The sequence below is a fragment of the Pseudidiomarina terrestris genome, assembly GCF_030466405.1.
GTDB lineage: Bacteria > Pseudomonadota > Gammaproteobacteria > Enterobacterales > Alteromonadaceae > Pseudidiomarina > Pseudidiomarina terrestris.
Map to the genome: position 1 here is coordinate 173,015 of NZ_JAGGJF010000003.1, position 115,343 is coordinate 288,357.

Below are 115,343 nucleotides of genomic sequence, written 5' to 3' on the forward strand. Positions count from 1 at the left end.
GCAGAGACTGCCGCGACCAAGCCTACCTTCAAAGCGGCGTTCAAGCTGCATCGCTGCGTCGTTCCCTGCAGCGGTTGGTACGAATGGAAAGCCGAAGAGGGGCAGTCGAAAAAGACCAAGTACCTTTTTACCCATCCTGATGAGCAGCCCTTTTACATGGCAGGGCTTTATTTCCCGATGACCGATGGCGAAAACCGCCTGGTGACCCTAACCACAGCGCCAACGCCGCAATGCCTGGAGTACCACCACCGCATGCCACTGTTGGTGCGCCCGGATGAAGTGACGTTCTGGCTGACCAGCAATGCCGAGGCGCTCGACCCGCTTTTACACGCCCCTCAAGATATACCGCTGAGTATCCACAAAAGTTAATTTAAATTAACCTATGGGTGGATTTATCCGAGCGTTTTTCACCTAAGCAATTGGCGGAGGCCATCACCGCCAAGCGTACCAGCATGAAACTCAAACTTACTGATGTGGCCGAAGCGCTCACTCTATCAAAACCTACGCTAGTCAAAATTGAGAAAGGCGATACCAACGTAAAACTCGCGACCGTGTTGAAGGTGATGGAGTATTTGGGGGTGTCGTTTAGCATTGTTTCCGATGAGCTCACCACTCAGCGCGCAAGAACTTGGTAAAAACTGGCTCGCGTTAAAGAGATGGGCGAGCCCATTAATGACCACCAGCTGATACGGTTTTGTGCGGATACAAGCACCGTAAAATCATTTTTATGCGCATAAAAAAGTAGCATTTGCTGTTTTAATGCGCATAATAATGTAAAGTTTGTCGTGTTTTCGACACAATCTACCCGCTGAGGCCGCCATGGAACGAAGTTTATTGAGCCAATTACACCAATGGAAAGCCAAACCAAATCGTAAGCCGTTGTTGATTGACGGTGCGCGGCAGACCGGCAAAACATACTTGCTGCAAGAGCTGTTTGGCAAAACCTTTGCGAGCGTGTTGCGAGTGGACTTCTTAGAATCGCCGGACATGGCACAGGCATTTGCCGACTCACTGACACCGTCAGATGTGCTTACTAATATTGAATTGCTCTCGGGCAAGACTTTCAATCCTGAAACTGACCTTCTTATTCTCGATGAAATTGGGGAGTGCGAGCGAGCGGTTACGTCGCTAAAGTATTTTGCGGAGAAAGCACCGCACATGTATGTCGCAGCCAGTGGCTCTAACATTGGCTTACTCAACAGCTTCCCCGTGGGCAAGGTTCAGCACCATAACCTACAACCACTTTCGTTTCGCGAGTTTTTGGCGGCGGCGAATGAACCCGCTTTGCTGAAGGCATTCGATGCGCAGGTCAATTCCTCAGCGGCCCATGTCAAGCTGATGGAAAAGCTCACTGACTACTATTTTACGGGGGGTATGCCTGAAGCTGTGTATAAATGGTTTCAATTGGCCGACAGGAGCATTCTGGAACGTGTAGACGCGGTTCATCAAATTCAGAGTGACTTAATCGCGGGCTATTTACGCGACTTTGGTAAGTATTCGGGCAAAGTCGACGCTGGCTTAATTGAAGCGGTATTTAATGCAGTACCTTCGCAGCTTTCTGGGGTGATGGACGAATCGGTAAAGCGCTTTAAGTTTAAGCACGTGCATGAGCGTAAATCACGGTATCAGGAGCTCGAAAGCGCTATCTCCTGGTTGGAAAAATGCCGCTTGGTGATCAAAAATTATCCGATTGAAGGCAGGCCGCGTAGCCCGCTTGGCGCTTATAAAAAAGAAAATAGGGTTAAACTATTCTTAATGGACGTCGGTTTACTGAATCATATGCTGGGGGTGAGTTACCGGGAAATTAAGCAGCAAGGTTACGAATACAAAGGATATGTTGCAGAGAACTTCGTGCAGCAGGAGCTCGCCGCCTTAGGTATCGAGCCGACTTTTTCCTGGTACGATGCGCGCGCTGAGATAGAGTTTATTGCCACCGATAGAGAAGGCAATATTATTCCAATAGAAGTAAAAAGCGGCACGCGTACGAGAGCCCGTTCGTTGCAGTCCTACATTCAAAAATGTGCTCCTATCAAAACAATCAAGCTAGCCGGTACTCGAGGTTCAGGACCGCTTGAGCAAACTCATTTTGTCTATCCGCTTTATTATACCGAGCACGCAGTGCGGATTCATTTGTTGTGAGCGGGGCAAAACTCCCGGACCCATACATCGATAGTAAGCGATAACTCACTTAATGCCTCGGCGCGGTCACGGCCTTCATTGCTGGCGCGATAAAGGTGTGGCGTCATGGTCAGCAGGTTATGAATCGCTGCCTGGGTGGGCAGGGTTACCGAAAAGGTGATACGCTGCTCAGACTTGAGCTGCCAGTCATCAAGAGAGACCGGTAGTTGATATGGTTTGGTCTTAACTTCAGCATAAATAACCTGTTTGAGTTCGCGCAGATGATCCGCTGCGGGGTCGACCATCACCAATCGGCCGCCTGGCTTCAGTACGCGTTGAAATTCGCCGCTGACCGGAAAGCCAAACACACATAACAGCGTATCAATGCTGTTCGCAGCGACTGGGATCTGGCTATTCGAGGCCACCATCCAGGTGACACGCTTGTCTTGTTTGGCTGCTGCCAGGGTGGCCCACTTGGAGATATCGAGAGCAGCAACCTCAAGCTCATGTTCAGAGTGCTCTGCAGCATCCAGCAACTGCCGCAAATAGTAGCCTTCGCCACAACCGGCATCTAACACTGTCATAGACCTGGAACGCAACACCGTGGCCGCGAGTGCATCGGCCAACGGCTGATAAAATCCGCCCGCCAGAAAATCTGCCCGCGCCTGCACCATGGTTTTGCTGTCACCTGGGTCCTTAGAGCGCTTATTCTGCACCGGCAACAGGTTCACGTAGCCTTGTTTGGCTACATCGAAGCTATGACCCTTGCCGCAGCGCCAGGTTTTATCGGCAAGCGTCAGCGGCTCGCCATCGAGTGGGCAGCACAGGTGCATGAAAGGGCGTATTAATGAATTCGTCGTCATGCGCCTATTGTATGGCAGTTTGCCTGAAAGGTCAGGCGCTAACTGGTGCGGTCGGGAGCTAGATAAGCACTAATTACATGTAATCCGCTCCTTAAAAATTGCGCTACGAGCCAAAACTATCTATTATTCAAATCATGTTATGAGCCGAATAGTTTTTTCATTCGACTCACTGAGATACACTTTTGCTGTGAGGAGTGAGCAAATTATGCATCCCGAGTGGCTCTGGCAACACCCTGGTTGGCCGGATTTTACCTGGCGTAATGCAGAGGTGCAGCCGCTTTTACGTAATGCACATGAGCGTGTAGGCTTACTCAAAGGCAAGATGTCTCTCGTGGCTGACGATGATGAATTTGGCCTCGACACCTTGCTCGCCAATATCGTCGCGTCTTCGGCAATTGAGAGTGAGCAGGTTGATGTCTACGGCGTGAGGTCATCACTGGCGCGTCAACTCGGTCTGACGGATCAGCAGCCGGTTGCAGTATCTGCGCAAAGCGAAGGGCTCGCGAACCTGATGCGCGATGCTGTCACCAATTGGCAACAACCACTAACGAAGAACACATTAATGCAGTGGCATGCATGGTTGTTTCAAGGTCATGATTCTCTGTTGCAAAAGGTCATCCCAGGAAGGTTGCGTGGCGACGCGCCGATGCAAATTGTGTCAGGCCCGCTGACACGCCCCAAAGTGCATTTTGAAGCACCACCGCGCAAGCGCATCGATAAAGAACTCAAAACATTTATTGCTTGGTTCAATCAGTCACAGCAAGACCAGACTCTCGACCCCCTGTTACGGGCTGCAGTGACGCATTTGTGGTTTGTGACCATTCATCCATTCGAAGATGGTAATGGACGGATTACCCGCGCGCTTACCGATCGCGCACTGACGCAGGCAGACCAGCAAGGTATTCGATTATTCGCCATGTCCGAGGCGATTCTCGCGCACCGTGCAGAGTATTATAAGAGATTAGAAGCAACCCAGAAGAATGACCTGGACATCACTTCATGGCTAGTGTGGTTCTGCGAAACTTTAATTGCAGCTATAGAGCTTGCTTTGGCGAAAATTGAACGCACGCTTACGAAAGCTAAATTCTGGGCAAAGCACTCCGAAACACCTCTTAACGAGGCACAGCGAAAAATTTTAAACCGTCTGCTTGATGGCGATTTTTCTCAGGGTCTCAGTGCAACTCACTATCAACGTGTGACATCGGTGAGTAAAGCTACCGCGACCCGGCATTTGACGGAGTTGCTGGAGCAGCAAATGCTCGAAAAATTGCCGGGCGGCGGGCGTAGCACGCGCTATCGAATTGCACGCCACTGACATAAAAACAAGCCGTCTTAAGTTTCTGTCGCGCCGTCAGCGTGAAATCTAGGCCAACAACAACGCCACGCCGCCAAGGTAAAGCACAATAATCAGCACACTCTCCAGGCCTATGCCGGCCGGACCTTTGCGCTCGCGGCGCAGCAGGCCCATCATTAAAATTGCGGTCATCAGTAGTGTCAGGCAGACCCACATCAAGGTGCTGTCGGTGATGGTGTGGTAGATAGAACCCTCGCGATAGGCAATATCAGAAGCTGCCGTGAACAGGGTGTCAAAGGCATTGCCGCCGATGATGCCACCGACCGCGAGCGTCAGGGCGCCGCGGCGCACGGCCGCGATAGAGGTGACTAACTCCGGTGTCGAGGTGCTGATGGCGGTCAGTAAGATGCCCACCACCGTTTGCGTCATGCCCGTTCGTGAGGCAATCACTGTCGCCGCGGACTCGAGCAGGTAACCGGCCATGCCAAGAACCACAAAAAGCACCGCAAACTCTGCGCTCAACCGTGCCATAGACGGCATCAAATCGACATCGTCGGGTTCGTCCTCACGGGTGTCATGGGTATGCTTCGGCCGCCACATAGGGGCCTCGTGCGCGTTTTGCACCATGCGCAGTCCGACCACATAAGAGATAAAAAGCAGCGGTGTGACCGGATGCACACCCCACAGCGTGACAGAAGGTAACAAGGGCGCCAGCAGTATGAACGCAAGCAGAATCATTAGCAGCGCGTTTTGCATCATGTTGGGCACAGAGGCCGCGGCATGCTCGAGATTGGCATGCCGGTAGGAGATATCCGCCAGTGCCAGGAAGAAGGTCTGCACGGCGATACCGCCCAGTGCATTACTGACCGCCAGCTCAGCGTTGCCATTCCAGGCGGCAGTGACCGACAGTACCGAGCCGCCAATCGACGTGGTTGCGCCAAGCAAAATTGCGCCTGCGGCTGCCTCACCAATCCCAGTGCGGTCCGCCAGCTGGTCAACGATGCGGGTGATGCGCGTGCCCGCCACGCCAATGACTAGCGCGAGCAGCACAAATACCACAATTCCTTGGGTTAAGGTCCAGCCAGAGGGATCCAGCAACTGCACAGTTCTCCTTACCATTCACTGATGAATTGAGTATAGTCAGTCACCAGAGCGGATCAACGCCAGCCACGGTCACTTGCCTTAACTAGTGGCCCTGCTATCGTCCCTGCGTTGACATCCGCGGCCACAAGGGATATCAAAGATAAAAACCTACAGGAGATGACATATGTTTGAATACAAACGCATCGCGCTAGCAGTCTCGCTAGTGCTTATGACGAGCGCATGCTCAGAAGCCCCAAAAGAGAACGCCACCACCGCCGCGGAAACAACGCAAACCGCAGCCGCTGAGACAACTGCACAAGACACTCAGCAAACAGAATCGGAAAAAGCCAACGCGCTGTTTGAAGACATTTTCATGCAGGGTGTGATGCGCAGCCCGATGTTCCAGTCGTACCTGGGTATTAAACAAGATCAGGACAAGTGGGACGATATCTCTGAAGAGCGTGCGCAGGAAGATTTAGCTCTGCAAAAAGAAAACCTCGCTAAGGTCATGGCCATTGATGAATCGAAGCTCAATGAGCAGACCCGCATCAGCTGGATGTTGATGAAGCAGCAGCTTGAGCAGGAAATCGAAGACTTCAAATGGCGCCATCACAACTACCCTGTGAACCAGATGTTTGGCATGCACTCAAGCGTTGCCTCGTTGCTGATTAACCAGCACGGCATCAGCGACGTGGATGATGCAGAAGATTACATCGCACGTCTGAACGGTTTAACCGGTCTGTTTGACCAGCTTGGTGAAAACCTGCGCCTGCGCGCGGAAAAAGGCATTATCGCACCTAAGTTTGTTTACCCTTATGTGATCAGCGACAGCAAGAACATCATCACTGGTGCTCCTTTTGATGACGGCGAAGCCAGTGCCTTGTGGGCAGATTTCACTAAAAAAGTGGATAACCTTGATATTGATGACAGCCAGTACAATGAGCTGATGAGCGCGGCCGAAGCAGCCATGCTGCAGTCGGTCAAGCCAGCTTTTGAGAATCTGATTGCCGTGGTTGAAGAGATTGAAGAGCAAGCCACCACCAAAGACGGTGCCTGGAAACTGCCTGACGGTGAAGCCTTCTATAATAACGCTCTGAAGCGTACCACGACGACAGACTTAACGGCTGATGAAATCCACGAGATTGGCTTAAGCGAAGTGGCACGGATCCACGACGAAATGCGCGTGATCATGGAAAAAGTCGGCTACGAAGGTACCCTGCAAGAGTTCTTCGTGTACATGCGTAACAACGAAGACTTCATCTACCCGTCAACGCCAGAAGGTCGTAAGCGCTACATGGATGAGGCTACCGCTTTCATCGACAGCATGCGCGGTCGTCTGGATGAGCTGTTCCTGACCAAACCTAAAGCCGATATGATCGTTAAAGCGGTTGAACCTTTCCGTGAGAAATCTGCCGGTAAAGCCTTCTATCAGCAGCCGTCAATGGACGGTACCCGTCCAGGTATCTACTACGCGAACCTGTACGACATGGCGGCCATGCCGACCTATCAAATGGAAGCGCTGGCGTACCATGAAGGTATTCCGGGTCACCACATGCAAATCGCGATTCAGCAAGAGCTGGAAGGTATCCCGTCGTTCCGTAAATTCGGCCGTTACACTGCCTACTCGGAAGGTTGGGGACTGTACACTGAGTTTCTGCCAAAAGAATACGGTTTCTATGAAGACCCTTACTCAGACTTCGGCCGTTTAGCGATGGAGCTATGGCGTGCAGTACGTCTGGTGGTCGACACCGGTATTCATGACAAGAAATGGACCCGTGAAGAAGGTATCGATTTCTACGTAACGAATACGCCAAACGCGAAATCTGATGCAGTGAAGATGGTTGAGCGTCACATTGTTATGCCAAGCCAGGCAACTGCCTACAAAATTGGTATGAACAAGATCCTGGAGCTGCGGGAGAAAGCTAAAGCTGAGCTGGGCGACAAGTTCGATATTCGTGAATTCCACGACGTCGTACTCGAAAATGGTCCGGTACCGCTGAATATTCTTGAGCAGTTCGTTAATGAGTATATTCAGGAAAAGAAAAACGCTTAACAGCAATGTTTAGTTAAAACTGAGCCGGATGCCCGTCAACTCTGTTGGCGGGTTCCGGTCTTTTGAGGATCATTATGCCACTTGTCTACAGCTTTATTGTTTATCTGGCTCTTGCCGTTTTGCCCGCACAGGCTGATAGCCTTGCAGTCGAACGTGCCGGTCAGGTACACAGTTTCATGGCGGCCTTTAATGCCCACGACAGTGAGCGTATGGCTGAGCATGTGACGGACAACGTGGAGTGGTTATCTGTTAACGGCACCGAAATCGTCGTTGAAACCCGTGGTAAAGCAAACCTGATAAGTGCCATGGACGCTTACTTTAAGTCCTGTTCCTCATGCCAGAGTGAATTGCTGGAAGTGATGGTTTCCGGCAGCCGTGTCAGCACTGTCGAACGTGCCACCTGGCAAAGCGAGACTGAGCAGGCGGTGCAAAATCGTGAGCAACGTAGCATTGCCGTGTACCAGTTTGCTGGTGATTTGATTCAACGCGTCTATTATTTCCCCGCGGACTAGCTTCTCACCGAGCAGCCGCCGATCTTTTACCTTCCTTTTCGCTGGTCACCTGTACATCGCCTATGCATCGGTTATGCTTAAATGAACGCTTAGCTGTCATTTAGGGGATAGTATGAACTTGTATTTACGTGGATTAGTACTGGCACTGGTTATTGTTCTTGCTGGTTGCGCATCGCCGACCACCACCAACATGATCGGCACTTCCCGCACACCGCTTCAGCCCGAGCAAGTGACGGTCTACACCCAGGAACCTGCATGTTTTGAACCTATCGCGCTGGTCACAGCCACCAGTGACATGTCCTTCACCTTTACCGATCAGGCACAGATGGACGTCGTGCTGGAGCGCTTACGTGAGGCCGCAGGCCGCGTTGGTGCCAACGGTGTGCTGTTACAACGTACCGGTGAAGAACGCGATGAGTCCGTACACGTGGGTACCGGCGTGGGCCGACAAAGTGGCAGCGTCGGCTTTGGCGTTAACATTGGCAAGTCGTTTGGGCTGATGGAGAAAACTGCTGAGGCTGCGGCTATTTGGGTGTCCGCCGACGCAGCCTGCGAAGAATTCTAAGCTTGAGAGGAACACGACAATGAATCTGGGTGCATTTTCAGTAAGTCTGGCAGTGAAAGATATCGCCGCTTCGCTGGCGTTCTATAAGAAGCTGGGGTTTGAGCCTATGGTCGATCACCGCGAACAAGGCTGGGCCATCGTCAAAAATGGCGAACACGTGATTGGTTTATTTCAGGGAATGTTCGACGAAAACATCCTCACCTTCAATCCAGGCTGGGATCAATCGGGACAGGAAACCGAAGACTTTACCGATATTCGCGAATTACATCGCCAGCTCGAGGATGCTGGCCTTGAGGTCAGCAATGCTAACCTTGATGGCCCCGACAGCCGCGGCAGCCTGACACTACGCGACCCTGACGGCAATGTGATATTGCTTGACCAGCATCGTTGAGCTCAACTTGAGATCCGCTGGGGCCGCTATAATTCTTCCCAATACGGGCATAGCGTGGTGTTGTGATCGCTGAAAAAGAAAGGCAACCTGACGCTTGAATTACCTTAGGTTCTCGAAGTAAGTTTCTCGATGAGACGACATAAACGGTAGATGTTGTTCAGAAAGTTTCACCTGCATGTCTTTATTAATACCAAGAGCATGGAAATCGCCTAGTTGTTCTGAAACAAGTATGCGGCCTTTGTCACTGAAACTAATAAAGTGTAGATCAAAAGCTTTGTCTAAGTTTGGTATTAGTAGTAAACCATTGTATGGGTCAAGGCGCTCATCATTACTGCTTTTTGACCAAGGCTTAATGTGCGATGCCATTAATAACGAAATATTCGAATAACCGGTTAAGGCACAGCCTTGCCATTGAGCAATGAGACGTTCACGAAATCGGCCTTGTCCGCGACGAGCTTGTATTAACGTCGGCTTGGTGGTTTCGGCTATAGTTTCGTCTTTTTCGATAACGGCAATATCATATTGCGCTTCTGCATCTGATAACTCGTCAAGGTACGCACGGTAAAGGTTCAAAGCAGCCGAATACATATGGTTGCCGCGCCTATTGTAGTCGACGAAATCCTTAACGCCCTGGGCTTTATTTATAAGGCGAGCGATCTCGAAATAATCGTCAATGGCTAATATATTTTGTTGCGTGAGATTAGCTTCATTAAACCAATTAGAGATCGATCCTTTTAAAGCACTACTATATTTTTTTATTGTCGAGTCTCCTTTCCCAATAGCACGGGCCCACTGCTCGAAACCCTCCTCATGAGTATCCAAATTCATCGCTAGCGCGGCACGCAGTGTTATCGCAGCAGTAGGATTTTTTATTAGTTCAAAGAGTTCTTCATCAAGATAGGCATATTCGATCGTGTTGAATAAAGACGTTTGAGAAGGTGTCTTTATCGCATTATAAACAGCAACCGAATCTGACTTGAGTTGGTGATGCCAAAAGCTTGAGGAGCGTAAGTAAAAATATGGGTTCACCATATCAAGGTGATCAGAAGGGGACTTGCTCAGTCGCTCAAAGTGCCAGCTGAATCTATTTTTTAGGGTGTCATTAAAGTAGATAACGTTTCGATTAATTATGCCGTCCCCAATCAGATCGATAACTGCATACAGTAAGCACATCTTGTGAGGACTCACTGAGTTCCGAGAGCGATTGGGACGAACATCTTTAAACTGACTGACGTACCAGTCGAGATTTTTCATGGTTCAACTCGCTCTCTCAATTATGATCCAAAGTTCAGGTTCATCTACTTTATAGATCTAGTTAGCTATTTGTAAGAAAGAAAATTACGTAAGCTCTTACCCCCGCGACAACACCTTAATCAAGTGCCAGCCGAACTTGGTCTTCACCGGACCATGAACTTCCAGGGTGGGTTTGCCGAAGACTACCTTATCGAAGGCTGGCACCATTTGTCCGCGACCAAACTCGCCTAAATCACCACCATTCTTGGCGGAGGGGCAGAGTGAGTGCTTACGTGCGAGCTCACCAAATTTTTTGCCAGCCGCCAGTTGCTTCTTTAAATCTTGGGCTTCGGCTTGAGTACTTACCAGAATGTGTAGGGCGTGAGCGCGTGCCATGATGACTATTCTCCAAAGTTTTGAGGTATTGAATTCTACCGCGAAATCCACTTATTACTAAGCCGCACCAGCCAGCTGGGCGAAATCTTGCTCGCCAGCGCCATGAGCTTGGTCTGGCGGCCGACATACCAGTGGATGCGGGAGCCTTTATAGTGTGCCATGCGATAGACGGTGGCGGCGACCATCTGTGGGGTCAGGCGTACGCCGAGACGACGCATGCTGTCGCCCTGCATGTCGGCGACCATGGCGGTTTTGACGAATAGCGGCATCACATCCATGACCTTAATGCCTTGGTCGGCCCATTCCAGCTCCAGCGCTTCGGTGATGGCACGTACGGCAAATTTACTGGCTGAGTAGATGGCCAGCTTGGGTTGGCCATAGATAGCACTGGCCGAGCTCATATTAATGACGCGGGCGGTGTTGGGGCCATCAACCGCAGCGGCCTCCAGATAGGGTCGTGCGAGGTAACAGCCGGCCAGTACGCCTTGCACGTTGACCTCAATCATCCGCTGCTGAGCCTCCAGGGAAATGGCCTCGAATAATCCGGAATAAAGAATCCCAGCATTATTGAACAAGAGGTTAAGCTTGCCCTCGTTATGCTGCGCAAAGTCAGCTAGCGCGTCTTGCCATGAGGTGTTTTCAGTCACATCCAGGACACCGGTAATAAGGCGTTCGCGCGCACTTTCAGCGACGTCGTTAGCCAGCTTGGCTAAGCCGTCCGTATCGCGATCGTAAGCCCCCACTTGCCACCCTGCCTCAAGAAAAAGCAGGGTGGTCGCGCGACCGATACCAGCTGCCGCGCCGGAAATGAAGATGCTGTTCCTGGTGTGCATTTACAGGTTCTTCTTATCAGCGAACTTGCGTTTAAATAGTCGCACCAACCAGTCGCCTTTTTGTGCTTTGTTTAACGCTGCCAGTTCGACTGTGGCGCGCTCCGTGCTAATGGTGTTCTTCAGCATAGCGTCGTAAATCGCGTTGGAGGTTTTGCGTCGCTTGATGGCGTTACCGGAATCCAGAAAGGCTTCAATGGTACGCAGCACTTTGTACTGCCAACCGCCACCAGCGGAGCTTTGCGAGAGGATTTTGGCGGTTTCTTCCTGCTGGCGCTTCAGCTGTTGCTCGATGATTCTGAGGTCGGCCTGAATGCTCTCCTGTTGACAGATTTGGCGCTCGCGCGCGATGGCAACGGTCGCTTCTACAAACTCAGCATCGAGTACGCCATATTCCTGCCAGGTTGCCAGCACCCGTGCCGCGGCCTGAATGTCAGTTAAGTCGCGGGATTCCCGCAGGGTTCTGGCGTTACTGTGAACCTTGTCCCAGGCCTGCCAGCGGTAGATGAAATCAAGTCCGGTGCCTTTAATGTTCTGCACGCCTATGACACGTGCCTGCAGGCCCGGCGGGGTGGTGTCGATCAGGCACTGTACGGTCTCATTACCCGTTGAGTAATAGTTCTCCACCACCACCCAGCGTTCTTTAAAACAGTTGAAGATATACTCGAGGGTGGTATCCACATCCTTGTCCGAGCTACGCAGCTGTTGCCAGTGCTGATATTCAGCATGCATTTGCATGGTCAGCTGGCGAATCGCGTCCAGTTGCTCGCGGTCCACATTATCGGAATCGGTCTGCTCTTGCAGACGTGCAAACGCGGCACTACTATCGGCCTCACTTTGCCACTGGGGCAGCGCTGTCAGTAACTCATCCACCAGCGCCTCACTGACGTTGATACCGCGCAGCGCGGCGCCGACCCGTTTGCTGATGTGGTCCACCTCAGTTGCAATGCGAAAGCGTTTGCACAGCTGCCCCAGTTGCTGCTGCTGGTCTTCTTGTTGACCTTCTTTGAACTGAATGACAAAGCCTTGCCAGGCGTCGTTGATGTAGGTCTGCAAACCGTCAAGATTGTCGCCGATAAAGTAATACCGATCGGCCTGCATATCGCTGACCAGGATTTCCGCAAACACCTGTGAGCGCGCTACCCGATCGGCGCGGTTATTCACCACGATGCCGGTCCAGACGTCAGGGGTCTCAACCAGGTTATGTTTATTGAATCCGGTGCGTTGCCAGTTGCTTAAGGCGCCTAAACGCTCGTTGGCAGACATGCCGTTGACGAACTCGATGTTGCGCCCCTGCACTGGTACTGTCGGGTAGATTTTCAGCACACCCAGATCGGCAATGACGTTGTCGGCCATGGCTTTGACGGCAACGTCATTACGTACACCCAGACGTTTGGACATGGTTCGCACCAGCGCGATATTGTTCGGATGTTCGGCGTAAGGGAAACGTTTGAGCACGTCTTCGGTGATCAGGCCAGAGTCGAGCCAGGTGACCGCGGTCAGGTTGGCCTGTTTGCGGTGTGCTTCGTCCTGCAGTAGCGGCAGCATCGACTCTTCGGTGGTGTACACATCGCCTTTTTTGGCGATGAAGTTTTGCATCACAATCGGGATCTCGATTCCGGCCGGTCCCTGAATGTCTTCGTGGTCAGGGTAGCAGTTGGTGATGGTGGAAATATCGTCACGCATCCACTGGCTTTGCAGGATCTCAATGTAGCGCGGGGTCAGCCCCATGCACTCCCAGAGGAACACATCGACATTGAGCTTGGAGGCAAACTTAGTTAAGAAGACTTGCTCCCAAATTGTTGCTTTGTCGTAGGGGCGGAACAGGAAGAGCTCCTTCATGGGCCGGCTGGCATTGCCGTACAGGAACATGGCTTCACAGCCGGTGGTCTTGGACAGCACACTTAAGCCGAGCTCGTTGAACACCGCTGCTTTGAGACGTTCAGTACCCGATTTACCCCGGGTACCCCAGCCACCAATGACCAGTGGCAAGCGCTTACGATGGCGGCGCAGTTCCACCAACTGGCGGACATGGTTGGCAAAAAAGCCAACAAAGACCACCGAGGTGAAGGCCAGCAGTTGGGTGATGGTGTTCTGGTAGACCGAGTAGAAGTAGTTATAGACATCACTCATCGATGGCAAAGTGAAAGGCAGCGCCACCGCCGGGAAGAAACGTTTCACCCGCGGCTCGACCGGGTAGTTGTCGCCCTTGTTATCGGCATAACCGCGAATCGATAGCTTAAAGCCTAACTGAGACACCTTTTTCAAATAGGCATTTGGGGCAAAACTATCGCCCTCTTGCCAGTTGCGCAGGCGAGAGAACCTGGCAAACTGCAGCTGAATTTTCCAGCGTGCCCGCAGCCGTGCCAGCAGTGATTTAGGCGGTAACACTTCGGTGACGCCTTCACTGCTGTAAATACGCATCGGCGCAGTGGGCCAGCCCTGATCCAGACAGGAGATCAGCTGATCGACCAGCGGCAGATAGCTGCGTTCGCCTGCTTCTTCACTGATGTACACCGGCTCGCCCGGGACTTTGGTGATGCTCTGTTCGGCCACGATACGGCTGTTAAACTGCTCCAGTCCGTAATACACCCGACCTTTGGTGTGGCTGTGGTTCTGCCGTTTATCCGTGGCCGGTTTGCGCCATTCATGAATCATGCGCCACAGGCGCGGGCGGAAGCGGAAGCCGGACCAGATCTTGAGCTTTTTGCCTTGCGCACGCACATTAAAGCCAAAGCGTTTCGAGGCCATATAAGCCATTTGCCGGTACCAGGCTTCAGTGCGTTGGCGCGCATCGGCTTTTAGCGTCAGGCTGGCTTCCAGTGGCAGGCGCTCGAGGTTCTCGCGCTGTCTAGTATCAAATGCGGAGGCGCTGGTGTAAAAGAAGATGGCTTCCCGGCATTCTGCAGCCCAACGCCGCAAACGGGTGTCGTCATGATGATGGTTAAGCCAGGTCAGCTGGCTATCGATCTGGGCCAGGTGCTCTTCACTTACGTCCAGGCGCGGCAGGTAACGATGCAACAGCTGCGGTAACACATGGAAGACGGTGCGCAGTAAAAACACGTCATCGTCGTTGTTGAGGATGCTCAGCAGGCTCTCGACAATGCGGTCCAGTTGCTGTTGCGTCCAGTCTTTGCGCAATAGGGTCAGTAAAAACTGTGCTTTGACCTTATTCGATGACTCCGACTGCAATAGCCGCAGTCCCAGTCGCAGCGCAACCTGGGGCTCGACGTACTGGGTCGACTCGGCAAAACGCTGGCGCACATATTCAGAAGGTTCACTGCGAACGGCCCGCAAGGCATGGCGCAGCGCTTTTACTTTTAAGGGCACAAAGCGCAGCAGAGATTCCACCATCCGTGCTTTCAGGAAAATGTCAGCATCAGGCTCTTTGGCGTAAACATGCTGGAAAATGGTCAGGTACTGCGATGGCTGGGTGACCGCGATGAGGGTCATCATTTCTGCCCGCATCCAGATATGTTTTTCTTTATCCAGACAGGTGCGGTAGACGTACTGGATAGTATTACTGGGTACTAAGTCCCGAATAGCCGGGCGCATCTCCTGCAAGACCACGCGCAGGCCCCGACAGGCGGCGATGCGAATAGTTGCCTGCGCCTGATAACTGAGGCTCTGGGTCAGGGCTTCCGGCAGCGCCATGAGTTGCCACAGTCGCTTAAGCTCTTCATCGTCATCAAGCTGAACCAGCGTCAGCCGGACAATTTCACACAGGCGGCCAAGCACAAACACAATGAACTTTTCATGCTCCGAGGTGCGCTTCTCAAAGTATTCACTGATGGCGGCATCATCGAACCAGTCGAGCTTCTTCTTAGCAATTTTGCGAACAATGCGGGTAGGGTAGCCCAGGTATTTGGCCACAGATACCAGGTGCTCAGTGCGCTCAGGCTCAGACGCGGACTGATGGTAGTTGTAGTTAAATTCTGCCTGGCGCGTACGCAGTTGCTCGATAGTTTTAAAGCGTGTTGCCAGCTCATTCTGCAAAAACAGCACCAGCTGCAGTGCGTCCTGACTGGCTTCATCTTTGCCTTCAAGATTTTTCGAAACCGCTGACCATTTCTTAAAGCGCTGCTGGCACTCACGCAGTGACTGCGCATAGATGTTTTGCCAAATCGAATCCAGCCCGGACCTTAACAGAGAGTCTGAGGATGACAGCTTAGTTTTCATCTACAGCCTCCAGTGGATCGTTGATGGTAATGTCATTGGTCTCGATATGTTCCAGCGCGTGACGCTGGCGTAATGGCGAAAACAGTAATGTCGGCGGCGCGAAATCATCGTAGCCCTGACCGGCGGTGTGGTTCCAGCTGATGCCGAGAAACGCACCTGTGGTATTACGGTTGATGTCATGGCGAATATCAAAGCTCAGTTGCCACAGGTTACCTTGCGCCTGCCACCAGTCATAATCGACAGACAATGCCAATTGTGTTGAGGACAAGCGACGTCTGCGGTTGTCGTCGCGCAGGTACTGGGTGTAGCTGGCGTCCAGACCCAGCCGCCAGGGTTTAAAATACTGCCGCCAGCCACTGGTCACCGACCAGTGATCGAGCAGCTGCCCCTGACCCAGTTCATTGAGGGTGAACTGACCTTCCAGGTGCACGCGTGTGTCCAGCCAGGGTTGATAAGTGAGCTGGTCGCGTACAGTCAGACCGTAGCGGTGGTCCAGCTTATACTGGGTGACGATATCATCGTCGATGGGCACAGCAGGGGTCAGCTCTTCGCTGAGCTCACGGCCAAATACCAGCAGTTCCAGCTCGTTACGGGTGCGGTTATTCCAGTAGTACTTCCAACGCCCTGACAGCGACGCATAAGCCGACCAGGCACCCTCGGCTTCGTCGTCGGTAGCAGCGGCCTGATAATAGAGATTTAGCCGCGCCTGAGCATCGAAGTACTTGTTGGGTAGCCAGTACAGGTCATTATCGCTGACCAGCGTGTGCAGGTCGGTGTCATTGTGTGCGCGCCACTGTAGCGAGCTGTTCCAGTAGGCGTCCCAGTCGTTAAGCTGACGCTGGTAATTCCAGCGGCTATCAATAAACTCTTCACGGCCCGTGCGCAGGTCTTCATCAAAGTTGTTACGAGCGCGGTAGCCAAGCGCAAAGCCCCAAGTGCCGTCGTCCTGTTCACCCAACTGGTACAGCGTATCAGCGAACACCGCCCGCTGTGGGTCCACCGGCCAGATGGTAGGTGGCTGCTGAGCAACACTAGGCTCTGGCTGCGCGGCCGACAGCTGCGGCAGTTGTGGCTCATCCGCCAGTGGCTGTTGTTGCCAGATAAAGAAACGGTAGTAGCTGTGCGGGGTGTCTTCGTCCGTGTGCGCCACCTGGTAATGCGTATCTTCTGCAAACCATTGGTAGCTGTGGCTGGCCAGCGCATCCCGGTGTGTGTAGTGGTCGATGCGCAGCAGGTTATTGGCCGGAATGAAAAGTTCAATCTCGCGGTCTTGGCTGGCCCGGTAGGTTTTCACCTGATTGCCGGGTAGCAAAGACTCGCCATCGCTATCCAGCAGACGGTACAACACCAGCGCTGATGAGGGCTCGGTAAATTCAAGTGAAAGCGTATGTTCACCGCTGCTCAGGTTCAGCGTAATGGACAGCAGCTCGCTGCTAAGCGCTCTTACCATGGTGCCATCAGAAGTGGTGATACTCAGCGTGGCAGGTGCTGCTGGACCGCTGAGCTCGGTGGCTTTACGCACCTCCAGCGTCACTGCCTTGGGTGCGCGTAAATCCAAAGCCAGCTGCGCTTGCTCGTCATCGGCCAGGCGGCGTTCGCCGGGGCGGACGTCGCTGGTCATTAGCGCGCGGCGGACCTGCCACCAGGGCGCGCTGGGTTGCCAGCGCTCTGTTTCTAAATAGGCGATGCCATCGCTGCTGCTTACGGTATCCAGCCGTTGCCAGGCATAGCCTTGGGTTAAACGATCCAGCAACAGCTGCTGGGTGTCGGTCAGCGCCGTACCCAAAGTGTTGGCTTTCACTTGTTTGCGCTCGGCATCGGCTAACTCAGAGTGTTGCGTTGCCAGCGCTAATTCCGACAATCGTTGTGTCAGAGGCGGTGTCACAGCGGGTAACGAGGCGTTAGCGGCCGCGGCGGCTGACGGAGTCAGGAGCTGCGGCTCTGCTGCTTCAATGACCACCCCGGCGGCAAATCCTTGCGCCTCGATACTGATGTCGTTGACCTGATCCGCGTTGAGCGTAAAGGTGTAACTTTGTGGCAGGCCAACCCACAGTTGCTCGCTTTGCGACCAGCTCAGGCTCTCGCTGGCGCGGTCCATGCGTACAGCCAGCGGGTAGCTGTTATCGTTAATGGTCAGCGTCACTTGGTGCAGCTCACCGGAAGCCGTAGCTTCGGTGAGTTCCGGGTACAGCGTGACTTTCAGACGCGGCGAACCCGCCAAGCGCAGGCGTAATGGGGTAGCGTTGTCGAGATAAAACGTTGTTAAATACAAATCCAGATCGTCGTTGTAGATCAGCGCTTCGCGGGTTTTTCCGGCGAATTCAGGGCGCTGACGAATCCAGTGGTAATCTGTTACGTCAGCGGGCCAGCTTTGCTGTTGTGCGGCTGTAAGTTTGCCAAACCAGTACTCGGCCAGATCGGATTGCTGTGAGACAACCGCTGCCCGTAAGGCGAGCTCGGTCGGTAGTTCGGTACTTTGGCTTTTATCGAGCAATAAGAACAGCTGTGCCGCCTCACGCTGGCGGTTCTGCTGGGTCCAACTATAAGCAATCGCGGCAAGAGCTTCAGTGTCAGCGCGATGGAACAGGCGCCAGGCCCAGTAACCCTCGGTGTCAAACCAGCGCTCCTGCTCGGCAAAAAGTTGCAACAGCAGCGTTTCTGCTTGAGTTTGCAGCGCGGACTCTGAGCCTGCTGCAAGATCCACCAGCAGTTGCCGGGCGGTAAAGTTGTAGCCCAGCTTCGTCAACTGCTGGTAGACGTCAGCAACATCCTTTAACTGCACGTCGAAGGTCGTGGCGAGTGCGTTGCGAACGCTGGCAAACTGGTTTGCAGTGATACTGCGCTGCTTATCCAGATACTGACTGGCATGGCGCTCGGTAAACTGCGCCGAGCGGCTCTGCAGTCTGGTGTGCCATTCCGTGGCAACTGCTTGCTTTAGGGCGCTGTTCGTCAATGCCGACGAGCCCCCTTCACGCAGTGCGCTAACAAGCTCGGCGCTGGCACTTGGCGAGAGATTGAGCCAGCCGGATTCACTGACACTTGCCGGTTGTTCATTGGCATAATCGAGACGTAACCAAGCATCGTGGTCGCCGGTGCTGGTGACCGTCAACGATTGGTAGGGCTGGTTAAAATCCAGCAGCACTTCAGTGACCTTATGCGCCGGAGCGTCGGCTTTGGACATCAATGCCAGTTGCGAGCCATTGTCGAGCTGCCAGTGCTGCAGCGGCGTGAGCTCAGGGCGTAGTCTTACTTCCCGTTGTTCACCACTGTTACTGCGCACCATGAACGCGGTGGCATCTTCCTGCCATTTTACCGTCAGTTTTACCGGGGCGTTGCGGGTTTGCTCTGGTAAAGCAAAGCTGGCGCTGTGTCCGGCTGGCAGTTGGTAAAAATACTCTGGCTCGCGCGTCGGGTGTGCAGAGCTCGGCAGGACCAGCGCTTCTGGCTTGCGGACCGCCCCCGTTAACGGAATAAAGCTCTCCGTTGCTAATGCCTGCTGTGGCGGCAGACTACGAAAAAACGAGGTCGTCAGCCACGGCTGCTGCTGCAGCGCTAATTGCTTGTCTTGCGCCTGCTCAATGGCGTCTGGCGCATTGCGCGCAGCTAGAAATTGCGCGCTGGCATCGCTTTGCAGCCAGCGCAGATACGCGTCGCGGTCCAGATCAAGGCTGAGCTGTTGGCCAGCCTCAGTCACATAAAACGGCACCCGGATTGGCCGTGACAGCAGCTGCACATAGCCTCGGTCGTCTTCATAGCGGGTGCTGTCGTCCAGGTTGGCCGCCAGCTGCAGCTGACGCTCAGGGGTTTGCAGTGTCAGTGTCTCGTAGAGTTCATACGAGGCCCGCCAGGGGATGCGGATTTCCAGATGATAAAGGCCAGGTTCACTGAACTCAGTGACGTAATCTTCCTCGCCGGGCACCAGCTGCATGTCGTGGGCTTCAAAGCCGGTCTGCATGGTCAGGGTGGTGACACTGTGTTGGTCGCTGAGCTTGATGCGCGCATCGTCATGAAGCACAGCGGCCGATGTTCTCTTTGAGTGGTACAGGCGAGTCGTTCGCGCGTCGCTGTGTTGCAACAGGATACTGCGCTCTTCGGTAGTGTTCACCGCATAAAAGTAGTCGGTGTAATCTTTATCGTGGTGAGCATCGAGCGGGCTATGGCTGACAAAGATGCCACCGCCCGTAGATGACCAGATCTCCGGCTTTGCTTGCTGATCTGCCGCATTGTCGGCGTAGACACGCAGGCGCCACCAGTCACTGGCGGGCGCCTTAAAGGTCGCCTCGGCGCGTGATGTGGAGGTCGTTTCTGCCTCGTACCACAGCACCCGGTCGACCGGGTGTGCGCTGGCTGGCACTAAGCCAGCCCATAAGATCAAAGCAAAAGCACAGATACCACTTCGGATCATTACTCGGACGCTCCTGTCATGCATTGCAGGGCCTGAATCGCGGTGGCGCGATCGGCAGCCAGACTGTCACGCACGCCACGACTCATTTCCACGTGGATAAATTGCTCAGACTTGCCCCAGTCGGCGAGGGCCTGGGCAACATTGTTCTGGGTGCCGCCAAGTTCGCCGACCTGATCCGGGTACCGCAGCACATTCACGCCTAGCAATGCAGTCAAACAGGCCTGAATACTATGCAGGCGGGTTTCCTGTGGAAACAGCTCGTTGGTGCCATGACTGAGGATGATGTCAGCATTGCGACCGGCTTCGGTACTGCGTTTACTTTTGGCGTAGCCGTGCAACTGTACGATGACGCCCTCGGAGTTCTCAGCTATCCAGGCTTCCGATGCGGCCAGTAAAGCACTGCGCCGGGCATTGGAAATGTCGCTGTTGACCTTGGGTTTTTGATCCTGACCGGCACGGCGGTGAATCGAGTTCGTCATGTACACCTGCGCCAGGTTCACCTGCCAGCCGACATCAGCGATGGCACCCGTATGCAAGTCAAAGTAACGGTGCGGTGCTTGCAGAAAGACCGGGTTGCTGTTGCTGTGCCGGTAACCGACAGCGCCCCAGCCGAGATTGGCATTACTGGCGGCTAAAATGACCTCCTGTTCCTGCCAGTTTGCCGTCTGGAGCTGGTAGAACTCGGTCAGTCCACCATTACTGCCATTGCGAAACAGTGACAAAAACGATGCCTCAAGCGTTGATTGGTTGGGCGTCGAAACCCGCTCATAATAGTCGCTGCGCGGCACATTGTCGTACCAGGGCAGATCCACGGTTTCGGCGTGACTCGGTAAAGTTTGCATGGCGAAGCCTATGACACATAAGAGTTTAAAATAACGCATTGCCGTCCTCCGTATAAATCTCTATTTGATAAAGTGGCACTGCAGCAGAGTAACCGGCCTGAACATATCCGGAATTCGGTGCTGAGGTGCTGACAGTGACACGGTAGCGTCCCTCTGCTAAATCGCGGCCCAGTAAAAACGGCAGCCGTATTGGTTGCCAAACAGGCGCTTGATTTTGATTGAGCAGTACCACCGAGGGTGACCCCTCGGCTGCGGCAAGCGGGAAGCTGCGTTTGGCCACAGTATAATCCGCGTAGACACCCACCTGCTCTTGTTTTTCCAGGGTTAAGGTGAGTTGATGCGGCGCGGCAATTGCCGGGAAGTAATTGAAGGTTAACCACTCTTCTTCGGCCGTTTTGTCGACCACGAAAGTGAGGGCTTGCGTGAGTTTGTAGCCGTTGCGCACACGGTAGTGCGGTTGGGCTGATACCGGCTGATAATTGCTGTACCACTGCACCGCAGTCGGCGCGGTTAGGGTTAAAGTGTAGTCGCTTTGCGCCAGAGCAGGCAAAAACAGTCTGCCAGAGCGGGCATTGAGCCAGTCCTTCGCAACGAGCTTGCCATTGAGCTTGATCTCCACTGGTACAGGAGCGTCCGTTGCTTTTTGATACACCAGTTGTGGGCGTACTTTCTGCGCATGGCCAGGAGCGCTCACCACATAGCGGGAACCGTCCCCCGCGACCGGCGCGTAAACCAAATGGGCTGAGTCCGCAGTCACCTCAAGCTGCTGGCCGGGCTCGCCCGCGGCTAAAAACAACTCAAAATACGGTGCCTCGTTGACACTTGTCAGCGTGTACCACTGTTCGTCAACACCGGCTTCAGCGGTTGCCGCCGGCTCAGGCAGGGGCATTTGCCAGGATATCAGTTGCGTGACCACCGGTAGTTCGGTGTTGTTTAGCATGGGATACGCCAGGAACCATTTGGGTATGCTCTGCTGCTGCGGTTCATCTTCGTTGCCGGGTTCGACCCGGTACGCTAAATCGGCCGGGCGCGTGTAAAGGTTGACCAGCACTTGTCCGGCCATCGTTGCCGGGGCATGGCTCAGGCTTACCTGCAGTTCAGCCGAATGGGCGGGTGCGACGATATACTGCGAGCTTTTCTCATGCACCGTTGAGACCAGACTTGAATCGACGCTGACCTGATAAGGGTTAGGTTCCAGTTGTGGTTGCAGTTGACCACTGAGTAGCTCCTCGCCAGCTGCATCGACGATGCGCCACTGCAGGCTCAGGTCTTGCGCTGGGACCGCACCCCTGCGGGTCAGACGCCGGGCATCCAGTCGTAGCGGTTGTGCTTGCCGCGCGTCAGCAACCAGCGCGAAGATCAGCGAGCTGCCGGGTTGCACGACGCTGGCGCGCAAATAATTGTAATCAGCGCTGACCATCTCGCCATTGGCGTCATAGAACACCAGTTCGCAGCGCGCCCTGGCGCTGAGCTGATACAAGTCTGGTTGCGCTGGCAGCTGCGCCCGCGGGGATTCGGCATCAAGACGGACAGGTGTAACCACCGACTCGCCCGCCTCGGTAACAGAGCTTAGCTGGAGCTCTGTAGAAGCCGCTCCGCTAAGACTTTCACAGGCGAACTCTTGCAGATTAGTTTGCACGCGGGTGTCGATGGTAAACCAGCGCTCTGGACCGATCACAGCGAGCTCATCGGTGATCTGATCTTCATCATTCTCAAAGACTTCAGCCTGTTCGTTCACAAACAGAATGCGAGAGTTGATACGCTCGCTGGAGGCGTCGGCCGGGCCAATGGGCTGCCAGCGCTGCATCAACCGCGCGGCGCGCTCACGTTCGGGAACCAGCTCGACCGGATAGATGTGGTCTTCAAAAAAGCGTGCCTTTTGTTCTTCATTTAAGCGCTGCCACATGCGGCTGACAGAAGCTTCATCGTATTGCACCAAAACTGCCACCCGAATTGCTATAGGCCTTGAGGATTCGGTCAGTGTCAGCGCAAACTCGTTCAGGCTCTGGCGCTGTGCAAAGCTCACCACGTGCAACTGCGTTATGCCGGCCAGAGTGTCCTGTGGCGAGTCAAAAAAGCGTCCCGGGAGCTGCTCGCCAACCGGAGCTTCCTCGCCGTACAGCATGACGCTGTAGCTTTCTGAAAGCGACGCCTCCGGTCGCGCGGTAAACTGCAGCGTTGCTTGTTCGTCGTCGGCAACCACGCCGACCGGAGTATGTAAAATGCGCAGTTGCGTGGCTTCATTGGGGACATCGAACTCGAAGGTTTCACCAGGCTGCAAAATGTACACCGTGGATTGTTCGTAATCGTCTTCCCAGGGCTGCACATCGATTTTTTGCAAACTTTGCAGACTGAGCTGCGCGGCGTACCAAAGTGCAGCTAGCAGAGCTAAGCCGAGTAGGAGCAGAAGCAGGCGTCCGAGCATTCTCATTCGCTCACCTCCAGTTGCAGCCATTGCATGCGTGAGCGAACAAACTCACGGAAGGTTTCCACATGGGCGTCCTGCAGTGATACCTCCAGCGTCGATACCGACAGCGGCGTCAGGTTTTTAACTGCCACCACTTTACCTTCGGCGTTACGCAGTACGATGTAGCTTTGCAAAGATTCGTTGTCCTGCCAGAGCTCGAGGGCTAAGGCAGGGAAACGCTCACGCAGCGTTGCTAATACCTGAATATTCTGCGACTGCTCAAAGCGATTGAGCATTTGTTTAACCGTCAGCAATGTCTTGGCAGGCAGCGTAGCTAGTTGCTGCTCAGCAAGAAATTGCGCAACGTCATGGCGCTGCGTTTCAATCCCCAGCGCACTGAACTGCTGATAAAGCACCGATTCGGATTCAACCAGGCGGAAGCTCTCGCGAAGGCCTCTGGGCAGCCAAATCTCAGCATACTGAGCCGAGGGGATAAATTTGGTAAAGCGTGCCTGCGCTGTGTAATTGGCCGCGGCAAGCTCGACCTGACCGGCAGCGCCACCGACGCCGGCACTAACTAATAAGTTTTCTAAATAATCGCGCAGCTCGAGGAACTGCTCCTGTTGCGTAGCAAAGGGCTTATGCAGTTCGTAATAGCTCAGTTTCACGCCGCCATCGGCGTACTCATCGGTGGCACTGTAGCCACGCACCTGCACTGCAGTTACGCCCATATCCGCGTGATGCCTGAGCGTCGACTGGTGCATGAGGTTGAACAGCGACAGAGGGTTACTGCGGGCAACCACCCGCGCCGAACCATCGACATTTGCCTGTGGGTGCGCGCCACTGACTAATAAAGCGCTGGCATCCATTTGCTGGAACAGAGAGCCGGCAAACTCGAAGCTGCCACTTTCGAAAATAGGTGATGGCGCTTCAATGACATAAGGCTCGCTGGCCCCAAGTCTAAACACATAGGTGCCCCAATGCCGCAGCCTGTTGGTGTCGGCGTTGACCTTTTCGCGCAGAATAAAGTACTCGGCGCCGCTGGAAATGTGTTTATAGAGAATAATCTGATAACCCAGTTGCGCGGCCGACTGCGCGACCTGGTTGATCAGGGGCTGAGCCTCCTCGAGCCAGTTGGGCGCACCATAGCGTTCTATGGTCATGAATAAGGGCGTTAATACGGTCTGGTCAAAGTAAAGCAGTTCCGCCTGAGTAGGCACCACATACTTTTCGGTATTTTTTGCCGCCAGCAGCCGTTTATTTTCCTGCAAAAAGGACAGCAGATAACCGGCGATTTGCTGTTCATTTGCAACGGTATCAATAGGTTTGTTGACGGCACTTTGGGTCAAAATTGAGAGCATCGCCGGGCGTGTCAGAAACAGCTCAGCAAAACCGTAACGTGCCACATCACGCTGCCGGTTCTGAAAATCCGGCGTATTCCAGACAATGTCATAGCCGCCGGTGAGCTCTTCCAGCGTCGCTAAGGACAGATCCATCGGCGGTCGATCTTTGACCCACATCCGGGTGTCTTCGGCAGTAATTGCGGTGGCCTCACGCTCGCCCAATAATAGCCGGGCAAGAGGTGGGGAGTACTCACGCACCTGCAGCGTATTATTCGGTGACAGGGTCTGGTGAAAGGTCTGGAACAGCGTTTGCGAATTCAGCAGGACCTGGTCGCTGCCATCTTGTGCCCGTTCCGAACGTGCCGATGCCACCGCCAGGTACTTGGCTTCGAGACGGTTAAAGAGCGGCAACATCGCCAGCGCGGTGATATTTTCGTCCATCACCGTGGGGAACTGCAGTGCCAGCTGATTGGTTTGCTGTAAGTCAAAAATGTAAAAGCCCCAGCCACGCTCAGGGGTTGCATCACGCAATACAATGTAGCGCGACTCGACCCAGATAGCTTCATAGCCAAACTCATTGGCAAGACCTGCCACCTGATCCAGCTGTCTGTCGGAAGGCGAGGGGCCCAGCGTATCAATAGTTGAAACGGTCTGATGGAACTGATTCAGGGTTAACGGCGAGATGGTGACGCCGCGTTTCATCGAGTAGGAGGCAAAGTTTGCTTGCCGCGAGTTCTCCACCACGCTGGCCAGACTCTCGTTGCTGACCTGGATCTCTTTCAGGTCGCTCAGTTGCATGGCGCTGGCATCGTTTACCGGGTTGTAGAGGGTCAGGGAGAAACCTATAACACTGGCAACGATAGCGGCAATCAATGAGGTTTGCACTGTGGTGCGGGTCATCTTGATGGCGATGTTCTTCTGATACATTTTTATCGCCAGCAAAGTTGCCAGCAAGTAGCCAAAACCGTACAGATCGGTAATTTTCTGTGCCGGGAACCAAATGACAATGATGTAGCCAAGAATCAGCTTGTAGACGAAGCTAATGTTGAAAAACAGCAACAGCTGGCGCGCGCCTTCGATATTTTGATTCCTGATCATGGGCAATTTCAGCAACCCGATAGCACAAGCCAAAATCACAAAAGCTTCGACGAAGGTGGTGGCAATTTTCAGTGGGTTATACCACTGCAACGCCAACAGACTGGGGATCAGAATGCCATTGAAGTCCCAGCCGTACCTGAGGTTCAGCCGCGAGGCCAAAAACGCAGCGGTGATAAGAATAATGTAGGCTTTGGGACTGGCCAGGATGTTACTGGCAACGTCCTCGTACATGTAACCGAGGGTGCTGATATTAAAATTGGTCAGCGGTATCAGAATGAAACTGACGATGGCGTAAGTGACTGCCAGGTGAATCATCAGGGTCGACACACCACGTTTTAAGCCACTGTTCCAGAACTGGTTCGCACTAAGGGCGATAATGATGAGGCCAAAGCTATGCAAGCTACTGCGAAATTCGTAGTCAACACCGCGCTGCAGTAAAAACTCGTCGAGCTCAACCAGTAAGAAGGCGTCAAAAGTGACCCGCACCAGTACACTCATCAGAATGAGCATAAAGAAGCGGTCCCGGCCAAAGAATTCACCGAGCCCAAACCTGACCAGTAACCTGTCGGCCACCGCCCGCGTCAGCAGGTAGGTGATGATACTTTCCACCACGATAACCACGGCGGAGCCGGGTTTTACCAGCAGCAGAGGCACAATGTACCCGGGCACCACCAGACCCGAAAGGGTGGTGCCGTAGCGCAGGTTCATGAAGGCGACCACGGTGACACCAATCCACACTGTGGTGACCACCGAGCTTGCTAATCCCCCCGTGGGGAAAATTTCGAGCGGAAACCAGTCCATTATTGAATGGGCCTCTCACTGTCAGCAATATTAGCTTCGAAGGTAGGTAATAAAAGTGTCAGTTGGAAGCCCTCTCCCAGCTTGCTTGTCAGATTCAGCTCAGCGCCCCACTCCTGGACTTGTCTTGCCAGGTAAAGTATATGAAACAAGTCTTCGCGCTCACTGAAAAGCTCGATATTGGAAAGCTTATGTAAACTTTCCAGTCGCTCCTGAGGTACGCCGTAGCCTTTATTCATAAACTGTATCTCGACGCGTCGGCATTTGTCTTCTAAGGAGCAACTGTTGATTGAAACCCGAAGTTCACCTTGGCTGCTATCGGCATCTTTGATTAGCAGCGACAAAATGGCGTCGATAAGTTGCTTGGCCTGTTCCACTGAAACCATTGCCAATGCTGGAATCTCTGGCCAGTCAAGGTCGACTTTGACGGCTTTTTCCTGCAGTGCACGACTGTACTTACGGACACTGTTCTGCACCATGTTCGCTGGGTTAACGGGAAACACCTCGTTACTGTGTTGCTGCAGGTCCAGCATGCGTTCGACGGTCGTACTAAGCTTGTCGGTTTTATCCAACACCTCGTGGATAGCGTCGATTTGCTCTTGCTGAGCTTCACCCTCGAGGTTGGCCAGTCGGTCGGCTATTTTTCGAATAGCGGCAAAGTCTGTTGCCAGCATGTCGAAGTAATAGCGGTGCAGCTCCCGTTTGCTTTCGATGACTTGTTGCACCGAGTGCACATCAACGAACTCAAACAGAATACCGGCCAGCAAAAATGGCGACATCTCCTCGCTGCGGTTGATCTCACGCTCAATCGGCAGCACCCGCAGAATATAATCGGACTCGAGCTTGGGGCTGGATATCGGCCACTCAATCGTGCGGTGATGCAAGGTGATTTGCAGCAAGAGTTTCTTAACTTTCTCTGACTTCTCACCGGTGAGTTCGACCAATAAATCATGGGCGCTCATGGTGAAAAATTTAAGATCTAAAGCTTGCGCAACCTTGTCCATTTTTTTGTTGGAGGTCAGCACCTGACCGAATAAATTGTAGAGCACCAGGGCTGAGCTGTTGCGGCTAAAGACATTTTGCAACAAACCTAAACGGCGCTCTAATAATTCGATAGCGGAATCGAGTTGGCGATGCTCGTTGACGGCGTAATTCAAATTAATGACCTTACGCAACCAGCGGTTCTCTCTGGCGGTTGACTGTACAAATTTGCTGCGATGATAAAGCAATTCCGATAGCTCGCGCGCGAAACTAACTAAATTATGCTCGAAGCTTTTCTCGTTCCAGCTGTCATCAGGTTCAACCGTCAATGCCCAGAAGCCTAAGACTTCACCGGCGAACATCAGTGGCACGATGTACTCGATTTCTTGCTCGGTGGTGTCTTTAAAGTAATGCTTACTACCGATGCGATGAGGCCGCTGCGTTTGAATGGCATCACTGTAAGGGGCACGCTGGAAGTCGCGGCGACGTTCTTCGATGTCATCAACGGTGCAGTTCAGGGAGTGTATTGCCAGCAGACGATGATCCTGCTCCACCCGATCCAGCAGGATTGAGCGGCGCATGTGCAGGTGTTGATCGATAAACACGTGCAGATTTTTCCACGGGTCTTCCGCCTGCAGAAATGATCCAGGCAGCATCCGCTGGTTTAATCGAGCTTGCAGTTTCGCGGTGCGCGACGAAAGAATACGACCCTCCCGGCGGCGCTCACTGATTAAAAACTGTAACAGCGCCATCACCTGGGTCAGGAACAGTTCACCAAACGGAAACACCAGCTGGAAGCCGACAAATAACAGATAGGCAAGTACCAGCGCCGTGACGAACTGCACCGTCTCGAACAGTAAAATACCGTTACTATTAAAAAGCTGCAGCAAAAAGAATGCCGCAAAGTAAGCACAAAACAGTCCTAGCGCTATCACCCATAGCGGAATGGTTTTCAGATGCAGATCATGGACAACGGTTTCGACCGCGAGGGCCTGCATCTCGACATAGCTGAGGTACTCCTGATCCAGAGTACCTGCTGCGTAGAAGCGCTCGTAGCGCTGGTTTGGACTGACCTGAATAAACACAATCTTGTCAGCGACCAGACTCCCGATGATGTCACCGTTGAGCGCCTGCTGAGTGGTAATGTTCGGCAGCAGGTTGGGGCGAATAGCGAAGTTAAAGAAGCGCTCATACTCTTGTTCTTTCGCAGCGGATGCAGGTTTGATGAGGCTTAAAAGCGAGTTTTCACGGCTGGTCAAGCTGAAGGAGCGGTAATTGCCATCACTGGAATTGAGTTCGAACAAACGCACTGAATCTGGGTATTCGTTTTGGAAGTCCTGGCCTCGGGATGACGTAAGATGGACATTATTAGGCCAGTCAAAGGCTCGGGTTGTGCTCCGTGAGGCGTTATCGAGAACCAGAACATGCGCTGCACCTGCATCGGCTAATTGACTGACAAGATTGTCCACTTCGTTGTCGGTGAGATCAAAGTTGCCGGTATTTTTAATAATAAAGGTTTTCGGTACAAACTCTGGGGCCGACGAAACGGATAAAAAAGCATCAGTAAGTTTTGCGTTGAAGATCCCCAACGGCGCGGTCATGGATAAACCGAGCACAGCAGCTATGGCGAGCATGCCGATCACTAAATCAATGATAAATCCTTTTAGTCTCACTTCGGGACTCCAGCGCTTTTAGTTACCTGTTATTAACTGATATTACAATCTTTTCGATTTAGGATATACCTGTGTGTCAGTTATCTAAGCTACAAAGGAATATTTTTTTCTTGCATAGTGACCAATGCAGCCGAAGCGGTTAGGCTTAGGTGTAAATAAAGTTACGAGACAGACATGAGCTATCAGGATCAGGAACGCCGCGAGCACCCGCGCAAGAAAATTACGACCCGCTTGCTTTGGCATGTCATAGCAGTTTCTTTGATACTGTTGCTGATCGCTGTGCTTGTGTCTTTTTGGCAGACCTACCCAAGAGCGAAACAAGATGTCCTGGCCAAATTACAGGCGGACGTGCAGCAAAAACTCGCCTTCAACCAGGAAGTTCTCTCTGGTATTGAATATCAGGGCGATGTGTTAAGCGAAGCTTTTCTGAAGCGCTACGAGGCGTATGTCGGCAAGCCCGAATTTGCAGAGCTTTTCGATGACTGGTTTCAAGAAACATCCCCCGGCGTTTTCCGTTTGCAAGACGAGTTCTTCGAAGGCATAACCACAGCCAATCATGTGTTTCGCCATCTGAGCTCCTTTGTGGGGCCGCGCGACGAGCCTTTAGATGCAGAGCTCAAGGCACGCATTGTTATTAGCCTACTGGTCTTAAGTGAGCTGGCGCCGGCCTGGCAGAATAAGGTCACCAACACGCATTTCTCGATGCCTGAAAATATCATCAGTTTGTACTCGCCGGACTCTCCCTGGGGATCGTTAGCAGATAAGGATCTGGTGATCACAGACTTCTCCACCGTGCGTTCTACACTGCAACAGGAAAACCCGGAGCGGACACCCAATTGGACGGGACTCTATTTTGATATCTCCGCAGGCTTTTGGACCATTACCTATCAGCAACCCGTGGATTTTCAGGGACAGCATCTGATTAACTCGAGCTTCGATGTAAGTCTGCAGCAGATGATCACCGACTTCGGTCATGTTGACGAGGCTGGCGTGGAAAATTACCTGCTCAATGCCAAAGGGCATTTGGTGGCCAGTTCAACCTTGGCAAATGGCATAGACGGGACGCGCAATACGCTGACGCCCGAGAATTATGATGACCCGTTGTTCAGAGCGCTTGCAGCTCGCTTGGCCGCCGCCGATGCGCCGATTGCGCAAGCTGTATGGGAAGACGTCGACGAGGACTATCTGATTCTTGTGCACCATTTTGAAACTCCGAACTGGTGGTACTTTTCGGTTTACCCGAAGGCGTTGATCACTGAACAGGCGCTGCAGATACCGTTGCTGATGGCGGTAATGGGCTGCTTTTTGGTGGTGATCTTGCTATTGGCGGTGGCATTTTTTGTCACCCGCGATGTATCCCGTCCGCTGCGCGAACTGGCGAACACTGCCGCCTTGGTGAACCGCAAGAACTACCATGCCATCGAGCAGGAAAGCGTTTCGAAAGTTCGCAGTTATGGCGAGGTTACTCAGGTTCTGAACGCGTTTCGCGTGATGGCCCGACGCTTTGTCAAAGCCAATGAGGAGTTGGAACAGCGCATTGACGAACGTACCCAGGACTTGCGCGAAGCGAATCAAAAGCTGGAGCAACTGGCGCACCTCGACGGCTTAACGGCATTGCGTAATCGACGCGCCTTCCAGAAGGACCTCGCGCAAGCTCTGCAAGATCACGAGGGCAGCTATTTCTTTGTGATGGCCGACATTGACGACTTCAAACCTTTCAATGATAACTACGGCCATGAAGCCGGGGATCAGGCGCTGATCGCCATCAGCCGGTTATTTGAACTGGTGGCGGCAAGCAAAACTTATCGCTATGGCGGTGAAGAGTTAGCGATTCTCGTTGACGCCCCTGACGCGAAGCAGGTAGAGCAACGTTTGCAAGAGTTACTGCAGAGTATTGAGAAATTGGCTATTGAGCATCTGTACAGTCGTCGTAATCAGCCTTTCTTAACAGTGAGTTTCGGCTACACTCGTATTCGTCCCGGCGAGTCCGTCAGTGCGCTGATCCAGCGCGCCGATAAGCTGCTCTATCAAGCCAAACAACAAGGCGGAAATTGCGTTGTTGGTGATAGCTAAAAGGAGGTGATATGTCGCTTACTCACGAAGCTGAATTCAGTTGCCCTTATTGTATGGCGCCTAACAGTATCGAAATTGATGCCATGCATGACATCGGACAACAGCAAATTGTCGATTGCCAGGTCTGTTGTCAGCCCATCGAGATCATGGTGACGCAAGACCACGAAGGTGACTTTGAGGTGATTGCCAGTACCGACGAAGAATAATCTGTCGACTTTGCTGGGCTAGTCAACGGGCTCATGCCATAGCGGGCTGTTACGGCGCTGTAAAAGTAGCAGCTGCAAGTCCAGTGCCTCGACAATACGCAGCAACGTATCAATAAGCCCGTCGCCGGTGTTCTCGAACTTTGAGATCACCGCCTGCGTTGTCCCCACCCGAACTGCAAGCTCTGTCTGCGACCAGCCCAGCGCTTTCCGCGCCGCCCGCACCGCCCCTCCAATTTCTTCCGAAGTATTTATCCTCATATCCCCACCTATATCCATATCGATATAACCGAATATACCCACAAAGATATAAAAAGGAAAGAAAGGGCAGCCCTTTCTGCTGGCGGCGAAGCAAAAAGGGAGGGCTGCCCTTTCTGCTGGGGTGAGTGTCTGGGGAATTCGGAACTTCAAATTTCGTTATTGATTGATATACTTTGACAACGATCAGCGACAATGGCGGGCTATGAATTATTCATTTACTCAAACAGCTGCGAACAAAGCTTATGTGAGCGTGGTTTGCTTCTTCATCGTCCTCTTTTTTGTAGGTCTTGCTGACAGTCTTGTCCTATCGACTACCTTCTTAATGGGCGTTGTTCCAATCTACGTTGCTTTATTTTCAGCAGCGATCGCGCTTTTTCTGATCATAGCTTTTCGCTTTAGAACGCCCCCAAAACTGCAGCGATGTTGTCATGTAATGACACTGCTTGGAGCAACAGCTTTCACTTACCTTCAGTTGGTTTTTTGGCAGCTCATCCCGACTCCAGAGGTATTTTGGGCACAAAACCCAGTGAGCATGTCAATTATAACCATGATGGTTCTGATGCTATTCATTGGCCTTTTTTTGCGGCTCCGTTATCCGAATCTCGCGTTTGATATCACACGTTCTACGTCGGTGACGTGCATTATCATTGTGCTAACGGGTGTGACGGTATGGTATGGCATCAGTTACCAGGCAGTCGCGGAATCAAGTGAGAATGCCCGCACAAAAATTCATTTGATTGGCGACATGATCAACAAGAGGCTTGAAGACCAGGTAAATGCCTTAGGCCGGATCAAAGCTCGGCTCGATCGGCTTGGTGGCGATGATTTCGACGTGGTAACCCAGGTTGATATGGAAAACTATGTGGCGGACTATAGGGTCATCGAAGGCATGCTCCTACTCGACGAAGATCTTACTGCAGTCGCTTCCACTCCCTTTGCAAAGGAATTCAAAGATGCAGGGTTGCTCGGAAGTGAAGGAACTCAGGCCTGGCTACAAACACGGTCGTCCAATGTCAGACTAGCGGCCAACGCGAGCTCACTTGATATGCCAACGCCGACGGTCATGGTATCAGTACCTATTGACGCTAAGAGTGGAGCGTATTTTCAATTAATTGCGCTGCTCAACATGAATGCGCTAATTTCTACCGAGTACCTGGATTACTTAAGCTCTGTGCGGACGTATCTGGAGTTCAGTCCGGAACTTTTGATTTCGATGCATGGAGAGAGTCGAGGGTCGAGCAATCTTGCTGAACTGGAGAATGTATACCGTCATTCAGTTACCGAAACCGTTACTTTAACCAATGCAATAGACCACAATTTTCATAGTTATTTAGTGGACTACAGTGATTTAGAAGAAAGTGCAAGATTCAAGCAACTGTTGCTATGGCTGACCATGGCTTTTGGATTTATTTTTATTTTGGCTGCTGATAACACCAGGCGACTTCGTGAAAATCGTGAGAAGCTTGAACATATGGCGACTTACGATGACGTCACAGGTTTATTGCGTCGTGATGCTTTTAATCAACAAACCGAAGCGTTGAGAATAGGTTGTGAGGGCTGTCATCGCGCCGTGATTTTCGTCAATTTAGATGCTTTTAATTCGCTAAATAAAACCCTTGGTCACGACATTGGTGACGTTATTCTGGCTGAAATCGCCAAGCGTATAAAAGCAAGTGCTAACCACTGTGATATTCTTGCTCGCTTCAGTAGTGACGAATTCATACTTTATTATCGAGACACCACAGCACATAAACTCAAAAAAGATGCAAAAGCGGTACTGTCGAATATTGCTGATGTTTACAAACCGAACGACATGGAATTGCACCTAACTGCCAGCGCTGGAATTGCAGTGACGTCACAGGCGAAAGTTGAAGCCAAGACGCTGATTCAGCAGGCTGATATTGCGATGAATATCGCAAAACTAAATGGTGGTAATCAGTTCGCGATTTATCAAAGCACTATGGCTGATGAACGTAAGCAACTCGTGGCCGTGCGAAATAAATTGCAGACCGCATTAAATAAGCAGCAACTTGAGGTTTTTTATCAGCCGATATTTAGTGCTGAGCACCAGCGTATCGTTAGCGTTGAAAGCCTAGTTCGCTGGCGCACCGAAGAAGGCTTCATTTCGCCGGGAGTATTTATACCTATAGCGGAAAAAACCGGCCAGATTATTCAGCTTGGCGAGCTCGTCTTAGACATGGTCTTACGGGATATCCAACAGCATGAAGAGCTGCAGGGAATAACAGTTGCAGTAAATATCTCTCCGCAGCAACTGACCCGCATAGATTTTATAAAAACAATTGGGGAGCAGCTTAATCGTTACGCAGTTACCCCAAGCCAGCTTACCCTGGAATTAACCGAATCCGTAATATCGGATGGTGGGCAAACGGAGCAGGTGCTTAAATCGTTGCGAGCTCTTGGTTTTCACGTGGCTATAGATGACTTTGGCACGGGATTCTCAAGTCTTTCGTACTTAACGACACAGCCCTCAGATATCATCAAGATTGATCGGGCTTTCACTTTTGGCGTTGAAACAGAGGGGAAGGAACGCAATTTACTTTCAATGATTGTGCAAATTTGTAAGCAACTTGAAAAAACCGTAGTGATTGAGGGCGTGGAAACCCAAGCGCAAGTCGACTTATTCAAGGCCGTTGGTTGCGACAGACTGCAAGGGTTTTACTTAGGTAAGCCGATGCCTTTAGCTGAACTCATACCACTACTACAGAATCAGGATCCTCCCCGTTGAGCGCGCCTGAACGAACTGACAATGAATCCTTGATGTGCAAGGTCATCATTGGTGGCGGTATTTGTCAGTAATTACTTTGTTATCGAGCTCGGTAGTCAAGTGCATCAGTGGCTGGGCTAGAAGGAGTCCCAGTAGGGTGGGTCGCCGAAGTAGCCATCGACGAAGTCGATAAAGCTGCGGACTTTGCTGGCCATAAGCTGACGATGGGCGAAGACAGCGTACAAAGCGATAGGTTCGGGCGAGAAGGAGGATAAAACGACCTTTAAATCTCCTGCTCGTATAGCGGAACCGGTAATAAAAGTGGGTTGCAGTACTATTCCAGCACCGGCTCGCGCGGCGTCGACCAGTACATCGCCGTTATTACTCTCCAACTTACGGTTGGCTGACGGGGTCACAGACTCATCCATATAGCTGTAGTGCAGATAGCGGTGTTGGTTAAGTTGCTTTAAAGAGGTTGGTTCGCCATGTTCAGCCAGGTATGTAGGCGCTGCACAGTAGACGAGTCGAACAGGCGCTAAGCGCTTAGCCACAAGAGAGGAAGGCTGCAAACGGCCAATTCGCAGCGCAACATCGAAACCTTCGTCAATAATATCGACCTTTCGATCATTCAACTGCAAGTCGACAGTAACGCCCGGATGGGTTTTCTGAAAATCGTTAATTAAGGGCGCCATGTGCCGAATAGCGAAGGACACCGGCGCACTAATCCGAAGTGTACCGCGAGCTTGCGTATGCATACTGCCAAGTTGTTGTTCCATGTCGTCAATGTCGGCAAGCAATTGCTGTGCTCGCTGAAAATAGGCGCTGCCCGCCTCAGTCAGATGCAACCGGCGCGTGGTCCGATTCAACAACCGCACTCCGAGATAGTCTTCCAGTTGGCCAACGTATTTACTGACTAACTGCGGAGATACCGTCAATCGTTCCGCGGCCTGCGTGAATGATCCTTCGTTAATGACAGCAACGAAAATACGCATTGCTTGCAATCGATCCATAGACACCCGCAATTCAATTAACTACCAAAAGTGGATAATAAAGCAACATTAGCCATCTTAATCTACTTATGTAAGAAGAGTAAAGTAGCAGCATCAACTTACAGGAGGCATTCTTATGACGAACACAACTTTGAAACCTTTATTCACCTCAACAGCTGGCTTTGGTGCATTAGTACTTCGCGTGCCGGTCGGCATCATTTTAACCGCGCATGGCGCCCAAAAATTGTTTGGCTGGTTCGGTGGCTACGGACTTGAGGGAACCGGGCAATGGATGGCAAGTATCGGTTTGGAACCGGGTTTATTCATGGCATTGATAGCCGGTTTAGCCGAATTTGCAGGTGGCCTGGCGCTGATTCTTGGTCTATTCACGCGCCCCGCAGCGCTAGTCTCAGCAGTCACTATGACGGTTGCCATCTTTAGCGTGCACTTCAGCAACGGCTTGTTTATGGCAAATAACGGTTACGAATTTGCCCTGAGTCTACTCGCCGCGACGGCAGCTCTTACAGCATTGGGTGGAGGTAAGTTTGCAATGGACAACCTTCTTGCGGCTAAACTAGATGAGTAAGAGGAGTAGATGCACCATGAATAATAAACATGAAGTACTGTTCGTCTCGCATGGCGGGGGCCCTTTGCCCCTGCTGGGCGATCTCCAACATCTGGAGCTTGTCGAACAGCTACAAGAGATCACGCAACATTTACGCCAACCCAAAGCGATACTGGTGATTAGCGCACATTGGGAAACTGACGTCGCTACCGTCACCAGTGCCGCTCGGCCGGGGTTGCTGTATGACTACTATGGTTTTGCAGCAGAAGCCTATGAAATTGACTACCCTGCTTCCGGACACCCAGAATTAGCGCAAGACGTAGTACAAGCCCTGATCTCCAGCGATATCGAGGCTTACACAACCGCCATGCGGGGACTAGACCACGGTGTATTTGTGCCGCTGAAACTCATGTACCCAGCAGGGAATATTCCGGTGGTGCAGTTATCCTTAAATAACAATCTAGATGCCGAGCAGCATATTACGATTGGCAAGGCATTACAGTCACTCGAGTGCGAAAACCTGTTGATTCTTGGATCTGGTTTTTCTTTCCACAACATGAAAGCGTTCTTTGCGCCGCAAGCCGAAGCCACGGAAGAGCGGAATCTTGCCTTTGAGCATTGGCTCAAGGATACCTTAACCGACACTAAAATCAGCGAAGCCGAGCGAGAGGGTCAGTTAATTCACTGGGAGGATGCTCCGGAGGCCCGGTTTTGTCACCCCCGTGCAGAGCACCTATTACCGCTACACGTTTGTTACGGCGCAGCCCAACGTGCGGCTGACTACTACAGCATGGCGCGCACGCTTGGTCGAACCGCTGGGCTATTTCATTGGCAGGCTGACTGTGATTAAAGCTCTGCCGCGATTTCGAAGCTGCGTAAGCGCGCTTCATGGTCGTAGGCGTGGCAGGTGAGCATCAGCTCATCGACTTGGGTCGCGGCGACAAAGTCACCTAAGTAGTCATGAACCTGTGACGGTGTGCCGCAGGCGGTGTACTTCAGGGCATGATTGGCGCCGGCTAGTGCCATAGGGTCAACCACCCCTAGAATGTCGTCGATGGGCGCTGGCAAGGGACCGGGGTTACCCTGGCGCAAGGCCACAAACTGCAATTGCATCGAGCTTTTCATGCGTAAGGCGTCCGCCTCAGTGTCGGCGGCAAATACATTGACCACTGCCATTGCATAAGGCTCGGACAAATACTTCGAGGGCTTAAACGAGCGCCGATAGGTGTCCAGTGCAGCATGCAACTGGTCTGGTGCGAAATGTGAAGCGAAGGCATAAGGCAGTCCAAGAGACGCTGCAAGCTGCGCGCCAAACAAACTTGAACCCAGTATCCACACCGGCACCTTCGAACCTGTGCCAGGCACTGCGCGAATCGCCGCGCCCGGCTGAGCGTCATCCAGGTAGCTCAACAACTCCTGTACGTCAGCGGGAAAGCTGTCGGCACTGTTGAAACTACGCCGCAGTGCACGCAAGGTCGCGCCATCAGTGCCAGGCGCCCGGCCTAAACCTAAGTCCACACGATCTCCATAGAGCGCGGCTAGGGTGCCAAATTGCTCCGCCGCGACTAAAGGCGCGTGGTTAGGCAACATAATGCCGCCGGCACCGATGCGAATCGACGAGGTCACACTGCCGATATGAGCCAAGGCCACCGCAGTTGCGGCACTGGCGATGCCGGTCATGTTGTGGTGTTCGGCCATCCAGAAACGCTGATAACCCCAGCGTTCGACATGTTGTGCCAAATCGCCGGATCGATGTAAAGATTCCGCGGCAGTTGAGCCCGACGTGATCGGCGCTAAATCAAGAACTGAAAGAGGGACCAAGAGGCCTCCTGATTGACGGGGTATGGGCTAACTATGGCGTGCTAAATTCGATTTTCAAGTACCAAACGACGCTTTACTTCCTAAATTCGGTCGTTTTCGACCGTGCTTGTGCATCTGCCGAACGGGTAAAACGCTGGTCTGTCTTTTCGGTGTGCTCCATGAGTAGCAAGGTTAGGTAAATTTTGGTGGGCAGCGATAAAATGACGCCAATTGCGCTCATGGCTGCGCCAAGAATAAAGCCGCGATGGCCAATGTCGTCATCAACAAAGGTCACTGCCAGCACAATATGGCCCACAATGAGTAAACTAACACCCAGAATCATGGCTGTTTTCAAGAGTTTTATCAGGGTCGCGTCATTCATTAGGGTATCGTCAGCCGCCGCGTCGTTTGCAAATTGATCTAAATCAATCATAGTTCCATTAATTTAGTGTTTCTACTAGGCTTAAAGAAAACGTAATAGTTCTGGAGTAATCTGTAACTTAGGCAATACAAAAGGAGTGTGAAATGAAGGCATTAAAATTATTAACCTTAGCGGCCGCCGCAGGGCTTATCGCGGCTTGTAGTCCTGCTAAAGAGGTAACCCAATGCACCGTCGCGCCCATGAGTGACTGGCAGGACCAAGCGGAATTCCAAATGGAACTGGTCAATCAAGGCTATGAAATCAACGAATTTAAGATCACTGAAGGCAATTGCTATGAGATTTACGGTACCGATGCCGACGGCAATAAAGTGGAAGTCTACTTTAACCCAGTCGATGGCGAAGTGATCAAGCGTGAAGTCCACTAACACGGGGAAACAAACCACGGTGCGGATCTGGGATCCCCTGATCCGTATCGTGCATTGGACGCTCGTGGCGGTGTTTATCGCCAATTACTTTTTTCTGGAACCCGGCAGCCAGTGGCATCAGTGGCTGGGGTATATCGCAGTCACAGCAATTCTGGTGCGGATTGTCTGGGGCTTTATCGATAGCGGTTATGGCAGTTTTCAGAGAATTGACCTATCGCGTCAAGCTCTGAGGAAACATCTAAACCATCTAAAGGAACGCAAGATACCGGTCAAAAGCGGCCATAATCCAGTCGGCTGGCTGATGATATTCGCCGTTATTTTGCTATTTCTGGGGTTAGGTGTGACGGGCTTTTTGATGGAAGAAGTGGATGCCTTATTTGGCAACCCGACGCTTGAGCTCATCCATGGCTGGCTTGCGGATACGCTTTACGGTGCGGCACTGATTCATGTTGCTGCTGTGGTTATCGTCGGTTGGCGCGGGCGTATTCAGCTGATCAGGCCTATGCTTACCGGTAAGCGCAGTAAAAGCTAAAACGCGAGCCCGTATGAGCTCGCGTAATTCCATAACGACCACTTAAAACTTAAGACTCGAGCTCAGCGTCCAAGGTGATTTCTGCGGTCAGCAGTTTCGAAATCGGACAATTATCCTTGGCGGTATTGGCCGCTTCCATAAACTTGTCTTTGTCCGCACCTGGGATCTTCGCTTTCAGCTCAAGATGCACTTTGGTCACCGCAAAGCCACCATCTTTCTCTTCAAGCTGCACCGTAGCCTTGGTGTCGATACTGTCGGCAACCAGGTCATGCTCGCCGAGCACCATGGATAGTGCCATAGAAAAACAGCCGGCGTGGGCCGCACCAATCAGCTCTTCCGGGTTGGTTCCTTTACCATCTTCAAAACGCGTTCCAAAGGAATACTGCTGCTTATCCAGCACGCCACTTTGTGTCGAGACTGTGCCTTGGCCGTCTTTTAAACCGCCTTGCCAATGTGCAGATGCAGTGCGTTTCATAAAGTATCTCCTTTTCCGTGAGTGTCCCTACAGTGTAGTCGCTAATCCCCGGGAAAGATCAAGTTATCGGGTACCGAAAATTTTATCGCCGGCATCACCAAGGCCTGGAACAATGTAGCCATGTTCATTCAAGTGGTCATCTAATGCAGCGGTATAAATCGGGATATCCGGGTGCGCAGAGGTCACCTTTTCAACGCCCTCGGGCGCAGCGACCAGCACCAGTACACGGATATCCGAGCAGCCCTTCTGCTTTAACATATCCAGCGTCGCAATCATGGTGCCCCCGGTGGCCAGCATAGGATCAATGACTAATGCCGTGCGCTGAGTGAGTTCGCCGGCAAGTTTCTCGAAATAAGCCACAGGTTCTAAGGTTGCTTCATCACGATAAAGACCCACCACGCTGACTTTTGCGCTCGGGATAAGCCCAAGTACGCCGTCGAGCATGCCAATGCCGGCGCGCAGGATAGGGACTACGGTAACCTTTTTACCTTTCAGGCGCTGGACCTGCACGGTCGCGCCGTCCCAGCCGGCAATGGTGTGTGGCTCCAGAGCGAAATCCTGAGTGGCTTCATAGGTGAGTAAACTGCCGAGTTCATTGGCCAGCTCGCGAAAGCTTTTGGTGGAGATCCCAGCTTCGCGCAAGAGGCCGAGTTTATGTTGAACTAAAGGGTGATCAATGACATGCAGCGACATAAGGTTATCTCTTGTGCTTGTTGTTTTTTGGACACTTACGCAAGTTTAGGCCGCTCGAGCGAAAGATAAAAGTAAAGATTCTTTTCAGCAACTCAAAGCTGACCCTTTTGAATTCCCGATGACCCTAATCTGTTTTTTCAATGGCGTATAAGGATCTCAATCGGACCAAAAGCGACTATAGTCTTTCTGTTGTATTTAATGCACGTCCATCTACCCAGCTTTATGCAAAAGGAAGATAACCATGATTAGAAAGTCCTTGCCGATGATTTCTGCGCTTACCCTCGCTTTGTCGATGGGTCTGGCCGCTACCGCGAGCCACGCGCAGGAAGCTAAATCAAAAATGTTCTGGTGGCCAGAACAACTCGATCTCACCCCCCTTCGTGATCATGACGAAAGCTCAGACCCCTATGGCGAGAATTTTGATTACGCAGAAGCCTTCAAACAAGTCGATATCGCGGCAGTCAAAAAAGACATCGAAGCCTTGATGACCGATTCGCAGGACTGGTGGCCAGCCGATTACGGTCACTATGGTCCATTCTTCATTCGCATGGCCTGGCACGGTGCCGGAACTTATCGTGTGAACGACGGCCGCGGTGGCGCTGGTGGTGGTCAACAACGGTTTGAACCGCTCAACAGCTGGCCGGATAACGTTAGCCTGGACAAGGCACGTCGCCTGTTATGGCCGATTAAACAAAAATACGGCCGCAGTATTTCCTGGGCGGATCTGATGGTCCTGACCGGTAATGTCGCGCTGGAATCCATGGGTTTCAAAACCTATGGCTTTGCCGGTGGCCGTGAAGACGAATGGGAGCCTGACACTGTTTACTGGGGTCCGGAAAAGCAATGGCTGGAAGACCAGCGCTACAGTGGCGATCGTGAGCTGGAGAAGCCGCTGGCCGCAGTCCAGATGGGACTCATCTACGTCAATCCGGAAGGTCCAAACGGCAATCCTGACCCGCTTCTTGCGGCAAAAGATATCCGCGATACCTTCGGCCGTATGGCAATGAATGACGAAGAAACTGTTGCTCTGATTGCCGGTGGCCACACCTTTGGTAAGGCGCACGGTGCGCATAAGCCAGAAGAGTGTTTAGGCGCCGAACCTGCTGCTGCCCCTATCGAAGAGCAAGGCATGGGCTGGAAGAACAAATGTGGTAAAGGCCATTCTGAAGATACCATCACCTCAGGATTGGAAGGGGCGTGGTCGGTAAGCCCAACGGCCTGGACCATGCAGTACCTGGATAATCTGTTTGGTTTCGAGTGGGAGCAAACACGTAGTCCAGCAGGCGCCATCCAGTGGATTCCTGTGGACGGTCAGGCGTCGAACATGGTGCCCGATGCACACGTTGAAGGTAAGCGTCATGCACCCATTATGTTCACCACCGACTTGTCGCTTAAGTTTGATCCCGAGTACCGCAAAATTGCCAAACGTTTCCATGAGAATCCGGAAGAGTTTGAGTTAGCTTTTGCCAAAGCCTGGTTCAAATTGACCCATCGCGACATGGGGCCACGCGCACGCTACATCGTTGACACTTCGCCGGCGGAGCCGTTGCTCTGGCAAGATCCGTTACCCGAGGCTGACTACACCCTGATCACGGACGCCGATGCGGCAGATCTGAAAGCCATGATCCTCGACACCGACTTAAGTGTTCCCGAATTGGTGCGCACAGCCTGGGCTTCAGCGTCAAGCTTCCGTGGAACCGATATGCGCGGTGGTGCAGACGGTGCTCGTGTAGCACTAGCGCCGCAAAAAGACTGGCCGGTAAATAATCCGCAGGAACTCGCGCGAGTCGTGTCCGTGTTGCAAGGTATTCAGTCTGATTTCAACAGCTCGCAGAGTGGCAACAAGCAGGTCTCGCTGGCTGATGTAATTGTGCTTGCGGGTGCTGCCGCCGTTGAAAAAGCAGCAGCTGATGCCGGTTACGAGATCACTGTGCCGTTTGCGCCAGGTCGTACTGATGCCACGCAGGAAATGACAGACGTTGCCTCGTTTGCATTTCTTGAGCCAAGCGCCGATGGTTTCCGTAATTACTACAGTGACGAAAGCCGTATGTCGCCTGCTGAAATGCTGGTTGACCGTGCTGATTTGCTAACCCTGACGGTTCCGGAAATGACGGTTCTGGTGGGTGGTATGCGCGTCTTGGGCGCAAATCATGGCGATGCTGCTCACGGTGTCTTTACCCAGACCCCAGGGCAACTCAGCAATGATTTCTTCGTCAACTTGCTAAGCATGGACACCAAGTGGCAGCCAGCGAACACTGCTGGTGTTTATGAGGGCTATGATCGCAGTTCTGGTGAGTTGAAATGGACCGCGACACCAGTGGATCTGATTTTTGGTTCCAATTCTGAGTTGCGGGCGATCGCCGAAGTCTACGCCTTGAGTGACTCGAAAGAGATGTTCGTCCACGACTTTGTCGATGCCTGGTCAAAAGTGATGAAACTTGATCGCTTTGACCTGGAATAACGTTAGTGATGTCAACGGGCGGCCTACGGGCCGCCTTTTTTATGCATGGCTCTTACCCAGCCTTGATCAGGGTAAGTACCAATTGACGGCTGCTAGGCTGATCGCGGTGCTCGCATAAATAAATTCCCTGCCAGGTGCCCATATTCATGCGCCCCTGAGTAACAGGCACAGTGACGCTGCTACCCAGAATACTTGCTTTCAGGTGCGCCGGCATATCATCCGGGCCTTCGAATGTGTGCCGGTAGTAGGGCGCGTTTTCCGGCACCATCTCGTTGAAATGACTCTCAAAATCCTCACGTACTGTGGGATCGGCGTCTTCGTTAATAGTTAACGAGGCCGAAGTATGTTTGATGAAGACCTGTAACAGGCCGGCATCGACTGTAGTGAGTGACGCCAGAGCGCGCTCAATTTCCTCTGTAATCAAATGAAAACCGCGACTGCGCGGCTTAAGCGAGAGTTCTGTTTGAAGTTTTGACATAGATGCAGCTTTTACTTACGCAGTTTCAGTTACTATGCTACAAAAAAGGCCACAAAAAAAGGATGGAACCATGGACAGCACTATCCGTTTTTATTCAGAGAACGCCGACGAGTTCAGCCGTCAATACGACAGTTTGAGCTTTGCGCAGGTGCATGGCGACTGGCTTCACTTGCTGGATGAAATCCCCTCAGGTACGCAAGTGCTGGATATTGGCGCGGGATCGGGGCGTGACGCCCGGGCTCTGGCGGAGCGTGGCCTGCAGGTGACTGCAGTTGAACCTGCTGCGGCGTTACGTGCCCTGGCGCAGGAAAAGTCAGCCGGCATCAACTGGGTCGATGATACCCTGCCTGACCTGGAAAGCCTTGATTCACGTTATGGCCTGGTGCTGGTGAGCGCGGTCTGGATGCATTTAAATCTATTCGGCCAGATTGAATCTCTCAAGCGCATTACAGAGCTGGTCGAGCAGAACGGCTACCTGATCCTCACGCTACGCCATGGCACCTTTGCCGACGAACGCGAAGGTCACGTGCTCAGCGAAAAACACATTCTGGAAAGTGCGGAGGGGCTCGGCCTGCATCTTGCGTTCTCAACCGACAACAGCGATCTGCTGGAGCGCAAAGACGTCCGCTGGCAGACGCTGGTGTTCCAGAACAGGGCCTGAAAACTATTTTTCGAGTCTGGTGACGCGGTTGCGGCCGCAGGATTTGCTGATATAAAGGGCCTTGTCCGCGCGGTTGAGGATACGATTCAGGGTTTCATTCGGAGCGAGCTGACTGACACCTATGCTTAAGGTGACGGTCATATCTTTTTTCAGGTTATCACTCCAGTTAAAACTACTAATGGCCGCACGGATGCGTTCGGCGACCTGTTCTGCGGTGGTAATATCGGTTTCCGGCAGCACCACCAGGAACTCCTCGCCTCCCCAACGGCCAATGAGGTCATGCTGACGGAGCTCCATGCGGATGAGCTTGGCCAGATGTTGCAGCACTTCATCACCTTTTAAATGACCAAAAAGGTCATTGATGAGCTTGAAATGGTCGATATCAATCAGTAGCACCGACATGGGCTTTTCATAGCGCTCGGAGCGGGTAATTTCCGCTTCGGTCAGCTCGGTGAGATGACGGCGGTTATGCAGCAGCGTCAGACCATCGGTGCTGGCGAGGCGATTCAGTTTGCGATTGGCGGAGCTTACCGCACGGACATAGATAAACCCCAAATAGCTAAACATCCCAAACACGACACTCAGGTTAAAAACGTTAACCCCAATCAAAGCTTCTGCAGAGATGGGCTGCAGCGGAGCGAAATAGAGGCTGGTAGCATAAAGCCCGACATAGTAAGCCCACAGCAGGACCAATAAAATGATGGCATAGCCCAGTCGCATCGTCACCGCCAAGGCTGGAATGAACATCAAAAGATAGTAATGAAAGCCACTATCCCAGCCAATCAGAATGATCCCCAGAGCCGAATGCACCAGCACCTCGGTCCACACCAGTACTATTGCCAGGCCATTCTGACGTTGACCGAAGGCATAAAAGGCCCACGCATACATGGCGACACTGACGACATTTACCCAGGCAAGAATGGGCGAATCAAGTGCCATAAAAATAGCAAAAAACGCAATGTCTACTATTGCAGCGAGCTGGCAACAGCGTCGCGCGACCTGCCAAAACTGCGGGCGCTGTTCGCTGTTTTTGCTACGCTCCATGCTGGTCATCAGGCATCCCTTAGTAATATTGTTTCAAAAAGTTAAGTTTAGATGAAAAGAGAAGAAAGTATAAACTACACTTGCTTTGAATAATATATATGGCTTACCGTATATATAACTTCAATTAGGCTCAGGCTTAACTATGAAAATTCTTTTCTTATGCAGTGCAAACTCGGCGCGCTCAATTATGGCGGAGGCTTTGTGCCGGCAGTTCGCATCTGCCGAGATTGAAGTGAGCAGCGCAGGCACCGACCCGACCAAGCCAGAACCTGCGGCACTCGAAGCGCTACAAAGCATGGGCATTGCCACCGATGGTTTGAAGTCTAAAGCGCTTGATGAGTTCGCCGACACCGAATTTGATTACGTTATTAGTCTTTGCGATCGCGCCCGTACCGAATGCCAGGCCGACTTTAGTGGGCAGAACTTCATCGCCTGGGATTTTCCGGATCCGGTGGCAAGCCGTGCAAGAGATGCGTTCAGGAAAACAGCCCAGGAGTTGAGCGAACGTATCCGTATGTTCTTACTCATCCTGAGCAAATCATCGACCGCTCCGCATTTGTACAACGCTCCGCAGGAATTTTTTAAAGTCATGGCCGATCCGCTCCGTTTGCAGCTAATCGTACACACCGCGCAAGGAGGGGAAGTTTGCGTTTGCGATTTCGTCAGCTTAACGGGTATGTCTCAACCTAAAGTATCACGCCATCTGGCGCAGTTACGCGAATACGGAGTGCTGCTCGATCGCAAGCAAGGACGCTGGGTGTATTACCGGTTGAACCCGGCACTGCCGGACTGGATGGCGAAGATTATTCAGCTGACCCTAAGTCACAACCCACAACTGATAGAGGCACAACAGAATGAGTGTGTCTGACCACTTACTTAGGGCTTTCGTCTATTATTAATTTAAGAATCGGACAAAACATTGGTTTCAAGCGAAAAAGGAACGGGTATGACAATTAAAGTCGGTATTAATGGTTTGGGCCGTATTGGTCGCCTGGCGTTGCGGATTGCAACAGAACGTAGCGATCTTGAGGTCGTGAAACTCAATGACCCGGGTGGTAGTGCTGAGACCTTCGCGCATTTGCTGAACTTTGATTCGGTACACGGTAGTTGGAACCGACAGGCCAGCGCCTCAGGAGATCAGCTACTGGTGGACGGCCAGGGTATTGGCTTTTCGCAATTCAAAAGTATTGCGGAAAACGACTGGAGCGAATGCGATATCGTGCTTGAGTGCTCTGGCAAGATGAAGACTGTTGAGGTGCTGAACGCCTACCTCGAGCAAGGGGTGAAGCGTGTGGTCGTGTCTGCTCCGGTCAAAGAAAAGGGCGCTTTGAATCTGGTGGTGGGGGTCAATGACCATTTATTTGATCCTGCGGAACATCGCATTATCACCGCGGCATCCTGCACCACCAATTGCTTAGCGCCAGTGGTCAAAGTTTTGCACGAGAACATTGGTATCAAGCATGGCTCGCTGACCACCATTCACTCGATCACCAATACCCAGACCATTCTTGATGCGCCTCATAAAGATTTGCGCCGAGCCCGCGCGTGCGGCGAAAGTCTGATCCCTACATCGACGGGTTCCGCGACTGCCATTATAGAAATTTTTCCGGAGCTCAAAGGTCGCCTGGATGGCCACGCGGTACGGGTGCCGTTGGCGAATGCGTCGCTTACCGACTGCGTCTTTGAGATGGAACGGGAAACCAGTGTTGAGGAAGTGAACAAGCTGTTTAGTGTTGCTGCTGAAGGGGAACTTAAAGATATCCTTGGTTATGAAGAACGCCCGTTAGTTTCCATTGATTACCGTACGGATCCGCGTTCCAGCATCATTGATGCGCTGTCGACGCGAGTCATCAACGGCACCCATGTGAAAGTCTATGCCTGGTATGACAACGAATGGGGTTATGCCAATCGCGCGGTGGAACTTGTTGCCCGGGTGGGCGCATGCTGAGTCAGTTATCTCCTGCAGTTCGTCAATATCTGCTGGTGACCGGTAACTACTGGGCCTTTACCCTTACCGACGGCGCGCTGCGCATGTTGGTGGTGCTGCATTTTCACCAACTTGGCTACAGTGCCCTTGAAGTGGCGATGCTGTTTTTATTCTATGAATTCTTCGGCATTGTCACTAATTTGTTTGGCGGCTGGTTAGGCGCGCGCTGGGGACTGAACCGCACCATGAATGTTGGCCTGGGACTGCAGGTGCTGGCGCTGGGGATGCTGCTGGTGCCCGATGCGATGCTAACCGTGTTGTGGGTAATGACGGCACAAGCCTTGTCGGGGATCGCCAAAGATCTCAATAAAATGAGTGCAAAAAGCACCATCAAGCTATTGGTGCCGGAAGATCAGCAGGGACGTCTCTACAAATGGGTCGCATTGCTGACGGGGTCCAAAAATACGCTAAAAGGCGTGGGTTTCTTTTTAGGCGGCGTATTGCTGACCCTGCTGGGTTTCCAGGGAGCCATGCTGGCGATGATGGTGATGCTTGCGGCGGTCTGGGTGGGTAGCCTTATCTTTTTGAAAAAAGGCTCAGGCCGGGCGGATAATAAGCCTAAATTCAAAGATGTGCTGTCAAAGAGCCCCGCAATTAACATTTTGTCCATCGCACGTTTTCTACTCTTCGGTGCGCGTGATGTCTGGTTTGTGGTGGCGCTGCCGGTATTTCTGGCCAGTGAAATGGGTTGGGACCACTGGCAAGTCGGCAGTTTCTTAGCCGCTTGGTTGATTGGTTATGGCGTAGTGCAAGGTGCTGCGCCTAAATTAACCCGCAATGCCGATGCCAGCCCGCGCCAGCAGGCTCGCATCTGGGGGGCAGCCCTTAGTTTGTGCCCCTTTGCCTTGAGCCTGGCGTTATGGCAACAGGCACCGGTGGCGGCCAGTATCATGTTGGGACTGGGACTGTTCTGCATCCTGTTTGCAGTGAACTCATCACTGCATAGTTTTCTGATTGTCTCTTACGCGCGCTCCGACGGGGTTTCCCTGGATGTTGGCTTTTACTACATGGCCAATGCCGCTGGGCGGCTGCTTGGTACGGTGCTGTCAGGCTGGATTTATCAGGAATACGGGCTGGTCGCCTGCTTGCTGATTTCCTCCGGGCTCATACTGTTGTCAACGCTGACGATTAGCATTTTGCCGCAGCGGCAAGTTGGAAAAGAATGAGTTTGTCTCCTAATGTTGTCTTAAACAGACCTCGATTAAGGACATCCTGTTATGTTTTCTAAAAATGCGCTTGTTGCTGCTGTGATTATCCTCTGTTTCCCCGCTCTGGCATGGGCGGATGGCAGTGCTTCCATCATGTCGGGAGGAGAAACCACCACGGTCGAATTTTCGGGGCAAAAGTTTTTGCGTATGGATGCGCCGGAAGCAGGTGGCTATATGCTGTTGCGCGACGACAAGCTTTATTCGGTCGCCCGGGAGGGTGGCAGAGTTATGGTATTCGATATTGCCGCTGCGCTTAAGGCGATGGGGGGAAGCGCCAGACAGGAAAGTTTCTGGGATGAAGATGTGGTTGAAGTTGTAAGCTTTGAAAACACCGGTGAAAACGAAACCGTCGCCGGTATCCGTGGTGAAGTCTACGAGCTGCAAGCATTGAACAGAGAAGGCAAAAAGCAAGTCTCAACTCTGGTGCTAACGGAGCATCCGATTGTTGTGGAGCTCTCTGCTGCCATGTTCAGAATGAGTGAAACTCTGGTGAATGCTATTGGCGATGAAACACCCCGCTCTCTGCTGATGATGAAAGATCATATTATTGCCAAGGACAAGGGGATATTACGTCAGGGAGAAGACTTTGAAATTATCTCAATCACCGAGAATTCGCCCAGCGCAGAGCGCTTTGCGTTACCTGCCGAACCGATGAAATTACCGTTTGGCGGATAGCCCGACGCGAAAGCCTTGCTTTTCATTTGGGCCGAACACTGCTAATTTGCAGGACATAACAATAACAATTGAGTCGCCTTGCGTCGTCCTCCATGAAAGCAACAGAACACACCTATGAAGTCCTCATTATTGGTACCGGTTTTGGTGGCCAGTCGGCAGCTTTGCAACTAAAAAAACGCGGTATCGATGACTTCGTCATGCTTGAACGGCGCGATTTTATGGGCGGTACCTGGTGTCAGAATTCTTACCCGGGGGCGCAAGTCGATGTTCAGTCCCCGCTGTATTCGCTAGCCAGTGAACCCTATCCCTGGTCGCAGATGTTTGCCGAGCAACCTGAACTTGAAGCTTATACACATCATGTTTTAACTAAACATGAACTGGCGAATAAGGTACGGCTGCGCCGCACGGTCACCGAACTGCGCTGGTTGGCGGAGCGTTGCTGCTGGCAGGTGACGACCGACCATGAAGTTTATTTCGCTCGTTCCGTCATTAGTGCGCAAGGTCCGCTAAGCAATCCGTTGATCCCCGACTTTGCCAATCAAGATGCCTATCAGGGAAAGACGTTTCATACCAACCAATGGGATCATGGCTTTGCTTATAGTAACAAGCGGGTGGCCATCATCGGTAGTGGCGCCAGTGCCGCGCAAGTCATCCCCGCAATTGCCGATAAGGTGGCCCAGCTGCATGTTTTTCAGCGCACACCGCACTGGGTCATGCCACGCCCCGACCGGCGTTTTCCAGCTTGGTTCCAACGCCTGCTAGGGGTTAACTTGTTTTACCAGACCTTACGAAAAGCTATTTATTGGGGACTGGAGTGGCGGGTTCTGGCCTTTAAATATTCGAAGACGCTGATGAAATTGTTCGCTGAGCGTGAGGCACGCAAGCACCTGCGCGAACAGATCCCCGATCCAGAATTGCGTGAAAAGCTTACTCCTGACTACATGATCGGCTGTAAACGCATCATTGTGTCGAATACCCTGTATCCGGCGCTGGCGCGTGAAAATGTCACGCTGCACGATAAAAACGATGGCATTGCCCGCTTTACCGAGCAGGGCATTATCACTACGCAGGGCACGGAGCTGGAGCTTGATCTGGTGGTCTATTCGACCGGCTTTAAGGCCACGGACGGTGCGCTGGGCTTTGATGTCATCGGTCGTGACGGCAAGCGTCTGGATGAGGTCTGGGAGGATTACCCGCGCGCCTATTTGGGTACCACTATGCCGGGTTTCCCTAATTTATTTCTGGTCACCGGACCCAATACCGGCATCGGCCATACCTCTGCGATTTTCGTGATTGAATCGCAAATGTATTACATTATGCGAGCTTTAACCGAGTTACGGCGACGTCATCAACGCGTGATCGAGGTGACCGAGGAAGCCGAACAAGCCTACACCGACATGATCCACCGGGAGATGGCCAAAACCGTCTGGCAAAGCGGTGGTTGTGAAAGCTGGTACAAAAGCAAAAGTGGCAAAGTGACCGCAATGTTTCCAGGCTTTAGCTTTGTCTACCGCTTGCTGGCACAACGGTTCAGAGCCAAACATCATCAATTTAGCAACGGAGAGCGCGCATGAAAAAGGCCATTCTCGTAGTCGGCTTGCTGCTACTGGTGGTATGGGGCGCAACGCGTTTCCCGGCCACCGGGCAATGGGTCTATCAGGCCACGACCCGGGTCGAGGCGATGCTGTATGGCTTTGACAAAACCTCGGTCGCCGTTGGCGACCTGACGTTTTCCTTGTATCAGCGCAAAGGCACGGATGCTAAGGCACCGACATTAGTACTCTTGCATGGCTATACGGCATCTAAAGAGCTTTGGTTGCGTTTTGCTCACCAACTGGACGAGCGCTACCAGGTGTTGATCCCGGATCTTGCTGGTCATGGCGAGACGGGCTTTGATCCGCAATGGAGCTATCGTCCGAGGGCACAGGCCACCCGTGTGAAACGCATGCTTGATGCGTTGTCCGTTGAGCAAGCAGTGCTGATCGGCAATTCCATGGGGGGCTTAATCGCAGCCAACTTTGCTATCGATCATGCCGGCCAAACACAAGCGCTTGTGGTGATCGATCCCGCTGGCGTACGAGCTCCAATTCCGAGCCGCGCCGAGCTACTGTTTCAACAGGGAGAATCTCCTTTTGAAATTGACTCATGGCAGGATTTTCAGGAGTTTTATAAGTTGACGATGGCAGAACCACCTTTTGTTCCAGATTTCGTGTTACGCGGCATGGCCGAGCGCTATCAGCAACGCAAAGCCCAATATGTTCAGATTGCCGAGGATTTTCGCAATCTCGATCAACTTGACGGGCGTCTGCAACAAATTGAGGTGCCGACTTTGGTAATTTGGGGCAGTGTTGATCAGTTACTGGATGCGTCGAGCGCTGAGGTCTGGCAACAGCAACTTCCGCAGAGCGAGCTGGAGATTTTCGCCGGAGTGGGTCACATGCCTATGGTCGAACGTCCGGCGCAAACTGCCGGGCGGGTGCAGGAATTTTTAAAGGGTATCGAGTGATGACCAACACCCCAGGACCAGGCTACGTGTTCAAGCGCTTTTTGTTGTTAGCTGTGCTGTTGTTTGCTGCGTATCTGTTGTTGTGGCCGGTCACTATTGAGCCGCGGTCGTGGAATGCGCCCCGCGATCGTGGTTACGTCGGAGCCTACACGGTTAATCACGCGCTACAACAGCTTGAGCGGATCAGTCTACCGAATTCCGTTGGCCCCGAAGATATTGCCATTGACGCCGAAGGACGGCCAGTTTTTGGGGTGTTAAGTGGTGACATTTTGCGGCTTGAGGCAGATGGCAGCTTTACCACCTTAACCACCACCGGCGGCCGGCCCTTAGGTCTGGAGTTTGACCAGCAAGGCGGGCTTTGGATTGCGGATGCCTATCAGGGACTGATGTACTGGTCTCCTGAGTCAGGTTTAGAGCTTCTGGTTACTCAGGTGGACGGTGTGCCCGTGCGTTATGCCGATGATGTCGATGTTGCCGCAAATGGTACGGTTTACTTTTCAGATGCCTCGAACCGCTTTGCCGCCGATAGTCTTGGCACCTATGCGGCCAGCCTGCTGGATATTATGGAACATGGCGGCAATGGTCGCTTATTGGCGTTTGAACCAGATAGCGGTCATACCTATACCGTGCAGGGAGGACTGCACTTTGCCAACGGTGTTGCCGTCAGTCACGACCAGCAATGGGTGATGGTGGTGGAAACCGGCAGCTACCGGATACTGAAAATTGGCATTGGCGAGCGCAACAACGGCGAAGTCATCACTCTCATGGACAACTTGCCGGGCTTTCCAGACAATATTAACGATGCACCAGATGGTCTGTTTTGGGTGGGACTGGTCAGCCCCAGAAACAGCATGCTTGATGCGCTCTCTGATTATCCGTTGGTCCGTAAAATGATTCAGCGCTTGCCCGCTTTTATGCGCCCTGCGGCCGAGCGCTATGGCCATCTCATTGCCATTGACAGCGATGGCAATGTGGTCCGCAATCTGCAGGACCCGGAAGGCGGCTTTGGCCAGATCACCGGGGCTGCAGCGAACGATACTTATATTTACGTCAGCAGTCTGCATGAGAACGCGCTGGCGCGACTGAAACGTTAATCCGTTGCCGGCGCTTTTAGCTCAGAGGTGCAGCTCGGACAGCGCGTTGCTTTCAGGGGAATGGTTGAATAGCAGTAGTCGCAAGCTTTAGTGGTGACTGCCGCTGGCTCTTCTTTGGCGCGTAAGTTGTTCATACCTTTTACCAGCATGAAGACAGCGAAGGCGACAATGAGAAAGCTGATAGTGTTGGTAATAAAGAGTCCGTAATTCATGGTCACGGCACCGGCTGCTTGTGCATCAGAAAGTGCCACGTAGGGACCAGGGTTCTCCACGCCCTTTTTTAGCACCCAAAACATATTATTGAAGTCGACGCCGCCCAGTAACAACCCAATCGGCGGCATAATAATGTCTGCGACAAAGCTTTTCACAATGGTGCTAAAGGCACCGCCGATAATGATACCCACGGCCATGTCGACCACGTTGCCTTTTAAGGCAAACTTCTTAAATTCCTTCAGCATAAAATCCTTTCCTCTTCAAAAAACCATGAATTGCATCTTTTTAGACGTTTAATTTCTTATAGCTCAAATAGTTAGGAAAGCAAGTTCAAGATAATTGTTAAATCGTATTGCGAATGATTCGTATTTGACTTAGTATGCCGGCCATAATTTTCGCTCACTTTAGTTCTGGAGATATCTACGTGCGTTATTCAGCAATCACACTGGCACTATTTTCTGCGAGCCTTGCTTCGGCTCCGGCTTTTTCTGCAAAGATGCTTGAGCCACAAACCATGGAAGCGATGGAGCGTCTGCAAATCACTGGCCAGAAGCAAAGCGGCTATTTGACTGAAGAGCAGCAGGGTGGCTCGAAATTAAAACTGTCGATCAAAGAAACGCCGCAAACGGTGACTGTGATCAGCAAAGAGCAGATGCAAGATTTTGCCCTGGATGATCTGAACTCGGTTTTGGAAACTTCCGCAACGGTCAATGTCGAGCAGGTCGAAACGGACCGCACCTACTACAGCTCGCGTGGCTTTGAACTGAATAACTTCCAGGTCGACGGACTGGGTCTGCCGTTGATTAACAGCAACACCCACGGTCGTCTGGATAGCGCTTTGTATGAACGTATTGAAGTGGTGCACGGTGCTAACGGCATCATGACCGGTGTCGGCTCTCCGGCGGCCACGGTGAACCTGGTGCGCAAACGGCCCACCTCTGAGGTGCAAGGCTATGTCAGTGGCACCTTGAGTTCATGGTCGGGACAGCGCCTGGAAGGCGATGTCAGCGGTGCATTGAACAATTGGTTACGCGGCCGTGCGGTGGTCGTGGTGGACAATGGTGAGTCGTATCTCGACCGTTATGAAAATGAAAGTGAAGTCTTTTACGGGGTGATTGATATTGCCCCAAGCAATTCAACTCTTATCACCCTGGGTCACAGCGAGTCACGCAGCAAAACCGATGGTAATATGTGGGGCGCACTGACGTTGTTTTATGGCGACGGTACTCCTACCAACTTTGACCGTTCAACAAATATTGCCGCCGATTGGTCCACCTGGAATGTGAAAGAGTCACGGAGCTTTATTGATCTGGAGTCTGCGCTGAGCGATCACTGGACCTTGCGGATGGCCTATAATCGCGTCCGTACCGACGAAGACAGCTACTTGTTTTACACCTATCTGCCTGACCCGGCCACGGGACTGGATCCGGAAACAGGTTTAGGCTTGGTCGGCTATGCCAGTGAATACGATTTAGACGACAAACAGGACATGTTCGACGTGTATCTGAGTGGCTCGTTTTCTGCCGCAGGCCGTCAACATGAGGTGGTGGTCGGTGCCAGCCACGCACGCCTGGATTATATCGATACCTCCCTGTATGACTTCCATACCGGCAATGGCTTCCCGGCTATGCCGGCTCTGGAAGACTGGGATGGCGACACGCCTTTCCCTGAGTTTACCGATGGCTTAGCGGGCAGCGAAATTGATAACACCCAAAAAGCGGTGTACGCACAGGCACGTTTTGCCCTTACCGATGCGACCAAATTACTGGTCGGTGGTCGTTACAATGACTTCACCACTGAAGGTGTCGGTTATGGTGTCGACCAAAGCCGCGATGATGCGCAGTTCATTCCGTACCTGGGCCTGACCCATGACTTGAATGAGGTGGCAACGGTTTACGCATCCTATACCGAAACCTTCATGGCGCAGACCCAGGTGGATCGTAACTTTAACCGCATTGACCCACTGACCGGTGAAAACACTGAAGTTGGTATCAAAATGAGCTTATTTGGCGATCGCGCGCTCTTGTCGGCTGCTTACTTTGACGTGCAACAGACCAACCTGGCGGTTGGCGACGGTACTGTTGAAAACCCGAATACAGGTGCGCCTACTCAGGTGTATCGCACCACTGATGGTGTCAGTTCAAAGGGCTTTGAAGCGCAACTTGCAGGTACGTTAGCAACTGGCTTGCAAGGTACCCTGGCGCTGACCTCATTTGAGGTCGACGGCGATGAAACCGTTGAAGACTATACACCGGAGAACTTGTTCCGGGCGTCATTAACCTATCAGCCGGAAGCCATTGCTGGCTTAAAATTGGGTGCAAGCTTCCTCTGGCAGGATAGTATTTCACGGTTCCAGCGTTACGTTGGTGATAGTTATGCCAATGCCGGCGACCCTATTATCACCCGTCAAGGTGCTTACGGACGACTTAACCTGATGGCGAGCTATGCTTTCACCGAGCAACTCAAGCTGACCTTGAATGCGAATAACCTCGGTGACAAAAAATACATCAACAGTTTGTTGTGGCCCAACCAGGGTTACTATGGTGCGCCGCGAAACTACTCCGCGAGCTTAACCTGGGCGTTTTAAACCATGCGCAAGACTCTCCATAAATGGCATGGTTGGATAGGGATCATTATTTTGATCCCTTTCCTTTTTGTCTGTCTGACCGGCAGCATTCTTATCTTCAAAAAAGAAATTGATGGGTGGCTGATCCCGGAGGTTACCGGACTTTCCCAGACCGGCGGTGAGCGCTTGTCTCTTAATACCTTGACTGAACGGGTGAACGCGCAGCTGCCGGACTATGAAATGGGTAGTTGGGAGATTTTCCCGGCGGGTCACGATGAAGCCGATCGGGTGTTCGTGATCAAAGAGGGTACCGACGAGTGGCATAAGGTCCACCTGGATCCCTACACTGGTGAGCTGTTGAGCCAGCCGACCACACCGGGCCATTACCTGACCGACTGGTTGCTGGAGTTGCATTACACCCTGCTGCTTAACGATATCGAGGGGCTAGACGAGCACCTGGGTCTGATTATCACCTTTATACTGGCAGTGTTCCTGGTCTTTATGGGCATTTCCGGACTGATCATCTATCGTCGTTTCTGGGCGCGCGTGTTCACCCTACGCTGGAATCAACGATTATTAGTAGTGTTTAGCGACTTGCATAAAATGTTTGGCACACTGGCGTCACCGATATTGCTCATTCTGGGTATTACCGGCGGTTACTACAGTGCCATCATTTACTGGGAAGAGTTTAAAGAGCATGGCGATGGTGCTGAGCACCACATCATGTCGGAGCGGTTGTACGCGGACCACCTGGATATCGATAGCCTGGTGGCGCGCAGTCAAGATGCCATAGATGACTTTAAGCCGACCTATTTGTTGTTCCCCTTTGAACCCGAATTACCTTTCACGGTATTTGGCCGGGCGCCGACAGCGAATCCGTTACTAAGCAACTATGGCTCGGTGGTGAACTTTGACCCCTGGACGGGAGCTTATCAAAGTACCTACAACCTGAATGAACAAGGCGTCGGGATGAAAACCCTGGATAGTTTCCGGCGCCTGCATTTTGGTACCTTTGGCGGCTTACCTATTAAAATCTTATGGTGTGTGGTCGGCTTGACCCCGTTACTTTTAGGAATTACCGGAACTTACCTATGGTGGCAACGGCGCAATAAAAGTGCCCGTAAACGCCGCCGTCGATAAGGTTGTGCCTGCTCCTGCACGCATCGTGAGGTCGCACTCGCGTGCAGGAGCACTTGTCGCTTTGCCATTGCTCTTCCATAATGAGCATTACTTCCACAGCAACATCTGCAAAAGGCACCCATGCGATGAACAATCTGGCTGATTTAACCACGCCCTACCTCTTGCTTGATCCCGAGAAAATGCGCGCGAACTGTGAACGTTTACAGGTGCACATGGATAAACTCGGTGTGCCCCTGCGTCCCCATGTAAAAACCGCGAAATCTGTTGATATCGTGCGCCGGATGATTCCCGCCGGGCGGGGGCCTATCACAGTTTCTACGCTGAAAGAGGCGGAATATTTCGCTGAGCATGGCTTTACCGATATGACCTATGCAGTCGGTATTAGTCCTGACAAGTTGCCGCGGGTGGCACGACTAAACAGGGCGGAGGTGACTCTCCGCGTATTGTTAGACAGCAAAGCGCAAGCGGAAGCTGTGGTGGCTTTTGCGAAAATGGAACGGCTTAGCATTCCCGCACTGATTGAAATTGACTGCGACGGCGAGCGCGCCGGGTTACAGCCTGGTGATGATAAAATCGTCGAAATTGGGCGAATACTGCACGAAAATAACCAACTTGCAGGGATTTTAATGCATGCGGGCGGGTCTTATCATTGTCCCGATAAAGCTGCCAAGCAAGCTGCCGCTGAACACGAACGCATGACTGCGGTCGCAGTAAAACAACAGTTACTTGATGCGGGGCTGCCCTGTGAGATCGTCAGTGTCGGCTCGACACCGACAGCGCATTTTGCCAAAGATCTGACGGGCATAACCGAAATGCGCGCGGGGGTTTACGTTTTTCATGATCTGGTGATGGCGGGTATCCACGTCTGTAGTACCGACGATATTGCAATTAGCGTTGTGGCGACAGTCATTGGCCACCGCTCCGACAAGGGCTGGATCATGACCGATGCGGGGTGGATGGCGTTATCCCGGGATCGCGGTACAGCGAAACAAGAGGTGGACCAGGGCTATGGGTTGGTCTGTGCGATGGATGGCACCCCTTATCCGGATTTGATTGTGGCCAATACCAGCCAGGAACATGGTGTGCTGGCGCTGCGTAAAGGTAGCAAAGCCAAACTGCCGGAACTCCGCGTGGGCAGCAAGGTACGCATTCTCCCGAACCATGCCTGCGCCACGGCCAGTCAGTTTCAGGGCTACGTTGTGCCCGACGGCGATGAACTGGTGTTCTGGCCGCGCATCAACGGCTGGTAATTGGCCCCGCGTTAAGGTTGTGTGGCTGGCGCGGCGCGGGTGGCATGCCAGTTGACCGCTTGCCAGCCGTCACGCCGGGGCACCAAAACCCCACTGTTTAAAAAGGTCTCGCGAGACTGATCCAGCACCTGAGTGGAAACCAGTGTGAAGTTGACAATCACAGCTGTGCCAAAGGATTTCAGTTCAATATTTTCAGCCGTGTACCAAGCGGTGACTTCACCATCGCTAAGCGCTTCACTGCCCATCAGGCCTTGCATCAATTCGGCTTTACCAAAGCGTGTACCGTTGGAGCTGGTATAGGTCAGTTCTGGCGCCCAGAATTTATCATGGGCCTGCGCATCGTTGATCGATGCCCCATAGAGAAAAGCCTCAATGGCTGCGGTCACCTGTTGCGCCTCACTCGCACTGATAGGACGTGCTTCCTGAGCGCTGACCACGCTGCTTAGTAACAGGACAAAGGTAAGAAAAAGAGTACGCATAAGTGTTCCATCATGGTTGTTAAAATTAAGTCTCTGCGGCGGTTATCCATTTCGGCTGCTGCGGTGCTTCGTGCGCTTCCATCAACTCGAGCAGGGTCACCGGGTCGTCGTGGCTGAGCAAAAGATGACGGTGCTCGTCACGAATGAAGCCCTGAGAAACCGCCCCCTCAAGAAAGTTGAGTAGGCTTTCATAGTAGCCGTCAACGTTAAGGACTGCACAACTTTTTTGGTGAAAGCCAAGCTGCGCCCAGGTCAGCATCTCAAAAAGTTCTTCGAGAGTTCCCATGCCGCCGGGCATAGCGATAAAGCCGTCAGCTAACTCTGCCATTTTGGCTTTGCGGGCATGCATTGAAGGCACCACATGCAACTCGGTCAGCCCCTCATGAGCCAACTCTTTATCGACCAGAGCTTGCGGGATCACCCCGATGACGTGGCCGCCCTGTGCGAGCACGCGATCCGCAAGAATTCCCATTAAGCCGACGCTGGAACCACCGTAAACCAAAGTGATACCGGCGTTGGCCAGAGTATCCGCAAGCTGCACGGCGGCGTCCTGATAAACCGGACTAAAACCTGCATTGGCACCGCAGTACACACAAATCGTCGTTAATTTTTCAGACATGAGCCCGCTCCAGTTAACGTATGACATGCCATTGGGTCTGGCGACCGGCAAGGTAAGTGACCGCAGTGCCGTCGAAGAAGGCACTTTGCTCAAGCATGATTTGCACGTTTTGTCCGTCCCACATTTGCAGAGGAACCTTAACGTTACCCTCAATGGCGTAAGCCGTATTGGCATAGATCGGCCAGTCGCCACGAATCGGAGTAGGCCCTTGGTTGTCCCACATGCCAATAGTTGACCCTGGCGCGTGACCGTAAAAACCCAACGGATGGGTGTAGGTGCTGGACATCAGGCTTGCTTCAGTGCTTTTTAGCAGGGTCTGTTCAAGTACTTCGTTGCCGCTGCGGCCGGTCTTGAAGGCAGCGGTCAGGTGATCCTGCCATAAGTTCCCGCGGGCCATGGCGTCCTGCAGTTCCTGTGGTACCTCGCTGGTGCCAAAGGGGAGCACGTAGGCCAGCTCCTGGGTGTCGGTACAGAGTTTCAGGTAGCAAATACCGACATCGGTGTGGATGACATCGCCCCGTTGAATGGTGTGCCCGGCCTGACCGCAGAAGGCTTGTTCGTCGGTACAGCCATTCCCGGCGCGTTGCAGAGTGACATAAGGCATAAACCAGATCGGCAGTTGCAACTCGGCAAAACGGTCACGAATAAACCAGGCAACATCTTCGGTGGTGGTCACGCCTGGAGTGATGACTTTATTGCTGAAAGCTTCGGCGATGACCCCGCGGGCGAGCGCGACAACTTGCGGATAGACGGCAACTTCCTGTGGCGTGCGGGTTTCCACCCAGCGTACCACCAGCTCTTCAGCCGAGACCAGACGCTGCTGCAGGTCAGCGGATAATACCTCACGTAAACGCTCTTGCAAGCCGTGGGTCAGGCCGTCTGCCACCGGCCAGTCGCGGGAGACATTAATGCCGATACGCTGCGGGTTGCGCTCGGCAATCAAATCCGCCAGCGCTTGCCATTGTTGGTCGAGATCGCCGCCAGACCAAACGGATTCGTAGGGTTCGCCCAATGGGTAGCGGTTGACCGACAGACGCTCAACGGTACCGTCGGCGTTACGATGAAACACCAGCATGGTCGTGCGGCGGGCAGCAAAGGTGGGCTGCGGCACTAAGGTGTAATACACCGGGTCTTCAGCATACTCGCGATTGATGACCAGCCACATATCGATGTCAGTTTCTGCCATAAGTTGGGGCAACAGCGTCTGCATACGTTCGTTGAGCATGGCATTTTCGGGGGCGATACGGGCTTTGTGACTGAGCACTGAAAACTCTTCGGCGCTTTCAATGACGCGCCCTTGCTTAAACTCTGCTGCTGTTGCCAACGGGTTGGTCGCAATAACAAATGTCATGGCGACAACAGTTTTTAGAATTGAATGCATAGACGCTTCCCCGGCCTTTAATGGACGAATAGTAGTTTGCTCGTCCTCGATAGTAGCCAGCTTTATCAGGTCAGCGCAACGAACAATTGTTGTGCATGCGTTGATCGGCGCGGTTACTTCGGTGGGTGAATTGGCCAGTCGGCGGCATCAACCCAGTCGAGCGTTGCTTCAACCCTGCCGTGCCAGCGCGCAATGAAGTCGCCATTGGGGTCGTATTGGCGGGTTTGCTTGTCCAAATCAAAGCGGCGATGGCCACGTGGGTCTGCGCCCACCCCTGCCAGGTATTGCCAGTTACCCCAGTTGGAGCTGACATCATAGTCGATCAGCTGCTGCTCAAAAAACGCCGCGCCGTAACGCCAGTCCAGTTGCAGCTCATGCACAAAGCAGCTTGCCACTAGTTGTCTGCCCCTATTGGAGAGATAGCCCGTAGCGTTGAGCTGATTCATGCAGGCATTGACGATGGGGAATGGCGTGGTGCCACTGCACCACTGTTGCCAGCGGCCCGCATAAAAACTGGTTTGCGGGCGCTGCTCTTTGATGCCATGAAAGGTAAAAAGAGAGCGCCCGTGGCGATGTCCATACCAGTGGAAGTATTCGCGCCACATCAGTTCAAAGAAGATCCAGTAGGTACTTTCATTAGCGCCCTGTTGCTGTTCATAATTGAGCAGTTGCTGGTGCAGGCGCCTGACTGAGAGTGAGCCATCGGCAAGCCAGGCGGAAAATTTAGTGGAAGCAGACCAGCTATCGAGTGCATTGCGGGTTTCTTTATAGGTGCTGGCGGCGCCACTGGCAAAGTAAGCTTGCACGTGTTCATACGCGGCATGACTACCGCCGACAAATTGCGGGTGTTGTGGTGCTGTGACGACTGGTAAAGGTTGTCGCGGGACAGCGAGCAGACCCGCCGGTGGTGGCGGCAACTGTCGCGGGGACGAGAGCGGTGCAGGGATGGCGTCCCGAAGATCGTTTTGTTCCAGTTGCCGGCGGAACTTCGAGAAAGAATCCGGTAAGTCAGCCAGTGTAAACGGCAGTTGCTGCTGTTCCCAGAGGCTCTGACTGCAGACCGCGTGATGCTGCAAAAGTGGATAACGGCGCTTGAGAAGCTCCGCGTAGGTCCGCTCGTAAACACCGGGGTGCTCAGCGTAATAAAGGGCATCAACATTGTGTGCGGTGATGAGCTCGGCAATAGCATGTAAAGGAGATTGCGGAAGCACCAGCAATTGCTGGCCAAGCTGTTGAAGCAGCGCATCTAAGTTGGTCAGGCTCTCCCAGATAAAGCGCCACCTGCGCTCGCCAATACTGCGCAAGCCGTACCGGTTGGCATCAAACCATTTGGGATTGGCACAATACAGAACAATCAGCTGCTGACACTCTGCAGCTGCTTTGCAAAGCAGTGGGTTATCATCGGTTCGTAATTCATTTTGTAGCCAGACGATGCCAACGCGGTGTTTCATAGAGAACGTCTTCATTATGAGTTTCAACTGTGTACGTTAAACTTAGCAAAGCAGATCGATGACACCAATGGTGTGCGTGGGTACACTGGGCTAACAGTAGCAAGTTTTTGGGACAGAACCATGAGTGACGCGCGACTAATACGCACGACCGGCCTACCGGGCGCAATTGTTTTGGGGTTGGGATCCATTGTTGGTACCGGAGCCTTTGTGAGTTTGGGATTCGGCTACGGCCTTGCCGGCGACGGTTTGCTGATCGCTATTTTACTGGCCGCCTTTGTCGCCTTATGCAACGGATTGTCGAGCGCGCAGTTGGCTGCCGTGCATCCGGTAAGTGGCGGTACCTATGAGTATGGCTATAAATTTCTGAATCATGATTTAGGCTTTAGTGCCGGTTGGCTCTTTGTCTGCGCAAAAAGTGCGTCTGCGGCAGCGGCGGCTCTGGCCAGTGCCTGGTTGCTGAACCATTATCTTGGCTGGTCTGAAGGTGCAGTCATCGCCTTGGCGGTCGGATTACTGGCAGCGATTACCGCATTGGTACTTGCCGGCTTACGGCGCTCCAATCAAGTCAATGCGCTGATGGTTTTACTAGCCATCGCAAGTTTGTTGGTGTTTGTGGTCTGGTCAGCTCAGCAGCCACAAGAGGCGATGTCGATGCCTGTAACTGGAGGCGGTAATAGCAGCTGGCGTGACCTGTTGGCTGCCGCAGCATTGCTATTTGTTGCCTACACTGGTTATGGACGTATCGCCACCATGGGTGAAGAAGTACAGCAGCCACGGCGCACGATTCCGCGGGCGATCATCGCCACCATGATCGTGGTCACGCTGCTCTACGGAGCGGTCGGCTGGGCCATCGTTCATCTGGCTCCGGCAGGTATTGGCGAAGATTTCATTTTAACCCAGCTGATACCCGCAGGTCAGGTCCACAATGTGGTCTTTGCCGGCGCCATCATTGCTATGTTGGGGGTCACCTTGAATTTGGTGCTGGGTGTTTCACGAGTGATTCTGGCCATGGCGCGGCGCAATGATCTGCCGTTACGCTGGGCAAAGTTAAATGTCGGCAATACCTCGGCACCGGCGGCGACCCTGGTGACCGCCGCCATTATGATGGTGATTGCGCTGTTCGGCGGCATCAAGCTAGCATGGACATTTAGCGCGTTTACCGTACTTATCTACTACAGTATCACTAACCTTGCCGCACTTAAGGTAGCACCAGAGCAGCGATTTATTGCCCGGTTTTGGTCAGTACTAGGACTCATTGGCTGTGTAAGCCTGGCGCTGATGGTGGAGTTAACTCTCATTGGCGTGGGCGTGGCTCTTTTGCTGGTTGGACTAATCTGGCATCGTTATCGTTACCAAAAGCTGCTTGAAAGGTGAACAATCTTTAGCAATACTCAGCAATTGGGTAGGAACTACCCTTTCCCAAACCTAAAGGAAGGCCTGTGACCATAGGACAACTCGAATGGCAGCATCAATTCCTTGTGTATGGTCTGCTCCTGGCAATTGTTTGCATTGCGATTGGCTGGTGGATAGGTCATCGCGAGCGTGTCCGCTTGACACGGTTGGTCAATGCCAAATTCCGGACGCTCGCCTCCTTAGCGCAAAATAAGCCGCTCAACGAAAAGCTCACTGATATCTGTGCGTTGATTGAAGACCAGATTGGCAATGCCATGTGCTCGGTGATGCTGGTTGATTCTAATAAAGGGGTTTTGAACGCCGCGACTGCGTTGAGCCTGCCAGACGAGTTTACGCAGGCGTTACAAGGCTTACCCATTGCTGATGGTGTAGGTTCGTGCGGGACCGCAGCGTATCGTAGAATTCCGGTGGTGGTAGAGGATATGACCCGGGATGCCCGCTTTGATGCTTTTAAAGATCTGATTGAGACTCATAATCTACGCGCCTGCTGGTCCTATCCGGTCATGTCGCCCACAAATAAGAATGTGATTGGCACCTTTGCGGTGTACTTCAATAAAGCGCGCAAACCCTGTCTACGTGAGTTAGATCTCATTCAACGTAGTCGCGATTTGGTGGCCTTGGTGATTGACCAGCACAACGACCGCGTTCAGCGTGAGCGTAGCGAGCAACACAACCGCTCGCTGTTCAGCTATAACCCGGAAACGGTGTTCACCCTCGACCGTGACGGGAACTTTATGAGTTTAAACCGGGCTGGCTCCGACTTAATTGGCTACGACGAACTCGAAGTACTGGGTCAGCACTACGAACTTGTGGTACCTGAGTACGAGCGGGCCAAGACACGGACGCATTTTGAGGTGGCGTTGTCAGGTAAGCCGCAACGCTATGAAATTAAAATATTCGATCGTAAGGGTGCAATGCACCACCTGGATATCACCAACATGCCGATCATCATTAACGGTGAGATCACCGGCGTGCATGGTATTGCCAAAGATGTCACTGCGGCAAAACGGAATGAGTCGCAGCTGGCGCTGCTAGAGCGTAGTGTCGAGTCCAGTACCAATGGTCTGATTATCAGTGATGCCAACACGTCTGGTTACCCCATCATTTATGTGAATCCGGCATTTAAAGAGATCACTGGATATCATGACGACACAAAAATCATCGGACGCAGTTGCAACTTTTTACAGGGCGAGGGGACAGATCCTGCGGCGGTGCAAAAGATTCGGGAAGGCTTGAACCGACGCGAAGAAGTTCGGGTGACCATTCTTAACTATCGCAAAGATGGCACGCCCTTCTGGAACGATCTCATTATATCCCCAGTGCGGGATAGCGGCGAAAAAGTCACTCACTTTATTGGTTTGTTAAGTGATATCACCGAGCGTGTCACCCGTCAGGAAGAGCTTGAATACCTTGCCAAACATGATGTGCTCACGCACCTGCCAAACCGCAATGCTCTGGAAGAATGTCTGGCTAAATGTCTGGCCCAGGACGGTGATGGAGATCCGTGCGAGGTCGCCGTGCTGTTTATTGATCTGGATGGCTTTAAACCTATTAATGACAGTCTCGGCCACGCCGTTGGCGACCGCATCCTGGTGGAGACTGCTGAACGGCTGAAGGCGCAGATGGCGCCAGAGGACCTACTCGCCCGCTTTGGTGGTGATGAGTTTGTCGCTGTTGTCACCAGTACCCGCGACCGCGATGCAGTGAGTGGCTTAGCGATGAAATTACTCAATCAGTTCCATCAGCCTTACCGGTTTGATGAACTGGAGGTATCGCTTTCGGCAACTATTGGTATCGCTGATAACAGCGCGGTATTTAATCACCCGCTTGAATTGATTCAGCGCGCGGATGTGGCGATGTACGAAGCCAAGCGCCGCGGCGGTAGTTCGTACCATTGGTATAGCACTGATCTGGATGCCGGGATGCAACATCAGATTGAACTACGTACGCAGTTGCAGGAAGCCATCCAGGCGGAACAGTTTGAACTCTTTTATCAGCCTATCGTTGACCAACACGGCCAGCCACGTGCCGTGGAGGCATTGATTCGCTGGCGGCATCCGGAAAAGGGCTATATCTCACCTGGTGAGTTTATTCCATTGGCGGAGGCTACGGGGCAAATTATTGCGATTGCCGACTGGGTGTTCCGGCAAGCCTGTCACGACACTAAGGCACTATTAGGTGCAGGCCTTGAAACTGTCAGTGTGAATTTTTCACCACTGCAGTTTTATCGGGATGACTTTATCCAGGACGTCAAAGACGTGATGACAGAATTTGGCATTGAGCGCGATCAACTAGTGGTCGAGATCACCGAGAATGTATTTATGCGCGATAGCCATAACATGATTGCCCTGCTGCATAAATTACGCGATCTGGGACTGGGGCTTTCCATCGACGATTTTGGAACCGGTTTTGCCAGTCTAAGTTATTTGAACCAATTGCCGGTGGATGGCTTAAAGATCGACCAGTCGTTTATTCATAATGTTGATAGCACCAAGCGTAACTCTGCAATTACCCGTGGCGTACTGGCGATTGCCAGTGAACTTGATATTCGCACGGTAGCTGAGGGGGTAGAGACTGAGGCTGAGCGGGATTACGTGGTCGCGCATGGCTGTAAATTAATGCAAGGTTACCTGTTCTGTCATCCGAAACCTTTAGCCGAGGTCTTGCAGTGGATAGAAAAACAGCAAGTGCACGTTTAGTCGCACTTGCTGTTTATAGCCGATGGCTGACTTAACCTGATCGTTTAGAAACGATAGTCAAAACCGACCGATACGGTTTGCGGTTTGTTCGGACGGGCGCCATATGGCAAACGTGAGATAATCACTTGCTCGTCAAACAGGTTCTCAACTTTCAGGAACACGGTGGTCTGTTCAGACAGCGGATAACGGCTTACCCAGTCTACCGTCAGCAACGAATCAGTAAGTAGCATGGGGTCGTTTTCACGCTTACAGCCCACACTGATGCAAGTTTCATCCATGTACTTAACAATCAGATGGTTGTCCCAGCCGTTGTCGTTCAGAAGGCCTAAGCGCGCGCTGAAAATATGCTCCGGAATGTCGGCTAAAGTATCACCATCCTGAACGCCGGTTACCGGATTATCTTCACTGATTTCGGCACTGGTGTAGGTATAGTTGAAGCTCGCCGGGATGGTCCATTGACCTTGTTTCCAGGTTTGTCCTAACTGTACTTCAAGACCTTGTACCAAAGCTTCACCCGTGACGAAGCTGCCAGACGTTGCGCCGTTACTGCAAGGGCTTGCCACGGAGCAGCTTTCCGCTTGGTTATTAAAGTCGCTGCGGAACACAATGGCTTCAGCAAAGAAGCTGGCCTCATTGTAACGCGCACCGAATTCAAAGTTGCTGCTGGTTTCTGGTTCGTCAGTTTGCTTGGCGCCACCGCCTAAAGGAGCAAAGCCACGGTGCACACCGGCCAACACTTGTACGTTGTCATTCAGGTCATAAGTAAATGAAACGCCCGGCAGCCATTCCTGAGTATCACTGCTGCGGAAACTTGGCGTATCGCTGCGGTCCGTGTTGGCGAATTGCTTACGATAGGTATCAACATCTTCGTAGCGCAAGGTTGCCTGCACTTTGAAGTCCGCCGTCGCTTGCCAGGTGTCTGCAAGCCAGAACGCATTGGCGTCAGCACCTTCAAGGCGGTTATTGCTGCCCGTGGGTTGCACCGTCTGCTGGTAAACCAGACTGCCGTTGACCTGGTCATAAATCTCAACCGGCTGGAAACGATCCATGCTGTCAGTGTGGTCACGTGCGCCAAACTCAATATCGTGGTCACCCACCAGAGCATTGAGGCGCAGTTCAAGACCATAAGACTCATACGCACGGTTGTTGTGTTTGTAGTCCAGCCCCGCGTAATCCTGCTCACCATGTAAAACAGCGATTGCATCTGCGTCGCCAGCGTTGGCTGCCTCAATCAGACTGCTAGGGCTGCCTTTAAACCAATCGCGCTTGTACTCATTGCGATAAGCAATGGCGGTCAGGTTCAGGTTTTCCGTGAGCGTGGCATCATAGGTCAGGGTAAAGCCTGAATGCTGATTGTCCATCTGGTCGATGGCGGTTAAACCGTAACGACGATTAGGGGTGGCGGCGAAGTCTGCATCGGTCAGTCCAGCATATGTTTCGTTGGAAACCTGCTCTGAGTATTGCATTTTCGCCGTCAGGCTCTGGTTTACACCCGACCAGCGCAGTTTGATCAGGTAGTCTTCGATGTCGTGACCAGCATCGCGGTTGCTACGGTCAATGGTTTTAAAGCCATCTGAATCGCGCTGAACGGTGTCAATCAGCCAGCCGAAAGCACCTGAAGTGCCGCCATAGTAGGCATGGATATCACGGCTGTTGTTTTCACCCATACGCAGGGTGATCTGGCCTTGTGGCTGCTGTGGAATTGGTGTGGTCAGTAAGTTGATGACACCACCGGTCGTTTGCGGGCCGTAGCGTAACAAAGGCGCGCCTTTCAGTACTTCGATGCTATGCATCCGATAGGCTTCAGGGAAATAATACGCTGCTGGGTTCGAATAAGGAGCTGGCGCAATCATGACGCCATCTTCGAGCAAAGTCACTTTGCTCGAGCGACCGCCTGCTGCCGCGCGAATACCAATGTTTGGACGTAAGCCCTGGCCATCTTCTTCGCGGATATAGACACCCGGAACGGTTTTCAGAAGCTGATTAATGTCGGCATTGACTTCCACATTCAGCTGTTCAGGCGTGACGACAGCACCGGATCCGGCGACAGTTTTGGCATCTTCAGCGGAACCGATGATTTTAATGACCTCGGTAGCATCCGGTGTCTCTGTTGCTGCCAGACTTGCTGGAGTGGTGAGAGCTAACGCCAGCGCGCTGGCGATCATGGAATAACGCATATTTCCCCCAAAAGTTATTATTAAGAACAATTTGCGGGGCAGTATAAATAAAAACTATTCGCATTTGCAATAGCAAATGCGAGTTATTCCCATTTAGGTAGAGTGTAGCCAGCTTTAAATGACGAAAAGGTTACGGTACATGCGCTCTGCGTAGTCATCTGTCATGCCGGCGATGTAATCGCAAAGTATGCGATCGGCAGCCGACTGTCCCTGTTTACTATAGGCTGCTTGCCAGCGGGCACGCGTATTGTGGGGTAGCAATCGCATAGGTTCCGTATGAAATGCAGTGAACAGGTTTAACAGCATGTTTTGACTGCGGTAGCGCAGTTGCTGAATGGCGGGCTGATTAATGACGTGTTCAAAGACAACCGCTTTCAAACTGTCTAACAAATACCTTTCAGCCTCAGGCAGGCAGGCGTTGAAACGTACCAGCGGCTCTTCGGCATCAGCGAGGACTTCGGTGATATGCACCTTGGTCACAAAAATATTTACCAGCGCGCCAATGGCGTCTTTACGGACACTGTGTTCATTCGAAAACAGCTGACGACCGAGTTGCTGCATCAGGTTGGCGAGCTCGGGATTGAGGTTCGCCACAACTTCATCAAGATGGGTATGCCACTGACTTTCGGATAAGGTTCCGGTGACCACGGCATCTTCAAGGTCGTGCACACCGTAGGCAATATCATCGGCAAGCTCCATCAGTGATGCGTCAAGGCTCTTATGCTTAGACTTCTGCCATGGGCTTTGCGCCAGGGTGTCAAGGGCCTGGAACTGTTCACGGTCGGTGTCGGAGAGAGGCTCCAGCACCCAGTCCAGCAGATCACTGTCACAGGCAAACAGAGCTTTCGCCGGTCGCCACTGAGCAAGGCTGCCCGGTGGCTCGGAGCTTGCTGGAACGGGCAGCTCTGGCATCAGCACGGGGTATTTGAGTAAGCCAAGTAAGGTTCGGCGGGTCAGATCCATGCCATGATCGGGATGGTAAGCCTCAAGTTTACCGACAATACGAAAGGTCTGGCCGTTGCCTTCGAAGCCGCCCGAGGGCAGCATCTTAAAGTTCAGTGCGGTTTCGCCACCATGACCAAACGGCGGGTGACCGATATCATGGGCAAGGCACAAGGTCTCCATAAGGTTTAAGTCAGGCAACATCGCCACTTCAGACTCAGAGCCAACATGGCTTAGCTGGTTAATCAGCGAGGCACCGATTTGCGCGGCTTCCAGGGAGTGGGTTAAGCGCGTGCGGTAAAAATCGTTCTCACCCACGTTCATGATCTGAGTTTTTGACTGCAGCCGGCGAAAAGCCGCGGAGTGGAGCACGCGGGCCCGGTCACGTTGCCATGGGGTACGGCGATCGCCAGGGCGCTGAGTCGAAGGGCCTGAGCGGCGTGCTTGCCAGTGTGCAGTCATAGTCTGTCCTTTCCTGATTGAGCGGGTGAATCGAACCGCTTTAGTATGCTATGTTTGAGACCAGATACCAACTAGGGAGCTGCAATATGGGAGATTTTGTGCAGGGGTGGGAAGATGCTGCCACCACGAGCCTCGGCTTTTTCTGGATGGCGTTGTGGGCATTCGTGCTGGGCTATTTTCTCAGCAGCATCATCCAGGTTCTCATCACCCGGCGGCAAATGCGTGCGGTTATGGGCAACGATGGTGCAAAGTCGCTGGCCCTTGGCACCTTCTTTGGCTTTATCTCCAGCTCCTGTAGCTTCGCAGCACTGGCCACCACCCGGGCGCTTTTTAACAAAGGTGCCGCCTTCACAGCTTCCATGGCGTTCTTACTGGCGTCCACCAATCTGGTGATTGAGCTGGGTTTTGTCATTGCGGTTTTTCTCAGCTGGCAATTCGTCCTGGGCGAATACCTCGGCGGCGTTCTATTAATTCTTTCAGCCTGGGCCTTTGTTAAACTCACACGCCCGACACAACTCATTAAGCAAGCCCGGGATGGCGATGCCGAGGATGGCGATGACAAAGGCTATGACCTGCGGCATTGGGCTGACCTAGGCGATCCAGAGCTCTGGCAGATGGTGTCAAAGCGCTTCGTAATGGAATGGCAGATGGTCTGGAAAGATGTCCTGATCGGGTTCACCGTCGCCGGCTTGATTTCCTCATTTGTACCCTCTGAGTTCTTCGCCTGGCTGTTTCAGGGCGCAGGTGCGAGCGGGGGCGATTTAAGTTTTTGGCAAGTACTGCAGCAAACCGTGATTGGCCCTGTTGCCGCATTTTTCACTTTTATTGGCTCCATGGGGAATATTCCGCTGGCGGCGGTACTTTTTGGCGAAGGAGTGGCCTTTGCCGGCGTCATGGCCTTTATATTCTCAGATTTAGTGGTATTGCCGGTACTGCGCATTAATGCCCAGTACTATGGCTGGAAAATGGCGCTCTACATCACCGCTATGCTGTTCACCTGTTTAGTGGTGACCTCTTTGCTCATGCATTACGGCTTATTCGCTTTTGACTTGCTACCCAGCAATGAGGGAGTGCGTGCCATCAGTGAACGCGATCACTTTCAGTTGAATTACGGCTTTGTGCTGAATTGTATCGCCTTGGGACTCTCAGTGGTTTTGGTGTACTTTTTTCGCCGTAAGCAACGCCAACAGCAACAACACGAGCATCATGATCACGACCATTCGCACGACCATGGCAGTAGCTCCTGGACCGAGCGTCTGATGCTCACGCTGTCATTTGCGGCAATACTCTGGCTGGTCGGCGGAGCTTTACTGGCAATGACTTAAGCGGGCTTGCGCAGCAGTACCACGTCCTGCTGGTCGTACTCGATTTCAAGTTGCCAGTGCGCTGCCAGCCAGCGGAAGCTGTCGGCGTGAAAGAAGCTGATATGGGTGGGGTCATTGCGATACGACCAACCTTTGAACTGCTCAAGGTTGTGCCAACGCTTGGTCATCAGTGCTAACAAGCCGCCTGGCCGTAAACATGCGCTGAGTTGCGCCAGAATGACTGCCGGCTCGGCGAGATGCTCAATGACTTCGGTACAGGTAATGAAATCGTAGGTTTTGCGCAGACGTTCCGGATAGGGTGCATAGTAGATATCATAGGTGGTGCAAGGGAAGCCGGCGCTGTTTAGCATTGACGCCAGCGCCGGGCCGGGGCCACAGCCGAAATCCAGACCCTTGGCGCCAGGCTGCAGACGCGGTTGCAGCGGCGTCAGGCAGCGCGCCAGGAACCGTCGGTAGCCTGGATCATCGGGGTCGTTTTCGTGTAGGTCATAAATCGCTTTTTCTTCGCTGGGGCTCAGCCGTTGGGCTGGCGCGACCTGAATTAATTGGCAGCTGCGGCAACGCCAGAATTCGCGTCCGCTTAATAAACCACGACGTTGACAGTAAAACAATTCATGTTGCGCCGCGCCGCAAAGTCCGCACTCCACGTTTAGTTCTCGCTCGCTTTACCATCTTCGCACTCTGCAATGCGCACCCGGTCCCGTCCGTCAGTTTTCGCCTGATACATCGCACGATCCGCGCAGCGCAGGATATCGCCGGATTGCTCAGCATGGGCGGGGTAAATGGCGATGCCCAGACTTGCAGTAATTTGCAACTTTAGCTTCTCGATGGCAAAGGGTTTGGCCAGCTCTTCACGAATGCGTTCGGCAATGCTCGTCGCAACCTGGTGAGCTATCTCAACAGTGGGCAGGTCATTGGCGAGTACGAGAAACTCATCGCCGCCGGTACGACAGGCGACGTCAGTGTCGCGCAGACAGGATTTGATACGCCGGGCGACATGAATGAGCAGTTGGTCGCCAACACTATGCCCATAGGTATCGTTGACAGGCTTAAAGTAGTCCAAATCAACGAATAATACTGCAAGCGAGCGGTTTTGCTGGCTCGACAGCGCTAAGCTGCGCTCGAACAGTTCATAAAAGTAGGCCCGGTTGGGCAGGTTCGTCAGCATATCATGGCGCGCCATGCGGGCAATCTTTTCCCGTTGCCGGCGCTGTTCGGTGATTTCACGGGCAATGCCCAGCAAATGAGGTTGCTGGCAACTGTTGTCCTGAATACAGGAAGCGCGGCAAGTGTACCAGCGCCAGGCACCGTTAGCGTGGCGTACACGGAACTCGATGTCCTTGACCTCCTCAGCACCACTGATCACGGCCTGGATATAGGCATTGCAGGCGGGAATATCATCGTCATGGACGATTTCTTCGAAGGACTGGTTGATGGATTCGTCTATCGCGTAGCCGAGCTTGTCCTGCCAGTTGGGTGATAAGTAGCCCAGGATGCCGTTGGCGTCGACGGTAAAAATAATATCGTTGGCCTGCTCGACTAAGGTGCGAAAGCGTTGCTCGCTGGCGATAAGTTCACTCTCCAGGCGACGCCGCTCGCTATCTTCGACTAGATAGCCGGTCCAGACCAGAGTGCCATCCGCCAACTGTTCGCCGTGATTGAACGCGTTCAGCCAGAGCTCATTATTGCCTGGACGAAGCAGGCGAAAGTGATAATGCCAGTCAATGCCGCGCTCGGCCGATGAAATCCCGGCCTCAGTCACATCGCGGTAGTCGTCAGGGTGGATGGCGCTGAGCAGATCGGAGGCGTCCTGCAGTAGCTGTTGGTGCGAAAACCCCAGCAGCGATTCAACCCATGGGCTGATATAGGCAAAGTGGCACTGCCCCGCCGGGTTACGCATCAGCTGATAGGTGACGCCTGGCATTTTCTCAAGAAGACTGTTTACGTCCATTCTCAACTCACTGCTGCGGGGCTCTACTAATATTCTATTAGCACTCTATTAAGTATTAGTCGCGAAAGTTCTCAAATTGCAAGGGTAACTCAATATCGGATTCGCGTAACACCGCCATTGCTTGTTGCAAATCATCTCTCTTTTTACCTGTGACACGAACTTTATCGCCCTGAATCGCGGCCTGAACTTTTAGCTTACTCTCCTTCAGCAGTTTGACGATCTTTTTTGCCAGCGGCTGTTCAATACCTTGCTTAAACGTCACTGTGGTACTGAATGTTTTGCCGCTATGAGTCAGTTCTTCCGGTGATTCTGTGCCTGCCAGACTAAGGTTTCGTTTGGCGCAATGGTTGGCAAAAATGTCATGCAGTTGCTGGACCTGAAAGTCAGACTCTGAAGCCAAAGTCACGGTCGTCTCTTTTAAGTCGATGTGCGCATCGACACCGCGAAAGTCAAAGCGTGAGCTTAACTCCCGGTTGGCATTATCGACAGCATTTCTCAGTTCCACAGTATCGACTTCAGATACAATATCAAAGGAGGGCATAGGTTCACCTATCTCGCTAATTTGCTTGATGATTTGTTTTATTATCGTGAATAACCCCGGATACCACAAGCAATTGGACAAATAAACAACATTAAAAGGCCTTTGTCTGATGAGTTTGTGGCGCCTGTGGTGGGTATGGGTATCTAGACGTCTATATTGACAAGATGCCAGAGCCCCAGTAGAGTCGCAAGCAACACTGACCTATTGATTCAACTTACGAGATTCCCCCCAGATGAGCTATAAACAGGTCGACCATCTAATCTCCACCCCGCAGGGACAACTGGCTGTGCGGCAACAAGGTACTGAGGGCGCGCCGAACATACTTGTCCTTGGCGGCATTTCCGGGGGGCGTGAAGTCTACACGCAATCCGGCGAGGGTTGGTGGCAGGGGCTGTTTCGCGATACCGATCTGCTGCGTTATAACGTTTGGAGTCTCGATTACCTTGGCGGTATGGGCGCAAGCTCCTGCGCTGTTACTCCCGGCAGTGTTGAATTACAGGCGCAAGCGGTAGAGGAAGCTCTGCTGCAGCTTGGCGTGAAGCATTTGCATGCCCTCATCGGTGGTTCCTACGGTGGCTGTGTTGGCATGGCTCTGGTGGCTGCCGGTAAGCTTTCGGTAGCGCGGCTGGCGGTGTTGGGCGCCGCGCATAGAGCGACCGCGCAGGCGGTGATGTTGCGCAGCCTGCAACGGGACTTTATCGAACTCGCTGAACAAGCCGGCGATGCTGAACGTGGCGTGGTTTTAGCGCGTGCGCTGGCCATGGTCAGCTACCGAGGTACCACCGGTCTTGATGCCCGCTTTAGCGATGCAGCAGGCGCCATCGACTTTATGCATCAACGCGCACAGCGCCTGGTGCAACGTGATCCCTGGCAGGCCCGCCGTTTGTTCACCGAGTTTGGCCCTGCGCTTGATGCCTTTCGGGTTGCCCCGCAACGTGTGCAGGTACCGACATTCCTACTGGGATTCAAAGACGACCTGCTGGTTCCACCGCATGTGCTGAATGAACTACAAGGGTTACTGCCCCGGTGCTGGGCTTATGATGAGGTCGCTACGGCTCATGGTCACGATGGCTTTATTTTAAATACCGCGGTGTTCGGGCCGCGGCTACAAGAATTCCTGGAGGATGTATGAGTCGGGCAGAGATCGCGCTTGGAGTGATTGGGGTTGGCACTATAGGCAGCTCTTGGCTTGATCAGTTCGCTGGTCAGCTAAGCCTGGCCTCGCATGCGCAGGTTACGGCAATTTTTCGCAGTTCCTGCTGGCTCGATGCTCCCCGCGGAGTGAACCTGGATAGCTGGCGGGAGCAGCTTGCGAACAGCAGCGAGGCCGGGTCAGCGGCAGACGTGCAGACGTGGTTACAGCGCTGCCGCGAGCGTGAGCAACAACCCGTGCTTATCGATCTGACGGCGTCAAAACAGGTCAGCCGCAGTTACCCGGCCTGGGTGGCGGCGGGCGCGCACGTGATTTGTGCCAATAAATACGCAGGCTCCAGTGACCTGAGCTGGTACCGTGACTTCAGACGGGTACTCGATCAGTACCAACGGCACTGGCTTTACAACACCACGGTTGGGGCCGGCCTGCCGATTTTAAGTGCGCTGCAGGAACGCTGCCTGTGTGGCGACAAAGTACTGCGCATTGAGGGCAACCTTTCCGGTTCCTTGTCCTGGATTTTTCAGCAGTTCCGCGCCGGTGAAAGTCTCTCAGACTGGTTGACGAAAGCGCAGGAAGAGGGGCTGACCGAGCCTGATCCACGGCTTGATCTCGGCGGGATGGATGTTGCACGGAAACTGGTTATCCTCGCCCGTGAGGTGGGCTGGCCGCTGCAGCTGAAAGATTTGTCGATTCATAACCTGGTACCGCCCGAGCTGCGCGAGTGCACGACGCAAGAATTTGTCGGTCAAGGCGAGGCCTTCGATAAGTCGTTTGAAAGCTGGCGTCAGCATGAGTGCCCTGAGGCTAAGCAGTGGGTGTATCTGGGTTATATCTGCCAGGATGACGACGGTCACTACCATGGCGGTACGGAGCTAGTGCCGATCGAAAGCACCTCGGTTTATGCAAACTTACCCGGAGGCAATGCCAACTTTACCGTGCGGACACAGCAATACGATGCCAACCCCCTGGTGATACAAGGACCCGGTGCCGGGCCTGAAGTCACTGCAGCTGGTGTCCATAGTGATGTTTTGCAATTAATTGCAAGGTTAAAAAAACATTAGCCTCAGGGCTTGCAGCTTAGGTAATTTTGGTTAATATGGACGTCTAAACGTATAAACATCCATGCTGAGGCTATTATGACACACACCTATCGCGCTGCGACCCTTGCAATCCACCACGGCTATGAAACCGATCCCACCACCAAGTCGGTTGCCACCCCCATCTACCAGACGGCGGCCTTTGCCTTTGATGATGCCCAGCATGGCGCTGATTTATTTGATTTGGCGGTACCGGGGAATATTTACAGTCGCATCATGAACCCGACCAATGACGTCCTCGAGCAGCGGGTGGCGGCGCTGGAAGGTGGCATTGCCGGGCTTGCTGTAGCTTCCGGGATGGCCGCCATCCAGTACGCTTTAATCACGCTGGCGAGCAATGGCGATAACATTGTGACGACGCCGCAGCTTTATGGCGGGACCTATACGTTATTTGCTCATATGTTGCCGTCGCTGGGCATTGATGTGCGCTTCGCCAAATCCGCTGCTACCGCAGATATTGAAGCCTGTGTCGACGCTAACACCAAAGCAATTTATTGCGAAACCATCGGTAATCCGGCGGGAACCGTTGCTGATCTTGAAGCCTATGCTGAGCTTGCCGAGCGCAAGGGGGTGCCCCTGGTGGTCGATAATACCGTGGCATCACCCTCGCTTTGTAAGCCTATCGACTGGGGTGCCCATATCGTGGTGCATTCACTGACCAAATACATCGGCGGGCACGGCACCACCATCGGCGGATTGATTGTCGACAGTGGCAAGTTTAACTGGCCGAACTATGCCGACAAGTTTCCGCAGTTCGCCCAGCCTGAGCCGGCGTATCATGGCATTGTTTATAACGAGACCTTCGCCGAGGCAGCTTTCATTGCCCGTGCACGCACCGTCGCACTACGCAATACCGGTGCTGCTTTATCGCCCTTTAATGCTTTTCTTATTTTGCAGGGGCTGGAGACACTCGAGTTACGGATGGAGAGGCATTGCCAGAATACCTTGCGCGTACTGCACTTTTTGCAACATCATCCGGACGTCGCCTGGGTGAACTACGCCGGGCTTGAGAACCACGCTGATTACGCGTTGGCCCAGAAGTACATCCGTGGCGGCTTACCGGCGTCATTGCTGACCTTTGGTCTGAAAGGCGGCTACGAGGCGGGCGTCACGTTTTACGATAAACTGGAGCTGTTTAAGCGCCTGGTCAATATCGGCGATGCCAAGTCGCTGGCCTGCCATCCGGCCTCCACCACCCATCGGCAACTGAGTACTGAGGAGCAGGCGCAAGTTGGGGTCCGCCCCGAGGCGATTCGGCTGTGTGTGGGTATTGAACATCCCGATGACATTATCGCCGACCTGGAGCAAGCACTCGCAGTTTAAGGAAAGGATGCAGCAAGCACCAGCTGAGGCGGACGAGCTCTGAAAGCAGTAGCCCTGAAAACCGACTTTCGCTATAGTGTCGCCTCATTTTTCTACGGTAACGAAGAGTAGAGGCGGAGCATGAAGCGAACGAGTCTTCTGGGCCTGGTTTTGGCTTGCAGTGCGCTTTTGACAGGGTGTGCGAACTATATTGAGTACGAACTTTCCAAGCGTCCGCAGGGAACCAACTGGAACGCTGAGTCCGAAGCAGGTATGCGCACCCTGCAACTCAACAAGCGCGAGTTCTGTCTGCCCTATTTAGGCGGTTGCACGGGGTATTACTTTGGTAAGCCCTATCATTTACTGGACAGCGAAAAGTTCCAGCGTCTGACGCTTGATGCTGAACTCGAGGTGAACGATAAGCTTGACCATTCGCGGTTGGATCTGAGCCGCGACGCGACACCGCCAAAGTCCGGAACCGTGGTGTTACTGCACGGCTATGGTGGCGATAAGTCGACCATGGGGTATCTGGCCGCCTACTATATGTTTTTGGGCTACCACGTCATTGTTCCGGATTTGCTTGGCCACGGCGATTCCAGCGCGGACCAGGTAGGGTTCGGCGTACATGACGCACCACTGATTAATGCCCTGATTGATAGCTTGCCGCAACGGGAAGCGCCGCGACCGTTGTACCTGGCAGGGGTGTCGATGGGAGCCGTTGCTGCTACTCAGGTGACCCGAGCACGGGATGACGTTCGTGGTTTGATGCTGTTTGCGCCGATGCGGCCAATGGATCAGGCGACCACCGCTATGATTGAACTGCTGTATCCCAATCTGAGCAAGCTGATGCCCGCCGACTCAATTCGCGAGGGGGTGGTGCAAGCCATGCGCAGGCAGGATATTGCGGTGGCTGCCACAGATTTGATGCAATTGCTTCCGAAGATCACCGTACCGACCTTGATTGTGGCCAGCGATAAAGACAGTATCGCTCCGTATGAGCACTATCTGCCACTGGAGTCTGACCAGGTGACGCTGATCATGGCACCCGGTCGGCATCACATGAGCTTAGGGGTGATGGACAACGAGCGCCACGCGCATATCAATGCCTGGTTGAATGCCCGCTAATACTGCCAGTTTATTGCAGCATTTCATCGGGCAACGGCACTTCAATACAGGCACAAAGGATCGCCAGCAACTGCCGCTCAGCTGGCGAGATAACATCGTCAGCGCGCACGGTTGTCAGCCAGTTGTCGATAAGCGTTTGTTTGGCTTTGGGCGACCAGCCACGGCAAGTGTTCAGAGCCAGGCATAACGCCTGACGGTCAACCTTTTGGCCGGCGTCGGTGCGCTGCAGGGCTTCCACCGTAACCTGCAGCGCCTGATCATTATCCAGCGTTTCTTTAAACCGGGCTTTGGGTAAGAGCTGACGGGCAAGCAATTGGTACAAGCCCCAGTGAAACAGGTCCTGACTGTTGGCCATGGTCTCTAAATCTTTTAACAGGTTCAGCCGATCCGCTTCACTGGCCTGGCGTAGTGCCGGTACAGCGACTTCAACCAGCGCCAGTTGCTGTGCAGGAGCGAGATCCTTCAGAGCTTTATTGGGCTCGTCCAGCAATTGACTCAGCACGATATCGTGCACCAGTTTGGGCGCCTGCCTGGGGCTATGAGCTTGTTCCATCAGCACCGAAGGCAAGGCCAGCAGTGCCAGCTTGTTAAGCGCTGAGGGTTTCGGCTGCGCCTTAACATGATCTTTCTCGGAGCGGCTGCGTGCGGTGCGGGGTTCGGGGTAGTGGCCGTTCCAATGCGGCTCAATGCGCTTGATGCGTTTGGCCAGCGGTGGGTGCGTGGCCATCATTCCAAACCAGTGACTTAAGGCCTCGCCGAAAAACAGGTGCGCCGCTTCATCCGCATTTTTATGCTGCACCCGGCTGCCATGCTCCCGCGCACCTATTTGCTTCAATGCACCGGACAGGCCTTCCGGATTTCGGGTGAACTGCACGGCGGCGGCATCAGCAAGAAACTCACGCTGGCGACTCACTGCCGACTTAATAAGATTGCCAAATAAAATACCGATACCACCAAGAATGATTAACCCCAGGCCGAACAGTGGCAGCGCATTTTTATTATTGCGGCCGCGGCTGGCATGACCCGAGTACAACAGAATACGCCCCAGATGGGCGACCGCCAGAATGCCGGCCAGTGCTGCAATTAAACGGATGTTCAGGCGCATATCACCGTTTAGAATATGGCTGAACTCGTGCGCAACCACGCCTTGCAGTTGCTCCCGTGAGAAACTGTCAATGGCGCCCCGGGTGAGTCCAATCACCGCATCGCGGCTGTCATAACCTGCCGCGAAGGCATTGATGGAGCTTTCATTGGGGAGAATATAAACCGCAGGAACGGGCATGTTAGCGGCGATGGCCATTTCTTCCACTACGTTCATTACCCGCCGTTCGACGGCGTCCTGGGTGTCCGGGCTTACCAGTGTGCCGCCCAGATGTTCGGCAACAACCTTGCCACCTGCTTTTAATTGTAACCATTTGAACAGCATCACCAGCAGAATACCGCCACCGACGATGGTGCTGACCCAGATAAAAGGTTCCCAGCTGAGTTGATAATCACCCTGGCCATTGGTCCCCACTGCGCCAATCACAAAGGCGGCGACCAAGGTCACCGCGGCAATGATAAGGGCAAAGGCGAGGAAGAACAGAATGACCAGCAGGCCGGTGTTACGTCGTGCCTGCTGCTGATGTTCAAAAAAGTTAACCATAGTGCCGCCGTGTTAGTTAAAACTGAACGTGTTTAAAACTGAACTTTCGGCGCAGCCTGAATCTCTGCGCTGTCAGCAAACTCCAACAAGGTCGCATCTTTGCCATGACCGAAGAAACTGGCAAAGACCACTGGTGGGAACGACTGGCGATAGGTGTTATAGCTCATCACCGCATCGTTAAATGCCTGACGGGCAAAAGCAACGCGGTTTTCAGTGGTGGTGAGCTCCTCTGAAACCTGCATCATGTTCTCATTGGCTTTCAGCTCCGGGTAGGCTTCCATGACCACGTTAAGCCGGCCCAGTGCGCTACCGAGCGCAGTCTCTGCGCCACCCAATTCTTGCATTGCGGCGGTATTACGCGGGTCCTGTGCGGCTTTCGGTAGTGCTGCAGCGGCTTGATTGCGAGCCTGAGTCACAGCCTCCAGGGTTTCCCGTTCATGGCTAAGATAGGCTTTTGCGGTCTCAACCAGGTTAGGAATCAGGTCGTAACGACGTTTCAGTTGCACTTCAATTTGCGCAAAAGCATTTTCGAATTGATTCTTTAAGCGCACTAACTTGTTGTAGATACTGATCAGGTACACAAACAAAGCAATGGCAATAATGATGATGATCCAACTGGTACTCATGGACACTTTCCTCGTTGTTAAGATGTCGCACCTAAAGGTGCAACATGCTATGCTTTGCCGTCAATCGCAAGTGAAGAATGTGACCACGCTATCATGACCACAACATCAGCCGCTGCTGACGGAAATTTATTTATTGTTGCCGCACCTAGTGGTGCTGGTAAATCCAGTTTAATTCGTGCATTGCTTGAGCGCCATAATGACGGCAGCATGCAGGTCTCGGTTTCGTGTACTACGCGTGCACCTCGCCCTGGAGAAATTGACGGTGAGCATTATCACTTTCTTGATGTTGCCACGTTTCAGCGCAAGATCGAAGCAAATGCGTTCTATGAATGGGCAAAAGTTTTCGATAACTACTACGGCACCTCGCGGCAGGTCATAGAAGATACTTTGAAAAAAGGTATCGATGTGTTTTTGGACATCGATTGGCAAGGCGCCCGACAAGTTCGGGAGGCGTATCCGCAAGCCCAGTCGATATTTATTGTGCCGCCAAGTCTGGATGCCCTCGAGCAGCGACTGCGCAGCCGCGGTCAGGACAGCGACGAAGTTATCCGTGGCAGGATGGCCAAAGCCCAGGCAGAAATGTCGCATTATCATGAGTTTGACTATCTGCTGGTCAACGACGATTTTGCCGATACCCTGGCTAATTTTGAACATATCGTGCTGGCGCGACGTCACCGAATGGCGTTGCAGCAAACACGGCATGCGACTAAACTTAAAGATCTCTTGGCGAATGACGGCTAAATCCGTATAATTCGTGACCCATTTTGCATTTGCAATCTACTTATTGAGTTGGAGAAACTATGGCGCGCGTAACTGTAGAAGAAGCTGTTGATCGTATTGGCAACCGATTTGACCTGGTATTGGTCGCATCGCGTCGCGCTCGTCAACTGGCGATCCAAGGCAAAGACGCCTTGGTGCCGTGGAAGAACAGCGAAAAAGCAACCGTTATAGCGTTGCGGGAAATCGAAGAAGGCTTGATCGATGCTGCCCGTCTGGATGTTGAAGAGCGTTCACAAATGATGCAGCAAGAGTCAGCAGAACAAGCTGAATTTGAAGCGATTCGTAGTTCTGAGTAACGCGGGTGTATCTATTTGAAGGGCTCCGGCAGCAATTAGCCGAGTACTTACCACCTGATCAGGTACAGCGTGCTGCTGCGGCCTTTAAGCTGGCCGCAGAAGCGCACAAAACGCAAAAACGTCGTAGCGGCGAACCTTATATTACCCACCCCGTGGCCGTTGCTGGCCTGCTGGCAGACATGCGTCTGGACCATGAGACTATCATGGCGGCGCTGCTGCATGATGTCATTGAAGATACCGAGTTCACCCAGGAAGATCTTGCCGAGCAGTTCGGTGCTACAGTTGCTGAACTGGTCGAGGGTGTGTCTAAGCTCGATAAGCTGACCTTCAATTCCAAAGAAGAGTTGCAGACTGAAAACTATCGCAAAATGATCATGGCGATGGTGCACGATATCCGGGTGATTCTGATCAAGCTGGCCGACCGTACGCACAATATGCGCACCATTAGCCATCTCCGACCGGATAAACGCCGCCGCATCGCGCGGGAAACCCTTGAGATCTACGCCCCATTAGCCCACCGTTTGGGTATCCATGATATTAAAAACGAGCTCGAGCAACTTGGCTTCTACGCCCTGTATCCATGGCGCGCCAAGCTCCTCGAGTCCCAGGTCAAGCAAGCGCGGGGCAACCGCCGCGAGCTGGTTGAGCGGGTTCAAAAAGAAATTGAAACACGGCTTGCGGACCATGGCATTCATGCCCGGGTTTTGGGCCGCGAAAAGCACCTGTACAGCATTTACCAGAAAATGCTGCACAAAGAGCTTCAGTTTGAGCAAGTGATGGACATTTATGCGTTTCGGGTCATCGTTGATGAAGTCGATACCTGTTACCGCGTGCTTGGCGCTTTGCATAATCTCTACAAGCCGATTGAAACCCGGTTTAAAGACTACATAGCAATCCCCAAGTCGAATGGCTACCAGTCCTTGCACTCCTCACTGAAAGGGCCGCATGGTATCCCAGTCGAGATCCAGATCCGTACCGAAGAAATGAATCTGATGGCGGACCGCGGCGTTGCTGCACATTGGCTTTACAAAACCGAAGAAAGCAGTGGTACCACCGCGCAAGTGCGCGCTCGGCGCTGGATGCAAAGTTTGCTGGAACTGCAACAAAGTACTGGTAATGCGTTTGAATTTATTGAGAACGTGAAGTCTGAGCTGTTCCCCGAAGAGATTTATGTGTTTACTCCGGAAGGGCGGATTATCGAGCTGCCTCAGGGCGCAACACCGGTGGACTTCGCTTACGCCGTGCATACGGATATTGGTAACACCTGTATCGGTGCGCGGGTCAATCACAAGGTTTACTCGCTAAGTAAACCGCTGGAAACCGGACAGACCGTCGAAATTAAGACGGCACCGGGCTCGCGACCGAACATCGCCTGGCTTAATTTTGCTGTCACCGGAAAAGCGCGGGCGAAGATTCGTCAGTATCTGAAAGGGCAGGAATCACTTGAAGCTGAGCAATTGGGCGAACGTCTGTTGCGCGCTGCACTTGGGCCAGTGAGCTATGATGACATTAAAGCAGCAGAATTTGCCCGCGTCTGTGCTGAGGTCAAACTCGAATCGAAGTCAGCACTGTTAAGGGAAATTGGTCTGGGCAATATGATGTCAGTGGCCATCGCCAAGCGTCTGCTCGGTGAACTGCAGCAGCCAAAAGATGAGCAAGTGGTTACAGCGGGTAATCAGCGCAGTCTCTCGATAAAAGGTGCTGATGGCCTATTGGTCAGTTTTGCCAAGTGCTGCCGACCCATTCCCGGTGACGACATCATCGCTCATGTGAGCCCGGGCAAAGGCTTGGTGATTCACCGCCGCGAGTGTAAAAACGTACGTGGCCATGAAGATGAGCCCGGCCGTTACTTCCCGGTGCAGTGGGATAACAAGCCGGATGCTGAATTTATTACCGAGGTGCGGGTTGAAGTTGTCAATCACCAAGGTGCATTGGCGAAGTTAACCTCGAATATAGCGGCCAGTGGCTGTAATATTCACGGCCTCAAAACAGAGGAAGTCGATGCTAATATTTACTACATTGATGTGGCATTGACGGTTCATGATAGAAAGCAACTTGCGGACGTGATTCGCCATATTCGCAAAATGCCTGATGTGCAGCGCGTAGCGCGGTTAAGGAAGTAATATGTCTAAAGTCATTATTAGTACTGAAAATGCACCTGCCGCTATTGGCACCTATTCGCAGGCGGTTAAAATTGGCACCACGGTTTATTTATCCGGGCAAATCCCATTAGTTCCGGAGACCATGGAATTCGTCAGTGAAGACTTCCGTGCGCAGGCCAAACAGGTGTTTAAGAACCTTGCTGCGGTGTGTGAAGCCGCGGGTGGTGAGTTACAGGATATGATCAAAGTACAGATTTATCTGATTGATCTGGGTCAGTTCGCCATCGTTAATGAAGTGATGGCTGAGTTTTTCCGCACGCCTTATCCTGCGCGCGCCGCTATCGGCGTTAAAGCCTTGCCGAAGGGCGCGCAAATTGAGATTGATGGTGTGATGGAATTACCGAGCACGAATTAAGCCGCGCTCGGCTCCAGTTTTTCCCGACCTTCAAGTGGCTTGCGCCAGATGATCATGGCAATGGCCACTGCCCCCAGAATAAAACAATACCCGGTATGAATACTGACCTCGACGGGCGTTAAGCCGAAGCTGGCGCCCATGAAGAGCGCCTGCGCTCCATAAGGTAATGCGCCTTGTACGACACAGGCGAAAATATCTAATAAGCTGGCACTTTGTCGCGGCGCGAGATTACCCTCCTCGGCGAGTTTTTTACTGACCTCACCGGAAAGCAGAATGGTGACCGTGTTATTGGCGACCGCAAAGTTCGTCAGCCCGGTCAGTCCGGCCACGCCAAAAGCTGCGCGCTGTTGCTGATGACGGAACAAACGCTTGGTGACATTACCGACTGTATTGGCGAGAAACTTCAAGCCACCCTGCTGGCGAATCAAAGCGGAGAGACCACCGATCAGCAAGCTCAGCAAGAAGATCTCCTGCATGCTGGTGAAGCCTTCATAAATATCCTGACTGAACGCGACCCATTGATAGTCAACGGTGACCATCCCGAAGCCGGCGGCCAAAATAATCCCCAGCGTTAGTACCGCAAAGACATTCAAGCCCATCACTGCCAGCACAATAATGAAAAAGTAGGGCAGACTTAACCAGAGGTTGGCATCAGGAATCTGTGGTGGCGTGGCACCGGTATCATAAGTAAGCAGCCAGATAATGGTGATAATAGCCGCCGGTATTGAGATTTTAAGGTTAGCCTTGAATTTATCACTCATGTTGCAGCCCTGCGTTCGGGTTGCGGCAATGGTGGTATCGGAAATAATGGAAAGGTTGTCACCAAACATGGCGCCACTGACCAAAACCCCTGCTAATAAGGCGAGATCGATGCCTGCCGCCTGACCTAAGCCCAGCGCGACCGGCGCCAACGCACCCAGAGTACCCATTGAGGTACCCATGGCGGTCGAAACCACAGCGGCAATGATAAACAGGCCGGGTAGCAGGAAGCTGGCTGGGATCACATTCAGGCCCAAGGCCACCATGGCATCCACACCACCGGTTGCCGCGGCAACAGTGGAGAAGGCGCCGGCCAGCAAATAAATCATACACATGGTGACAATGTTGCGGTCACCGACTCCGGCCACGAAGGTGTTGATGCGTTCTTCAAAGGCCTGCTTACTTAGCAAAACACCAAGGATAATGGCCGGCAAGATGGCGACTGGGCTGGCAAGTTGGTAGAACGCCATATCCACGCCAGTTGCCTGAAAGTAAATCCCTGCGCCGAGGAATAGTGCAAGAAAGAGACCGAGTGGGAGTAGCGCACGCGCACTGGCGGATTCCGTCATAATACAGCCAACCTTTATTATTAAAATTAATTTTAGACGTCCAGAAGTTTATATGTCCTAACCTTCAGGTGCAATAGCTAAAGTCCATTGGTTGTTGCCAATTACTGCGACTTCGTCATACTAGTTGTATGTTGTACTAAGGATTCCAAAGGATGTCTATGAGCCCTGATGAACTGCATTTGCAATTACGCAATTTGCGCAAAGAAGATTACCCCCAATTGAAGTCGTTGATGGATAAGGTTTATCCAGACATTGGTGGGGCTTGGGGGGAGCATACGATCCTCAAGTTAGTGAAAGAATTTCCGGAAGGCCAACTGCTGTTAGAAGATAACGGCGAGCTGGTGGGCGTGGCCTTAACGGTGCGCGTAAAATACGCGCGCTTCAGTAACCCGCACACCTATGACGATTTGATGGATGCGCGCGAGAATATTCTGAATGATCGTAAAGGTGATGCGCTTTACGGTCTGGATGTACTTATCCACCCCGATTATCGTGGTTTCCGCTTGGGCCGGCGTCTTTATGATGCGCGTAAAGAACTCTGCCGTCAGCTTAATCTGAAAGCTATTTTAGCCGGTGGACGCATTGTTAACTTTCATAAATACGCCGAAGAGCTAACGCCTGGGCAGTACATTGAAGGCGTGCATCGACGTGAAATCTACGATCCAATTCTTACCTTCCAGCTGGCCAATGACTTTACCGTAAAACGCCTGCTGGGTAAGTATTTACCGGAAGACAAGCGCTCTGCAGGCTTTGCCACACTGCTGGAGTGGAACAATTTCTTGTACGAGCCCTCGGACAATATCCTTGGCAGCCGGATCCGCAATGTGCGCATCGGTGCCGTGCAGTGGCAAATGCGTGAAATAGATTCCGTCGAAGAAATGCTGAAGCAAGTGGAATACTTTGTCGATGCGATGTCCAGTTATCAAAGTGACTTTGCTGTATTCCCGGAATTTTTCAATGCACCGCTGATGGGCCTGACCGACCAAAGTCAGCAAAAAGATGCGATTCGCTTTCTGGCCGGTTATACCGAGCGCTTTAAACGCGAAATGTCGCAAATGGCGGTGAGCTATAACGTCAATATTATCACCGGCTCGATGCCGCTTGATGAAGACGACGTGATCTACAATGTGTCCTATTTGTGTCGTCGCGATGGTACCGTCGAAGAGCAACGTAAAATTCATGTCACCCCGCACGAGAAGCGCGACTGGGTGATTGAAGGCGGTAACCATGTCCAGGTGTTCGATACGGATGCCGGTAAAATTGGTATTTTAATCTGCTACGACGTCGAATTCCCTGAGCTGGGGCGTTTAATGGCAGCTGAAGGGCTGGAGATACTGTTTGTGCCATTCTGGACGGACACCCGTAATGCGTTTTTGCGTGTGCGCCACTGTGCACAGGCACGGGCCGTCGAGAACGAATGTTACGTGGTCACCTGTGGTAGCGTTGGTAACTTGCCTCAGGTGGAGAGTCTGGATGTGCAATATGCACAGTCGGCTGTATTCTCACCCTCGGATTTCGCCTTCCCACACGATGCGATTTTGGCAGAGACCACGGCCAACACCGAACAGCTTATCTTCTCTGATCTAAATCTGGATGAGTTACGGTATCTACATCACGAAGGCTCAGTAACGAACTTGAAAGATAGAAGAACCGATATCTACGAAGTCACCAGAAAATGGTAGACCCGAGTGAGTGAACTTTAAGGAGCAAGCATGGCTGTTAAACTGATTCCACCCGCGGATGACGCTTACAATTATCCGCTGTTGATAAAGCAACTGTTACTGTCGGCTGAGCGTTACGCCGGTGATAACGAAATTGTTGGCGGTAACAATGGTAAACGTTACAGCTATGCCGAATTCATCGAACGGGTTCATCGTCTGGCGAATGTCCTCACTGAAGCAGGCGTGAAAGAAGGGGATACGGTCGCCGTTTTGGACTGGGATACTCCGCGTTATTTAGAGTGCTTTTTTGCGGTGCCCATGATTGGTGCGGTGCTGCACACAGTGAATGTGCGGCTGGCACCTGAGCAAGTGGTCTACACCATGAATCATGCGGAAGATGATCTGGTGCTTGCCCATGATGATTTCCTGCCGTTGCTGGCACAAGTCAAAGACGACCTGACCACCGTCAAAGGTTACATTCAGTTGAGCGATGACGATCAGCCTCCAGCTGCACGGCTCGAAACCCTTGGCGATTATGAAAGCATGCTTGCTGGCGCGATGACGGAGTTTGATTTTCCGGACTTTGATGAAAACGCGATTGCGACCACCTTTTACACCACCGGCACCACCGGCAATCCAAAAGGGGTGTTTTTCTCACACCGGCAGCTGGTGCTGCACACTCTGGCGTTAGCCGCCACCACCAGTATGAACGACAACATGCAGCTGATGCAGGCCTCGAGTGTGTACATGCCGATCACGCCAATGTTCCATGTGCATGCCTGGGGTGTACCTTTTGTCGCGACCATGATGGGACTTAAGCAGGTGTATCCGGGTCGCTACGAACCGGCGACCCTGCTGAAATTATTTATGACCGAAAAGGTTACGTTTTCGCATTGCGTACCGACGATTTTGCAGATGGTGCTAAGCAGTGAGCAAGCGAAAGCAATCGACTTTAGTGGTTGGCAAGTATTGATTGGTGGCAGTGCGCTCACTGAAGGTCTGGCCAAAGCTGCGTTGGATCGCGGTATCGAAATTTATACCGGCTATGGCATGTCCGAAACCTGTCCGTTGTTGAGTACCACCTGGCTGCCGCTCGATGCCGATGACTTTAGCCTCGAGCAACAGGTGCAGACGCGGGTGAAAACCGGCAAACCTGTGCCACTAGTGAATATGCGCATCATTGACAGCAATGGCCGCTTCTTACCCCATGACGGCGAAGCTATGGGTGAGGTGGTGGTGCGAACGCCGTGGCTGACCCAGGGCTACCTGCATGAACCTGATAAGAGTGACGAGCTGTGGGCGAATGGCTGGATGCATACCGGTGATGTCGGCAGTATCGATAGTGGCTACACCCTGCAGATCAGAGACCGCATTAAAGACGTGATTAAGACAGGTGGTGAATGGGTATCATCACTGGATATTGAAAACCTGATCAGCCAACATCCTGACGTCGAGTTAGCGGCGGTGGTTGGCTTACCCGACGATGAGTGGGGCGAGCGTCCGCATGCAGTGATTACTGTTCGTGCCGGTGCGCAGGTGGACCGTGATGCAGTGGTGCAGCATATGCAGCGCTTTGTCGATGAGGGCCACATTGAGAAATGGGCGATTCCTGACACCGTCAAAGTAGTCGACGAAATTCCTCGCACCAGTGTGGGCAAAGTCGATAAGAAGCTGATCCGCAGCCAGTTGCAAGACGACTAAATCAGGCCTTTCACAAATGCGACCACACTCCTGCCCAGGGAGCTGTGGTCGTAACCGCCTTCCAGCATGCCTATGACCCGCCCTTCGCAGTGTCGCTCGGCAAGCTCTTTCAATCGTTTCGCAATCCAAAAATAATCGTCTTCACGCAGGTTAAAGTTCCCCATATCATCTTCCGCATGACCATCAAATCCCGCGGACACCAGAATCAGCTGCGGCGAGAAATGGTCAAGTGCCGGTAACCAGCGCTGCTCGACTTCGGCGCGCCATTGTTCGCCACTGGTTCCGGCCGGCATCGGGCTATTGATAATGTGTGGGCTAATCGTATCGGCGCCAGTATCGGGGTAAAACGGATGCTGGAATGATGAGCAGAGTAGGACGCGTTCGTCATTACTGAAAATATCTTCGGTACCGTTGCCATGGTGTACGTCAAAGTCGATGATCGCCACACGCTCCAGATCATAGGCGGCCATCGCGTGGGTCGCAGCGACAGCGATATTATTAAAAATACAGAAGCCCATCGCTTGATCATGGGTGGCGTGATGCCCCGGCGGACGCACCACACAAAAAGCGCGTGGATTGTCGCTGTGCATGACTTCATCGACGGCGTCGATACCACAACCGGCAGCATACAATGCCGCTTGCAGGGAGCCAGGTGTCATCAGCGTATCGGGATCGAGCCAGACGTGCCCTTCGTCCGGAGCTTTATTGAAAATTTCGTGCACATAATTGACGTCATGGGCATGATAAAGTTGTTCTTTGCTGGCTGCTTTGCCATCGCGCTGGCGGATGGCCAGCTCCAGCCCGGAGCGAATGATCTGGTCATTGATAGCGCTCATGCGTGCCGGTTCTTCCGGGTGGATTTCGCTGACCTGATGCTGCATGCAGGCTGGATGACTGAATAAGGTGATCGACATACTAGGACCCGTCGGCTAATGATAGTTTAAGGTGCACCTCACCGGGCTCCTCGCTGGCTAAACGTTTAAACCCTGCGCGCTCAAACACGGCTAACATCTTGTGATTTTCGGCTCGCACGTAGGCGACCATGTGCCCCAGCTGACGCACCTTGGCGATACTTATCATCTCGTCCAGCAAGCGACTGGCCATTCCCTTACCCTGATGAATTTCCCGCGTCACAAAGGCTACTTCACAGCTGTTATCTGCTGGCACATAATAATAACGGCCGACCGCCTGTATTTCAGCAGCAGAACCTTTTTGCCGGACAATGCAAAGGGCCAGATCCGTGGCCTGATCAACACTGACCAGAGTGCAGGACTTTTCCCGACTCATCTGCGTCGGTACTGTGTTGTAGCGCATTTGTAGAGTTTCTTTGGTGTGTGAGTAGAAAAACTCCTGCAGGCGGCGTTCATCACTTGGATTCAACGGCCGCAAGTCATAATAGTGACCGTCGATGCACAACTCTTTAAAGCCGACATTGCCAAGCTCAGGAACCTCAACGGATTTAATGGTTTGATAGTTAGGCACGTAGTAGTGCTTACGTACTTCATCGAGCAACTGCTGCCGGAATTTAGGATGGGCAACCCGAATCAGTTCCAGTGCCCGTTCGCGGATACTCTTGCCACGCAATGACGCCACCCCAAACTCGGTTACCACGTAATAAACATGCGCGCGGGAAGTGGCGACGCCGACACCTTCGGTCAGATGAGGGACAATGCGTGAAATCCTGCCATCTTGTGCGGTCGAAGGCAGTGCAATAACGGGTTTTCCACCCTTACTCATTGAGGCGCCGCGGCTGAAGTCCACATGACCACCGATGCCGCTGTAGAACTGATGACCAATGGAATCCGACACCACCTGTCCGGTTAGGTCGACCTCAATCGCGCTGTTGATCGATATCATGCAATCGTTGCGGGCAATATTAGCGGGCGAGTTGACGTACTCACTTGGGTAAAAACCGATATGAGGATTGCCGTCGACAAAGTCATACAAGGCCTTGCTACCGACGCAGAAACTGGTCACGGTTTTATGTTGATGGTAGGTTTTTTTGCGATTGTTGATCACGCCGCTTTGCATCAATTGCATAATGCCGTCAGTGATCATTTCGCTATGCACACCGAGATCTTTATGGTTGCCAAGGTAGCGTAAAACCGCATCGCAAATATTGCCAAAGCCGATTTGAATGGTGGCGCCATCTTCCACCAGCAGCGACACATACTGACCAATGCGCTCGGTGACGGCGTCAAGTTCTGTCGCCTCGATTTCCGGCAGGTCAGCTTCCGCGTCAAAGAACGCATCTATCTGACCTTTATGGATAAACGCCTGACCAAAAGTGACCGGCATTTTCGGATTGACCTGCGCGATCACTTTTTTCGCAGAGCGCAGCGCCGCGGAAACAATATCCACAGACACTCCCAGTGAGTGGTAACCGTATTCGTCGGCCGGGCTGACCATAATCAGCGCTGCATCAAGGGGCAGAATCCCGTCCTGGAACAGGGAGGGAATGTCGGACATAAAGCAGGGGGTGTAATCGGCACGCCCTTCAGCAACGGCGCGGCGTACCTGCGGACCGCCAATAAACAGCGTATTCACCTTAAACTGCTGGGTATATTCAGGTTCGGCCCAGGCGTTGTCGCCTAACGCATAGACCTGCACAATTTCGATATCGTGCAGGTGCTGGCTGTGTGCGCTGAGGTCGGCGATGAGTGCGTGCGGAACCGCTGCGTGAGAGCCTATAAAAATACGACTCCCGGATTTGAGCAACTGGCGCCAGTGAACAGACTTGCCATCACTATGCAGGCTTCCTTGTTGCGCACTCATCACTTACCTCCTGCGGGTACAGAACGACCGGGATTTAGTTTTTAGCGTAATCAAACACCCAGTTCACGTACATTTCCGTGCCCACCTTCAACGCGTCTTCATCGGCGTAGAAATAAGGTGAGTGGTTACTCGGTGCCTTAGCAGGATCCTGACCTTCTGGCGTCACACCAAGGAATACAAACAGTCCCGGAACTTCCAACGCGTAAAAGGAAAAATCCTCGGCGCCGGTGATGAGCGGGCTGACCACAACCTTATCCGCGCCGGCAACACGCTTCATGGTGGGCAGCATCTTCTCAGTGAGGCCAGGATCATTGACGGTGACCGGGTAGCCTTCATCAATGTGCACATGCGCCTCAGCGCCCGAGCTCATTGCGGTATGCTCAGCGGTGGTTTTGAGGTTTTCAAAAATCTGCGCCCGATTATCCATATCGAAATTACGAATGGTCCCTTCCAGGTAAACCTCGTCAGGAATAATGTTGTTACGTACGCCACCATCGACGATACCAAAGCTCACCACTGCCGGGCCATTGGTGATATTGGTTTGGCGACTGATGATAGTTTGGGTGTTGTTGATAATTTGCGCCGCAGCGACAATAGGATCCACTCCGCCCCATGGGCGCGAACCGTGGGTTTGTACGCCTTTAACATTAATCTCAAAACGGTCTGCCGAGGCCATCAGCGGGCCACTGCGATAAGCAATGTAGCCCGTCGGAGCAGAGGAGCCTACATGAATGCCAAACACAGCATCGGGTTTGATGTCGGCGAACAGGCCTTCTTCGAGCATCAGCTCAGCACCACCTTCTTCACCTTTGGGCGCGCCTTCTTCTGCTGGCTGGAAAATAAACATCACGGTGCCAGGGATCTCGTCGCGCATGGCAACTAATTTTTCAGCAGCGCCCATCAACATGGCGATATGCATGTCGTGACCACAGGCATGCATGACACCTACTTCTTCACCGCGATACTCGGTGGTGACGGTTGAAGCAAAAGGTACATCGGTCTTTTCGGTGACCGGTAAGGCATCCATGTCTGCGCGCAGCGCAACTGTCGGGCCAGGCTTACCACCTTTTAGAATACCCACCACACCGGTATGGGCGATATCGGTTTGCACGTCCATGCCGAGGGCACGTAAATGCTCGGCAACGATTTTTGATGTGCGGAACTCGCGATTACTGAGTTCAGGGTGCTGATGGAAATCACGGCGCCAGTCGATGACCTGTGATTCTAAATCTGCGGAAATGCGGATCGGTTCTTGCGCGAAGCTGGCATGACATGCCAGTAAACTGGTAACACAGGCTAACGCCAGAGCAGTAGGTTTTAACATGACAGTACACCTTACAGGTTTGGAGAAGTAACGTGTCCTGAGTATGCCTTGAACTTAGTTAGTTTGCCAATGCGTCTTTGGTCGCAAGTTCAGCGAACAAGCCGTAGTTTGGCAAAGGGGCTTTGGCGATAATTTTTTCACCCCGGAATGCAAAGGCCAGTTGCCAGGCATGCAGGTGCAGGTGCGGGTTGGCTTCACCGCCGTAGCGCTGATCACCAACAATAGGGACACCCAGACTTTTGAGCGCGACCCGCAACTGATGGGTTTTACCGGTGCTGGGATGCAGGGTGTAATAGCGATAGCCCGGCAGCAGCGACTGACTGTTAAAGTAGGTTCGCGCCGGGTTTGTGGTGCTATGTAGCAGGCGCCAGCTGCCGCGGCGGGCTTTGTCCATATCCCCTACGACCCACCCTTGTTTCTTCTTCGGCCGCCCGGCGGCAATGGCAAGGTAGGTCTTGCTGATTTCGCGCTCGGCAAACAGCTGACTTAACTCAGCTGCGGCAGCAGCGTTGCGCGCCACCAAAAGGGCGCCGGAGGTGGGCGTGTCGAGACGGTGCACCGGCCACAGCTGTTCCTGCAACTGTTCGGCCAGCTGATGCACGACGCTGGGTTCTTGCGCATTGGCATGCATGGGGGCGCCAGCAGGCTTATCCATGACATAAAAATCAGTATGTTGAAACACTAGGGTTAGTTCGCGCATACCGTTATACTCCTAAAAAACCGAATAACGAATGACGGAATTTCTATGTCGCCGGAACGCTTTGCTCGGATCAATGCTTTGCTGGATCGCCGTCAGGCTGATCTTACGCTTTGCCTTGAGAGTGTCCATAAAAATCATAACTTATCTGCATTGATCCGCACGGCTGATGCGGTCGGGATCCATGAAGTCCATGCGGTCTGGTTCGACCGCCGGGGCAAAGTCAAAGGTGGCACCGCCATGGGGTCACAGCAATGGGTCAAGGTGCATCACCACCAGTCCACTGCGGCTGCCGTCGCGCAGCTGAAAGAAGAGGGGAAGCAGGTCCTGGTGACCCACTTATCGGCGACTGCGATTGACTTTCGGGAGGTCGACTATACGCGTCCGACCGCGATTTTGCTGGGTCAGGAGAAGCAGGGTGTCTCGGAGGACGCGTTAGCTCTTGCCGATCATCATATTGTAGTGCCGATGGTCGGCATGGCGGAGTCGTTAAATGTCTCCGTCGCCGCCGGTATTATTTTGTACGAAGCCCAGCGTCAGCGTCAGGCGGCGGGGTGCTATGATAAACCCCGGCTGGCGGCCAGTGAACGGCACCGGGTTCTCTTTGAAGGCGGTCATCCGATTTTTACGAAGATCTGCAAACGCAAGAATTTGCCCTACCCAGACCTTGATGAGCAGGGACAGATTGTCGCTGATGAGGCCTGGTGGCAGGCGGTGAGGTCGAAATAAAAATGCACAGCGAGGGTTTACACCGCATACCGTTAACCGTGCTCAAGGGGGTTGGCCCTAAGTTGCAGGAGCGTCTGGCGAAGTTAGGTCTGGCGACCCTGCAGGATGTCTTGCTGCATCTTCCGTTACGTTATGAAGATCGCTCGCGCATTTATCCGATAGCAGGGCTGCAGCCTGGCACCACAGCAACGGTCATCGCCACCGTGGTGAAAGCCGAAATTGTGTATGGCCGCCGGCGCATGCTTAAAGTCAAAGTGCAGGACGCCAGTGGTGGCTTGAATCTCGTGTTTTTCCAGTTTAGCGCGGCTCAGCTGAAGCAATTCGCCGAGGGTACGCGCCTGCAATTATTTGGTGAAGCACGACGCGGGCTGCAAGGGCCGGATATGATTCACCCCGAATATAAAATTATCACCGGTGCTGCGCCAGAGCTGGCCGAAACCTCACTGACACCTGTTTACCCTACCACCGAAGGCGTGCAGCAGGCGACCTTGCGCAAACTAACGGAGCAAGCACTTACTTACCTCACCGATAAAGCCGTTCCTGAACTCTTGCCTGAGCAATTGCAACCGAACGCGATGGGCTTAGCTGCTGCGATCCGACTCTTACATCGGCCGCCACTGGATGTAAGCCTAGGCGCCTTGCAGGAAGGCAATCATCCGGCTCAGGAACGCCTGGCAATGGAAGAGCTGGTCGCCCATCAACTGAGTCTGTTAAAGCTTCGCGCCATTAAACAACAACATCAGGCCCGCGCGCTGGCGCCTCATAGCGAGCTGGAGCAAGCATTCCTACAACAACTGCCATTTCGGCCCACTGCTGCGCAGCAGCGCGTGGTGACTGAAATTCAGCAGGACTTGAGTGAATCTTTGCCAATGATGCGTCTGGTTCAGGGCGATGTGGGTTCGGGCAAAACGCTGGTGGCGGCATTGGCAGCTCTGACGGCGATTGGCCAGGGCTATCAGGTTGCACTGATGGCGCCGACCGAAATTCTTGCTGAGCAACACGCGCTGACGTTCCGGCAATGGTTCGCGCCGTTGGGCATTCAGGTGGGCTGGCTGGCCGGTAAGCAAACGGCAAAACAGCGGCGGGAAAATCTCAGTGCGTTAGCCAGTGGCGAGCTGAATATGGTAGTGGGTACTCATGCGCTGTTTCAGGCAGAGGTGACCTACCATAAGCTGGTGTTAGTCATTATCGACGAACAACACCGCTTTGGCGTACACCAGCGTCTGGGCTTGCGGGAAAAAGGCGTGCAACAGGGCTATCAGCCCCATCAGCTGATCATGACAGCAACACCCATTCCGCGCACGCTGGCGATGACCGCCTATGCGGATCTGGCCACCTCGGTCATCGATGAACTCCCGCCTGGACGCACGCCAGTGACCACCGTGGCTGTGCCTGATACTCGTCGTGCACAAGTGGTGGAGCGGGTGCATCAGGTCTGCGTGGAAGAGCAGCGCCAGGCCTATTGGGTGTGTACCCTTATTGAGGAGTCTGAGGCCCTGCAATGTCAGGCAGCAGAGGATACCGCCAGTCAGCTGGCAGATGCCTTGCCGGATCTGCGCATCGGGCTGGTGCATGGGCGCTTGAAAAGTGCCGAAAAAGAACAGGTCATGCAAGCATTTAAGGCCCACGAGCTGGATCTGCTGGTGGCGACGACTGTCATTGAGGTAGGGGTTGATGTGCCCAATGCCAGTCTGATGATTATTGAGAACCCGGAACGCCTTGGCTTGGCGCAACTCCACCAGCTGCGCGGCCGGGTCGGCCGTGGTGCGGTGGCCAGCCACTGTGTGTTGCTTTACCATGCTCCCTTATCCAAAACCGCCACCCAGCGACTTGGGGTGTTAAGGGACAGCAACGATGGTTTCGTGATTGCCCAGCGTGACCTAGAGTTAAGAGGGCCCGGTGAGTTATTAGGACAGCGGCAGACGGGAGTGACCGAAATGAAGGTTGCTGACGTAATGAAACATAATCACCTGCTTGATAATGCGCAACAGTTGGCCGAGCAATTATGGCAACAGTATCCGGAGACATCCGAAGCATTGATCCAGCGCTGGTTACCGCGCCGTGACCACTACGCCCAAGCTTAAATTCGTAGTACACTAGGCGTCCATTTATGAAAAGGCAGCATGATGAAAGATTCGAAGTCTGACACCATTGATTTTGGCTACAAGCAAGTTGCTAAAGACGAAAAGCAAAGCCTTGTTGCCAATGTTTTTAATTCAGTGGCGCAAAAATACGACATCATGAACGACGTGATGTCGTTTGGTATTCACCGTCTATGGAAACGCTACACCATCGACTGTAGTGGTGTCCGCAGCGGTATGAAAGTACTTGATATCGCAGGTGGAACCGGTGATTTAACGGCGCAGTTTTCACGTCGCGTCGGGCCCAGCGGAAAAGTCGTATTGGCCGATATTAATCAGGCCATGCTGGATGTCGGTCAGGACAAACTGCGTAATAAAGGCATCGTTGGCAATGTCGATTATGTACAGGCCAACGCCGAGAGTTTACCTTTTGACGATGATACCTTCGATATCATTACCATCGCTTTTGGTCTGCGCAATGTCACCGACAAGCAAAAAGCACTTGAGTCCATGTTTCGTGTACTCAAGCCAGGTGGCCGTTTGCTGGTGCTGGAGTTTTCTAAGCCGGTGCCGCCAATGTTGTCGCAAGCCTACGATTTTTACTCGTTCAATGTGTTACCTAAGATGGGGCAGCTGGTGGCCGGTGATGCCGAGAGCTATCAATATCTGGCCGAATCCATCCGCATGCACCCTGATCAGGAAACGCTCAAAGCAATGATGGAGCAGGCCGGTTATGAGCAGGTCACCTTTGATAACCTGACCGGCGGCATCGTTGCCTTACACCGGGGGTTTAAATTCTAATGTTGTGGACCGTGTTACCGACTCAGGTTGCCGAGGGCTTTGCGAATCATATTCTGAGCCTGGACCCGCACAGCAACGAGCGCTTGCAGAAACTTGCCGGGCGGCGCTTGCGCCTGACTTTAAAAGAGTTGGGTCGCCCGTTTACGCTGGGGGTCACCGAGTCCGGAATTGTCTTCAGCTGGATTGACGATCAACAGGTTGATTGCCACATCATCACTGAACTTGCCGTACTACCAGAGCTTCGCGATAGTGCCAATATTACTCGGCTAATTAAAGCCGACAAGCTGGATATCGAAGGCGATCCTATGCTGGCGCAGCAGTTAAGTAAGCTGTTTAGTGAGCTCGACATCGATTGGGCGGAGCAACTTTCCCGCCGTATTGGTGATGTGCCGGCGCAAGTGCTGGTGAATGCGTACGGGCGAGGGCGTAAGCGCATGCAACGTTTTCAGCAGGACTCGGGACAATGGGTAAAAGACGCCCTGACCGAAGAAAAACGCGTCATTCCTGCGCGTGAGCGGTTTATTCAGTTTCAACAGGATATGCAGGCCCTGCGCGCACGTCTTGATAAGTTAGAGCGGCACTTAAAAGAGCAGCGAAATTAATTATGCGAACGAAGCGACTGTACCAAATTACCCGTACGTTTTTGCATTATGGCCTCAACGAGCTCATCCCGGCGCGCTGGATGCCTTGGTCAGTGCGCTTTGCGCGCTACACCTTATTCTGGTTGCCGAATAAACATAAAGACAAGTCGCCTGGGGTGCGTTTGCGTCTAGCTTTAGAATCACTGGGGCCAGTGTGGGTGAAGTTTGGTCAGATGCTGTCAACCCGGCGTGATTTACTACCGCCGGAGATTGCTCTGGAACTGGCGAAGTTGCAGGACCGGGTGAAACCTTTTCCTGGCGAACAGGCCCAGCAATTGATCGAAAAAGCATTGGGTCTGCGCAGCATCGACGATGTCTTCGTCGATTTCTCGGTAGCGCCGCTGGCTTCAGCTTCTATCGCACAGGTGCATACGGCCACCCTGAAAAATGGTGACGACGCCGGTGCTGATGTGGTGATTAAGGTCATTCGCCCCGACATCCGCGGTGTCATTGGTGCCGATTTGCGCTTAATGGAGACGCTGGCCGGTGTGCTTGCAAAGCATTTGCCTGATGGTCGTCGCCTGAAGCCGAAAGAGGTTGTAAAGGAGTACCGCAAGACTCTGCTTGGGGAGCTTGACCTGGCTCGTGAAGCAGCAAATGCGATTCAGCTGCGGCGTAATTTTGAAGACTCAACCTTGCTTTATATCCCGAAAGTGTACAGCGACTTCAGTCGCCATAACATCATGGTGATGGAGCGTATTGACGGCATTCCTGTAAGTGATGTGGATACCTTGCTGGCGGCCGGGGTTGATATGAAAAAGCTGGCAGAGCGCGGCGTTGAAGTGTTCTTTACCCAGGTATTTCGGGACAGTTTCTTCCATGCTGACATGCATCCTGGCAACATTTTTGTATCCAGAGAACATCCAGAAAACCCACAGTATTTAGGCATCGATTTTGGCATTGTCGGCACGCTGAACCGCGAGGATAAGCGCTATCTGGCAGAGAACTTTCTGGCGTTCTTTAATCGGGACTACCGCAAAGTGGCCGAGCTGCATGTCGATTCCGGCTGGGTACCTGCGCATATTAATGTTGAAGATTTCGAGTCAGCGATCCGTACCGTGTGTGAGCCCATTTTTAATAAGCCGCTTGCCGACATCTCATTTGGGCATGTATTGGTGAACTTATTTAATACCGCCCGGCGCTTCGAAATGGAAGTTCAGCCACAGCTGGTGCTGCTACAGAAAACCCTGCTTTACGTCGAAGGTCTGGGGCGCACGCTGTATCCGCAATTGGATCTATGGCAAACCGCGAAGCCGTTTCTGGAACGCTGGATGAAAGAGCAGCTGGGCTGGCGCGCGGTGCTGCGCTCAGTCAAAGAGCAGGCACCTTACTGGGCAGAAAAAATGCCAGAGATGCCAACCTTGCTTTATGATTACCTGAGCACGCAAAAGCATCAGATTGCGCAGCAGCAACTTGCCGCGCAAGCCATCGTCACAAGTCAGCGGCAATTTGCCTGGCGCATGTGGTGGGGCATTGCCAGTGGCGCTCTGCTGGTAAGTAGCGCTTTATTTTGGGTGACGGGACAACATATAGGACTGACGTCAGCGAGTGGCGCACTTACCGTCGTTAGTATCGCAATGAGTTGGCGCAAGCCAGCCACAACTAGTTGAGGGTGTTATGGGTATTAGTATTTGGCAACTTCTGATCCTATTGGTGATTATAGTGCTGCTGTTTGGCACCAAGCGACTGCGTTCTCTTGGTGGTGACCTGGGCTCGGCCATTAAAGGATTCAAAAAGTCAGTCAGTGATGACGACGATGACGATGCGACTAAAAGCAACGCGCAGAAAAAGGTCGATAGTAAGTCTGAGCAGGATAAGGACGCTTAAACTTAATGTTTGATATCGGCTTTTGGGAGCTCCTGTTCGTCGCTCTTATCGGATTGCTGGTACTGGGGCCAGAGCGCCTGCCAGGGGCTCTGCGTGGGCTCCAGCGCGGGATGCAAAAACTGAAGACCTTTGGAACTTCGGTACAGGCAGAGCTGAATCATGAGCTTCGCATTAAAGAGCTACACGAGCATTTAAAGAAAGCGGAACAGATGGAAGTTGATAAATTGTCACCGGAACTGCAGCGTTCGATGGCTGAATTGCGTGAGGCTGCGGCCGGTGTGCAACGTCCCTATGAGAAGAAGAAGCCTTCGTCTGCCGGTGATGACGGTGATTCAGGGACGTCATCAGCTGCCGATAAAGATGAGTCGAAACCATCGTCATGAGTCAGTCGCCGTTAATTGATCACCTGCTGGAGTTACGTCGACGACTGTTGTGGAGCGTGGTCACGGTACTGGTCATTTTCGCAGGCTTTGCGGTATTCGCCGATGAGCTGTATCGGTATGTCGCAGCGCCCATGCTGGCCAGCTTGCCGCAAGGTAGTACGCTCATCGCAACCGATGTAGCAACACCATTTTTTACGCCGTTCAAATTGGCTTTAGTGGCTGCGATTGCGGTGGCGGTGCCAGTATTACTCTGGCAGGTCTGGGGCTTCATTGCACCAGGCCTTTACCGGCGGGAAAAACGTCTGGTCGTGCCGCTGATGGTGTCGAGTAGCCTGTTGTTCTATGCTGGTGTCGCGTTTGCTTATTGGGTTGTTTTGCCGTTGGCATTGAACTTTTTGGCGAATGCAGCGCCTGAAGGAGTAACCGTTGCTACCGACATTGCCCGCTATCTTGATTTTGTACTGGCAATTTTTATGGCTTTTGGGATTGCCTTTGAAACGCCCGTAGCGATAATTTTACTCTGCTGGACCGGTGTGACCAGCGTCAAGTCATTGCGTGCAAAGCGGCCCTATGTCATTGTCGGAGCCTTTGTGGTGGGAATGATACTCACACCACCGGATGTTATTTCGCAAACTTTATTGGCTATTCCAATGTGGTTGCTCTTTGAACTTGGACTGGTGATTGCTAGTCTGTACCAACGCACGCCACGCGACGCTGATGCAGAACATGAATAAACTATTGAAGTGGGAATCATTGAAGATGATCAAATTGTTTGGTTTGGGGAGTGTTGTCGGTTGTATCACGTTGGCAGCTCTATGGGCTCCAAACGCTAATGCACAAGAGATTTCACAGCAACAGTTGCGCAATTGCGCAGCTATTGAAAATCCATTACAGCGCCTGGTTTGCTACGATAAGTTAGCAGCCGGCGAAGCCCTGCCAGCGGCAACTCAGGGCAGTGCCTCCGGATCACAAAATGCCGGCAATGTAGAAGCAGAGTTTGGCCGCGAGCACCTTGACGATCCGACCAGCGATCGTCCCGATAAGATCCTGGTCAAAATTGCTGACGCGCAGCGTAATTTCTTCGGCAAGTGGGAAATACTACTCACCAATGGCCAGCGCTGGGAGCAAACGGACTCGCGCACAGTGCCACTTCCGGATGACGCCGATTATTATATCGAGCGTGGCGTTCTAAATAGCTTTTTCCTCGGCCGCGTCGGCGATGAAGCTCGGCGTATTCGAGTGCGTCGCGTAGAGGAATAAGGTGTCGCATTTGCGTTGGTTTGATGCGGGAGTGAACCTGACCCACTCCCGCTTTGCCGAAGCACCCGAGGCCACTTTACAACGCGCGCAAGACGCAGGTGTCGAAAAACTGCTTGTGATTGCCTGCAGTCTTGCTGAAACCGAGCATGCCATCCAGCTTGCTGAGCGCTTCCCCCAATTGATAGTGACAGCAGGCGTCCATCCGCATGATGCTGTCAACGCACCGGATGATTTGCAGCAGCAGCTGATTGAGCTCGCCAAGCACCCCGCTGTGCATGCGATCGGCGAATGTGGCCTTGATTTTAATCGCAACTATTCACCACCCGAAATTCAGCTTCGCGTCTTTGAGCAGCAGCTTGAGATCGCAGCGGAGCTTGGATTACCGGTTTACTTACATGAGCGGGATGCGTTTGCGCAGCAACATGAGTTGTTACAAAAGTATGCCAATAAAATTCCAAAAAAGTTGGTCCATTGTTTCACTAATGGTTGCGCGGAACTCGAAGAGTATCTAAAGTTAGACTGTTTTATCGGAATCACGGGGTGGGTATGCGATGAGCGACGTGGGGAAGCTCTGCGCCAGGCTGTACCGAGGATTCCTCTTGAGCGTTTGATCCTGGAAACGGATGCACCTTTTTTAGTGCCCAGAACGCTAAAGCCCCGCCCAAGTTTAAACGAGCCGTACTGGCTTCCCGAGATCGCGAGAGTAGTTGCGGAATTACGCCACGAATCCTTGCAGGAGCTGGCCGCAGCAACCTGGCAAAATAGTCACTTATTATTTGGATGCGAAGGATGGCAAAAAGCTTAGTTCGATGGTTCGCGCTGGTAACAGTGATGTGTTACTGGGGATTAGCTGCGACAGACGTCTCTGCACAAGAGAATATGCCGCCTGTTTATTATCATGTCGATGCTACTGGTAACCAGTCGGTAGAACAGCTGCTCGACAAAGAACCAAGCTTTTGGAGTGTGCTGAATAACGGCTCCCCGTCCTTTGGCTATACCTCCGCGACCTATTGGTTTCACTTCAAGTTGCCGGCTGTCGACTACGACCGCGTCATCCGCATTGGCTATCCGTTGCTTGATAACGTTGATGTCTATTTTGTTACGGACAATGAAATTATAAAGCGGGTCCGGCTAGGTGATGCGTATGAGTTTGATCAGCGTCCGGTAGACAACCGCAACTTTGTTGTGCCGGTCGCTTCGCGGGATAGAGTCGAGGTCTTCCTGCGCGTTAATACTACGAGTTCGATGCGGGTACCTTTGAGTGTCTGGCAACCTACTGACCTGATGGGGGCTGAGCAAGCTCTGACGACAGCGACAGGCATGTATTTCGGTCTGCTGCTTTGCATGATCGTCTACAACTTGTTTAGTTACAGCGTGACCCGAGATCGTCGTTTTGGCTATTACAGCGCCTATATTGTCGGTATCGGTCTACTCTTGGCAGGTCTTGATGGCACCGGTTATCAGTATCTCTGGCCTTGGTCCGAATGGTTGCAAAGTAAAGCGATCCCACTCTTTGGCAGTATGGTTTTTCTGTTTGCCAGTCTGGTCGCCAGCCAGGTGCTGCAAACCAAACTGCGCAGTCCGAAACTGCATATGGGCCTGCAGGGCATCATGATTGCTGCGGTCCTCCTGTTTGTTGCAAGTATTTTCCTGCCATATGAGTGGATGATTTCGGTTGTCCTTTCCGTCGCGATTTTAGCCAGCAGCTTCTTAATTTTCACCGGTCTGACGCTTTGGCACCAAGGCCTGGCCTATGCGCGCATTTACTCACTGGCACTGAGTGTACTGTTGCTTGCCATCATTATTAATGCCATTGGCTACCTGGGCTTCCTTGAATCGTTCTTTATTCAGCGTTACATGATCATGATTGGCTCAGCGATTGAGATCATGCTGCTGAGTCTGGTGCTTGCCATCCGCTTTAACGAAGATCGTAAGGAGCGCCTGGCTGCTGAGCAACGCCTGAACTCGCGCCTTGAAGTGAAAGTGAAGCAGCGTACGAAAGAGCTCGAAGCGCTGATGCGTAAGCTCAAAGAAATGAATCAGCGACTTGAGGTGAAAAGTAGCGAAGACCGCCTGACGAAGTTGTTTAATCGAGGCGTTCTGGACGATGACCTGCCGTTGGAAGTGCGCCGGGCACGCCGCACCGGGTATGATATTGCGGTGGTGATGATAGATATCGATCACTTCAAGAAAGTAAATGACAAGTTTGGTCACCCCGTGGGTGATGAAGTGCTGGTTGAACTGGCACGCTTATTACGTGTCAACTTCCGCCGCGCAGGCGATCGTATCTACCGTTACGGTGGTGAAGAGTTTGTAATTTTAATGCCAGGTGCCCAGGAATTGGGATGCCATGATAAAGTATTGACCTTTACTGACCTTATCCGTGGCCACAGCTTCCACACCGAGCGTGGTGAGGTTAAAATAACGGTTAGCGTCGGCATGGCACTGCTGAATAGTCTGCCCGGCCATGCTTCAAGTAAACAGCTGCTGGAAGCTGCCGATAACGCACTTTATCAAGCTAAAAATGCAGGGCGTGATCAGATTCGAATCGCCCGTTCCGCGAAAGATGTGAGTGAAAAGCCGTAGATGCAAAGTATGAGTCAGTTCCCTTTCCGCCGCATGCGCCGTCTGCGACGGCATGACTTCAGCCGCCGTATGGTGGCTGAAAATGTTTTAACGGCTGCGGATTTTATTTACCCGATGTTCGTCCTGCCTGGTGAAAACCAGCGCGAACAGGTGGCATCAATGCCGGGGGTAGAGCGCCTATCCATCGATCTGCTGGTCGCTGAGTGCCGTGAAGTCTTTGCCTTAGGTATCCCGGCTATCGCTTTGTTTCCTGTCACTCCTGCGGCAGATAAGTCGCTGACGGCCGAAGCTGCATGGGCGCCGGATGGTCTGGCGCAGCGCGCTGTGCGGGCTATCAAAGAGGCGTTACCCGAACTCGGGGTGATCACTGATGTGGCCTTGGATCCGTTCACCACGCACGGCCAGGACGGTATTATCGATGAACACGGCTATGTGCAAAACGATATCACTACTGAAGCTCTGGTTAAGCAGGCACTTTCGCACGCCGAAGCGGGTGCTGACGTGGTTGCGCCTTCGGATATGATGGATGGTCGCATTGGTGCGATTCGTGAGGCTTTGGAAGAAAAGGGCTACCACAATGTCCAGATCATGGCCTATTCAGCGAAATATGCTTCAGCATTTTATGGCCCCTTTCGCGATGCTGTGGGCTCGTCCGGCAATCTCAAAAGTGGTAATAAAAAAACCTATCAGATGGACCCTGCCAATGCCGATGAAGCCTTGCATGAAGTCGCTCTGGATTTAGACGAGGGCGCCGACATGGTGATGGTCAAACCCGGCATGCCTTATCTTGATGTGGTGCGAAATGTGAAAGAAACCTTCAAGGTGCCGACCTTCGCCTATCAGGTGAGTGGTGAGTACGCGATGCTGCAAGCGGCTATTGCCAATGGCTGGTTAGGGGAAGACGTGATCTTTGAGTCCTTGCTGAGCTTTAAGCGCGCTGGCGCTGATGGCATTTTGACCTATTTTGCTAAGACGGCAGCAGCAAAACTCGCCAACAGTTAAAGCTTATGCCAACGAGCGCTTGCGCTCGTTGAGCATGGTGTTCACGAGACCTTCGCGCAAAGCGCCTTGTGCCAGATCAACGGTCTTTATGTCAAGGTTGTCGGTAAGTGCGACCAGAATTGCCAGTCCGCCACAAAAAACCGCTATCCGATCTTCGCGAACACCAATCGCCGGTAAAGCGTCCACGCTACCTTGTTTGATGCTCTCCTCCATACAAAAGCGAATGAACTCTGCGCTCATTGCGTCAGCGCGGTAATGGCGCAGACAGTCCTGTAGTCCGCGGAAGGTGCCAGATGCGCCACAGACGGTTTGCCAGCCATGAGCCTGATAGGTTGTTGCCAATGGACGGATTTGCTCGGCCGCAGCGGCAACGGCAGCGGCAAAGCGTGCTGCGGAAATCATGCCACCGGCAAAGAAACGGTTTTGCCAGACCACACATCCCATATCAAGGCTCTTCAGTACGTGCGGCTCGGTGCCGACGCCGGCAATAACCTCCGTACTGGCACCGCCGATATCCAGGACCAGCATGGCACTGTCCGGGCGTGCGAGTTCGAGGGTGGCCCCCTGATAAATAAGACCTGCTTCGGTCATCCCGGAAATAATATCAATAGGCGAGCCAAGCGCTCGTTCAAAGCGCTTGAGAATTTGTTTTCGATTGTGAGCTTTGCGTAATGTGGCGGTGGCCACACAACGGATTTGCAAAGGTTGATAATGGGCGAGGCGCTGAGCAAAGTCTTTTAAACACTCAATGCCCCGCTCAATAGCAGCATCATCCAGCGTCAGATCAGGCGTCAGGCCATCGGCGAGGCGAACCTTTTGCCGATGGCGGGTGATGATGCGGTAGCCCCGTGTGGTCGCTTTGGCAATCAACATGTGGAAACTGTTCGATCCCAGGTCGATTGCGGCGATACGCGGGTGCGGATGCATTAGCCGTTACGCTTTGCTGGCGGTTTACGCTGCCCTGACGAGCGTCGCTGTTGGCCACCACTGCCACCACGACGGCCGCCACGGCTGCGACGACGTCCACTTGGTCGAGGACTGCGTACGTCGGTTAACAGGGCGTCAGGGTCATATTTGGTGACAGGAATCGCATGACCAATGTAGTCTTCGATAGCCGGCAGGTTATAGACGTATTCCTCACAGGCCAGGTTGATCGCCTTACCACTAGCTCCAGCACGGCCGGTTCGGCCAATACGATGCACGTAATCTTCAAAGTCATCCGGCAAGTCATAGTTATACACGTGACTTACTTCCGGAATGTGCAGACCGCGGGCGGCGACATCGGTGGCGACCAAAAAGTCGAGGGTGCCCTCGGAGAACTCTTCAAGAATCTTCAGTCGTTTGCGCTGCGGAACATCGCCGGTGAGCAAGCCGACCCGGTGGCCATCGGCCTCCAGCCAGTTATACAGTTTCTCGCACACATGCTTAGTGTTTGCGAAAATGATGGCTTTATCTGGCCAATCCTCTTCGATTAGCGTCAGCAGTAGCTTAATTTTGTCTTGTTTCGACGGATAGAAAAGCTCTTCGCTGATGCGGGTGCCGGTTTTTTGGGTAGGCTCAACTTCAACTTTCGTCGGCGAGTTCATGTGGTCGTACGCAAGTTCCTGCACACGTTGCGACAAGGTCGCTGAAAACAGCATGCTTTGACGCTCTTTGGCACCAGGCATGCGCTCGAACATGTAACGAATATCTTTAATGAAGCCTAAATCGAACATGCGGTCAGCTTCGTCAAGTACGACAACTTCAATCTTATCAAGTTGGTAGATACCCTGTTTGCAATAATCAATCAGGCGACCGGTGGTTCCGATCAAAATATCTACGCCTTCTTCGAGTTGCTGGCGTTGACTTTCGTAACCTTCGCCCCCATAAATAATGCCAAGGCGCATATCACAGTGAGCAGCAAGAAGTTCAGCATCGTTTGCGATCTGAATTGCTAGTTCACGCGTAGGAGCCATAATAATAGCGCGCGGATAACGTTTTTCGCCAGAACGCGGCTTGTTAAGCAGGGTAGTGAAAGCTGCAATCAGGAAGGCAAGAGTTTTGCCAGTCCCCGTTTGTGCTTGTCCCGCTACATCTTGGCCTTTTAGGGCAATAGGTAAGCTCAGGGCCTGGATTGGCGTACAATACTCAAAGCCCGCTTTATTCAAAGCAGTTAATACCTGCGGGTGCAGGTCGAGATCGGCAAAGCGTGTCTCTGTCAGGTGTGTTTTACTCATAGCATAAGCATACCAGTTTGCGCTAACATTCAAAAACAGAAATAATAGTGTTTTATTATTTCACGCGAATTCAGCAGCGGAGATTACCATGAGTGATAAAATTGTTCAGCTAAGTGATGATTCTTTTGAGGCAGATGTACTCAATTCAGACAAACCAGTACTGGTAGATTTTTGGGCAGAGTGGTGTGGCCCATGCAAAATGATTGCACCTATCCTTGACGATATTGCAAACGAGTACGGCGACCGCATCACTATTGGTAAACTCAACGTCGACCACAACAGCCAGACCCCGCCGAAGTACGGTATTCGCGGCATCCCAACACTGCTGTTGTTCAAAAACGGCGAAGTGGCCGGCACCAAGGTTGGTGCTCTGTCAAAAGCTCAGTTAGCCGAGTTTATTGAGCAAAATATCTAAAGACGTCTTTCGGAAAGTTGCCAAATCTTGCGGTTTGGCAACTTTTTGCGTGCAGTTGGTTCAAATAACGAGCAAAAAACTGGACGTACTGCGGTTTAGGTGTTACTTTTCAATCAATATTTCTTCAGGTTGTCAGCCTTCCGGCAGCCAGATAGCAAACCCCTAAAGCTATAAAACATAAACTAACCCTTTGTTTTCCTATGGACACTAAAGTCATATCCCTCTTATGAATCTTACAGAATTAAAAAACAAACCCGTAAACGAGCTGGTACAGCTCGCAGAATCCATGGGTCTCGACGCCATGGCTCGTACCCGCAAGCAAGACATCATTTTTGCCATTTTAAAAGCGCATGCGAAAAGCGGCGAAGATATTTATGGTGATGGGGTGTTGGAAATTTTGCAGGATGGCTTCGGCTTTTTGCGCTCGGGAGACTCGTCATACCTGGCAGGTCCAGATGACATCTATGTGTCGCCAAGCCAGATTCGCCGTTTCAATTTGCGAACTGGTGACACGGTGGCCGGGAAAATACGCCCGCCGAAAGAAGGCGAACGTTATTTTGCCCTTCTTAAGATTCGTGAAGTCAACTTCGACAAGCCTGAAAACTCCCGCAATAAAATTCTTTTTGAAAACCTTACACCTCTCCACGCTGAAGAACGTCTGCGCATGGAACGTGGTAATGGTTCGACGGAAGATATTACTGCTCGGGTGTTAGACCTGGCCTCGCCAATTGGTAAAGGTCAACGGGGTTTGATTGTGGCGCCGCCGAAGGCTGGTAAGACGTTATTGCTGCAGAACATTGCGCAGTCGATCGCTGCTAACCACCCTGATTGTGTGCTGATGGTGCTGCTGATCGATGAGCGTCCAGAGGAAGTTACTGAGATGCATCGCCTGGTGAAAGGCGAAGTTATTGCTTCGACCTTTGATGAGCCAGCAAACCGTCACGTGCAGGTCGCTGAAATGGTGATCGAGAAAGCGAAGCGTTTGGTCGAACACAAGAAAGATGTGGTCATCTTACTTGATTCAATCACCCGTCTGGCGCGTGCTTACAACACTGTTATTCCAAGCTCAGGCAAGGTACTGACGGGTGGTGTAGACGCCAATGCATTGCACAAACCAAAGCGTTTCTTCGGTGCTGCGCGTAATGTTGAAGAGGGTGGTAGTTTGACTATCATCGCGACGGCATTGATCGATACGGGTTCGAAAATGGACGAGGTGATTTACGAGGAGTTCAAGGGCACGGGTAATATGGAAATGCACTTGAATCGTAAGATTGCTGAAAAACGTGTTTTCCCTGCGATTGATTTCAATCGTTCGGGTACGCGTCGCGAAGAGTTGTTAACTTCGCCGGAAGAGCTGCAAAAAATGTGGATTCTGCGCAAAATCGTACACCCGATGGGTGAAACGGAAGCGATGGAATTCCTCATCGACAAGCTGCAAATGACCAAAACCAACGACGAATTCTTCGAGGCCATGAAGCGGCAGAAGTCTTAGGCTTGGCTTTGCGCCTCGCTGGGGCCTTCGTCATAGGGACGCCGTAAACCCTTCCCTGGGGGCTTGGCGGCCGCATCCATGCGGCCGACACCCTATGACGAAGTCCCCAGCAAAGCACTCGCCGGCGCCTTCGCCGCGCCTCTTGCGGCCGACACCCTATGACGAAGACCCCAGCAAGGCACTCGCCGGCGCCTTCGCCGCATCCCTGCGGCGCACACCCTCAGATATAACCCTGTTGGCTTCGCCGCGCCTCTTGCGGCCGACACCCTATGACGAAGTCCCTAGCAAAGCACTCGCCGGCGCTTTCCCGCTACGATTCCAGCAGAATAAACCTACCTTCGCCGCTATCGGCATGCTTTCGTTTCCGTGCGACTATATTGTTTGATAATCTTTAAAGATTGGTTTTTTTTGTTATATATTGGGGGTTAAAAACTTAAGGATCATTTCATGAAAGCTCTGTTGTCGGATTTAATTTTGACTCTACGTCTTTGGAGAAGCCAATGAATCAATCTAAAAAGGGCTACGGAATGCGCTCGTGGCTACTCGGTTTTGTTGCAAGCATTCTAGGTCTCTTAATTGGTGTTTGGATGGGAGTGAGGTTCGTTCCTAACTACTTATTAGCGAGTGAATTTGGCTTCACTTTATTTTTATGGACCGTCGAAGATAGCGTAGAGAAAGGCGATATTCCTGAAGCGAAAAAACGAATGCAAGATTTCTACTTTAACAACCGGGAACGTCAGATTGGTGACTTATATCAAAATGAGCTTTTTCTCGGTGAATTACAGCTGAAGGACTGGGAGTTTGTGCTTGCGGAGCGCGTAAAGGAGAGTGAAGAATGAGAATCTGGGGGGCACTGTTATCATTTATTCTATTTTGTATCGCAGGCTTTATTCTCGGTTATCAAATGACTCGTATTTATGGGCTAGAGAATGAATTGCGAAGATATGTCATCGCAGTAGAAATTCAACAGCGACTGCACAACAATGAAATTGCCTCTGCTAGTTCGTTGTTGCAGAAAACTCTCGAGAGTCAATACGAAATCATTGAAGCATTGGCGGAAACTAATCCAGATATGTACCAATATTATCGCGAGTTAATGTCACGGTCAGACCCCACTGACGACAACAAAGTTAAAGAATAGGACAGGTGTTGAGCTGTCAGCCAATTGCCGTCGTGCGCCGCAATCGGAAATCGAAATGCAATAAGCAAGTGAGCGTATCAAGGGAAGAGGTCACGTCACTCTTTCTTCAGCGCCAGTTCAATCAGTAGCGGGAAGCGGTCGGAACCGAACTTGGGCAGTCGCCGCATTTTCACCAGCATGAAATGCTCACTGTGGAACAGGTGATCCAGCGGCCAGCGCAGCAAGGGAAGCTTCGCGTGGAAGGTATTGAAGAAGCCGCGTCCCATGCGCGGGTCAAGTAACTTACTGGTACTTAAAAACTCGCGCGTTGTGGGTGACCATGCGACGTCATTCAGATCGCCGGTAACAATCACTGGACCTGGCTCGTTAGCCGCACGTTCCGCAACCTTCAGTAACGCCCGATCCCGGGGCTTCGATTTGTCATTATCGCTGGGACCTGGCGGCACCGGATGCACACAATGCAGGTGGATTTCGCGGCCCCCTGGCATTTGCACATCAGCGTGCACCGATGGCACCTTATCCTGTACTAAATTTTCTACACTGACATTAGCTAGCGGCCAGACCGAATACACCATCATGCCGTAGAGGTTGTTCTGCGGGACACGGACAACATGGGGTAAATCATCCTCAATATCGGTGAGCTGTTGTTCCCACCATTCGTCGGTTTCAACAGCGACGATAATATCGGGGCGGATGCGGTTGATCATGCGCACTAGCCCGACGGCATTGCGGTTATGTTCGAATACGTTCACGATCAGGATCCGCAGATGCTCTTCCACGGCTTTCTCGTCACGCTTTCTGTTGTAGCGTTCAACGGTACGTTCGCCTAGCGGCGTATACGGAAAAATCCACCAAAGCTGCCAGGCACAGCAGGCGACCTGAATGGCGACTAAAAGCCAGGTAAAAGGTGAGGTTACGGGTAACCAGTGGGCGCTTGTCACGAGCAACAAAAGACCTAAACCCGCCAGTTGTAAGCGGGGAAAATCCCAGACTCTGATCAGCCAATGGGTGCGCTCTGTGAGTGGCAGGACAGAGAGAATAACAAGTAACGCGGTGAAGCATCCGATAAGGATAAATGCGATGGGGAGGTCCGTCATGAGTAACTTGTATCCTTAAGCTGGTGGTGTCCATCTAGCCTAGCTCAATTTGAAAGCGCTGAAAACAGTGATAAAAACCCGTATAATCGTTGCCATTCTTTTAGGCATGGGGCAACCACCAGTGAAGTATCAGGACTTACGCGACTTTATGGCCTTATTGGAGGCGCGTGGAGAGTTAAAACGAATTCAGCTTGAAGTCGATCCTTATCTGGAGATGACCGAGATTGCTGATCGCACTTTGAAGGCAGGTGGCCCGGCGTTGTTGTTCGAGAACGTCAAAGGACACAGCATTCCGGTGCTGGCGAATCTGTTTGGCACCCCGGAGCGCGTCGCTTTGGGCATGGGACAGGAATCTGTGGCTGCGCTGCGCGATGTCGGCAAGCTGCTGGCATTTCTGAAAGAGCCCGAGCCGCCGAAGGGTTTCCGCGATGCGCTGAACCTTTTGCCTGTTTATAAAAAAGTGCTGAGTATGTCGCCGAAACAGCTGAAGAAAGCGCCCTGCCAGGACGTTGTGATGAGCGGTGACGAGGTCGATTTAACCAAGTTACCCATTCAGCATTGCTGGCCGGGGGATGTTGCGCCGTTGATTACCTGGGGTCTGACTGTTACTAAAGGCCCGCATAAGGAACGACAAAATTTAGGCATCTACCGCCAGCAGTTACTCGGCAAGAATAAAGTGATCATGCGCTGGTTGTCGCACCGCGGTGGCGCGCTTGATTTTCAGGAATGGCAACGGCAGCATCCGGGTGAGCGATTCCCCGTTGCTGTGGCTCTGGGCGCTGACCCCGCCACCATTCTTGGCGCGGTGACGCCAGTCCCGGACAGTTTGTCAGAATATGCGTTTGCGGGCTTATTACGCGATGGCAAAACCGAAGTGACCAAGTGCCTGAGCAATGACTTACAGGTACCTGCGCACGCCGAAATGATTCTCGAGGGCTACATAGAGCCTGGTGAAATGGCTCCTGAAGGCCCTTATGGTGACCATACGGGTTACTACAATGAGGTCGATGAGTTTCCGGTGTTTACCGTAACGCACATTACCCACCGTCGTGATCCTATTTATCACTCGACCTACACCGGGCGTCCACCGGATGAACCGGCGGTGCTGGGTGTTGCGCTGAACGAGGTGTTCGTTCCCTTGCTGCAAAAGCAGTTTCCGGAAATTGTCGACTTTTATTTGCCGCCCGAAGGCTGCTCCTACCGGGTGGCAGTGGTGACTATGAAGAAGCAGTATGCCGGTCATGCCAAGCGCGTGATGATGGGCGTGTGGTCTTTTTTACGGCAGTTTATGTATACCAAATTTGTGATTGTCTGTGATGACGATGTCGATGCCCGCAACTGGCACGATGTGATCTGGGCCATGACCACCCGCATGGATCCTGCTCGTGATACAGTGCTGGTTGAAAATACGCCCATCGATTATCTTGACTTTGCCTCGCCGGTCTCTGGCTTAGGCTCGAAGATGGGCATGGATGCCACCAACAAGTGGCCTGGCGAGACGGATCGTGAGTGGGGCGTGCCGATTGTGATGGACGAGGCGGTGCAGCAGCGCGTCGATGAAATCTGGGATGAACTTGGAATTATGCAACAGGATAAGCAGGCGAAATGAAACAAATGTTAGCTCAGGTGACAAGCCTGGAAACCTTGTCGAAAAACGTTTACCAGGTCGTCCTGGCGCTACCCGAAGCGATGACATTCGCTGCCGGTCAGTACCTACAGGTGGTGATGGATGAACGCGACAAACGCCCATTTTCGATTGCTTCCTGTCCTTCGAGCACGACTACCGTTGAGCTGCATATTGGCGCGATGCCCGATAATCCTTATGCTATGGAAGTTATCGAGGCCATACGTAACAACGGCGAGCTGACTATTGAGGCGCCGCTGGGGCAGGCGAGCTACCGCGCCAACAGCGATCGGGCCATGATTCTTATTGCCGGTGGCACAGGTTTTTCTTACACCTGGTCGATTCTGCAGGCGCATCTGCGTGATGACACCCAGCGACCTGTCACTCTTTACTGGGGCGGGCGCGCGCCTGAGGACCTCTATTATGATGCGCGGTTGCGCGAGCTGAGCAAGCAGCACAAGAACTTTCACTATCGTCCCGTTGTAGAACAGGCGAATGCAAACTGGCATGGCGCCATAGGCTTGGTCCATCATGCGGTGCTGGCCGAGCAAACCGACCTGAATGAAGCCGATGTTTACGTTGCCGGGCGCTTTGAAATGGTGCGTATCATCCGCGATGAATTTCATGCGCAAGGTTTACCATTACAACAACTTTATGGTGATGCGCTAGCCTTCATTTAAGCGCGCTGTTATACTCCGCAGCGCAATACCAAGGGGTGCCCCTCTACGTTCTCGCGTAGAGCCAGGCTGAGATGCATGTCGCAAACCCTTTGCACCTGATCCGGTTAATACTGGCGTAGGGATGGTAGCTAACACTCTTAGTCCATTTGAAATCCCGCCCGACCGGATTGTTTCTGAACCAGAAGTTGAGGAAATAATCCATGTTCCGTAAGTCTTATTTAGTCCTGGCGCTCATCGCGTCAAGTCCTGCGTTTGCGCAATCCGATAACGAAGAAGCGGTAGAGCGTATTACTATTCAGGGCGAATTCCGCCGCATGACGGTGCAAGAGGCGCCTACAAGTGTTACCGCACTGGTGGCAGATCGCCTGGACCAGCGCAATGCCTTGCACCTTGAAACCGCCCTGAATGCCCTGGCCAATGTCAATTTCTCCGGCGGTAGTTCGCGCGCACGTTTCATTCAGATCCGCGGTGTGGGTGAACGCAGTCAGTTCGTTGATCCGATTCAGCCGTCGGTCGGTTTGCTTGTCGATGGCATTAACTACAGTGGCCTGGCGCAGGCCGCCCAACTGTTTGATATCAGTCAGGTCGAGGTCTATCGCGGACCGCAAAGCGGTCGCTTTGGTGCTGATGCAATGGCCGGTATGCTGGTTATGGAAAGCACCCAGCCGACCCGTGACACCGAGGGCGTCTGGCAACTCGGCGCCGCCAACTACAATGCGATGCAGGGTGGCTTTGCGGTAGGTGGTTCATTAGGTGCAGTCGGCCGTGCCCGTCTGAGTGTATTCCAGCAACGTGATGATGGCTTTATCACCAACAACTATCTGGAACGCGACGATACCAATGATCGTTCAGAGCGCAATATTCGCTTCAACCTGTTCACCGACCTCGGCTCGAGCTGGCAATTGCGTACCACCATTCATGATCTGCATCAGGACAATGGGTACGACGCGTTTTCTTTGGATAACAGCCGCCAAACACTCTCTGATGAGCCGGGCGAAGATGATCTGGACTCCACCGCGGCGCGCTTTGCACTGAGCTATGCTGGTCGCCTTGCGAATCTGGAACTGTCCTTTACTCACCTCGATGCCGACAGCGTCTACAGCTATGATGAAGACTGGACCTTTGTCGGTATTGCACCAGGCTGGGAATACAGTTCATTTGATGCGTACCGCCGTGATCGCACAGATCAGACCCTGGAAGCTCGTTGGGTCAGCGCTCGTCCATTAGCATTGCTGGGTGGGGAAACTGACTGGGTGGCCGGACTTTACCACTATCAGCGCGACGAAGAACTGGTTCGTGATTTCTTTAACTGGGACAGCTATCAGCAAGACCAGTTTTTCAGTACTTATGAAAGTCGTCACCTTGCGGCGTACGGTGAGCTGGCGCAAAACTTTACCCAAGCCTGGCGGTTGACCGCGGGCGCCCGCGTTGAGCGCTACGATAATCCTTATCAGGACAGTAATGGTGTGCAGGCCGAGCCGGAAGATACCATGTGGGGTGGACGGTTGAGTCTGAGCTACCTGCCCGCCACAGATCATCTCTGGTATGCGACCCTGGCACGGGGCTACAAAGCCGGTGGTGTCAATGGTGAAGCACTGGGCAAAGTACAGGATACCGAACTGACGGAGCTGCGTGACTATCTACTGGCGCGCGCCACTTTCGCGCCTGAGCTGTTAACCAGCTTCGAAGTCGGGCATAAGCGCGTCAATGCCGATGACACCTTTAGTATGCAAGTGGCAGTGTTCATGCATCAGCGTGACGACGTGCAGCTCAAAGGCTGGGTCAATCGCGACCAAAGTTTTGTGGGCTATCTGCAAAATGCAGCACAGGGCAATGCTTACGGTGCTGAGCTGGAATTCAATTACCGCCCGGTCGATCAACTTGAGTTGTTCACCTCTGTGGGCTTACTGGAAACCGAGATTGAAGGCTTTGTCACGGAAGATGGTGTTGACATGAGTGGCCGCGACCAGGCTCATGCGCCCAACTATCAGTACAATGTTGGTGCTCGCTACGCCTGGAGTAAACAGCTTAGCGGTGTTATCGAAGTCGATGGCAAGGATGGCTTTTTCTATTCGGATTCGCACATGAGCCGCGCCGATGCTATGGCTGTGCTGCATGCCAGCCTGAAATGGCAGGCCGAGGACTGGCAGGTCACCTTGTGGGCGCGTAACCTGACGGACCAGGACTATGGTATTCGTGGCTTCTACTTCGGTAATGATCCGCGCCTCGAGTATGTACCGCAGACTTACGAGCAGTACGGTGAGCCGCGTCGCGTCGGAGTGACCTTCAAGTACTCGTTTTAATCCCATAACAGGTAAAGGTGTGCGGTGATGATAAGCTTTGCGGAGATTTGGCAACAGTTGTTAGCAACTTCCTGGCTGGAGTGGCTGGCAGTGGCTCTGGCGATTGGTTATCTGGTACTCGCCGCGCA

99 protein-coding genes and 1 riboswitch (2 of these 100 running past the window's edge) are annotated in these 115,343 nt (G+C 52.7%); of the genes, 60 read left to right on the forward strand and 39 right to left on the reverse strand.

Annotation, left to right across the window (positions count from 1 at the left end; genetic code table 11):
* From J6J34_RS07710 to J6J34_RS07720, 3 genes are all read left to right on the forward strand, one after another.
* Positions 1 to 369, forward strand: the 3' portion of a protein-coding gene (locus J6J34_RS07710; protein ID WP_301898805.1) for an SOS response-associated peptidase. It extends 207 nt beyond the left edge of the window; only the last 369 of its 576 coding nucleotides appear in the window; its start codon lies beyond the left edge, outside the window; its stop codon occupies positions 367 to 369.
* Positions 370 to 386: 17 nt separating this feature from the next.
* Positions 387 to 635, forward strand: a complete 249-nt coding sequence (locus J6J34_RS07715) for a helix-turn-helix domain-containing protein (RefSeq protein WP_301898806.1) — start codon at positions 387 to 389, stop codon at positions 633 to 635.
* A gap of 184 nt (positions 636 to 819) precedes the next feature.
* On the forward strand, positions 820 to 2,139 hold the full coding sequence (locus tag J6J34_RS07720) for an ATP-binding protein (protein WP_301898807.1): 1,320 nt from the start codon (positions 820 to 822) through the stop codon (positions 2,137 to 2,139).
* Here J6J34_RS07720 and J6J34_RS07725 read toward each other — a convergent pair.
* Positions 2,127 to 2,981: a putative RNA methyltransferase gene (locus tag J6J34_RS07725; protein ID WP_301898808.1), complete on the reverse strand. Its 855-nt coding sequence runs from the start codon at positions 2,979 to 2,981 to the stop codon at positions 2,127 to 2,129. The two genes, J6J34_RS07720 and J6J34_RS07725, sit on opposite strands and share 13 nt — an antisense overlap.
* 205 nt (positions 2,982 to 3,186) lie before the next feature.
* Between J6J34_RS07725 and J6J34_RS07730 the strand changes: the two genes are divergently transcribed.
* The gene (locus J6J34_RS07730; protein ID WP_301898809.1) at positions 3,187 to 4,296 is read left to right on the forward strand and encodes a Fic family protein; all 1,110 of its coding nucleotides are present in this window, start codon (positions 3,187 to 3,189) and stop codon (positions 4,294 to 4,296) included.
* Between the two features lie 48 nt (positions 4,297 to 4,344).
* Here J6J34_RS07730 and J6J34_RS07735 read toward each other — a convergent pair whose 3' ends face one another.
* Positions 4,345 to 5,379 carry a sodium:calcium antiporter gene (locus tag J6J34_RS07735; protein WP_301898810.1) on the reverse strand — a complete coding sequence of 345 codons (1,035 nt, stop codon included), beginning with the start codon at positions 5,377 to 5,379 and terminating at the stop codon, positions 4,345 to 4,347.
* 163 nt (positions 5,380 to 5,542) lie between these two features.
* Between J6J34_RS07735 and J6J34_RS07740 the strand changes: the two genes are divergently transcribed.
* The 4 genes from J6J34_RS07740 (at position 5,543) to J6J34_RS07755 (ending at position 8,879) form a co-directional block, all read left to right on the forward strand.
* On the forward strand, positions 5,543 to 7,411 hold the full coding sequence (locus J6J34_RS07740) for a DUF885 domain-containing protein (RefSeq protein WP_301835294.1): 1,869 nt from the start codon (positions 5,543 to 5,545) through the stop codon (positions 7,409 to 7,411).
* A 74-nt stretch (positions 7,412 to 7,485) separates the two neighbouring features.
* Entirely contained in the window at positions 7,486 to 7,923 is a 438-nt protein-coding gene (locus J6J34_RS07745) for a nuclear transport factor 2 family protein (RefSeq protein ID WP_301898811.1), read from the forward strand.
* Between the two features lie 112 nt (positions 7,924 to 8,035).
* Complete coding sequence (locus J6J34_RS07750) at positions 8,036 to 8,488, forward strand: hypothetical protein (RefSeq protein ID WP_301898812.1); 453 nt, start codon at positions 8,036 to 8,038, stop codon at positions 8,486 to 8,488.
* A gap of 19 nt (positions 8,489 to 8,507) precedes the next feature.
* Positions 8,508 to 8,879 carry a VOC family protein gene (locus tag J6J34_RS07755; RefSeq protein ID WP_301774782.1) on the forward strand — a complete coding sequence of 124 codons (372 nt, stop codon included), beginning with the start codon at positions 8,508 to 8,510 and terminating at the stop codon, positions 8,877 to 8,879.
* 99 nt (positions 8,880 to 8,978) lie between these two features.
* On the opposite strand, the gene J6J34_RS07760 is transcribed toward J6J34_RS07755, so the two are convergent.
* The 9 genes from J6J34_RS07760 to J6J34_RS07800 all read right to left on the reverse strand — a co-directional run bounded on the left by J6J34_RS07760 (position 8,979) and on the right by J6J34_RS07800 (position 29,064).
* Positions 8,979 to 10,133: an HNH endonuclease gene (locus J6J34_RS07760; RefSeq protein WP_301898813.1), complete on the reverse strand. Its 1,155-nt coding sequence runs from the start codon at positions 10,131 to 10,133 to the stop codon at positions 8,979 to 8,981.
* A 96-nt stretch (positions 10,134 to 10,229) separates the two neighbouring features.
* Complete coding sequence (locus tag J6J34_RS07765) at positions 10,230 to 10,508, reverse strand: peptidylprolyl isomerase (RefSeq protein ID WP_301898814.1); 279 nt, start codon at positions 10,506 to 10,508, stop codon at positions 10,230 to 10,232.
* Positions 10,509 to 10,543: 35 nt separating this feature from the next.
* Positions 10,544 to 11,341 carry an SDR family oxidoreductase gene (locus J6J34_RS07770; protein WP_301898815.1) on the reverse strand — a complete coding sequence of 266 codons (798 nt, stop codon included), beginning with the start codon at positions 11,339 to 11,341 and terminating at the stop codon, positions 10,544 to 10,546.
* Positions 11,342 to 15,517, reverse strand: coding sequence for a hypothetical protein (locus J6J34_RS07775; protein WP_301898816.1), 4,176 nt, complete (start codon positions 15,515 to 15,517; stop codon positions 11,342 to 11,344).
* Positions 15,507 to 19,922 carry a hypothetical protein gene (locus J6J34_RS07780; protein ID WP_301898817.1) on the reverse strand — a complete coding sequence of 1,472 codons (4,416 nt, stop codon included), beginning with the start codon at positions 19,920 to 19,922 and terminating at the stop codon, positions 15,507 to 15,509. The genes J6J34_RS07775 and J6J34_RS07780 overlap by 11 nt, the downstream gene beginning before the upstream one ends.
* A complete protein-coding gene (locus J6J34_RS07785; protein WP_301898818.1) occupies positions 19,922 to 20,803 on the reverse strand; it encodes a hypothetical protein in 882 nt (293 codons plus the stop codon). Before J6J34_RS07785 ends, J6J34_RS07780 begins: the two co-directional genes overlap by 1 nt.
* Positions 20,790 to 23,195, reverse strand: coding sequence for a hypothetical protein (locus J6J34_RS07790; protein WP_301898819.1), 2,406 nt, complete (start codon positions 23,193 to 23,195; stop codon positions 20,790 to 20,792). Before J6J34_RS07790 ends, J6J34_RS07785 begins: the two co-directional genes overlap by 14 nt.
* A complete protein-coding gene (locus tag J6J34_RS07795) occupies positions 23,192 to 26,413 on the reverse strand; it encodes a poly-gamma-glutamate biosynthesis protein PgsC/CapC (RefSeq protein ID WP_301898820.1) in 3,222 nt (1,073 codons plus the stop codon). The genes J6J34_RS07790 and J6J34_RS07795 overlap by 4 nt, the downstream gene beginning before the upstream one ends.
* Entirely contained in the window at positions 26,413 to 29,064 is a 2,652-nt protein-coding gene (locus tag J6J34_RS07800; protein WP_301898821.1) for a sensor histidine kinase, read from the reverse strand. The genes J6J34_RS07795 and J6J34_RS07800 overlap by 1 nt, the downstream gene beginning before the upstream one ends.
* A 174-nt stretch (positions 29,065 to 29,238) precedes the next feature.
* On the opposite strand from J6J34_RS07800, the gene J6J34_RS07805 reads away from it, so the two are divergent.
* Both J6J34_RS07805 and J6J34_RS07810 read left to right on the forward strand, forming a co-directional pair.
* Positions 29,239 to 31,137, forward strand: a complete 1,899-nt coding sequence (locus J6J34_RS07805; protein WP_301898822.1) for a diguanylate cyclase domain-containing protein — start codon at positions 29,239 to 29,241, stop codon at positions 31,135 to 31,137.
* Positions 31,138 to 31,148: 11 nt separating this feature from the next.
* Complete coding sequence (locus J6J34_RS07810) at positions 31,149 to 31,343, forward strand: zinc ribbon domain-containing protein (protein WP_301721325.1); 195 nt, start codon at positions 31,149 to 31,151, stop codon at positions 31,341 to 31,343.
* Positions 31,344 to 31,361: 18 nt separating this feature from the next.
* Here the strand turns inward: J6J34_RS07810 and J6J34_RS07815 are convergent, their stop codons facing one another.
* Positions 31,362 to 31,601, reverse strand: coding sequence for a helix-turn-helix domain-containing protein (locus J6J34_RS07815; protein ID WP_301721324.1), 240 nt, complete (start codon positions 31,599 to 31,601; stop codon positions 31,362 to 31,364).
* 202 nt (positions 31,602 to 31,803) lie between these two features.
* Here J6J34_RS07815 and J6J34_RS07820 point away from each other — a divergent pair, with 202 nt between their 5' ends.
* On the forward strand, positions 31,804 to 34,347 hold the full coding sequence (locus J6J34_RS07820) for a putative bifunctional diguanylate cyclase/phosphodiesterase (RefSeq protein ID WP_301834415.1): 2,544 nt from the start codon (positions 31,804 to 31,806) through the stop codon (positions 34,345 to 34,347).
* A 116-nt stretch (positions 34,348 to 34,463) separates the two neighbouring features.
* Here the strand turns inward: J6J34_RS07820 and J6J34_RS07825 are convergent, their stop codons facing one another.
* Positions 34,464 to 35,336 (reverse strand): LysR family transcriptional regulator, encoded by an 873-nt coding sequence (locus J6J34_RS07825; RefSeq protein ID WP_301721321.1) that lies wholly within the window; start codon positions 35,334 to 35,336, stop codon positions 34,464 to 34,466.
* A gap of 115 nt (positions 35,337 to 35,451) precedes the next feature.
* On the opposite strand from J6J34_RS07825, the gene J6J34_RS07830 reads away from it, so the two are divergent.
* Together J6J34_RS07830 and J6J34_RS07835 are read left to right on the forward strand one after the other, a co-directional pair.
* Entirely contained in the window at positions 35,452 to 35,901 is a 450-nt protein-coding gene (locus tag J6J34_RS07830) for a DoxX family protein (RefSeq protein ID WP_301721320.1), read from the forward strand.
* Positions 35,902 to 35,917: 16 nt separating this feature from the next.
* Positions 35,918 to 36,730 (forward strand): DODA-type extradiol aromatic ring-opening family dioxygenase, encoded by an 813-nt coding sequence (locus tag J6J34_RS07835; protein WP_301721318.1) that lies wholly within the window; start codon positions 35,918 to 35,920, stop codon positions 36,728 to 36,730.
* Here the strand turns inward: J6J34_RS07835 and J6J34_RS07840 are convergent.
* The gene (locus J6J34_RS07840; RefSeq protein WP_301721317.1) at positions 36,727 to 37,701 is read right to left on the reverse strand and encodes an LLM class flavin-dependent oxidoreductase; all 975 of its coding nucleotides are present in this window, start codon (positions 37,699 to 37,701) and stop codon (positions 36,727 to 36,729) included. The two genes, J6J34_RS07835 and J6J34_RS07840, sit on opposite strands and share 4 nt — an antisense overlap.
* 73 nt (positions 37,702 to 37,774) lie before the next feature.
* Positions 37,775 to 38,113, reverse strand: coding sequence for a hypothetical protein (locus tag J6J34_RS07845; RefSeq protein WP_301721316.1), 339 nt, complete (start codon positions 38,111 to 38,113; stop codon positions 37,775 to 37,777).
* 92 nt (positions 38,114 to 38,205) lie between these two features.
* On the opposite strand from J6J34_RS07845, the gene J6J34_RS07850 reads away from it, so the two are divergent.
* Together J6J34_RS07850 and J6J34_RS07855 are read left to right on the forward strand one after the other, a co-directional pair.
* Positions 38,206 to 38,487 carry a PepSY domain-containing protein gene (locus J6J34_RS07850; RefSeq protein ID WP_301721314.1) on the forward strand — a complete coding sequence of 94 codons (282 nt, stop codon included), beginning with the start codon at positions 38,206 to 38,208 and terminating at the stop codon, positions 38,485 to 38,487.
* Positions 38,474 to 39,019 (forward strand): cytochrome b/b6 domain-containing protein, encoded by a 546-nt coding sequence (locus J6J34_RS07855; RefSeq protein WP_301898823.1) that lies wholly within the window; start codon positions 38,474 to 38,476, stop codon positions 39,017 to 39,019. The genes J6J34_RS07850 and J6J34_RS07855 overlap by 14 nt, the downstream gene beginning before the upstream one ends.
* A gap of 49 nt (positions 39,020 to 39,068) precedes the next feature.
* On the opposite strand, the gene J6J34_RS07860 is transcribed toward J6J34_RS07855, so the two are convergent.
* Positions 39,069 to 39,494, reverse strand: a complete 426-nt coding sequence (locus J6J34_RS07860; protein ID WP_301721310.1) for an OsmC family protein — start codon at positions 39,492 to 39,494, stop codon at positions 39,069 to 39,071.
* A gap of 63 nt (positions 39,495 to 39,557) precedes the next feature.
* On the reverse strand, positions 39,558 to 40,187 hold the full coding sequence (upp, locus tag J6J34_RS07865; protein WP_301774688.1) for a uracil phosphoribosyltransferase: 630 nt from the start codon (positions 40,185 to 40,187) through the stop codon (positions 39,558 to 39,560).
* Positions 40,188 to 40,428: 241 nt separating this feature from the next.
* On the opposite strand from upp, the gene katG reads away from it, so the two are divergent.
* A complete protein-coding gene (gene katG, locus J6J34_RS07870; protein ID WP_301898824.1) occupies positions 40,429 to 42,648 on the forward strand; it encodes a catalase/peroxidase HPI in 2,220 nt (739 codons plus the stop codon).
* A gap of 52 nt (positions 42,649 to 42,700) precedes the next feature.
* Here the strand turns inward: katG and J6J34_RS07875 are convergent, their stop codons facing one another.
* On the reverse strand, positions 42,701 to 43,126 hold the full coding sequence (locus J6J34_RS07875) for a secondary thiamine-phosphate synthase enzyme YjbQ (protein WP_301774690.1): 426 nt from the start codon (positions 43,124 to 43,126) through the stop codon (positions 42,701 to 42,703).
* A 70-nt stretch (positions 43,127 to 43,196) separates the two neighbouring features.
* Between J6J34_RS07875 and J6J34_RS07880 the strand changes: the two genes are divergently transcribed.
* Positions 43,197 to 43,787: a class I SAM-dependent methyltransferase gene (locus J6J34_RS07880; RefSeq protein WP_301721306.1), complete on the forward strand. Its 591-nt coding sequence runs from the start codon at positions 43,197 to 43,199 to the stop codon at positions 43,785 to 43,787.
* A gap of 3 nt (positions 43,788 to 43,790) precedes the next feature.
* Here the strand turns inward: J6J34_RS07880 and J6J34_RS07885 are convergent, their stop codons facing one another.
* The gene (locus tag J6J34_RS07885; protein WP_301898825.1) at positions 43,791 to 44,840 is read right to left on the reverse strand and encodes a GGDEF domain-containing protein; all 1,050 of its coding nucleotides are present in this window, start codon (positions 44,838 to 44,840) and stop codon (positions 43,791 to 43,793) included.
* A 133-nt stretch (positions 44,841 to 44,973) separates the two neighbouring features.
* On the opposite strand from J6J34_RS07885, the gene J6J34_RS07890 reads away from it, so the two are divergent.
* The 7 genes from J6J34_RS07890 to J6J34_RS07920 all read left to right on the forward strand — a co-directional run bounded on the left by J6J34_RS07890 (position 44,974) and on the right by J6J34_RS07920 (position 52,301).
* Positions 44,974 to 45,699 (forward strand): metalloregulator ArsR/SmtB family transcription factor, encoded by a 726-nt coding sequence (locus tag J6J34_RS07890; RefSeq protein ID WP_301898826.1) that lies wholly within the window; start codon positions 44,974 to 44,976, stop codon positions 45,697 to 45,699.
* A gap of 78 nt (positions 45,700 to 45,777) precedes the next feature.
* Positions 45,778 to 46,779: an ArsJ-associated glyceraldehyde-3-phosphate dehydrogenase gene (locus tag J6J34_RS07895; protein WP_301898827.1), complete on the forward strand. Its 1,002-nt coding sequence runs from the start codon at positions 45,778 to 45,780 to the stop codon at positions 46,777 to 46,779.
* Positions 46,773 to 47,984, forward strand: coding sequence for an organoarsenical effux MFS transporter ArsJ (arsJ, locus tag J6J34_RS07900; RefSeq protein ID WP_301898828.1), 1,212 nt, complete (start codon positions 46,773 to 46,775; stop codon positions 47,982 to 47,984). Before J6J34_RS07895 ends, arsJ begins: the two co-directional genes overlap by 7 nt.
* A gap of 51 nt (positions 47,985 to 48,035) precedes the next feature.
* The gene (locus tag J6J34_RS07905; protein ID WP_301898829.1) at positions 48,036 to 48,701 is read left to right on the forward strand and encodes a hypothetical protein; all 666 of its coding nucleotides are present in this window, start codon (positions 48,036 to 48,038) and stop codon (positions 48,699 to 48,701) included.
* Between the two features lie 92 nt (positions 48,702 to 48,793).
* Positions 48,794 to 50,275, forward strand: coding sequence for a flavin-containing monooxygenase (locus tag J6J34_RS07910; RefSeq protein WP_301774694.1), 1,482 nt, complete (start codon positions 48,794 to 48,796; stop codon positions 50,273 to 50,275).
* On the forward strand, positions 50,272 to 51,207 hold the full coding sequence (locus J6J34_RS07915) for an alpha/beta fold hydrolase (RefSeq protein WP_301898830.1): 936 nt from the start codon (positions 50,272 to 50,274) through the stop codon (positions 51,205 to 51,207). Before J6J34_RS07910 ends, J6J34_RS07915 begins: the two co-directional genes overlap by 4 nt.
* On the forward strand, positions 51,207 to 52,301 hold the full coding sequence (locus J6J34_RS07920; RefSeq protein ID WP_301898831.1) for an SMP-30/gluconolactonase/LRE family protein: 1,095 nt from the start codon (positions 51,207 to 51,209) through the stop codon (positions 52,299 to 52,301). The genes J6J34_RS07915 and J6J34_RS07920 overlap by 1 nt, the downstream gene beginning before the upstream one ends.
* Here the strand turns inward: J6J34_RS07920 and mscL are convergent.
* Positions 52,298 to 52,759, reverse strand: a complete 462-nt coding sequence (gene mscL, locus J6J34_RS07925) for a large-conductance mechanosensitive channel protein MscL (protein WP_301721293.1) — start codon at positions 52,757 to 52,759, stop codon at positions 52,298 to 52,300. The genes J6J34_RS07920 and mscL overlap by 4 nt on opposite strands.
* Positions 52,760 to 52,938: 179 nt before the next feature.
* Here mscL and J6J34_RS07930 point away from each other — a divergent pair, with 179 nt between their 5' ends.
* The 3 genes from J6J34_RS07930 to J6J34_RS07940 all read left to right on the forward strand — a co-directional run bounded on the left by J6J34_RS07930 (position 52,939) and on the right by J6J34_RS07940 (position 57,470).
* Positions 52,939 to 55,101, forward strand: coding sequence for a TonB-dependent siderophore receptor (locus J6J34_RS07930; protein WP_301721291.1), 2,163 nt, complete (start codon positions 52,939 to 52,941; stop codon positions 55,099 to 55,101).
* 3 nt (positions 55,102 to 55,104) lie between these two features.
* Positions 55,105 to 56,220 carry a PepSY-associated TM helix domain-containing protein gene (locus J6J34_RS07935; RefSeq protein WP_301898832.1) on the forward strand — a complete coding sequence of 372 codons (1,116 nt, stop codon included), beginning with the start codon at positions 55,105 to 55,107 and terminating at the stop codon, positions 56,218 to 56,220.
* Positions 56,221 to 56,300: 80 nt separating this feature from the next.
* On the forward strand, positions 56,301 to 57,470 hold the full coding sequence (locus tag J6J34_RS07940; RefSeq protein WP_301898833.1) for a DSD1 family PLP-dependent enzyme: 1,170 nt from the start codon (positions 56,301 to 56,303) through the stop codon (positions 57,468 to 57,470).
* A gap of 11 nt (positions 57,471 to 57,481) precedes the next feature.
* Here the strand turns inward: J6J34_RS07940 and J6J34_RS07945 are convergent, their stop codons facing one another.
* The 4 genes from J6J34_RS07945 to J6J34_RS07960 form a co-directional block, all read right to left on the reverse strand.
* The gene (locus J6J34_RS07945; protein WP_301898834.1) at positions 57,482 to 57,949 is read right to left on the reverse strand and encodes a DUF4440 domain-containing protein; all 468 of its coding nucleotides are present in this window, start codon (positions 57,947 to 57,949) and stop codon (positions 57,482 to 57,484) included.
* A gap of 25 nt (positions 57,950 to 57,974) precedes the next feature.
* Positions 57,975 to 58,568, reverse strand: a complete 594-nt coding sequence (locus J6J34_RS07950) for an LOG family protein (protein WP_301898835.1) — start codon at positions 58,566 to 58,568, stop codon at positions 57,975 to 57,977.
* A 13-nt stretch (positions 58,569 to 58,581) separates the two neighbouring features.
* On the reverse strand, positions 58,582 to 59,949 hold the full coding sequence (locus tag J6J34_RS07955; protein ID WP_301898836.1) for a M24 family metallopeptidase: 1,368 nt from the start codon (positions 59,947 to 59,949) through the stop codon (positions 58,582 to 58,584).
* A gap of 113 nt (positions 59,950 to 60,062) precedes the next feature.
* A complete protein-coding gene (locus J6J34_RS07960) occupies positions 60,063 to 61,400 on the reverse strand; it encodes a DASH family cryptochrome (RefSeq protein WP_301898837.1) in 1,338 nt (445 codons plus the stop codon).
* A 120-nt stretch (positions 61,401 to 61,520) separates the two neighbouring features.
* Between J6J34_RS07960 and J6J34_RS07965 the strand changes: the two genes are divergently transcribed.
* Both J6J34_RS07965 and J6J34_RS07970 read left to right on the forward strand, forming a co-directional pair.
* Positions 61,521 to 62,774, forward strand: a complete 1,254-nt coding sequence (locus J6J34_RS07965; RefSeq protein WP_301721283.1) for an APC family permease — start codon at positions 61,521 to 61,523, stop codon at positions 62,772 to 62,774.
* A 65-nt stretch (positions 62,775 to 62,839) separates the two neighbouring features.
* Positions 62,840 to 65,512 carry an EAL domain-containing protein gene (locus tag J6J34_RS07970; RefSeq protein ID WP_301721281.1) on the forward strand — a complete coding sequence of 891 codons (2,673 nt, stop codon included), beginning with the start codon at positions 62,840 to 62,842 and terminating at the stop codon, positions 65,510 to 65,512.
* A gap of 44 nt (positions 65,513 to 65,556) precedes the next feature.
* Here the strand turns inward: J6J34_RS07970 and J6J34_RS07975 are convergent, their stop codons facing one another.
* Positions 65,557 to 67,689 carry a TonB-dependent receptor family protein gene (locus J6J34_RS07975; protein ID WP_301898838.1) on the reverse strand — a complete coding sequence of 711 codons (2,133 nt, stop codon included), beginning with the start codon at positions 67,687 to 67,689 and terminating at the stop codon, positions 65,557 to 65,559.
* Between the two features lie 114 nt (positions 67,690 to 67,803).
* On the reverse strand, positions 67,804 to 69,093 hold the full coding sequence (locus J6J34_RS07980; RefSeq protein WP_301898839.1) for an anti-phage deoxyguanosine triphosphatase: 1,290 nt from the start codon (positions 69,091 to 69,093) through the stop codon (positions 67,804 to 67,806).
* 86 nt (positions 69,094 to 69,179) lie between these two features.
* Here J6J34_RS07980 and J6J34_RS07985 point away from each other — a divergent pair, with 86 nt between their 5' ends.
* Positions 69,180 to 70,418: a permease gene (locus J6J34_RS07985; protein WP_301898840.1), complete on the forward strand. Its 1,239-nt coding sequence runs from the start codon at positions 69,180 to 69,182 to the stop codon at positions 70,416 to 70,418.
* Here J6J34_RS07985 and J6J34_RS07990 read toward each other — a convergent pair.
* Genes J6J34_RS07990 through J6J34_RS08000 form a run of 3 tightly spaced genes read right to left on the reverse strand, consistent with a single transcriptional unit; the run spans position 70,415 to position 72,910 of the window.
* Positions 70,415 to 71,065, reverse strand: a complete 651-nt coding sequence (locus tag J6J34_RS07990; RefSeq protein WP_301898841.1) for a class I SAM-dependent methyltransferase — start codon at positions 71,063 to 71,065, stop codon at positions 70,415 to 70,417. The genes J6J34_RS07985 and J6J34_RS07990 overlap by 4 nt on opposite strands.
* 2 nt (positions 71,066 to 71,067) lie before the next feature.
* Complete coding sequence (locus tag J6J34_RS07995; RefSeq protein WP_301721275.1) at positions 71,068 to 72,369, reverse strand: sensor domain-containing diguanylate cyclase; 1,302 nt, start codon at positions 72,367 to 72,369, stop codon at positions 71,068 to 71,070.
* 55 nt (positions 72,370 to 72,424) lie between these two features.
* Positions 72,425 to 72,910: a YajQ family cyclic di-GMP-binding protein gene (locus tag J6J34_RS08000; protein ID WP_301721274.1), complete on the reverse strand. Its 486-nt coding sequence runs from the start codon at positions 72,908 to 72,910 to the stop codon at positions 72,425 to 72,427.
* Positions 72,911 to 73,142: 232 nt separating this feature from the next.
* On the opposite strand from J6J34_RS08000, the gene J6J34_RS08005 reads away from it, so the two are divergent.
* From J6J34_RS08005 to J6J34_RS08020, 4 genes are all read left to right on the forward strand, one after another.
* Positions 73,143 to 74,042, forward strand: a complete 900-nt coding sequence (locus J6J34_RS08005; RefSeq protein WP_301721273.1) for an alpha/beta fold hydrolase — start codon at positions 73,143 to 73,145, stop codon at positions 74,040 to 74,042.
* On the forward strand, positions 74,039 to 75,124 hold the full coding sequence (locus J6J34_RS08010; RefSeq protein WP_301898842.1) for a homoserine dehydrogenase family protein: 1,086 nt from the start codon (positions 74,039 to 74,041) through the stop codon (positions 75,122 to 75,124). The genes J6J34_RS08005 and J6J34_RS08010 overlap by 4 nt, the downstream gene beginning before the upstream one ends.
* Before the next feature lie 75 nt (positions 75,125 to 75,199).
* Complete coding sequence (locus J6J34_RS08015; RefSeq protein ID WP_301721270.1) at positions 75,200 to 76,483, forward strand: O-acetylhomoserine aminocarboxypropyltransferase/cysteine synthase family protein; 1,284 nt, start codon at positions 75,200 to 75,202, stop codon at positions 76,481 to 76,483.
* Positions 76,484 to 76,603: 120 nt separating this feature from the next.
* Entirely contained in the window at positions 76,604 to 77,587 is a 984-nt protein-coding gene (locus J6J34_RS08020) for an alpha/beta hydrolase (protein WP_301721268.1), read from the forward strand.
* 10 nt (positions 77,588 to 77,597) lie between these two features.
* Here the strand turns inward: J6J34_RS08020 and J6J34_RS08025 are convergent, their stop codons facing one another.
* Complete coding sequence (locus J6J34_RS08025; RefSeq protein WP_301721267.1) at positions 77,598 to 79,232, reverse strand: M48 family metallopeptidase; 1,635 nt, start codon at positions 79,230 to 79,232, stop codon at positions 77,598 to 77,600.
* 32 nt (positions 79,233 to 79,264) lie between these two features.
* Positions 79,265 to 79,858: a LemA family protein gene (locus tag J6J34_RS08030; protein WP_301721266.1), complete on the reverse strand. Its 594-nt coding sequence runs from the start codon at positions 79,856 to 79,858 to the stop codon at positions 79,265 to 79,267.
* Positions 79,859 to 79,951: 93 nt separating this feature from the next.
* Between J6J34_RS08030 and gmk the strand changes: the two genes are divergently transcribed.
* Genes gmk through J6J34_RS08050 form a run of 4 tightly spaced genes read left to right on the forward strand, consistent with a single transcriptional unit; the run spans position 79,952 to position 83,451 of the window.
* A complete protein-coding gene (gene gmk / locus J6J34_RS08035; protein WP_301721265.1) occupies positions 79,952 to 80,599 on the forward strand; it encodes a guanylate kinase in 648 nt (215 codons plus the stop codon).
* Positions 80,600 to 80,658: 59 nt separating this feature from the next.
* Positions 80,659 to 80,934: a DNA-directed RNA polymerase subunit omega gene (gene rpoZ / locus J6J34_RS08040; RefSeq protein ID WP_301721262.1), complete on the forward strand. Its 276-nt coding sequence runs from the start codon at positions 80,659 to 80,661 to the stop codon at positions 80,932 to 80,934.
* Between the two features lie 5 nt (positions 80,935 to 80,939).
* The gene (gene spoT, locus J6J34_RS08045; protein ID WP_301898843.1) at positions 80,940 to 83,057 is read left to right on the forward strand and encodes a bifunctional GTP diphosphokinase/guanosine-3',5'-bis pyrophosphate 3'-pyrophosphohydrolase; all 2,118 of its coding nucleotides are present in this window, start codon (positions 80,940 to 80,942) and stop codon (positions 83,055 to 83,057) included.
* A 1-nt stretch (position 83,058) separates the two neighbouring features.
* Positions 83,059 to 83,451, forward strand: a complete 393-nt coding sequence (locus tag J6J34_RS08050; RefSeq protein ID WP_301721260.1) for a RidA family protein — start codon at positions 83,059 to 83,061, stop codon at positions 83,449 to 83,451.
* Here J6J34_RS08050 and J6J34_RS08055 read toward each other — a convergent pair.
* Positions 83,448 to 84,779: a Na+/H+ antiporter NhaC family protein gene (locus J6J34_RS08055; protein ID WP_301721259.1), complete on the reverse strand. Its 1,332-nt coding sequence runs from the start codon at positions 84,777 to 84,779 to the stop codon at positions 83,448 to 83,450. The genes J6J34_RS08050 and J6J34_RS08055 overlap by 4 nt on opposite strands.
* A 158-nt stretch (positions 84,780 to 84,937) precedes the next feature.
* Here J6J34_RS08055 and J6J34_RS08060 point away from each other — a divergent pair, with 158 nt between their 5' ends.
* Both J6J34_RS08060 and J6J34_RS08065 read left to right on the forward strand, forming a co-directional pair.
* Positions 84,938 to 86,461: a bifunctional GNAT family N-acetyltransferase/carbon-nitrogen hydrolase family protein gene (locus J6J34_RS08060; protein WP_301721257.1), complete on the forward strand. Its 1,524-nt coding sequence runs from the start codon at positions 84,938 to 84,940 to the stop codon at positions 86,459 to 86,461.
* Positions 86,462 to 86,491: 30 nt separating this feature from the next.
* The gene (locus tag J6J34_RS08065; RefSeq protein WP_301898845.1) at positions 86,492 to 88,141 is read left to right on the forward strand and encodes a fatty acid--CoA ligase; all 1,650 of its coding nucleotides are present in this window, start codon (positions 86,492 to 86,494) and stop codon (positions 88,139 to 88,141) included.
* Here the strand turns inward: J6J34_RS08065 and J6J34_RS08070 are convergent.
* The 4 genes from J6J34_RS08070 to J6J34_RS08085 are packed head-to-tail and all read right to left on the reverse strand — an operon-like array spanning position 88,138 to position 92,940.
* Positions 88,138 to 89,055, reverse strand: coding sequence for a histone deacetylase family protein (locus tag J6J34_RS08070; protein ID WP_301721255.1), 918 nt, complete (start codon positions 89,053 to 89,055; stop codon positions 88,138 to 88,140). The two genes, J6J34_RS08065 and J6J34_RS08070, sit on opposite strands and share 4 nt — an antisense overlap.
* A 1-nt stretch (position 89,056) precedes the next feature.
* Entirely contained in the window at positions 89,057 to 90,916 is a 1,860-nt protein-coding gene (locus tag J6J34_RS08075) for a GNAT family N-acetyltransferase (RefSeq protein ID WP_301721254.1), read from the reverse strand.
* Positions 90,917 to 90,950: 34 nt separating this feature from the next.
* The gene (locus J6J34_RS08080) at positions 90,951 to 92,240 is read right to left on the reverse strand and encodes a M20 family metallopeptidase (protein WP_301721252.1); all 1,290 of its coding nucleotides are present in this window, start codon (positions 92,238 to 92,240) and stop codon (positions 90,951 to 90,953) included.
* Between the two features lie 58 nt (positions 92,241 to 92,298).
* Positions 92,299 to 92,940: a TIGR01621 family pseudouridine synthase gene (locus J6J34_RS08085; protein ID WP_301721250.1), complete on the reverse strand. Its 642-nt coding sequence runs from the start codon at positions 92,938 to 92,940 to the stop codon at positions 92,299 to 92,301.
* A gap of 45 nt (positions 92,941 to 92,985) precedes the next feature.
* On the opposite strand from J6J34_RS08085, the gene trmH reads away from it, so the two are divergent.
* Genes trmH through hemB form a run of 12 tightly spaced genes read left to right on the forward strand, consistent with a single transcriptional unit; the run spans position 92,986 to position 104,247 of the window.
* Complete coding sequence (gene trmH, locus J6J34_RS08090; RefSeq protein WP_301721249.1) at positions 92,986 to 93,666, forward strand: tRNA (guanosine(18)-2'-O)-methyltransferase TrmH; 681 nt, start codon at positions 92,986 to 92,988, stop codon at positions 93,664 to 93,666.
* 2 nt (positions 93,667 to 93,668) lie between these two features.
* Complete coding sequence (gene recG, locus J6J34_RS08095; RefSeq protein WP_301721370.1) at positions 93,669 to 95,750, forward strand: ATP-dependent DNA helicase RecG; 2,082 nt, start codon at positions 93,669 to 93,671, stop codon at positions 95,748 to 95,750.
* Between the two features lie 42 nt (positions 95,751 to 95,792).
* The gene (ubiE, locus tag J6J34_RS08100) at positions 95,793 to 96,548 is read left to right on the forward strand and encodes a bifunctional demethylmenaquinone methyltransferase/2-methoxy-6-polyprenyl-1,4-benzoquinol methylase UbiE (protein ID WP_335342635.1); all 756 of its coding nucleotides are present in this window, start codon (positions 95,793 to 95,795) and stop codon (positions 96,546 to 96,548) included.
* Positions 96,548 to 97,150, forward strand: coding sequence for a ubiquinone biosynthesis accessory factor UbiJ (locus tag J6J34_RS08105; protein ID WP_301721245.1), 603 nt, complete (start codon positions 96,548 to 96,550; stop codon positions 97,148 to 97,150). Before ubiE ends, J6J34_RS08105 begins: the two co-directional genes overlap by 1 nt.
* A gap of 2 nt (positions 97,151 to 97,152) precedes the next feature.
* Entirely contained in the window at positions 97,153 to 98,799 is a 1,647-nt protein-coding gene (ubiB, locus tag J6J34_RS08110; RefSeq protein ID WP_301721244.1) for a ubiquinone biosynthesis regulatory protein kinase UbiB, read from the forward strand.
* Positions 98,800 to 98,806: 7 nt separating this feature from the next.
* On the forward strand, positions 98,807 to 99,016 hold the full coding sequence (gene tatA / locus J6J34_RS08115) for a twin-arginine translocase TatA/TatE family subunit (protein WP_301721243.1): 210 nt from the start codon (positions 98,807 to 98,809) through the stop codon (positions 99,014 to 99,016).
* Between the two features lie 5 nt (positions 99,017 to 99,021).
* Positions 99,022 to 99,399: a Sec-independent protein translocase protein TatB gene (gene tatB / locus J6J34_RS08120; protein WP_301898846.1), complete on the forward strand. Its 378-nt coding sequence runs from the start codon at positions 99,022 to 99,024 to the stop codon at positions 99,397 to 99,399.
* Complete coding sequence (gene tatC, locus J6J34_RS08125; RefSeq protein ID WP_301774715.1) at positions 99,396 to 100,133, forward strand: twin-arginine translocase subunit TatC; 738 nt, start codon at positions 99,396 to 99,398, stop codon at positions 100,131 to 100,133. The genes tatB and tatC overlap by 4 nt, the downstream gene beginning before the upstream one ends.
* A 25-nt stretch (positions 100,134 to 100,158) precedes the next feature.
* Entirely contained in the window at positions 100,159 to 100,659 is a 501-nt protein-coding gene (locus tag J6J34_RS08130; protein WP_301834402.1) for a hypothetical protein, read from the forward strand.
* A 10-nt stretch (positions 100,660 to 100,669) separates the two neighbouring features.
* Entirely contained in the window at positions 100,670 to 101,464 is a 795-nt protein-coding gene (locus J6J34_RS08135; protein ID WP_301898881.1) for a TatD family hydrolase, read from the forward strand.
* Positions 101,449 to 103,245, forward strand: a complete 1,797-nt coding sequence (locus tag J6J34_RS08140) for a sensor domain-containing diguanylate cyclase (RefSeq protein ID WP_301898847.1) — start codon at positions 101,449 to 101,451, stop codon at positions 103,243 to 103,245. The genes J6J34_RS08135 and J6J34_RS08140 overlap by 16 nt, the downstream gene beginning before the upstream one ends.
* Entirely contained in the window at positions 103,246 to 104,247 is a 1,002-nt protein-coding gene (hemB, locus tag J6J34_RS08145; protein ID WP_301898848.1) for a porphobilinogen synthase, read from the forward strand.
* 3 nt (positions 104,248 to 104,250) lie between these two features.
* Here hemB and J6J34_RS08150 read toward each other — a convergent pair whose 3' ends face one another.
* Entirely contained in the window at positions 104,251 to 105,174 is a 924-nt protein-coding gene (locus J6J34_RS08150) for a Ppx/GppA phosphatase family protein (RefSeq protein ID WP_301834399.1), read from the reverse strand.
* Complete coding sequence (gene rhlB, locus J6J34_RS08155) at positions 105,174 to 106,463, reverse strand: ATP-dependent RNA helicase RhlB (protein WP_301898849.1); 1,290 nt, start codon at positions 106,461 to 106,463, stop codon at positions 105,174 to 105,176. The genes J6J34_RS08150 and rhlB overlap by 1 nt, the downstream gene beginning before the upstream one ends.
* An 88-nt stretch (positions 106,464 to 106,551) precedes the next feature.
* On the opposite strand from rhlB, the gene trxA reads away from it, so the two are divergent.
* From trxA to J6J34_RS08175, 4 genes are all read left to right on the forward strand, one after another.
* Entirely contained in the window at positions 106,552 to 106,878 is a 327-nt protein-coding gene (trxA, locus tag J6J34_RS08160; protein WP_301721228.1) for a thioredoxin TrxA, read from the forward strand.
* Positions 106,879 to 107,104: 226 nt separating this feature from the next.
* The gene (rho, locus tag J6J34_RS08165; RefSeq protein ID WP_301721227.1) at positions 107,105 to 108,370 is read left to right on the forward strand and encodes a transcription termination factor Rho; all 1,266 of its coding nucleotides are present in this window, start codon (positions 107,105 to 107,107) and stop codon (positions 108,368 to 108,370) included.
* A 500-nt stretch (positions 108,371 to 108,870) separates the two neighbouring features.
* Entirely contained in the window at positions 108,871 to 109,209 is a 339-nt protein-coding gene (locus tag J6J34_RS08170; protein ID WP_301898850.1) for a hypothetical protein, read from the forward strand.
* Complete coding sequence (locus J6J34_RS08175) at positions 109,206 to 109,511, forward strand: hypothetical protein (protein ID WP_301898851.1); 306 nt, start codon at positions 109,206 to 109,208, stop codon at positions 109,509 to 109,511. Before J6J34_RS08170 ends, J6J34_RS08175 begins: the two co-directional genes overlap by 4 nt.
* 95 nt (positions 109,512 to 109,606) lie before the next feature.
* Here J6J34_RS08175 and J6J34_RS08180 read toward each other — a convergent pair whose 3' ends face one another.
* Positions 109,607 to 110,608, reverse strand: coding sequence for an endonuclease/exonuclease/phosphatase family protein (locus J6J34_RS08180; protein WP_301721222.1), 1,002 nt, complete (start codon positions 110,606 to 110,608; stop codon positions 109,607 to 109,609).
* 121 nt (positions 110,609 to 110,729) lie between these two features.
* On the opposite strand from J6J34_RS08180, the gene ubiD reads away from it, so the two are divergent.
* The 4 genes from ubiD to pnuC all read left to right on the forward strand — a co-directional run.
* Entirely contained in the window at positions 110,730 to 112,217 is a 1,488-nt protein-coding gene (gene ubiD, locus J6J34_RS08185; RefSeq protein ID WP_301774784.1) for a 4-hydroxy-3-polyprenylbenzoate decarboxylase, read from the forward strand.
* The gene (fre, locus tag J6J34_RS08190) at positions 112,214 to 112,912 is read left to right on the forward strand and encodes an NAD(P)H-flavin reductase (protein ID WP_301835355.1); all 699 of its coding nucleotides are present in this window, start codon (positions 112,214 to 112,216) and stop codon (positions 112,910 to 112,912) included. The genes ubiD and fre overlap by 4 nt, the downstream gene beginning before the upstream one ends.
* 21 nt (positions 112,913 to 112,933) lie before the next feature.
* A riboswitch (TPP riboswitch) is annotated at positions 112,934 to 113,051 on the forward strand.
* Positions 113,052 to 113,112: 61 nt separating this feature from the next.
* Positions 113,113 to 115,215, forward strand: a complete 2,103-nt coding sequence (locus J6J34_RS08195) for a TonB-dependent receptor (RefSeq protein ID WP_301774722.1) — start codon at positions 113,113 to 113,115, stop codon at positions 115,213 to 115,215.
* Positions 115,216 to 115,242: 27 nt separating this feature from the next.
* Positions 115,243 to 115,343, forward strand: the 5' end (the start) of a protein-coding gene (pnuC, locus tag J6J34_RS08200) for a nicotinamide riboside transporter PnuC (RefSeq protein ID WP_301835356.1). 520 nt of this gene lie beyond the right edge of the window; the window shows 101 of its 621 coding nt (coding positions 1–101); the start codon lies at positions 115,243 to 115,245; the stop codon falls past the right edge of the window.

Bases quoted from the DNA above. Each gene is read 5' to 3' on its own strand.
- J6J34_RS08055 (WP_301721259.1), bottom strand. From the start codon at position 84,779: ATGACGGAATCCGCCAGTGCGCGTGCGCTACTCCCACTCGGTCTCTTT.
- J6J34_RS07740 (WP_301835294.1), top strand. From the start codon at position 5,543: ATGTTTGAATACAAACGCATCGCGCTAGCAGTCTCGCTAGTGCTTATG.
- hemB (WP_301898848.1), top strand. From the start codon at position 103,246: ATGCAAAGTATGAGTCAGTTCCCTTTCCGCCGCATGCGCCGTCTGCGA.
- J6J34_RS08085 (WP_301721250.1), bottom strand. From the start codon at position 92,940: ATGCGCGAACTAACCCTAGTGTTTCAACATACTGATTTTTATGTCATG.
- J6J34_RS07760 (WP_301898813.1), bottom strand. From the start codon at position 10,133: ATGAAAAATCTCGACTGGTACGTCAGTCAGTTTAAAGATGTTCGTCCC.
- J6J34_RS07810 (WP_301721325.1), top strand. From the start codon at position 31,149: ATGTCGCTTACTCACGAAGCTGAATTCAGTTGCCCTTATTGTATGGCG.
- J6J34_RS07725 (WP_301898808.1), bottom strand. From the start codon at position 2,981: ATGACGACGAATTCATTAATACGCCCTTTCATGCACCTGTGCTGCCCA.
- rho (WP_301721227.1), top strand. From the start codon at position 107,105: ATGAATCTTACAGAATTAAAAAACAAACCCGTAAACGAGCTGGTACAG.
- J6J34_RS07880 (WP_301721306.1), top strand. From the start codon at position 43,197: ATGGACAGCACTATCCGTTTTTATTCAGAGAACGCCGACGAGTTCAGC.
- mscL (WP_301721293.1), bottom strand. From the start codon at position 52,759: ATGCTGAAGGAATTTAAGAAGTTTGCCTTAAAAGGCAACGTGGTCGAC.
- J6J34_RS08105 (WP_301721245.1), top strand. From the start codon at position 96,548: ATGTTGTGGACCGTGTTACCGACTCAGGTTGCCGAGGGCTTTGCGAAT.
- J6J34_RS08060 (WP_301721257.1), top strand. From the start codon at position 84,938: ATGAGCCCTGATGAACTGCATTTGCAATTACGCAATTTGCGCAAAGAA.
- J6J34_RS08015 (WP_301721270.1), top strand. From the start codon at position 75,200: ATGACACACACCTATCGCGCTGCGACCCTTGCAATCCACCACGGCTAT.
- gmk (WP_301721265.1), top strand. From the start codon at position 79,952: ATGACCACAACATCAGCCGCTGCTGACGGAAATTTATTTATTGTTGCC.
- J6J34_RS08010 (WP_301898842.1), top strand. From the start codon at position 74,039: ATGAGTCGGGCAGAGATCGCGCTTGGAGTGATTGGGGTTGGCACTATA.
- J6J34_RS08030 (WP_301721266.1), bottom strand. From the start codon at position 79,858: ATGAGTACCAGTTGGATCATCATCATTATTGCCATTGCTTTGTTTGTG.
- trmH (WP_301721249.1), top strand. From the start codon at position 92,986: ATGTCGCCGGAACGCTTTGCTCGGATCAATGCTTTGCTGGATCGCCGT.
- J6J34_RS08065 (WP_301898845.1), top strand. From the start codon at position 86,492: ATGGCTGTTAAACTGATTCCACCCGCGGATGACGCTTACAATTATCCG.
- rhlB (WP_301898849.1), bottom strand. From the start codon at position 106,463: ATGAGTAAAACACACCTGACAGAGACACGCTTTGCCGATCTCGACCTG.
- J6J34_RS07935 (WP_301898832.1), top strand. From the start codon at position 55,105: ATGCGCAAGACTCTCCATAAATGGCATGGTTGGATAGGGATCATTATT.
- J6J34_RS07765 (WP_301898814.1), bottom strand. From the start codon at position 10,508: ATGGCACGCGCTCACGCCCTACACATTCTGGTAAGTACTCAAGCCGAA.
- J6J34_RS07885 (WP_301898825.1), bottom strand. From the start codon at position 44,840: ATGACCAGCATGGAGCGTAGCAAAAACAGCGAACAGCGCCCGCAGTTT.
- J6J34_RS07745 (WP_301898811.1), top strand. From the start codon at position 7,486: ATGCCACTTGTCTACAGCTTTATTGTTTATCTGGCTCTTGCCGTTTTG.
- J6J34_RS07825 (WP_301721321.1), bottom strand. From the start codon at position 35,336: ATGGATCGATTGCAAGCAATGCGTATTTTCGTTGCTGTCATTAACGAA.
- J6J34_RS07770 (WP_301898815.1), bottom strand. From the start codon at position 11,341: ATGCACACCAGGAACAGCATCTTCATTTCCGGCGCGGCAGCTGGTATC.
- J6J34_RS07915 (WP_301898830.1), top strand. From the start codon at position 50,272: ATGAAAAAGGCCATTCTCGTAGTCGGCTTGCTGCTACTGGTGGTATGG.
- rpoZ (WP_301721262.1), top strand. From the start codon at position 80,659: ATGGCGCGCGTAACTGTAGAAGAAGCTGTTGATCGTATTGGCAACCGA.
- J6J34_RS08020 (WP_301721268.1), top strand. From the start codon at position 76,604: ATGAAGCGAACGAGTCTTCTGGGCCTGGTTTTGGCTTGCAGTGCGCTT.
- J6J34_RS07835 (WP_301721318.1), top strand. From the start codon at position 35,918: ATGAATAATAAACATGAAGTACTGTTCGTCTCGCATGGCGGGGGCCCT.
- J6J34_RS07785 (WP_301898818.1), bottom strand. From the start codon at position 20,803: ATGCGTTATTTTAAACTCTTATGTGTCATAGGCTTCGCCATGCAAACT.
- J6J34_RS07895 (WP_301898827.1), top strand. From the start codon at position 45,778: ATGACAATTAAAGTCGGTATTAATGGTTTGGGCCGTATTGGTCGCCTG.
- J6J34_RS08070 (WP_301721255.1), bottom strand. From the start codon at position 89,055: ATGTCGATCACCTTATTCAGTCATCCAGCCTGCATGCAGCATCAGGTC.
- fre (WP_301835355.1), top strand. From the start codon at position 112,214: ATGAAACAAATGTTAGCTCAGGTGACAAGCCTGGAAACCTTGTCGAAA.
- J6J34_RS07830 (WP_301721320.1), top strand. From the start codon at position 35,452: ATGACGAACACAACTTTGAAACCTTTATTCACCTCAACAGCTGGCTTT.
- J6J34_RS08150 (WP_301834399.1), bottom strand. From the start codon at position 105,174: ATGCATCCGCACCCGCGTATCGCCGCAATCGACCTGGGATCGAACAGT.
- J6J34_RS07815 (WP_301721324.1), bottom strand. From the start codon at position 31,601: ATGAGGATAAATACTTCGGAAGAAATTGGAGGGGCGGTGCGGGCGGCG.
- J6J34_RS08140 (WP_301898847.1), top strand. From the start codon at position 101,449: ATGGCAAAAAGCTTAGTTCGATGGTTCGCGCTGGTAACAGTGATGTGT.
- J6J34_RS07805 (WP_301898822.1), top strand. From the start codon at position 29,239: ATGAGCTATCAGGATCAGGAACGCCGCGAGCACCCGCGCAAGAAAATT.
- J6J34_RS08050 (WP_301721260.1), top strand. From the start codon at position 83,059: ATGTCTAAAGTCATTATTAGTACTGAAAATGCACCTGCCGCTATTGGC.
- J6J34_RS07755 (WP_301774782.1), top strand. From the start codon at position 8,508: ATGAATCTGGGTGCATTTTCAGTAAGTCTGGCAGTGAAAGATATCGCC.
- J6J34_RS08175 (WP_301898851.1), top strand. From the start codon at position 109,206: ATGAGAATCTGGGGGGCACTGTTATCATTTATTCTATTTTGTATCGCA.
- J6J34_RS07790 (WP_301898819.1), bottom strand. From the start codon at position 23,195: ATGAGAATGCTCGGACGCCTGCTTCTGCTCCTACTCGGCTTAGCTCTG.
- tatB (WP_301898846.1), top strand. From the start codon at position 99,022: ATGTTTGATATCGGCTTTTGGGAGCTCCTGTTCGTCGCTCTTATCGGA.
- J6J34_RS08180 (WP_301721222.1), bottom strand. From the start codon at position 110,608: ATGACGGACCTCCCCATCGCATTTATCCTTATCGGATGCTTCACCGCG.
- tatA (WP_301721243.1), top strand. From the start codon at position 98,807: ATGGGTATTAGTATTTGGCAACTTCTGATCCTATTGGTGATTATAGTG.
- J6J34_RS07940 (WP_301898833.1), top strand. From the start codon at position 56,301: ATGAGCATTACTTCCACAGCAACATCTGCAAAAGGCACCCATGCGATG.
- J6J34_RS07890 (WP_301898826.1), top strand. From the start codon at position 44,974: ATGAAAATTCTTTTCTTATGCAGTGCAAACTCGGCGCGCTCAATTATG.
- J6J34_RS07920 (WP_301898831.1), top strand. From the start codon at position 51,207: ATGACCAACACCCCAGGACCAGGCTACGTGTTCAAGCGCTTTTTGTTG.
- upp (WP_301774688.1), bottom strand. From the start codon at position 40,187: ATGTCGCTGCATGTCATTGATCACCCTTTAGTTCAACATAAACTCGGC.
- J6J34_RS07820 (WP_301834415.1), top strand. From the start codon at position 31,804: ATGAATTATTCATTTACTCAAACAGCTGCGAACAAAGCTTATGTGAGC.
- J6J34_RS07845 (WP_301721316.1), bottom strand. From the start codon at position 38,113: ATGATTGATTTAGATCAATTTGCAAACGACGCGGCGGCTGACGATACC.
- ubiB (WP_301721244.1), top strand. From the start codon at position 97,153: ATGCGAACGAAGCGACTGTACCAAATTACCCGTACGTTTTTGCATTAT.
- J6J34_RS07960 (WP_301898837.1), bottom strand. From the start codon at position 61,400: ATGAAACACCGCGTTGGCATCGTCTGGCTACAAAATGAATTACGAACC.
- J6J34_RS08170 (WP_301898850.1), top strand. From the start codon at position 108,871: ATGAATCAATCTAAAAAGGGCTACGGAATGCGCTCGTGGCTACTCGGT.
- J6J34_RS07995 (WP_301721275.1), bottom strand. From the start codon at position 72,369: ATGGACGTAAACAGTCTTCTTGAGAAAATGCCAGGCGTCACCTATCAG.
- J6J34_RS08080 (WP_301721252.1), bottom strand. From the start codon at position 92,240: ATGTTAAAACCTACTGCTCTGGCGTTAGCCTGTGTTACCAGTTTACTG.
- J6J34_RS07850 (WP_301721314.1), top strand. From the start codon at position 38,206: ATGAAGGCATTAAAATTATTAACCTTAGCGGCCGCCGCAGGGCTTATC.
- J6J34_RS07750 (WP_301898812.1), top strand. From the start codon at position 8,036: ATGAACTTGTATTTACGTGGATTAGTACTGGCACTGGTTATTGTTCTT.
- J6J34_RS07905 (WP_301898829.1), top strand. From the start codon at position 48,036: ATGTTTTCTAAAAATGCGCTTGTTGCTGCTGTGATTATCCTCTGTTTC.
- J6J34_RS07955 (WP_301898836.1), bottom strand. From the start codon at position 59,949: ATGCATTCAATTCTAAAAACTGTTGTCGCCATGACATTTGTTATTGCG.
- J6J34_RS07910 (WP_301774694.1), top strand. From the start codon at position 48,794: ATGAAAGCAACAGAACACACCTATGAAGTCCTCATTATTGGTACCGGT.
- J6J34_RS07965 (WP_301721283.1), top strand. From the start codon at position 61,521: ATGAGTGACGCGCGACTAATACGCACGACCGGCCTACCGGGCGCAATT.
- J6J34_RS08130 (WP_301834402.1), top strand. From the start codon at position 100,159: ATGATCAAATTGTTTGGTTTGGGGAGTGTTGTCGGTTGTATCACGTTG.
- J6J34_RS07875 (WP_301774690.1), bottom strand. From the start codon at position 43,126: ATGTCAAAACTTCAAACAGAACTCTCGCTTAAGCCGCGCAGTCGCGGT.
- J6J34_RS08075 (WP_301721254.1), bottom strand. From the start codon at position 90,916: ATGAGTGCGCAACAAGGAAGCCTGCATAGTGATGGCAAGTCTGTTCAC.
- ubiE (WP_335342635.1), top strand. From the start codon at position 95,793: ATGAAAGATTCGAAGTCTGACACCATTGATTTTGGCTACAAGCAAGTT.
- arsJ (WP_301898828.1), top strand. From the start codon at position 46,773: ATGCTGAGTCAGTTATCTCCTGCAGTTCGTCAATATCTGCTGGTGACC.
- J6J34_RS07950 (WP_301898835.1), bottom strand. From the start codon at position 58,568: ATGTCTGAAAAATTAACGACGATTTGTGTGTACTGCGGTGCCAATGCA.
- J6J34_RS08005 (WP_301721273.1), top strand. From the start codon at position 73,143: ATGAGCTATAAACAGGTCGACCATCTAATCTCCACCCCGCAGGGACAA.
- recG (WP_301721370.1), top strand. From the start codon at position 93,669: ATGCACAGCGAGGGTTTACACCGCATACCGTTAACCGTGCTCAAGGGG.
- J6J34_RS07795 (WP_301898820.1), bottom strand. From the start codon at position 26,413: ATGGACTGGTTTCCGCTCGAAATTTTCCCCACGGGGGGATTAGCAAGC.
- J6J34_RS08000 (WP_301721274.1), bottom strand. From the start codon at position 72,910: ATGCCCTCCTTTGATATTGTATCTGAAGTCGATACTGTGGAACTGAGA.
- J6J34_RS07945 (WP_301898834.1), bottom strand. From the start codon at position 57,949: ATGCGTACTCTTTTTCTTACCTTTGTCCTGTTACTAAGCAGCGTGGTC.
- J6J34_RS07730 (WP_301898809.1), top strand. From the start codon at position 3,187: ATGCATCCCGAGTGGCTCTGGCAACACCCTGGTTGGCCGGATTTTACC.
- J6J34_RS07780 (WP_301898817.1), bottom strand. From the start codon at position 19,922: ATGATCCGAAGTGGTATCTGTGCTTTTGCTTTGATCTTATGGGCTGGC.
- katG (WP_301898824.1), top strand. From the start codon at position 40,429: ATGATTAGAAAGTCCTTGCCGATGATTTCTGCGCTTACCCTCGCTTTG.
- J6J34_RS07860 (WP_301721310.1), bottom strand. From the start codon at position 39,494: ATGAAACGCACTGCATCTGCACATTGGCAAGGCGGTTTAAAAGACGGC.
- tatC (WP_301774715.1), top strand. From the start codon at position 99,396: ATGAGTCAGTCGCCGTTAATTGATCACCTGCTGGAGTTACGTCGACGA.
- J6J34_RS08195 (WP_301774722.1), top strand. From the start codon at position 113,113: ATGTTCCGTAAGTCTTATTTAGTCCTGGCGCTCATCGCGTCAAGTCCT.
- J6J34_RS07975 (WP_301898838.1), bottom strand. From the start codon at position 67,689: ATGCGTTATTCCATGATCGCCAGCGCGCTGGCGTTAGCTCTCACCACT.
- J6J34_RS08025 (WP_301721267.1), bottom strand. From the start codon at position 79,232: ATGGTTAACTTTTTTGAACATCAGCAGCAGGCACGACGTAACACCGGC.
- J6J34_RS07985 (WP_301898840.1), top strand. From the start codon at position 69,180: ATGGGAGATTTTGTGCAGGGGTGGGAAGATGCTGCCACCACGAGCCTC.
- trxA (WP_301721228.1), top strand. From the start codon at position 106,552: ATGAGTGATAAAATTGTTCAGCTAAGTGATGATTCTTTTGAGGCAGAT.
- J6J34_RS07980 (WP_301898839.1), bottom strand. From the start codon at position 69,093: ATGACTGCACACTGGCAAGCACGCCGCTCAGGCCCTTCGACTCAGCGC.
- J6J34_RS07775 (WP_301898816.1), bottom strand. From the start codon at position 15,517: ATGAAAACTAAGCTGTCATCCTCAGACTCTCTGTTAAGGTCCGGGCTG.
- J6J34_RS07720 (WP_301898807.1), top strand. From the start codon at position 820: ATGGAACGAAGTTTATTGAGCCAATTACACCAATGGAAAGCCAAACCA.